General features: G+C 71.0%; 108 protein-coding genes and 4 pseudogenes (2 of these 112 only partly in view). 50 read left to right on the forward strand and 62 right to left on the reverse strand.

All coding sequences use genetic code 11. The annotated features are described in order from the left end of the window. The 9 genes and pseudogenes from IPK81_01880 to fdhF all read left to right on the forward strand — a co-directional run. Window positions 1–127, forward strand: the final stretch of a protein-coding gene (locus IPK81_01880; protein ID QQS13043.1) for a BMP family ABC transporter substrate-binding protein. It extends 989 nt beyond the left edge of the window; only the last 127 of its 1116 coding nucleotides appear in the window; the start codon falls outside the window, past its left edge; it ends in the stop codon at window positions 125–127. Window positions 128–137: 10 nt separating this feature from the next. Continuing rightward, window positions 138–1223 carry an ABC transporter permease gene (locus IPK81_01885; protein QQS13044.1) on the forward strand — a complete coding sequence of 362 codons (1086 nt, stop codon included), beginning with the start codon at window positions 138–140 and terminating at the stop codon, window positions 1221–1223. Between the two features lie 49 nt (window positions 1224–1272). After that, window positions 1273–2157 carry an ABC transporter permease gene (locus IPK81_01890; GenBank protein QQS14921.1) on the forward strand — a complete coding sequence of 295 codons (885 nt, stop codon included), beginning with the start codon at window positions 1273–1275 and terminating at the stop codon, window positions 2155–2157. Between the two features lie 28 nt (window positions 2158–2185). Continuing rightward, a pseudogene (locus IPK81_01895) lies at window positions 2186–2870 on the forward strand (cysteine hydrolase). Between the two features lie 71 nt (window positions 2871–2941). Then, entirely contained in the window at window positions 2942–4420 is a 1479-nt protein-coding gene (locus IPK81_01900) for an ABC transporter ATP-binding protein (GenBank protein QQS14922.1), read from the forward strand. A 37-nt stretch (window positions 4421–4457) separates the two neighbouring features. After that, window positions 4458–5120 (forward strand): cysteine hydrolase, encoded by a 663-nt coding sequence (locus IPK81_01905; protein QQS13045.1) that lies wholly within the window; start codon window positions 4458–4460, stop codon window positions 5118–5120. 133 nt (window positions 5121–5253) lie between these two features. Then, a complete protein-coding gene (locus tag IPK81_01910) occupies window positions 5254–6651 on the forward strand; it encodes a beta-glucosidase (GenBank protein ID QQS13046.1) in 1398 nt (465 codons plus the stop codon). Beyond that, window positions 6648–7667 carry a glucokinase gene (glk, locus tag IPK81_01915; GenBank protein ID QQS15264.1) on the forward strand — a complete coding sequence of 340 codons (1020 nt, stop codon included), beginning with the start codon at window positions 6648–6650 and terminating at the stop codon, window positions 7665–7667. The genes IPK81_01910 and glk overlap by 4 nt, the downstream gene beginning before the upstream one ends. After that, the gene (gene fdhF / locus IPK81_01920) at window positions 7664–10327 is read left to right on the forward strand and encodes a formate dehydrogenase subunit alpha (GenBank protein ID QQS13047.1); all 2664 of its coding nucleotides are present in this window, start codon (window positions 7664–7666) and stop codon (window positions 10325–10327) included. Before glk ends, fdhF begins: the two co-directional genes overlap by 4 nt. On the opposite strand, the gene IPK81_01925 is transcribed toward fdhF, so the two are convergent. The 6 genes from IPK81_01925 to IPK81_01950 form a co-directional block, all read right to left on the reverse strand. Further along, window positions 10324–11991 (reverse strand): NAD(P)/FAD-dependent oxidoreductase, encoded by a 1668-nt coding sequence (locus IPK81_01925; protein ID QQS13048.1) that lies wholly within the window; start codon window positions 11989–11991, stop codon window positions 10324–10326. The genes fdhF and IPK81_01925 overlap by 4 nt on opposite strands. A 48-nt stretch (window positions 11992–12039) precedes the next feature. Further along, complete coding sequence (locus tag IPK81_01930; GenBank protein ID QQS13049.1) at window positions 12040–12618, reverse strand: hypothetical protein; 579 nt, start codon at window positions 12616–12618, stop codon at window positions 12040–12042. After that, window positions 12618–13295, reverse strand: a complete 678-nt coding sequence (locus IPK81_01935; GenBank protein ID QQS13050.1) for an acyl-CoA dehydrogenase family protein — start codon at window positions 13293–13295, stop codon at window positions 12618–12620. The genes IPK81_01930 and IPK81_01935 overlap by 1 nt, the downstream gene beginning before the upstream one ends. Before the next feature lie 17 nt (window positions 13296–13312). Beyond that, window positions 13313–14443: an acyl-CoA/acyl-ACP dehydrogenase gene (locus IPK81_01940; protein QQS13051.1), complete on the reverse strand. Its 1131-nt coding sequence runs from the start codon at window positions 14441–14443 to the stop codon at window positions 13313–13315. A gap of 104 nt (window positions 14444–14547) precedes the next feature. Beyond that, window positions 14548–14907, reverse strand: coding sequence for a hypothetical protein (locus IPK81_01945; GenBank protein ID QQS13052.1), 360 nt, complete (start codon window positions 14905–14907; stop codon window positions 14548–14550). A gap of 18 nt (window positions 14908–14925) precedes the next feature. Beyond that, complete coding sequence (locus tag IPK81_01950; GenBank protein QQS13053.1) at window positions 14926–15423, reverse strand: hypothetical protein; 498 nt, start codon at window positions 15421–15423, stop codon at window positions 14926–14928. A 268-nt stretch (window positions 15424–15691) separates the two neighbouring features. Here IPK81_01950 and IPK81_01955 point away from each other — a divergent pair, with 268 nt between their 5' ends. The 6 genes from IPK81_01955 (at window position 15692) to IPK81_01980 (ending at window position 21355) form a co-directional block, all read left to right on the forward strand. Then, window positions 15692–16024, forward strand: coding sequence for a hypothetical protein (locus IPK81_01955; protein QQS13054.1), 333 nt, complete (start codon window positions 15692–15694; stop codon window positions 16022–16024). Window positions 16025–16234: 210 nt separating this feature from the next. Further along, entirely contained in the window at window positions 16235–17107 is an 873-nt protein-coding gene (locus IPK81_01960; protein ID QQS13055.1) for a hypothetical protein, read from the forward strand. Next, entirely contained in the window at window positions 17104–18303 is a 1200-nt protein-coding gene (locus IPK81_01965; protein QQS13056.1) for a CoA transferase, read from the forward strand. Before IPK81_01960 ends, IPK81_01965 begins: the two co-directional genes overlap by 4 nt. Window positions 18304–18325: 22 nt before the next feature. Beyond that, window positions 18326–19204 (forward strand): CoA ester lyase, encoded by an 879-nt coding sequence (locus IPK81_01970; GenBank protein ID QQS13057.1) that lies wholly within the window; start codon window positions 18326–18328, stop codon window positions 19202–19204. Between the two features lie 36 nt (window positions 19205–19240). After that, window positions 19241–20554: an LLM class flavin-dependent oxidoreductase gene (locus IPK81_01975; GenBank protein QQS13058.1), complete on the forward strand. Its 1314-nt coding sequence runs from the start codon at window positions 19241–19243 to the stop codon at window positions 20552–20554. Between the two features lie 36 nt (window positions 20555–20590). After that, window positions 20591–21355 (forward strand): glucose 1-dehydrogenase, encoded by a 765-nt coding sequence (locus IPK81_01980; GenBank protein QQS13059.1) that lies wholly within the window; start codon window positions 20591–20593, stop codon window positions 21353–21355. A 26-nt stretch (window positions 21356–21381) separates the two neighbouring features. On the opposite strand, the gene IPK81_01985 is transcribed toward IPK81_01980, so the two are convergent. From IPK81_01985 to IPK81_02080, 20 genes are all read right to left on the reverse strand, one after another. Next, on the reverse strand, window positions 21382–22218 hold the full coding sequence (locus IPK81_01985) for a tetratricopeptide repeat protein (GenBank protein ID QQS13060.1): 837 nt from the start codon (window positions 22216–22218) through the stop codon (window positions 21382–21384). 148 nt (window positions 22219–22366) lie between these two features. Continuing rightward, a complete protein-coding gene (locus IPK81_01990; GenBank protein QQS13061.1) occupies window positions 22367–22771 on the reverse strand; it encodes a pilus assembly protein in 405 nt (134 codons plus the stop codon). 8 nt (window positions 22772–22779) lie between these two features. Further along, a complete protein-coding gene (locus IPK81_01995) occupies window positions 22780–23244 on the reverse strand; it encodes a hypothetical protein (GenBank protein ID QQS13062.1) in 465 nt (154 codons plus the stop codon). A gap of 317 nt (window positions 23245–23561) precedes the next feature. Beyond that, window positions 23562–24542, reverse strand: coding sequence for a type II secretion system F family protein (locus IPK81_02000; GenBank protein ID QQS13063.1), 981 nt, complete (start codon window positions 24540–24542; stop codon window positions 23562–23564). A 12-nt stretch (window positions 24543–24554) separates the two neighbouring features. Next, on the reverse strand, window positions 24555–25574 hold the full coding sequence (locus IPK81_02005; protein QQS13064.1) for a type II secretion system F family protein: 1020 nt from the start codon (window positions 25572–25574) through the stop codon (window positions 24555–24557). Continuing rightward, complete coding sequence (locus tag IPK81_02010; protein QQS14923.1) at window positions 25571–27226, reverse strand: CpaF family protein; 1656 nt, start codon at window positions 27224–27226, stop codon at window positions 25571–25573. Before IPK81_02010 ends, IPK81_02005 begins: the two co-directional genes overlap by 4 nt. A gap of 132 nt (window positions 27227–27358) precedes the next feature. Further along, the gene (locus IPK81_02015) at window positions 27359–28690 is read right to left on the reverse strand and encodes an AAA family ATPase (GenBank protein QQS13065.1); all 1332 of its coding nucleotides are present in this window, start codon (window positions 28688–28690) and stop codon (window positions 27359–27361) included. A gap of 32 nt (window positions 28691–28722) precedes the next feature. After that, the gene (locus tag IPK81_02020; protein ID QQS13066.1) at window positions 28723–29409 is read right to left on the reverse strand and encodes a hypothetical protein; all 687 of its coding nucleotides are present in this window, start codon (window positions 29407–29409) and stop codon (window positions 28723–28725) included. A 17-nt stretch (window positions 29410–29426) separates the two neighbouring features. Further along, window positions 29427–31490 (reverse strand): pilus assembly protein N-terminal domain-containing protein, encoded by a 2064-nt coding sequence (locus IPK81_02025; protein QQS13067.1) that lies wholly within the window; start codon window positions 31488–31490, stop codon window positions 29427–29429. Further along, window positions 31487–32464, reverse strand: a complete 978-nt coding sequence (gene cpaB, locus IPK81_02030; GenBank protein QQS13068.1) for a Flp pilus assembly protein CpaB — start codon at window positions 32462–32464, stop codon at window positions 31487–31489. The genes IPK81_02025 and cpaB overlap by 4 nt, the downstream gene beginning before the upstream one ends. Before the next feature lies 1 nt (window position 32465). After that, the gene (locus tag IPK81_02035; protein ID QQS13069.1) at window positions 32466–33038 is read right to left on the reverse strand and encodes a prepilin peptidase; all 573 of its coding nucleotides are present in this window, start codon (window positions 33036–33038) and stop codon (window positions 32466–32468) included. A 117-nt stretch (window positions 33039–33155) separates the two neighbouring features. Then, entirely contained in the window at window positions 33156–33317 is a 162-nt protein-coding gene (locus tag IPK81_02040; protein ID QQS13070.1) for a Flp family type IVb pilin, read from the reverse strand. A 385-nt stretch (window positions 33318–33702) separates the two neighbouring features. Then, entirely contained in the window at window positions 33703–33864 is a 162-nt protein-coding gene (locus IPK81_02045) for a Flp family type IVb pilin (GenBank protein ID QQS13071.1), read from the reverse strand. Window positions 33865–34343: 479 nt separating this feature from the next. Further along, the gene (locus tag IPK81_02050; GenBank protein QQS13072.1) at window positions 34344–34505 is read right to left on the reverse strand and encodes a Flp family type IVb pilin; all 162 of its coding nucleotides are present in this window, start codon (window positions 34503–34505) and stop codon (window positions 34344–34346) included. Between the two features lie 366 nt (window positions 34506–34871). After that, window positions 34872–36131, reverse strand: coding sequence for a beta-ketoacyl-ACP synthase II (gene fabF, locus IPK81_02055; protein QQS13073.1), 1260 nt, complete (start codon window positions 36129–36131; stop codon window positions 34872–34874). 130 nt (window positions 36132–36261) lie between these two features. Continuing rightward, window positions 36262–36495: an acyl carrier protein gene (locus tag IPK81_02060; GenBank protein QQS13074.1), complete on the reverse strand. Its 234-nt coding sequence runs from the start codon at window positions 36493–36495 to the stop codon at window positions 36262–36264. A gap of 507 nt (window positions 36496–37002) precedes the next feature. Further along, a complete protein-coding gene (gene fabG, locus IPK81_02065) occupies window positions 37003–37740 on the reverse strand; it encodes a 3-oxoacyl-[acyl-carrier-protein] reductase (protein QQS13075.1) in 738 nt (245 codons plus the stop codon). A gap of 44 nt (window positions 37741–37784) precedes the next feature. Continuing rightward, complete coding sequence (fabD, locus tag IPK81_02070) at window positions 37785–38726, reverse strand: ACP S-malonyltransferase (GenBank protein ID QQS13076.1); 942 nt, start codon at window positions 38724–38726, stop codon at window positions 37785–37787. Window positions 38727–38826: 100 nt separating this feature from the next. Beyond that, window positions 38827–39156, reverse strand: coding sequence for a hypothetical protein (locus IPK81_02075; protein ID QQS13077.1), 330 nt, complete (start codon window positions 39154–39156; stop codon window positions 38827–38829). Window positions 39157–39222: 66 nt separating this feature from the next. Beyond that, window positions 39223–40149 (reverse strand): LysR family transcriptional regulator, encoded by a 927-nt coding sequence (locus IPK81_02080; GenBank protein QQS13078.1) that lies wholly within the window; start codon window positions 40147–40149, stop codon window positions 39223–39225. A gap of 115 nt (window positions 40150–40264) precedes the next feature. Between IPK81_02080 and IPK81_02085 the strand changes: the two genes are divergently transcribed. The 5 genes and pseudogenes from IPK81_02085 to IPK81_02105 all read left to right on the forward strand — a co-directional run bounded on the left by IPK81_02085 (window position 40265) and on the right by IPK81_02105 (window position 45302). Beyond that, window positions 40265–41020 (forward strand): sulfite exporter TauE/SafE family protein, encoded by a 756-nt coding sequence (locus IPK81_02085; protein ID QQS13079.1) that lies wholly within the window; start codon window positions 40265–40267, stop codon window positions 41018–41020. A 79-nt stretch (window positions 41021–41099) separates the two neighbouring features. After that, window positions 41100–42222: pseudogene (locus IPK81_02090) on the forward strand (5-methyltetrahydropteroyltriglutamate--homocysteine S-methyltransferase). A 650-nt stretch (window positions 42223–42872) separates the two neighbouring features. Further along, window positions 42873–43523, forward strand: a complete 651-nt coding sequence (gene bcsS, locus IPK81_02095) for a cellulose biosynthesis protein BcsS (protein QQS13080.1) — start codon at window positions 42873–42875, stop codon at window positions 43521–43523. A 77-nt stretch (window positions 43524–43600) separates the two neighbouring features. After that, window positions 43601–44371: a glucose 1-dehydrogenase gene (locus tag IPK81_02100; protein QQS13081.1), complete on the forward strand. Its 771-nt coding sequence runs from the start codon at window positions 43601–43603 to the stop codon at window positions 44369–44371. Window positions 44372–44462: 91 nt separating this feature from the next. Beyond that, complete coding sequence (locus IPK81_02105) at window positions 44463–45302, forward strand: SDR family NAD(P)-dependent oxidoreductase (protein QQS13082.1); 840 nt, start codon at window positions 44463–44465, stop codon at window positions 45300–45302. A gap of 151 nt (window positions 45303–45453) precedes the next feature. Here IPK81_02105 and IPK81_02110 read toward each other — a convergent pair whose 3' ends face one another. Continuing rightward, complete coding sequence (locus tag IPK81_02110) at window positions 45454–45927, reverse strand: hypothetical protein (GenBank protein QQS13083.1); 474 nt, start codon at window positions 45925–45927, stop codon at window positions 45454–45456. Window positions 45928–46286: 359 nt separating this feature from the next. Here IPK81_02110 and rpsF point away from each other — a divergent pair, with 359 nt between their 5' ends. The 3 genes from rpsF to rplI are packed head-to-tail and all read left to right on the forward strand — an operon-like array spanning window position 46287 to window position 47663. Continuing rightward, window positions 46287–46775, forward strand: coding sequence for a 30S ribosomal protein S6 (gene rpsF, locus IPK81_02115; protein ID QQS13084.1), 489 nt, complete (start codon window positions 46287–46289; stop codon window positions 46773–46775). Further along, the gene (locus tag IPK81_02120; protein ID QQS13085.1) at window positions 46772–47020 is read left to right on the forward strand and encodes a 30S ribosomal protein S18; all 249 of its coding nucleotides are present in this window, start codon (window positions 46772–46774) and stop codon (window positions 47018–47020) included. Before rpsF ends, IPK81_02120 begins: the two co-directional genes overlap by 4 nt. Before the next feature lie 25 nt (window positions 47021–47045). Further along, window positions 47046–47663 carry a 50S ribosomal protein L9 gene (gene rplI / locus IPK81_02125; protein QQS14924.1) on the forward strand — a complete coding sequence of 206 codons (618 nt, stop codon included), beginning with the start codon at window positions 47046–47048 and terminating at the stop codon, window positions 47661–47663. Window positions 47664–47744: 81 nt separating this feature from the next. On the opposite strand, the gene IPK81_02130 is transcribed toward rplI, so the two are convergent. Beyond that, window positions 47745–48620, reverse strand: a complete 876-nt coding sequence (locus IPK81_02130; GenBank protein QQS13086.1) for a PhzF family phenazine biosynthesis protein — start codon at window positions 48618–48620, stop codon at window positions 47745–47747. Between the two features lie 593 nt (window positions 48621–49213). Here IPK81_02130 and plsY point away from each other — a divergent pair. Beyond that, window positions 49214–49891, forward strand: coding sequence for a glycerol-3-phosphate 1-O-acyltransferase PlsY (plsY, locus tag IPK81_02135; protein QQS13087.1), 678 nt, complete (start codon window positions 49214–49216; stop codon window positions 49889–49891). Window positions 49892–49907: 16 nt separating this feature from the next. On the opposite strand, the gene IPK81_02140 is transcribed toward plsY, so the two are convergent. Further along, complete coding sequence (locus IPK81_02140) at window positions 49908–50390, reverse strand: hypothetical protein (protein ID QQS13088.1); 483 nt, start codon at window positions 50388–50390, stop codon at window positions 49908–49910. A 188-nt stretch (window positions 50391–50578) separates the two neighbouring features. Here IPK81_02140 and IPK81_02145 point away from each other — a divergent pair, with 188 nt between their 5' ends. From IPK81_02145 to IPK81_02165, 5 genes are all read left to right on the forward strand, one after another. Then, entirely contained in the window at window positions 50579–52153 is a 1575-nt protein-coding gene (locus IPK81_02145) for an ABC transporter substrate-binding protein (GenBank protein QQS13089.1), read from the forward strand. Between the two features lie 228 nt (window positions 52154–52381). Next, window positions 52382–53410: an ABC transporter permease gene (locus tag IPK81_02150; protein QQS13090.1), complete on the forward strand. Its 1029-nt coding sequence runs from the start codon at window positions 52382–52384 to the stop codon at window positions 53408–53410. A gap of 77 nt (window positions 53411–53487) precedes the next feature. Beyond that, window positions 53488–54552 (forward strand): hypothetical protein, encoded by a 1065-nt coding sequence (locus IPK81_02155; GenBank protein ID QQS13091.1) that lies wholly within the window; start codon window positions 53488–53490, stop codon window positions 54550–54552. Between the two features lie 25 nt (window positions 54553–54577). Next, on the forward strand, window positions 54578–55735 hold the full coding sequence (locus IPK81_02160; protein QQS13092.1) for a TauD/TfdA family dioxygenase: 1158 nt from the start codon (window positions 54578–54580) through the stop codon (window positions 55733–55735). An 11-nt stretch (window positions 55736–55746) separates the two neighbouring features. Then, window positions 55747–56979, forward strand: a complete 1233-nt coding sequence (locus IPK81_02165; protein ID QQS13093.1) for an MFS transporter — start codon at window positions 55747–55749, stop codon at window positions 56977–56979. Here IPK81_02165 and IPK81_02170 read toward each other — a convergent pair. Next, window positions 56960–57805, reverse strand: coding sequence for a phytanoyl-CoA dioxygenase (locus IPK81_02170; protein ID QQS13094.1), 846 nt, complete (start codon window positions 57803–57805; stop codon window positions 56960–56962). The two genes, IPK81_02165 and IPK81_02170, sit on opposite strands and share 20 nt — an antisense overlap. A gap of 167 nt (window positions 57806–57972) precedes the next feature. On the opposite strand from IPK81_02170, the gene IPK81_02175 reads away from it, so the two are divergent. The 5 genes from IPK81_02175 (at window position 57973) to rnr (ending at window position 69628) form a co-directional block, all read left to right on the forward strand. Continuing rightward, complete coding sequence (locus IPK81_02175) at window positions 57973–59094, forward strand: ABC transporter permease (GenBank protein ID QQS13095.1); 1122 nt, start codon at window positions 57973–57975, stop codon at window positions 59092–59094. Window positions 59095–59160: 66 nt separating this feature from the next. Next, on the forward strand, window positions 59161–62493 hold the full coding sequence (locus IPK81_02180) for an AAA family ATPase (GenBank protein ID QQS13096.1): 3333 nt from the start codon (window positions 59161–59163) through the stop codon (window positions 62491–62493). Between the two features lie 510 nt (window positions 62494–63003). Beyond that, window positions 63004–64281 carry a DNA-protecting protein DprA gene (gene dprA / locus IPK81_02185; protein QQS13097.1) on the forward strand — a complete coding sequence of 426 codons (1278 nt, stop codon included), beginning with the start codon at window positions 63004–63006 and terminating at the stop codon, window positions 64279–64281. Window positions 64282–64348: 67 nt separating this feature from the next. After that, window positions 64349–67039 carry a type I DNA topoisomerase gene (gene topA / locus IPK81_02190; protein ID QQS13098.1) on the forward strand — a complete coding sequence of 897 codons (2691 nt, stop codon included), beginning with the start codon at window positions 64349–64351 and terminating at the stop codon, window positions 67037–67039. 315 nt (window positions 67040–67354) lie between these two features. Continuing rightward, window positions 67355–69628: a ribonuclease R gene (rnr, locus tag IPK81_02195; protein ID QQS13099.1), complete on the forward strand. Its 2274-nt coding sequence runs from the start codon at window positions 67355–67357 to the stop codon at window positions 69626–69628. Window positions 69629–69896: 268 nt separating this feature from the next. Here rnr and IPK81_02200 read toward each other — a convergent pair whose 3' ends face one another. The 3 genes from IPK81_02200 to IPK81_02210 are packed head-to-tail and all read right to left on the reverse strand — an operon-like array spanning window position 69897 to window position 71659. Then, window positions 69897–70241: a hypothetical protein gene (locus IPK81_02200; protein QQS13100.1), complete on the reverse strand. Its 345-nt coding sequence runs from the start codon at window positions 70239–70241 to the stop codon at window positions 69897–69899. 18 nt (window positions 70242–70259) lie between these two features. Continuing rightward, a complete protein-coding gene (locus IPK81_02205) occupies window positions 70260–70751 on the reverse strand; it encodes a hypothetical protein (protein QQS13101.1) in 492 nt (163 codons plus the stop codon). Between the two features lie 2 nt (window positions 70752–70753). Continuing rightward, complete coding sequence (locus IPK81_02210) at window positions 70754–71659, reverse strand: phytanoyl-CoA dioxygenase family protein (GenBank protein QQS13102.1); 906 nt, start codon at window positions 71657–71659, stop codon at window positions 70754–70756. Window positions 71660–71750: 91 nt separating this feature from the next. Here IPK81_02210 and IPK81_02215 point away from each other — a divergent pair, with 91 nt between their 5' ends. From IPK81_02215 to IPK81_02235, 5 genes are all read left to right on the forward strand, one after another. Continuing rightward, entirely contained in the window at window positions 71751–72218 is a 468-nt protein-coding gene (locus IPK81_02215) for an Lrp/AsnC family transcriptional regulator (GenBank protein ID QQS13103.1), read from the forward strand. A gap of 225 nt (window positions 72219–72443) precedes the next feature. Continuing rightward, window positions 72444–73919 carry a M81 family metallopeptidase gene (locus IPK81_02220; protein ID QQS13104.1) on the forward strand — a complete coding sequence of 492 codons (1476 nt, stop codon included), beginning with the start codon at window positions 72444–72446 and terminating at the stop codon, window positions 73917–73919. Window positions 73920–74023: 104 nt separating this feature from the next. After that, on the forward strand, window positions 74024–74398 hold the full coding sequence (locus tag IPK81_02225) for a DUF4189 domain-containing protein (GenBank protein ID QQS13105.1): 375 nt from the start codon (window positions 74024–74026) through the stop codon (window positions 74396–74398). Between the two features lie 57 nt (window positions 74399–74455). Continuing rightward, entirely contained in the window at window positions 74456–75388 is a 933-nt protein-coding gene (locus tag IPK81_02230; GenBank protein ID QQS13106.1) for a 2-dehydropantoate 2-reductase, read from the forward strand. A gap of 111 nt (window positions 75389–75499) precedes the next feature. Beyond that, window positions 75500–76030, forward strand: a complete 531-nt coding sequence (locus IPK81_02235; protein QQS13107.1) for a protease complex subunit PrcB family protein — start codon at window positions 75500–75502, stop codon at window positions 76028–76030. Between the two features lie 169 nt (window positions 76031–76199). Here the strand turns inward: IPK81_02235 and IPK81_02240 are convergent, their stop codons facing one another. After that, window positions 76200–76844, reverse strand: coding sequence for a DUF937 domain-containing protein (locus IPK81_02240; GenBank protein QQS13108.1), 645 nt, complete (start codon window positions 76842–76844; stop codon window positions 76200–76202). A 245-nt stretch (window positions 76845–77089) separates the two neighbouring features. Here IPK81_02240 and IPK81_02245 point away from each other — a divergent pair, with 245 nt between their 5' ends. Next, window positions 77090–78640: a S41 family peptidase gene (locus IPK81_02245; GenBank protein ID QQS13109.1), complete on the forward strand. Its 1551-nt coding sequence runs from the start codon at window positions 77090–77092 to the stop codon at window positions 78638–78640. A 15-nt stretch (window positions 78641–78655) separates the two neighbouring features. On the opposite strand, the gene IPK81_02250 is transcribed toward IPK81_02245, so the two are convergent. The 7 genes and pseudogenes from IPK81_02250 to IPK81_02280 all read right to left on the reverse strand — a co-directional run bounded on the left by IPK81_02250 (window position 78656) and on the right by IPK81_02280 (window position 86704). Next, entirely contained in the window at window positions 78656–79852 is a 1197-nt protein-coding gene (locus IPK81_02250) for an amidohydrolase (protein ID QQS13110.1), read from the reverse strand. 130 nt (window positions 79853–79982) lie between these two features. Continuing rightward, window positions 79983–80972, reverse strand: a complete 990-nt coding sequence (locus tag IPK81_02255; protein QQS13111.1) for an NADPH:quinone oxidoreductase family protein — start codon at window positions 80970–80972, stop codon at window positions 79983–79985. Continuing rightward, window positions 80969–82024, reverse strand: coding sequence for an ATP-binding cassette domain-containing protein (locus tag IPK81_02260; GenBank protein QQS14925.1), 1056 nt, complete (start codon window positions 82022–82024; stop codon window positions 80969–80971). The genes IPK81_02255 and IPK81_02260 overlap by 4 nt, the downstream gene beginning before the upstream one ends. A gap of 7 nt (window positions 82025–82031) precedes the next feature. Then, on the reverse strand, window positions 82032–83051 hold the full coding sequence (locus tag IPK81_02265) for an ABC transporter ATP-binding protein (GenBank protein ID QQS13112.1): 1020 nt from the start codon (window positions 83049–83051) through the stop codon (window positions 82032–82034). A 7-nt stretch (window positions 83052–83058) separates the two neighbouring features. Further along, window positions 83059–83981: pseudogene (locus tag IPK81_02270) on the reverse strand (ABC transporter permease). A 1-nt stretch (window position 83982) separates the two neighbouring features. Further along, window positions 83983–84972: an ABC transporter permease gene (locus IPK81_02275; protein QQS13113.1), complete on the reverse strand. Its 990-nt coding sequence runs from the start codon at window positions 84970–84972 to the stop codon at window positions 83983–83985. Window positions 84973–85087: 115 nt separating this feature from the next. Continuing rightward, window positions 85088–86704, reverse strand: a complete 1617-nt coding sequence (locus IPK81_02280; protein QQS13114.1) for an ABC transporter substrate-binding protein — start codon at window positions 86702–86704, stop codon at window positions 85088–85090. A gap of 329 nt (window positions 86705–87033) precedes the next feature. Between IPK81_02280 and IPK81_02285 the strand changes: the two genes are divergently transcribed. The 3 genes from IPK81_02285 (at window position 87034) to IPK81_02295 (ending at window position 89106) form a co-directional block, all read left to right on the forward strand. Beyond that, window positions 87034–87192 (forward strand): Flp family type IVb pilin, encoded by a 159-nt coding sequence (locus IPK81_02285; GenBank protein ID QQS13115.1) that lies wholly within the window; start codon window positions 87034–87036, stop codon window positions 87190–87192. A 160-nt stretch (window positions 87193–87352) separates the two neighbouring features. Further along, window positions 87353–88756 carry an aspartate aminotransferase family protein gene (locus IPK81_02290; GenBank protein ID QQS13116.1) on the forward strand — a complete coding sequence of 468 codons (1404 nt, stop codon included), beginning with the start codon at window positions 87353–87355 and terminating at the stop codon, window positions 88754–88756. A gap of 26 nt (window positions 88757–88782) precedes the next feature. Further along, window positions 88783–89106, forward strand: coding sequence for a hypothetical protein (locus IPK81_02295; GenBank protein QQS13117.1), 324 nt, complete (start codon window positions 88783–88785; stop codon window positions 89104–89106). 23 nt (window positions 89107–89129) lie between these two features. Here IPK81_02295 and pcaG read toward each other — a convergent pair whose 3' ends face one another. The 14 genes and pseudogenes from pcaG to IPK81_02365 form a co-directional block, all read right to left on the reverse strand. After that, window positions 89130–89720 (reverse strand): protocatechuate 3,4-dioxygenase subunit alpha, encoded by a 591-nt coding sequence (gene pcaG, locus IPK81_02300; GenBank protein ID QQS13118.1) that lies wholly within the window; start codon window positions 89718–89720, stop codon window positions 89130–89132. Window positions 89721–89722: 2 nt separating this feature from the next. Further along, window positions 89723–90430, reverse strand: coding sequence for a protocatechuate 3,4-dioxygenase subunit beta (gene pcaH / locus IPK81_02305; protein ID QQS13119.1), 708 nt, complete (start codon window positions 90428–90430; stop codon window positions 89723–89725). Continuing rightward, window positions 90427–90810: a 4-carboxymuconolactone decarboxylase gene (gene pcaC, locus IPK81_02310; protein ID QQS13120.1), complete on the reverse strand. Its 384-nt coding sequence runs from the start codon at window positions 90808–90810 to the stop codon at window positions 90427–90429. The genes pcaH and pcaC overlap by 4 nt, the downstream gene beginning before the upstream one ends. A gap of 19 nt (window positions 90811–90829) precedes the next feature. After that, window positions 90830–92020 carry a 4-hydroxybenzoate 3-monooxygenase gene (pobA, locus tag IPK81_02315; GenBank protein QQS13121.1) on the reverse strand — a complete coding sequence of 397 codons (1191 nt, stop codon included), beginning with the start codon at window positions 92018–92020 and terminating at the stop codon, window positions 90830–90832. Window positions 92021–92146: 126 nt separating this feature from the next. Continuing rightward, on the reverse strand, window positions 92147–92566 hold the full coding sequence (locus IPK81_02320; protein ID QQS13122.1) for an acyl-CoA thioesterase: 420 nt from the start codon (window positions 92564–92566) through the stop codon (window positions 92147–92149). A gap of 14 nt (window positions 92567–92580) precedes the next feature. Continuing rightward, window positions 92581–93873 (reverse strand): aspartate aminotransferase family protein, encoded by a 1293-nt coding sequence (locus tag IPK81_02325; GenBank protein QQS14926.1) that lies wholly within the window; start codon window positions 93871–93873, stop codon window positions 92581–92583. A 29-nt stretch (window positions 93874–93902) separates the two neighbouring features. Beyond that, a complete protein-coding gene (locus IPK81_02330; protein ID QQS13123.1) occupies window positions 93903–94478 on the reverse strand; it encodes a gamma carbonic anhydrase family protein in 576 nt (191 codons plus the stop codon). Between the two features lie 14 nt (window positions 94479–94492). Further along, window positions 94493–95374, reverse strand: coding sequence for a 3-hydroxyisobutyrate dehydrogenase (gene mmsB, locus IPK81_02335; protein ID QQS13124.1), 882 nt, complete (start codon window positions 95372–95374; stop codon window positions 94493–94495). A 73-nt stretch (window positions 95375–95447) separates the two neighbouring features. Then, complete coding sequence (locus tag IPK81_02340) at window positions 95448–96623, reverse strand: FAD-binding protein (protein ID QQS13125.1); 1176 nt, start codon at window positions 96621–96623, stop codon at window positions 95448–95450. 21 nt (window positions 96624–96644) lie between these two features. Then, on the reverse strand, window positions 96645–97043 hold the full coding sequence (locus IPK81_02345) for a RidA family protein (protein QQS13126.1): 399 nt from the start codon (window positions 97041–97043) through the stop codon (window positions 96645–96647). A gap of 31 nt (window positions 97044–97074) precedes the next feature. After that, window positions 97075–97773 (reverse strand): membrane integrity-associated transporter subunit PqiC, encoded by a 699-nt coding sequence (locus tag IPK81_02350; protein ID QQS13127.1) that lies wholly within the window; start codon window positions 97771–97773, stop codon window positions 97075–97077. Next, window positions 97770–98804 (reverse strand): MCE family protein, encoded by a 1035-nt coding sequence (locus IPK81_02355; GenBank protein ID QQS13128.1) that lies wholly within the window; start codon window positions 98802–98804, stop codon window positions 97770–97772. Before IPK81_02355 ends, IPK81_02350 begins: the two co-directional genes overlap by 4 nt. Before the next feature lie 24 nt (window positions 98805–98828). Continuing rightward, on the reverse strand, window positions 98829–99650 hold the full coding sequence (locus IPK81_02360) for an ATP-binding cassette domain-containing protein (GenBank protein ID QQS13129.1): 822 nt from the start codon (window positions 99648–99650) through the stop codon (window positions 98829–98831). A gap of 2 nt (window positions 99651–99652) precedes the next feature. Next, a pseudogene (locus IPK81_02365) lies at window positions 99653–100768 on the reverse strand (MlaE family lipid ABC transporter permease subunit). Between the two features lie 114 nt (window positions 100769–100882). Here IPK81_02365 and IPK81_02370 point away from each other — a divergent pair. From IPK81_02370 to IPK81_02380, 3 genes are read left to right on the forward strand one after another with little or no spacing between them, the layout of a single operon-like run. Beyond that, window positions 100883–101716 (forward strand): polyphosphate kinase, encoded by an 834-nt coding sequence (locus tag IPK81_02370; GenBank protein ID QQS13130.1) that lies wholly within the window; start codon window positions 100883–100885, stop codon window positions 101714–101716. Next, on the forward strand, window positions 101713–102957 hold the full coding sequence (locus tag IPK81_02375; protein ID QQS13131.1) for an MFS transporter: 1245 nt from the start codon (window positions 101713–101715) through the stop codon (window positions 102955–102957). The genes IPK81_02370 and IPK81_02375 overlap by 4 nt, the downstream gene beginning before the upstream one ends. Beyond that, the gene (locus IPK81_02380; protein QQS13132.1) at window positions 102954–103283 is read left to right on the forward strand and encodes a DHCW motif cupin fold protein; all 330 of its coding nucleotides are present in this window, start codon (window positions 102954–102956) and stop codon (window positions 103281–103283) included. Before IPK81_02375 ends, IPK81_02380 begins: the two co-directional genes overlap by 4 nt. Window positions 103284–103296: 13 nt before the next feature. Here IPK81_02380 and IPK81_02385 read toward each other — a convergent pair whose 3' ends face one another. Then, the gene (locus tag IPK81_02385) at window positions 103297–104154 is read right to left on the reverse strand and encodes a 23S rRNA (adenine(2030)-N(6))-methyltransferase RlmJ (GenBank protein QQS13133.1); all 858 of its coding nucleotides are present in this window, start codon (window positions 104152–104154) and stop codon (window positions 103297–103299) included. A gap of 67 nt (window positions 104155–104221) precedes the next feature. On the opposite strand from IPK81_02385, the gene IPK81_02390 reads away from it, so the two are divergent. Then, the gene (locus IPK81_02390) at window positions 104222–105154 is read left to right on the forward strand and encodes an acetamidase/formamidase family protein (protein QQS13134.1); all 933 of its coding nucleotides are present in this window, start codon (window positions 104222–104224) and stop codon (window positions 105152–105154) included. Between the two features lie 199 nt (window positions 105155–105353). Beyond that, window positions 105354–106550, forward strand: coding sequence for a transposase (locus IPK81_02395; GenBank protein ID QQS13135.1), 1197 nt, complete (start codon window positions 105354–105356; stop codon window positions 106548–106550). A 436-nt stretch (window positions 106551–106986) separates the two neighbouring features. On the opposite strand, the gene IPK81_02400 is transcribed toward IPK81_02395, so the two are convergent. The 3 genes from IPK81_02400 to IPK81_02410 all read right to left on the reverse strand — a co-directional run bounded on the left by IPK81_02400 (window position 106987) and on the right by IPK81_02410 (window position 109645). After that, entirely contained in the window at window positions 106987–107928 is a 942-nt protein-coding gene (locus IPK81_02400; GenBank protein ID QQS13136.1) for a formylglycine-generating enzyme family protein, read from the reverse strand. Window positions 107929–108154: 226 nt separating this feature from the next. Then, window positions 108155–108607: an NfeD family protein gene (locus tag IPK81_02405; GenBank protein QQS13137.1), complete on the reverse strand. Its 453-nt coding sequence runs from the start codon at window positions 108605–108607 to the stop codon at window positions 108155–108157. Window positions 108608–108634: 27 nt separating this feature from the next. Continuing rightward, a complete protein-coding gene (locus IPK81_02410; GenBank protein QQS13138.1) occupies window positions 108635–109645 on the reverse strand; it encodes an SPFH/Band 7/PHB domain protein in 1011 nt (336 codons plus the stop codon). On the opposite strand from IPK81_02410, the gene IPK81_02415 reads away from it, so the two are divergent. After that, on the forward strand, window positions 109623–109970 hold the full coding sequence (locus IPK81_02415) for a hypothetical protein (GenBank protein QQS13139.1): 348 nt from the start codon (window positions 109623–109625) through the stop codon (window positions 109968–109970). The two genes, IPK81_02410 and IPK81_02415, sit on opposite strands and share 23 nt — an antisense overlap. A gap of 12 nt (window positions 109971–109982) precedes the next feature. Here IPK81_02415 and IPK81_02420 read toward each other — a convergent pair whose 3' ends face one another. The 3 genes from IPK81_02420 to IPK81_02430 form a co-directional block, all read right to left on the reverse strand. Beyond that, on the reverse strand, window positions 109983–110423 hold the full coding sequence (locus IPK81_02420) for an OmpA family protein (GenBank protein QQS13140.1): 441 nt from the start codon (window positions 110421–110423) through the stop codon (window positions 109983–109985). A gap of 66 nt (window positions 110424–110489) precedes the next feature. Then, complete coding sequence (locus IPK81_02425) at window positions 110490–112025, reverse strand: 5'-nucleotidase C-terminal domain-containing protein (protein QQS13141.1); 1536 nt, start codon at window positions 112023–112025, stop codon at window positions 110490–110492. 94 nt (window positions 112026–112119) lie between these two features. After that, window positions 112120–112896 carry a gamma-glutamyl-gamma-aminobutyrate hydrolase family protein gene (locus IPK81_02430; protein ID QQS13142.1) on the reverse strand — a complete coding sequence of 259 codons (777 nt, stop codon included), beginning with the start codon at window positions 112894–112896 and terminating at the stop codon, window positions 112120–112122. A 110-nt stretch (window positions 112897–113006) separates the two neighbouring features. Between IPK81_02430 and IPK81_02435 the strand changes: the two genes are divergently transcribed. Then, window positions 113007–113127, forward strand: partial view of a 2-hydroxychromene-2-carboxylate isomerase gene (locus tag IPK81_02435; protein ID QQS13143.1) — the start only. Its footprint extends 530 nt past the window's final position; only the first 121 of its 651 coding nucleotides appear in the window; its start codon is at window positions 113007–113009; the stop codon falls past the right edge of the window.

Raw genomic sequence — 113127 nt, forward strand, 5'->3', positions numbered from 1 at the left:
CAAGGGCGCCATGAAGGACAACAAGGGCGGCGTCGTGATCGCCGCCGGCAAGAGCTACGCGCAGACCGATCCGTGGCTGGAGCAGATGAACTGGCTGGTCGAGGGCGTGGCGGGCTCGCTCGCCTAGGCCCGTCGCCGTGAGCGTCGCGACCGCGGCCACGGCCGCCGAGGACGCGCCTCCGTCGGCCGGCGCGCGGCTGCGCGCGTTCGCCGAGGCCGCGGCGCCGACGGCGATAGCGCTCGCCGTCACGGCGCCGCTGTTCGCGCTGTTCCTGCTCGCGGCCGGCGCCAATCCGCTGGAGGTGTTCGGCCTGATCTGGACCGGCGCCTTCGCGAGCTGGTTCTCGCTCCAGAACACGCTGCTGCGCGCGGCGCCGCTGCTTCTGGTGGCGCTGTGCACGGCGCTGCCGGCGCGGCTCGGCCTCGTCATCATCGGCGGCGAGGGCGCCATCGTGCTCGGCGGACTGGCGGCGGCGGCGATGGGCGTCGCGATGTCGGGCGCGCCCTACGTGCCGGCGCTCGTCTTGATGGCGTTGGCGGCGGCGATCACCGGCGCTCTGCTGATCGCGTTCGCCGGCTGGCTGCGCCACGCCCGCGGTGTCAACGAGACGATCTCCAGCCTGCTCCTGACCTACATCGCGGTGGCGGTGTTCAACCATCTCGTCGAGGGTCCGCTGCGCGATCCCGCCAGCCTCAACAAGCCCTCGACTTCCGGCATCGGCGAGCACCACATGATCGGCGCCATCCCCGGCACCGACGTGCATTGGGGACTCGCGATCGGCGTCGTCGCCTGCGTCGCGATGGCCGTGCTGATGCGCAAGACCACGGTCGGCTTCGCCGCGCGAATGATCGGCGGCAACGTGCGCGCGGCGCGGATGGCCGGGCTGCCGATCGGCAGGCTGGTGGTGGGGATCTGCGCCCTGGCCGGCGCCGCCGGCGGGCTGGCCGGGATGATCGAGGTCGCCGCCGTGCACGGCCGCGCCAACGCCTCGCTCAACGCCGGCTACGGCTACACCGGGATCCTGGTCGCGTTCCTCGCGCGCCATGAGCCCGCCGCCGTCATCCCGGTGGCCATCCTGTTCGGCGGCATCAACGCCGCCGGCGGACTGCTGCAACGGCGCCTCGACCTGCCCGACGCCACCGTGCTGGTGCTGCAGGGCATCCTGTTCCTCGTGCTGCTGGCGAGCGAGACGCTGCGCGGCCGCAGCCTGCTCGGCAAGTAGGAGGCGCGGCGTGGGCGGCGACCTCGGACTCTGGGCGGTGCCGATCGCGATGCTCGGCGGGGCGATCCGCGTCAGCACGCCCTACATCTTCGTCAGCCTCGGCGAATGCCTGACGGAACGCTCCGGCCGCATCAACCTCGGCCTCGAGGGCACGCTGGTGCTGGGCGCGATGGGCGCCTACGGCGTCGCCTATCTGACCGGATCGCCTTGGCTAGGGGTCCTCGTTGCCGCCGCCGCCGGGGCGTCGCTCGGCGCGCTGCATGGCGCCCTGTGCGGCCTGCCGCGCGTCAACGACATCGCCGTCGGCATCGCGCTGATGCTGTTTGGCACCGGCATCGCGTTCTTCGTCGGCAAGCCGTTCGTGCAGCCCAAGGCCCCCAACCTGCCGTCGATCCCGCTCGGCTGGTGGATCGAGCAGCCCGAGCTGCGCGCGGCGCTGGAGATCAATCCACTGTTCGTGCTGGGCATCGCGCTGGCGTTGGCGCTGACCTGGTTCCTCAACCGCACGCGCTGGGGGATGATCCTGCGCGCCGCCGGCGACAGCGCCGACGCCGTCCGCGCCATGGGCTACTCGGCCGGCGCCACGCGCCTGGCCGCGACCACGGCCGGTGGCGCGCTCGCCGGCATCGGCGGCGCGTTCCTGTCTCTGTTCTACCCCGGGAGCTGGAACGAAGGTCTGTCGAGCGGACAGGGCCTGATGGCGATCGCGCTTGTGATCTTCGCGCGCTGGCAGCCGATCCGCTGCATCTGGGCGTCGCTGCTGTTCGGCGCCGCCGGCGCGCTCGGACCGTCGCTACAGTCCGTCGGGGTGACCTGGGGCTACTACCTGTTCGGCGCGGCACCCTACATCCTGACGCTGGGCATCATGATCGCCACGTGCTCGCCCACCCGCTCGCTCCGGGGGGCGCCGGCCGAGCTGGGCGTCGCGCGCTAGCGGGCGCCGGCTGAAGGAGGACGACGCCATGACCGCCACCCACGTGCCGTCCGACCCCTATCCGTGGCCATACAACGGCGACCTGCGGCCGGCCAACACCGCGCTGGTCGTGATCGACATGCAGACCGACTTCTGCGGCGAGGGCGGCTATGTCGACTCGATGGGCTACGACCTGTCGCTGACGCGCGCCCCGATCGAGCCGATCCGCCGCGTGCTGGCCGCGATGCGCGCCGGCGGCTACCACGTCATCCACACGCGCGAGGGCCATCGCCCCGACCTGTCGGACCTGCCGGCCAACAAGCGCTGGCGCAGCCCGGCGCATCGGCGCCGGCATCGGCGACCCGGGCCCCTGCGGCCGCATCCTCGTGCGCGGCGAGCCGGGCTGGGAGATCATCCCCGAGCTGGCCCCGCTGCCGGGCGAGCCGGTGATCGACAAGCCCGGCAAGGGCAGCTTCTGCGCCACCGACCTCGAGCTGCTGCTGCGCACGCGCGGCATCGAGAACCTGGTGCTGACCGGAATCACGACGGACGTGTGCGTGCACACCACCATGCGCGAGGCCAACGACCGCGGCTTCGAGTGCCTGCTGCTGGCCGATTGCTGCGGCGCCACCGACCACGCCAACCATCTGGCGGCCATCTCGATGGTCAAGATGCAGGGCGGCGTGTTCGGCGCGGTCTCCGACAGCGCCGCCTTCACCGGAGCGCTGGCGTGACCGGCGACGCGATCGGCGCGCCACGGCGTCCGCATAACCTGCCGCGCGCGCTGGCGCTCGAGGTGCTGGGCATGGGCAAGCGCTTCGGCGCGCTGCGGGCGCTCGACGACGTGTCGCTCAAGGTCGAGGCCGGCGAGCTGCACGCTCTGCTGGGCGAGAACGGCGCCGGCAAGAGCACGCTGGTGAAGTGCGTGATGGGCTACTACGCGCCCGACGACGGCCAGCTCATGATCGACGGCCGCGAGCAGGTGGTCGACGGCCCGCGCGCCGCCCAGGCGCTGGGCATCGGCATGGTCTACCAGCACTTCACGCTGGTGCCGGGCATGACGGTGCTGGAGAATTTCGCGATGTCGCGCGCCGATCTGCCGGCCGTGATCGACTGGAAGGCGGAGCGCGCGCGGGTCGAGGCGTTCCTCGAGCGGATGCCGTTCCGGGTGCCGCTCGACGCTTTCGCGGGCGACCTCGCCGCCGGCGACAAGCAGAAGACCGAGATCCTGCGCCAGCTCTACCTCGACAACCGCTTCCTCATCCTCGACGAGCCGACCTCGGTGCTGACGCCGGACGAGGCGACCGAGGTGCTCGGCTTGCTGCGCGCCATGACGCGCGAGAAGGCGATCACCGTGATGATGATCACCCACAAGATGCGCGAGGTGATGTCGTTCGCCGACCGCGTCACCGTGCTGCGCCAGGGACGGTTGGTCGGCAGCGCCGACGTGGCCACCGGCTCGCCGGAGCGTTTCGCCGCCATGATGATCGGCGAGGGCGAGATCGCGCCGCCGGCCGCCCGCTCGCCCCGCGCCGCCGGCGAGATCCGTCTCGGCGTCGCCGATCTGGCGGTCGTCAACGAGGCCGGCAAGCGCATGCTGCGCGGCGCGACCCTCGATGTGCGGGCCGGCGAGATCGTCGGCGTCGCCGGGGTCTCCGGCAACGGCCAGCGGGAACTGGTCGAGATCATCGCCGGCCAGCGCGCGGCCGATTCCGGCGGCGTCACGGTCGATGGCAAGCCGTATGGCGCGACGCGCGCCGAGGCCGGCGCGCTCGGCGTCGCCTGCCTGCCGGAGGAGCCGCTACGCAACGCCTGCGTCGGCGCCATGAGCGTCGCCGAGAACATGGCGTTCCGCGATTTCGACCAGCCGCCCTACGCCGCCGGCGGCTGGTGGCTGCGGCCCGACGCGGCGCGGCGGCGCGCGCGGGCACTGATCTCGGCCTTCAACGTGCGCACGCCGGGACCGGACGCGCCGATCGGCGCGCTGTCGGGCGGCAACGTGCAGCGCGCCGTGCTCGGCCGCGAGCTCGGCCGCACGGCCCGCGTGCTGGTGGTCGCCAATCCCTGCTTCGGCCTCGACTTCAAGGCGGTGGCCGAGACGCGCCGGCGCATCGTCGAGGCGCGCGACGCCGGCACCGCCGTGCTGCTGGTCAGCGAGGATCTCGACGAGATCTTCGAGCTGTCCGACCGCGTGCTGGTGATGTTCGAGGGCCGCGTCGCCTACGACGCGCCGATCGCCGAGGCCCGCCCCGACATCGTCGGCCGCCACATGGCGGGCCACTGACGCGCGGCGGTGGCGCTGGAGAGGACCGGAGGCCGACATGCCCGTGATCGACGCCCTGCCATACGCCTATGAATTCCCGCCGGGGAAGCTGGCGCTGATCGTCATCGACATGCAGCGCGACTTCATCGAGCCCGGCGGCTTCGGAGCCACATTGGGCAACGACGTGCGGCCGCTGGCCGCCATCGTGCCGGTCGTGCGCCGGCTGCTGGACGCGGCGCGCGCCGCCGGACTGCCGGTCATCCACACGCGCGAGTGCCACCGGCCCGACCTGTCCGACTGCCCGCCGGCGAAGCGCGCGCGCGGCGCGCCCAGCCTCCGCATCGGCGATCCCGGTCCGATGGGTCGCGTGCTCATCGCGGGCGAGCCTGGCGCCGACATCGTGCCGGAGCTGGCGGCGCTGCCCGGCGAGATCGTGCTCGACAAGCCCGGCAAGGGCGCTTTCCACGCGACGCCGCTCGACGCGACGCTGCGGGCCCGCGGCATCACGCATCTGCTGTTCGCCGGCGTCACCACCGAGGTCTGCGTGCACACCACCGTGCGCGAGGCCAACGACCGCGGCTACGACTGCCTTCTGGTCGAGGACTGCACCGAGAGCTACTTCCCCGAGTTCAAGCGCGCCGCGCTCGACATGATCCGCGCCCAGGGCGGCATCGTCGGATGGACGGCGCCGCTGGCGAAGGTGGCGGCCGCCCTCACCTGAAGTCGCTTCCGGCCGGTCGTTCGGAAGCGAGCGTCCGCCGCGCGCCTCCGCCGCGCCGGCCCGGGGAGTCTTGGCAGCCCGGCGAAGGCTGATATGGTCGCTCCAGCCAGATGTGTGGAGCGCGCGGCCGGCTATGAACGAGATCGTCCCTGACCGCGGCCGCCGCGACGGCGCCGAGTCCGCCGCCGCCAAGCCGGAGGAGCGCCGCCTGCCGCGGGATTTCGTGTGGGGCGTGTCCACCTCGAGCTATCAGATCGAGGGCGCGGTCGCCGTCGATGGACGTGGACCGAGCATTTGGGACGCGCATTGCCGGATTCCCGGCCGGGTGGCGAACGCGGACACCGGCGACGTCGCCTGCGACCACTACCACCGCTACGCCGAGGACGTCGCCCTGATGCGCGACCTCGGCGTCGGCGCGTACCGCTTCTCCGTGGCGTGGCCACGGGTGCTGCCCACCGGACGGGGCGACGCGAACGAGGCCGGCCTGCGCTTCTACGACCGCCTGATCGACGCGCTGCTCGCCGCCGGGATCGAGCCTTGGCTGTGCCTGTATCACTGGGACTTGCCCCAGGCGCTGGAGGATCTCGGCGGGTGGACGGCGCGCGACAGCGCCGGATGGTTCGCCGACTACGCCGCGCTGCTCGGCCGCCGGTACGGCGACCGCGTGCGCAGGTTCGCCACCTTCAACGAACCGTCGGTCTTCAGTCTGTTCGGATACGGGTTCGGCTGGAACGCTCCGGGAATCGCGGACCGCGACAAGCTGCTCAAGGCGATCCACCACGTCAATCTGGCGCACGGCGCGGCGGTGGACGCGCTGCGGAGCGTGGCGCCGGCGGCGTCGATTGGCGCGATCCACAACGTCCAACCGTGCCGCCCCGCGGGGCGGGACCCGGCCGACGCCGAGGCGGCGAGGGCGCTCGACGAGATATGGAACGAGGCGTTTCCCGGTCCCCAGCTCCACGGCGCCTATCCTTCGCGGCTCTCCCGCGCCATCGAACCACACCAGCGCGCGGGCGACATGGCGCTGATCCAGCGGCCCGGCGACGGGTTCGGGCTGAACCACTACGGGCCGATCTACGCCCGCGCCGACGCGGGAGCGGCCCTGGGATTCTCCTGGGCGGACCCGCCGGCGGACGTGCCCCGCTCCAAGATCGGATGGCAGATAGATCCCGACGCCTTCCGCGACACCCTGCTCGACGTGCACCGCCGCCACCAGCTGCCGATCTACGTGATGGAGAACGGCGCCGGCGCCCAGGAGGCGCCTGACGCGTCCGGCCGGATCGTCGACGACGAGCGCATCGCCTATCTCTCCGCCTACATCGAGGCGCTCCGCGAAGCCCGCGCCGCCGGCGCCGACGTCCGAGGCTACTTCGTGTGGTCCCTCCTCGACAATTTCGAATGGGGTTCGGGCTACGCCAACCGGTTCGGTCTGGTCTACGTCGACTACGCCACGCAGCGGCGGATGCCGAAATCCTCCGCGCGCTGGTACGCCGACCTGATCGGCCGCGAGCGCGCGGGACGCGGCGGGTGACCCGGATACTGCTCGGCGACATCGGCGGCACCAACGCGCGCTTCGCGGCGCTCACCGACGGCGCGCCCGGCCCGATCCAGCGCCTGCGCGTCGCCGACCATGCGACGCCGGACGCCGCCCTCCAGCGATTCATCGCGGGCGACGGCGTCCCGCACCGGTTCGACGGCGCCATCCTCGCGGTCGCGGGACACGTCGACGATGGACGCTGCGCCCTGACAAACGGAGCCTGGACGTTGGACGCCAGCACCCTCGGCAAAGCGCTCGGCGGCGCTCCGGTCCATCTGATCAACGACCACGAGGCGATCGCGTGGGCGCTGCCGCGCCTGACGGAGGCGGAGACGCTGCGCCTCGGGACCGGTGGATCCGGCGGCATCGGCCCGATGGTCGTCGTCGGCCCGGGGACCGGCCTCGGCGTCGCCTGCATCGCGCGCGACGGCGCGGGCCGGCCCGCCCACGCCCTCCCGTCCGAGGGCGGGCATGCGACTCTGGCGCCGGTGAACGAGCGGGAGGACGCCATCGTCGGCGCGCTTCGACGTCGGTTCGGGCACGTCTCCGCCGAGCGGGTCCTATCCGGGCCGGGCCTAGTGAACCTCTACGACGTCCTGGCGCGGCTCGACGGCGTGGATGCGCCGCGCCGGACGGCCCCGGAGATCACCGAGGCCGCCGTCGCCGACGCGTGCGCCGCGAGCCGCGCGGCGCTCGACGCGTTCTGCGGCTTCCTCGGCGCGGTCGCGGGGGACTTCGCGCTGACGTTCGGCGCGCGCGGCGGCGTCTACATCGCCGGCGGCATCGTGCCACGCTTGGCGGGCTACGTGGCGGCCTCCACCTTCCGCCAGCGCTTCGAGGACAAGGGTAGGCTCAGGCCGTACCTCGCCGCGATCCCGACCCGCGTCGTCCTGCGCCCGGACCCGGCGTTTCGGGCTCGCGGCCCTCGCGGCGCGATTGCCGGGGGGAGCGCGATGAAGCCGCCGCGCACCCCGGTCCGGGACGCCGGCGGAGGGAATGGACGCCCATGATAGCGATCACCATCGACGGCCAGGCGCTCGAGATCGAGCCGGACGCCACGGTGCTCGACGCGATGACGCGGCTGGGCATCGCCGTGCCCGCGCTGTGCCATGACGACCGGTTGCGGCCGGCGGGCGACTGCCGCCTCTGCATGGTGGAGATCGACGGCGCGCCGCATCCGATGACGGCGTGCACCACCACCGTCGCGGACGGCATGCGCGTGACGACGCGCTCGGCGGAACTGCTTCATTTCCGCGAAACGCTCCTCGGATGGATGGCGGGCAAGGCTTCGCCGGGCGACGTCGAGCGCTTCCCCGAAAAGCCGCTGCACCGGGCGATGACGGAGGCCGGAATCGCGCCGGCCGCGGCCGAGACGCCGGATGCCGCCTGCGACCTCTCGCATCCCTATATCCGCGTGGACATGTCGCGCTGCGTCACGTGCCTGCGGTGCGTGCGCATCTGCGACGAGGTCCAGGGGCAATCCGTGTGGCACGCCGTGAACCGCGGCGCCGACACGCACATCGTTCCCGACTCCGGAACGACCCTCGGCGCGAGCACGTGCGTGGGCTGCGGCGCCTGCGTCGACACCTGCCCCACCGCCGCGCTCACGGACCGGCGGGCCCGACCTGCATCCGCGCGTCCGACCCGGACGGTCTGCGTCTACTGCGGCGTCGGCTGCGAGATCGAGGTCGCCACCGCCGGCGGCCGCATCGTCGGCGCCCGGCCGGCGGCCGACGCCCCGGTGAACAAGGGACATCTCTGCGTCAAGGGGCGCTACGCGTTCGGGTTCGAGGGCGCGGACGACCGGCAACTGCACCCCATGCTGCGCAACGCGGCCGGAGGCTGGCGGCGGGCGTCCTGGGACGACGCGCTGGACCGCGTCGCCGCCGAGCTGCGGCGTATCACCGACGCCCACGGCCCCCACGCCGTCGGGATCCTCGGCTCGGCGCGCGCGACCAACGAGGACAACTACGTCGCCCAGAAATTCGCCAGGGTCGCGATCGGCACGCACAACGTCGACTCCTGCGCCAGGGTCTGCCACACCCCCACGGCGGCGGCGATGAAGGCCATGCTCGGCACCGGCGCGGCGACGAACTCGTTCGACGACATCGAGCGCGCCGCCACGATCCTCGTCGTCGGCGCCAATCCAACCGACAACCACCCCGTCGTCGGCGCCCGGATACGGCAGCGGGCCGGCCGCGGCGGCGCCAATCTGATCGTCGTCGACCCCCGGCGCACCGAGCTCGCGGCGGTCGCGACGATCCACCTGGCCCCCCGGCCCGGCACCAACATCCCGCTATTCAACGCGCTGGCCCACGTGGTCGTGGCGGAGGATCTCGCCGACGGCGACTTCGTCCACGAGCGCGTCACCGAATGGGACGAGTTCCAGGCCCATGTCTCAGGCTGGACACCGGAGCGCGCCGCCGCGATCTGCGGCGTGCCGGCCGACGCCATCCGCGCCGCCGCCCGTCTCTACGCGACGGCGACGCCGTCGATGTGCCTGCACGGGCTCGGCGTCACCGAGCACGTCCAGGGGACGGAGGGCGTCATGACGCTCGTCAACCTGGCGCTGATCACCGGCAACATCGGAAGGCCGGGAACGGGCATCAATCCCCTGCGCGGCCAGAACAACGTCCAAGGCGCGGCGCACATGGGCTGCGATCCGTCCATCCTCACCGGCTCGGTCGCGATTCCCGAGCGCCGCGGGCTTTTCGAGCGCGTCTGGGGCACGACGTTGTCGGACGTCCACGGCCTCAACCTGCTCGCGATGGTCGACGCGGCGGCGGCGGGCGATCTCAAGGCGTTGTGGGTCGTCGGATACGACATCTACCTCACGCTCGCCAACGAGCCGGCCACGCGGCGGGCGCTCGAGCGTCTCGAGCTGGTGGTCGTGCAGGACCTGTTCCTCACCGAGACCGCCGACGCGTTCGGCCACGTGTTCCTGCCGGCGACGTCGGTGTTCGAAAAGGACGGGACGTTCATGAACGCCGAGCGCCGCGTCCAGCGCGTGCGCGCGGCGCTGCCGCCGGCCGGCGAGGCGCGCCACGACTGGCGGATCCTCGCCGATGTCGCCGCCCGCCTCGGCCGCGGCGACGCCTTCGCGTTCACCTCGGCCGAGGACATCTGGAACGAGATCCGCCAAGTGTGGCCGGAGGGCGCCGGCATCGACTACCGCCGCCTCGACGAGCGCGGCCTCCAGTGGCCCTGCCGTGACGCCGCCGACCCCGGCACGACGATCCTCCACGCCGCCTCGTTCGCCCGCGGCCGGACGGCCGCGCTGCGCCGCATCGACTACGCGCCGACGACGGAGACGACGGACGCGGCGTTTCCGTTCATGCTGACGACCGGCCGCGACCTCTACCAGTTCAACGCCGGGACGATGACGATGCGGACCCGGAACGTCGAGCTGCGCCCGTCGGACACGATCGACGTGGCGCCGGTGGACGCGGAGCGCCTCGGCATCGGCACCGGCGACCGCGTGCGGGTCCGCAGCCGGCACGGCGTCGCGATCCTGCCCGCGCGCGTGACGGACGCCGTGAAGCCCGGCGAGGCGTTCGCCACGTTCCACGTCGCGGCGACGTTCCTGAACCGGATCACCGGGCCGCGACGCGACCGCATCACGCTGGCGCCCGAGTACAAAGTGACTGCGGTCGCGCTGGAGCCGGCCTAGCGCCCGCCCCGGCGCGGCGGCCTACGACAGCGCGACAGCTCGCGGTAGCCGTCGGCCGCGACGGCGTCGCAGCGCGCGCGGTAGGCCGGCGCGCTGCCGCTGTAGCGCGCGATCGTGCGCACCTGCTTGCCGTCGACGTTGGTGTTGATGCCGGTCATCCACGAGTTGACCTCGTTGGACAGCAGCCCGACGCCCAGGGACTTGACGTGGTCGGTCCACGACTGCACGCCGGCCGGGGTCGCCTCCAGGCAGGTCAGACCGTGGTCGCGCGCGTGGCGCAGCAGGCCCGTGACCCAGTCGACATTGTACTCGATGCTGCGCGGAATGTTGCCCAGCGCGGTGTGCGGCCCCACCAGCATCATCATGTTGGGGAAGTCCTCGACCATCACGCCCAGATAGGTGCGCGGCCCGCCCTTCCATTTGTCCTTCAACCGCAGGCCGCCGGCGCCGCGCAGATCGATGCGGTCGAAGCTGCCGGTGACGGCGTCGAAGCCGGTCGCGTAGATGATGATGTCGAAATCGTACGCGGCTTCGCTGGTCTCGATGCCGGCTGGCGTGATCCGTTCGATCGGCGTCTCGTTGATGTCGACCAGCTTCACGTTGGGCTGGTTGTAGACCTCGTAGTAGCGCGTCTCCAGCGGCACGCGCCGCGTCCCGAATCCGTGGTTCTTCGGAATCAGCTTCTCGGCCACGGCCTGGTCCTTCACCCGCTGACGGATCTTGCGGGCGACGAAATCCGAGACGGCGGCGTTGGCCTTCCGGTCGGTCAGTATGTCGCGGAAATTGCCCTGCCAGATGCCGAATCCGGGCGAGGCGTAGAGATGCTCGAAGAACGCCTCGCGCTCGGCGTCCGACACCTCGAACGTGCCGCGCGGATCGGGCGTGTGCAGGAAGCAGGCGAACGTCTCCTGGCAGCGCTTGAACATCTCGGGATAGCCGGCCCGTATCCGCGCCATCTCCTCCTTGTCGATCTTCGCGTTGTGCAGCGGCGCGCACCAGTTCGGCGTGCGCTGGAAGATCGTCAGGTGCCCGGCGGTCTTGGCCACCTCCTGGATGGTCTGCACTCCCGTGGCGCCCGTTCCGATCACCGCCACCCGCTTGCCCTCGAAGCTCACGGGCTCGTGCGGCCACAGGGCGGTATGGAAGGACCGGCCCTTGAACGACTCCACCCCCGCGATGCGCGGCATGGTCGGTGCCGACAGCGGCCCGATGGCGGTGATCAGGAAGCGCGAACGGAAGCTGTCGCCGCCCTCCAGCGTCACCTTCCACGTCCGGGTCGCGTCGTCGTAGTGCGCCGCCGCGACGCGGCTGCGGAACTGGATGTCCCGGCGGAGGTCGAACTTGTCGGCGACGTGGTTGAGGTAGCGCAGCGTCTCGGGCTGGCCGGCGAAATGTTCGGACCAGTCCCACTCGTCGAGCAGCTCCCGCGAGAACGAGTAGCCGTAGGAGTAGCTCTCCGAGTCGAATCGCGCGCCGGGATAGCGGTTCCAGTACCAGGTGCCGCCGACGCCGGTGCCGGCCTCGAACACGCGCACGCGCAGCCCCAGCTCGCGCAGCCGCAGGAGCTGGTACATCCCGGAGATGCCGGCGCCGACGATGATCGCGTCGTAGTCGAGGTCCGACGCCGCTTGCGCGGCCGCCCGGGTTTCAGACGAGGTTGTCATCTATCGTCGCTCCTCACGCTCCAGACGCCCGCGGCCGGCGCGCGCGGCTCAGGACACGGTGTTGCGCGGCACGTCCCGGAATGGCCGGTCGGTGTCGACGCTCGGTTCCTTCGGCATGCGCAGCACGCGCTCGGCGATGATGTTGCGCTGGATCTCGTCGGTGCCACCGGCGATCGACACCGCCGGCACCGAGACCAGGATCTCGGCGATGACGCCGTCCATCGGGCTGTCCTCTCCGGTCAGCATCGAATCGGCGCCCGAAAGCAGCGTGTGCACCCGCGCCGCCGAACGCGCCACATGGCTGGCCACCAGCTTGCCGAGCGAGCCTTCCGGGCCCGGCGGCCGGCCGAGCGCCTGCGCCGCGCGCGCGCGCCGCGCCGTCCACTCCGCCGCCTTCGACATCGTGAACAGCTTCGCGATCTCCTGCCGCGCCACCGGATCGTCGAGCTTGCCGGCGGCCCGGGCGCGCTCCATGACGAGGTCGACGCGGCCGGCGCGCTGCGGATACCACTTGTAGGGCTCCATCGTCGTCGCGATCTCGACGCGCTCCTCGTCGTAGGCGCGGCCCTTCCGCTCGCCGCCCATCCTTCCGCCGCGCAGCCCGTCGGCGCCGCGGCGTTCGTTCATCAGGGTCGTGGTCGCGACCTCCCACCCTTGCCGACGTCCTCGACCAGGAACTCCGGCTCGACGATGGCGTCGGTGAAGAACACCTGGTTGAACGAGGCGTGCCCGTTCATCTGCCTCAGCGGATGCACCTGCACGCCGGGCTGGCGCATGTTGATGATGAAGTACGACAGGCCCTTGTGCTTGACCGCGTCCCAGTCGGTGCGGGCCAGCAGCAGGCCCCAGTCGGCCTTGTGCGCGCTGGTGTTCCACACCTTCTGGCCGTTGATCACCCAGACGTTGCCCTTGCGCTCGGCGCGCGTGACGGCGCCGGCGAGGTCGGAACCGCTGCCGGGCTCGCTGAAGAGCTGGCACCACGTGTCCTCGCCGGTGAGGATGCGGCGCAGGTACTTCTGCTTATGCAGGTCGGTGCCGTGGGCAAGGATCGTCGCGGCGGCCAGCGTGCGGATGCCGGCCTTGGCGACGCCGATGGCGCCGACGCGGTCGAACTCCTCCTCGATCGCCGGCACGAGCCCGACCGGCAGGCCGCGGCCGTACCATTCCTTCGGCCAGTGGGGCACGCCCCAGCCCGAATCGGCCAGCTTGTTGCGCCACTCCACCAGCCCGAGCGCCGGGTTCCAATTGGCCTCGAGCCAGGCGCGGGCATCGGCGCGGACTGAGTCTTCGGTATGTTCGGTCATCTTCCGCTCCCCCGCCCTCAAGCCGCCCAGTTCCGCATCATCAGCTCGCGATGATGCGTGGCGTCGCCGAGGAACGCCTCCGAGCTCTTCGCCCGCTTGAACCAGAGATGCGTGTCGTTGTCCCAGGTGAAGCCGATGCCGCCGTGGATCTGGATGGCGTGGATCGCCGTCTGGAGATAGGCGTCCGAGGCGCACGCCTTCGCCAGCGACGCGACCGCCGGGAGGTCGTCGTCGCCCTCGTCCACGGCCGCCGCGGCGTAGTACGCCGCCGACTTCGCCAGCTCGACGTCGACCAGCATGTCGGCGGCCTTGTGCTTCAACGACTGGAACGAGGCGATCGGCCGGCCGAACTGCATGCGCATCTTGGCGTAGTCGATGGCCGCCTCGCGCAGCTTCTCGGCGCCACCCGCCATCTCGTTGGCCAGCAGCACCGACGCCTGGATCATCGTCCGCGCGAAGGGCGCCGCGGCGGCGCCGACCTCGCCCAGCGGCGTCGCCACGACGCCATCGAACCGCAGCCGCGCCAGCCGGCGGGTCGCGTCCATCGATTTCAACCGCTTGCGCTCGAGGCCCGCGGCGTCGCCCTGGACGGTGAACAGCGACAACCCCGCCTCGCCGGTCGAGCCGGGCTTGCGCGCCAGCACGACGATCAGGTCGGCCGTGTGCCCGTCGAGGACGAAGCTCTTCACGCCATCCAGCTTGTACGCGCCGCCGGCCTCCGTCGCCGTCGTCGCCACGGCGCCGGCGTCCCAGCGTCCGTCATCCTCGGTGAACGCCAGGGTCGCGATGGTGTCGCCGGCGGCGATTCCCGGCAGCAGATCGGCCTTCTGGGCCTCGGTGCCGGCGTTGAGGACCGCGTTGGTCGCGAGCGCCGCGGTGGCGAAATACGGCGCGCACAGCAGCGCCCGGCCCGCCTCCTCCATCACGATCGCCAGTTCGGCGCAGCCGAACCCCTGGCCGCCATAGGCCTCGGGGATATGGACAGCGGTCAGGCCAAGCTCCTGGTTGAGCTTTTTCCAACCTTCGCGCTCCCAGCCGGCGTCGGTCTCGATCAGGCGTCTGACCTCCGTGGTCGGCGACCGGCCTTCCAGGAACCGGCGGAGCCCCGTCCGGAACTCCTCCTGCTCGCTCGTGAAACTGAACCGCATTCCATTGTCCTCCCGCCGGTCACTCTAGGCCGGATGGATTCGGCTCGGGAAGCCGCCGCGCGGCATGGCGGGGCGCAGCCGACGCATGGCGCGGTCCCGTCCGCTCACCCCTCGGCCAGACGCCGGTCCTCCTCGGTCTGGTACTGCGGCGTCGTGTCCCGCGGCATCCGGGTGTCGCCGCCGTCGGACGCCATCGCCGAGGCGCGCCACGCGCCATCGGAGTCCCAGCTTCCGGGAAGCGCCACCATCGCGCCCGGCGTGGTGACGCCGTGCAGCGCCTCCAGCGCGGCGCGGACGACGCGGTACTGGTCCGCCCGGTCGCGCGGCTTGCCGGCGCTGTGACCGAGCGGATAGTCGACGAACACGGCGCGCGGCGGCGCGCCAGCCTCGAGGATGTCGCGGGCGCTGCCGAGGCAGACCGTCGCGATGCCCCGCGCTTCGAGATGACGTGCGGCCAGACTCACGGTCTGGTGGCAGACCGGTCACATGGGCAAGAGCAGCGCGACGTCCACGCCTTGAGCGACGAACGCCGTCTCGATGGCCGGTATCAGTTCCTCGCGCACCCGTCGCTGCGAGTAGATGCCGCCCATGCACGAGACGAACTCGTCGGCCAGCGCGCCGACCACGTCCTCCTCGCGCAGCCGGCGCAGCGCCCCGACCGGTACGAGGCAGTCCGGATCCCGCCGCGCGTCGACGAGGTAGTTCTCGGTGATGTGCGCGAAGCGCAGGCGCGCCGGGTCGACGTCGGCCGGAACCAGCCGGATCGACGCGTCGTCCTTGTAGTGGAACGCCTTCTGGCCGGCGACGTAGCAGCCCGACGTCGTCAGCACGCCCAGCCGCGATTCGGCGAGCGGCTTGCGCGGCGATGTGAGCGTCGGCTCGTCATCGGCGGCGTACCATCGGTACGGCGCGTAGCCCAGACTTGCGTAGCGCCTCGTGATCGCGTCGATATAGCGGACGCCGTCACCCGTGCCCTCCATTGAACCCTCCTGCGAAACAACCCGTCGGCCGGCCGGTTCGACATATACACCACCGGGCGAATGGACGTATGGTGTCGGCGCGCCGACGAACATTCGATGCCGGCGCGACGCGACCGGAGCGACCCGCGAGGATAGCGGCCCGTTCCCAGCGTTTATTCCAGAGACGTGCAGACGACGGCCCCGCCGACGGCGCCCGCGGATCGCATCCGTGGCGCGGCACGCGCGCGCGCCGGTCCATCGTCCCGTCGGTATCCCGCAGGAGAGCCCTATGGCGAGCACCAAAACCACCACGAGCATGTGGAACACGCATAAGCCCCGCATCTACGCCCTGGCCGTCGGCCTGGTCGCCGGCCCCCTGATCAGCAACATGCTCGGCTGGCAGGTCACGGCGAGCGCCGCCAAGGCGCAGACCGCCAAGGGCCTCGTCGAGCAGCACGCCACCTACTGCGCGGCGCGCGCCCGCGCCGAGGTGCCCGAAACGGCAAAGTTGGACTGGAACGCGCGCGACGCGCTCGCCAAGAAGTGGGCCAAGCTGCCGGGCGCCACCGAGGAGCCCAGCTACGACGTGACGAGCACCTGCGCCCAGAAGCTCGCGGGCTAAGCGACGGCGCTCGCCGGCCGCCGGTCGACGCCGGCGGCCGGCGTGGCGCGCTTCGTAGCGCGAGGGCGCCTTGCGGAGCGAAATCCGCACGCCCGGTACGCGGTCGGCGCCGCCTTCCGTCCCCGTTCAGCCTTGGCGTTTGCCCGCCGGCTGGCATAATCGCGCCGCCGCGGCGTCGCCGCGCGACCGACGGGCGACGGGAGACGCGGAATGACGGACGCCGAGTTTGAACAGGCCATCGCCGCGCTCGCGCCGTGGATCGGCCGCAAGCGTATCGTCGAGGACGAGATCGGCCTGACGGCGGTGCGGCGGATCGCGGGCATGCTCGACCTCGACCCGGACTCCTTCAAGGCCGGCACGACGCTGCCGCCGCACTGGTTCACGATGTTCTTCGCCGACATCGCGAAGCAGTCGCAGATCGGGCCGGACGGCCACGCCGTGAAGGGTCTGTTCCTGCCGCCGATCCCGCTGCCGCGCCGGATGGGGGCCGGCCGCCGCGTCCGCGTCGACGGCCGGCTGCGCGCCGCCGAGCCGGCTCGCAAGATCGCCGAGGCGATCGCGATCACCCCGAAGATCGGACGCAGCGGCCGCATCGCCGTGCTGACCATGCGGCACACCATCGAGGCCGGCGGACGGACGATCGCCGTCGACGAGTTCGACGCGATCTACCGCGACGCCGTGCCGGCCGGTCAGAAGACCACGGCGACGGTGCCGACCCCCGCGCCCGACGACCACGAGTGGGAGGACGCGGTCGAGCTGTCGGAGGTCCTCGTGTTCCGCTACTCGGCGGTCACGTGGAACGCGCACCGCATCCACTACGACGCCGACTACACGCGCGGCGACGAGGGCTACGCCCACACGGTGCAGAACGGCGGCCTGACGATGCAGCTCATGGTCGACGCCGCGCTCAAGCGCGCGCCCGGCGAGCTGCGCGCCTACACCACGCGGCTGACCCTGCCGCTGTGGGTCGGCGACACCGCGCGGTTCCGCGGCAAGAGGACCGGCGACGGCCGCGTGAAGGTCTGGGTGGCCGACAAGAACGGCCACCTCAACGGCGAGATGGATCTGGAGTTCGCGACGTGACGGGCGGACCGCTCGACGGCGTCCGCGTCGTCGACCTGACGACGGTCGTGGTCGGCCCGATCTGCACGCGCACGCTGGCCGACCAGGGCGCCGACGTCGTCAAGGTCGAGGCGCCCGGCGGCGACCTGCTGCGCACCATGGCGCACGGCAGCCGCAACCCCGGCATGTCCGGCAAGTTCATCAATTTCAACCGCAACAAGCGCTCGATCGCGCTCGACCTGAAGACCGACGGCGGCCTCGGGGCGATGCGGCGCCTGGTCGCGCGCGCCGACGTGTTCGTCAGCAACGTCCGGCCCGAGGCGCTGGCGCGCGCCGGTCTCGACCACGCCGGCCTCGCGAAGGACAATCCCCGGCTGATCCATTGCTCGATCCTCGCCTTCGGCCGCGGCGGCCGCTACTACAACCGCCCGGCCTACGATCCGATCGTGCAGAGCCTGTCCGGAGTCGCCGGCACCTTCGAGCGCGCGACCGGCGAGCCGCGCTTCGTGCCGATGGTGATGACCGACCACACGACCGGCCTCATCGCGGCTCAGGCGATCGGCTTCGCCCTCTACCGCCGGGAGAAGACCGGCGTCGGCGAAGCCATCGACGTGCCCATGTTCGAGAACATGGCCTCGTTCGTGATGAGCGAGCACCTCGCCGCCGCCACGTTCGACCCGCCCGTCGGGCCGACCGGCGACGGGCGGCTGCTGAGCCCCGACTACCGCCCGCTGCCGACGCTCGACGGCTACATCACCGTCGGACCCAACACCAATCCGCAGGCCTTCGCGTTCTTCGACGCCATCGGCCGGCCCGAGCTCAAGACCGATCCGCGCTTCGACAGCGCCGCGGCGCGCACCGCCAACGCCGCCGCCTACTTCAAGGTCCGCATGGAGGGACTGGCGAAGCGGACCACCGCCGAATGGCTCGAGGTCTTCGAGCGGCTCGACGTGCCGGCGGCGCGCTACAACTCGATCGACGACCTGCTGACCGACCCGCACCTAGCCGATATCGAGTTCTTCCGGCCGGAGGAGCATCCCAGCGAGGGCCGCATCCGGCGCACCCGCGTCGCCAACCGCTTCAGCGGCGGCATGCGGGTCGACGAGGGCCACGCGCCGCGGCTGGGCGAGCACACGCGCGAGATCCTCGCCGAGGCGGGCTACGCCGGCGCCGAGATCGACCGGCTGATCGCCGATGGCGCCGCCCGCGCCGCCTGAGCCCCCGACCGGAGAGCACGCCATGTCCGCCGATCCGCGCCCGTCGACCTGGCGCTCCCTGATGTTCGTGCCGGCGACGGCCGAGCGCTTCGTCGCCAAGGCGCACACCCGCGGCGCCGATGTCGTCATCCTCGATCTCGAGGATTCGATCCCGCCGGCCGGAAAGGACGCCGCGCGCGCCGCGCTCGCCGGGGCGGTCGCCACCGTCGGCCAGGCCGGGGCCGAGGTCTGCGTGCGGATCAACCGGCCGCTCGAACTGGCGGTGCCGGACATCGCCGCCGCGATCATGCCGGCGGTCGGGGCGCTGATGCTGCCCAAGGTGATGGGGCCGGAGCACGTGAAGCTGCTGTCCGAGGTCGTGGCGGCGCGCGAGGCGGCCGTCGGCGTCCCCGTCGGCCGCACGCGCTTCATCGGCATCGTCGAGACGCCGCAGGCGCTGCCGCAGCTCTACGCCATCGCCGGCGCCGATCCGCGCATGGCGGCGCTGGGCATCGGCTCGGAGGATTTCTCGACCGAGATCGAGGCCGTGCCGGGCGCCGACAGCCTCTACGTCTATTCGATGATGGCGGTGGCGGCGGCGCGGTCGGCCGGCATCCAGCCGCTGGGCTCGGTCGGCCGCTTCGCGGATTTCAGCGACCTCGACGGCTACCGCGCGGGACTCAAGCGCTCGCGCGGCCTGGGCTTCACCTGCACCGCCTGCATCCATCCCGCCCATGTGCCGATCATCAACGAGGAGTACGGCGTGGAGCCCGCCGACGCCGACCGCGCGCGACGACTGATCGCGGCGTTCGACGACGGTGTGGCGAAGGGTCTGGGCGCCGTCGCCTTCGAGGGCGCGATGATCGACCTGCCGGTGGTCGAGCGCGCCCGGCGCCTGCTGGCGCGCGTACGCCCCTCCTGACCGCAGCCGGATCCACGACCGACCATCGAGAGAGCCATGAAATTCGGAATCTTCTACGAGCACCAGCTGCCGCGTCCGTGGACGGAGGGCGCCGAGCAGCGCTTGTTCCAGGAGGCGCTCGACCAGATCGAGCTCGCCGACCGCTTGGGTATCGATTACGCATGGGAGGTCGAGCACCACTTCCTGGAGGAGTATTCGCACTCCTCGGCGCCGGAGGTGTTCCTCGCGGCGTGCTCGCAGCGGACGAAGCGCATCCGCCTCGGCCACGGCATCGTGCTGATGCCGCCGAAATACAACCATCCCGCCCGCGTCGCCGAGCGCGTCGCCACGCTCGACCTGGTGTCGAACGGACGTGTCGAGTTCGGCACGGGCGAGAGCGCCTCGCTGATGGAGCTCGGCGGCTTCGGCGTCGGCCTCGACGTCGCGGAGAAACGCCGGATGTGGACGGAGTCCGTCGAGCAGTGCCTCGACATGATGGCGTTGTCGCCCTACCCCGGCTTCAAGGGCGAGTTCTTCGAGATGCCCTGCCGAAACGTGCTGCCCAAGCCGGTCCAACGGCCGCACCCGCCGGTCTGGGTCGCGTGCTCCAACCGCGAGACCATCCACATGGCGGCGCGGCTGGGCATCGGCGCGCTGACCTTCGCCTTCGTCGATCCGCGCGAGGCGAAACAGTGGGTCGACGATTACTACCGCATCTTCAAGGAGGAATGCGTCCCGATCGGCCACGCGGTCAATCCGAACGTGGCGATGGTGACGGGGTTCTCGATCCATCCCGACGCCGAGGAGGCGCGCCGGCGCGGCGAGGACGGGCTGCGCTTCTTCCGCTACGGACTGGCGCACCACTACATCTTCGGCGAGCACAAACCCGGTCGCACCGACATATGGGCGAACTTCGAGAAGGCCCGCCACGCCCTGCCGCCGGCCGGTCCGGAGCACGGCATCGGCACGCCCGAGCAACTTCGCGTCCACCTCCGCCATTTCGAGGAGTCCGGCGTCGACCAGGCCGTGTTCATCCAGCAGGGCGGCCGCAACCGGCACGACCACATCTGCCAGTCGCTGGAGCTGTTCGCGCGCGAGGTCCTGCCGGAGTTCAAGGCGCGCGAGGCCGCACGCGCCGCGGCGAAGGCCGAGGCGCTGGCCCCGTACGTCGCCAAGGCGTTGGCGCGCAGGAAGCCCCGCCCACCGCTGGCCGACGCCGACATCCCGGTCTACGTCGCGCTGGGACGCCGGATCGCGGAGAGCGGCGGCGGCACGGAGCGCCAGCGCCAGAACGCCAAGGCATGGGAGGACGCGGCCAAGGTGACGCTCGCCGACCCGGCGCGGCACGGACCCGCGGGCGCCGCAGAATAGAGACCGCCCGACGACGGGCCATCAGGAGGAAGCGACATGGATCCGTTTGAAATCAAAGGCAAGGTCGCGGTCGTCACCGGCGGCAACGGCGGCATCGGCCTCGGCATGGCGCGCGGCCTGGCCCGTGCCGGCGCCGCCATCGTCGTGGCGGCGCGCGACGCCGCGAAATCCGAGGCGGCGGTGAAGGAGCTGCGCGGGCTGGGCGTCGAGGCCGGCTTCGTCGCGGTCGACGTGCGCGACGAGGCCTCCGTCCGGGCGATGGTGGCGGAGACGGTCCGCCGCCACGGCAGGCTCGACATCCTGATCAACAACGCCGGCATCAACGTGCGCAAGCCCCCGCAGGAGCTGTCGCTGTCGGAGTGGAACGACGTGATCGCGACGAACCTGACCAGCGCCTACCTGTGCAGCCACGCCGCCTATCCGGAACTCAAGAAGACCGGCGCCGGCAAGGTCGTGAACATCGGCTCGATGATGTCGATCTTCGGCGCGCCGTTCACGCCGGCCTACGCCGCCAGCAAGGGCGGCATCGTGCAGTTCACGCGCGTCTGCGCCACGGCCTGGGCGCGCGACAACATCCAGGTCAACGCCGTCCTGCCGGGCTGGATCGAGACGGCCCTGACGACGAGGGCGCGCCAGGAAGTGCCCGGCCTGCACGAGCGCGTGCTGGCGCGGACGCCGGCGGGCCGCTGGGGCACGCCCGACGACCACGCCGGCATCGCGGTGTTCCTGTGCTCGAAGGCGTCCGACTTCGTCACCGGGACGGCGATCCCGGTGGATGGCGGCTTCTCGATCTCGGGATAGTTCCGTCGATGGCGGATGGGCGCGCCTCAGCGGCGCGCCGCCGCCGGCCGCGGGAAGTATTCAGGATTGGCCCGGATCGACTCCGTGCGGACCTCCGGCGTGGCCGAGCGCAGCCGCCCGAAGTAGATGAGATAGCGCTGCACGCTGGGCTCGTCCAAATCGGCGCGCAGCCAGCGCGCGGCGTTCGCCATATCGCCCTGCAGGCCGTAGGCCAACGCCAGGTTGCCGCGCGTCCGCGGCGTGCCACCAGCTCCACCCACGGCGCCGGTCAGCGGCGACAGCGTCGCGATCGCGGCGGCGTAGTCGCCGGACACCGCCTGCGACAGCCCGAGGTTGTTGCGCGCCGAGACATAGCCCTGGTCGCGCTCCAGCGCCGCCTGATACTTGCCTTGCGCCTCGGCGTGGCGCCCGAGCAGGTCGAGCGCGACGCCGGCGCCGTTCAGGGCGCGGATGTCGGTCGGATCCATCGTCGTCGCGAGGTCGAACTGGGCCAGCGCCAGCGCCGGCTGGTCCATCGCGATCAGCGCGGCGCCGAGGCCGCGCAGCGCCTCGCCATTGCCCGGCTTCAGCTTGAGCGCTTCCTGGAACGCGGCGGCGGCCTCGGCGTTGCCGCCGGCGGCCAGCATCGACTGCCCGATCCGGATCGGCGGATCGGGCGACTTGGGATTGAGCGCCTGGGCCTTGCGGTAGACGTTGACGGCGCCCATCGGATCGTCGTTGGCACGCTGGCCGTCACCGATCCGCATCAGCGAGTCGTAGTTCTCCAGTCCCGCGCCGGGTGTATCCCAGGACGAGCAGGCGGTCGCCACCATCAAGGTCAAGAAGGCGGCCGCCAAGCGCGCGCGACGCATACTGAATTGCACGATCCTACGCCCTCCGCGACCAGCCCCCGAGGTGACGGCAAGTCTCAGAACGACCACTCTCAAGGCGTATGATTACAAGATATTGGGGAAAGTCACAACGATATTCCCCCATTTGGGGGCATCCTGGGGGAGTGGCCCCGGCCACACCCTAGGAGGTCGGCGGCATCGGCACCCGGGTCACGGCGCTCAGGGGAAGCGTGGTGCTGGGCAGCATGTTGCTCAGAAGATTGAACGTCGCGGTCGCCGTGATCTTCTTGAACGTCGTCGTGCCGACCGTCTCGTTGACGACGACGACGGTGACCGACGTGGTGGGAATGCCGGTGACGTTGTTGCGCACTTGGGTGGTGATCGTGCTTGACGACGCGGTCGGATTGAGGACGTGGTAGCGCCCCGCCTCGTACACGGCGTTCTGCAGGTTCGACCGGACATAGAAGAACCGGCCGAACTCGACGATGCCGACCAGGGCCGCGATGACGATCGGGGCCGTCAGCGCGAACTCGATCGCGGTGACGCCGCGGAGGTCGGCGGAGAGACGGCTGAGGATGTTGCGCACGGGACGCCTCACGAGGTCGGGACGCTGACGGCGGTCGAGACCCTGATGATGGCCGGCCTGTATCCGACCAGCATCGAGCCGATCACCAATGGCGGCTGGCTGGCGGTCAGGAGGATCAGCTTGCGGGCGACGCCGGTCGAACAGGTGCCGATCGGCGGGCCGCAGGACACGGTGGTTCCGTTGTTGCACTCGCAAGCGAAGGTCGGCGTCGACACCGTGGCGCCGTGTCCGGCCGGCAGCGCCGCCTCGACCACCGCCTTGATGCCGTTGAGATCGTTGGGGTTGTTCATGGCGTACTGCGTGGCGGCCGATAGCGCCGCCTGCAGATTGTGCTTACGGCCGATATTGAGGCCATATTCGCCGACGACGGCCAGCGCCAAGGCCAGCACCGGGATGACGAACGCCGATTCGAGGATCGAGATGCCGCGCTGGTCGGAGCGGAGGCGGCGGAGTGTTCGAAGCACGAAGGACACGGGCACCATCCTTGAAAGACACCATTCCGGACCTTGTCGAACGACCTGCCGTCGGCGCGCTGGCACCACGTACGGCCGGCAGACCTCTCGGTCGTCGGCGTTCGATGCCTCACGCGCCGTCGACGGCATGGCCGGCGACGCAAACTCAAAGTCGAGCACGAGACGGGTTGACGGAGATTACGCTCCATCCGATTTGAACAACGATTTGATTTTGCTAATGAATCTTAAAATACTTCATCAATACTATCAAACACAGTCAATTTGTCAATATTTATCAATATCTTCATCGATAGAACGACTTCGGATTCAAATAGCCACTACATCTTGGCGGTATTGTCGAGGACGCTCAGGATGCCGGGGCCGATAATGACGATGAACAGCGTCGGCAGGATGAACACCATCATCGGCACCGTCATGAGCGCCGGCAGCCGCGCGCCCTTCTCCTCGGCTTTCATCAGGCGTTCGTTGCGGAACTCCGCCGACAGCACCTTGAGCGACTGCGACAGCGGGGTGCCGTATTTCTCGGTCTGCCGCAGCGTGTTCACGAGGCCGTGGATACCCGGCAGATCGACGCGCAGCGCCAGATTGTCGAACGCCATCTGGCGGTCGGGCAGGAACGTCAGCTCGATCGCCGTCATTTGTAGCTCGAAGGCGAAGTCGACCGACAGACCCTGGAGCTCCTTCGACACGCGGGTCAGCGCGGCGTCGAGGCTGAGGCCGGCCTCGACGCAGATCGTCAACAGGTCCAGGCCCTCGGGCAGCGCCTTGTTGATGATCGCGCGGCGCCGCTCGGCGGCGTTCTTGACGTACAGGTCGGGGCCGACGAACCCGATGATGACGCCGCCGAACGCCACGACGGGTTTGACCATGTCCGGCAGCGGCAGGATCTTGAGCACGTAGACGACGACGACCCCGAACAGTCCGAGCACCATCGGCAGGCAGAGCTTCAGGAACAGGTAGTAGACGAGCGCGTCCTTGCCGCGGAAGCCGGCGGCGGCCAGCTTGTCCTGCGCGTTGTCGGACGATTCACCCTTCAGCGCGTTGAACTTGGCCAGCATGTCCCGGATCGCGCCGGTCGACCTCTGGCCGCGCTGGCGGCGCTTGCCGCGCATCATCCCCTCGCGCAGGCGGACACGTCGGCCGTCCAGGGCCTTCATCCGCGTGCCGAAATCCTCGGGCGGCAGCAGCGCGCGCCACGCCGCGATGACGACGGCGGCGGCCATGCAGGCCATCAGCGCGACGATCAGATCCTCGCCGGTGAATCCACCGGGAAGCCGCAGCGCCATCAAGCCTTCCACCGCCCGCCTCCCTCAGATCTCGAAAGTGGCCATGCGCTTCATGATGAAGATGCCGGTGGACATCATGCCGCCGGCGATCAGGAGCATCATCAAGCCGCGGGGGTCCGTGAACAGGGACGAGATGTATTCGGGGTTCATCAGGTAGATCACGCCGCCGATCACGAACGGCAGCGACCCCATGATGATCGACGTGGTGCGCGCCTCGGAACTGAAGGCCTTGATCTTCAGCCTCATCTGGCGCCGGTCGCGCAGCAGCTTGCCGAGGTTGTAGAGCGTCTCGCCGAGGTTGCCGCCGGTCTCGCGCTGGATCGACATGCTGATGATCAGGAAGTTGAACTCCTGCGCGCGGATCGATTCGGCGACCCGCCAGAACGCGTCCTCGAGCGTCACGCCCAGCTTCATCTCGTTCATGATCTGCCGGAACAGCGCGCCGGTCGGATCGCCGACCTCGCGGCTGACCGAGGCGATCGCCTCCTGGATCGGGATGCCCGACCGCAGCGCCCGCACGATCAGATCGATCGCGTCGGGGAACTGCGCGTTGAAGCGCTCGACCCGCTTGTCGCCCATGCGGCCGACCACGATGTGGGGGATGCCGATGCCGGCGGCCGCGCCGATCGCGGGCGCCACCAGCAGCGACAGGCCGATGACGAAGTAGGCGATCGCGGTGACGACGATGCACACGCCGGCGCAGGCCAGCACGTAGTCGCCGACCGAGAAGGTCCGGCCGGTCCGCATCAACCGCGCCGCCAGCAGCTCGCGGTTCGGCAGGTAGCGCCTCACGAGGCGGTCCATCAGCCCGTTGGCGCCTGGAGCGTCGGCCTTGCGGAGCTGCGCGGTCGCCTTCTTGACCTCCTTGAGGCCGGTGCCGCCGAGGCGCTCGGGCAGGCCGGCGAGGCGCTCGCGGGTGCGCCGCCCGTCGGCGTCGGCGACGAACACCATCCACGCGACCGTTGGCACGCCGACGATGAAGCCGACGACCGCCATCAGGACGACGGGATCTGCCTGGGCGATGAATTCGACGAGCTCGCTCACCCCATCGCCTCCATCAAGGTCCGGTCCAGCCCGTAGTACTGGGCCTTCGGCAGGAAGTGCGGCCGCAGGCCCGAGCTCTTGAAGGTGCCCAGCAGCTTGCCGTCCGGCCCCTCCCCCTTGAACTCGTAGGTGAACAGGTCCTGCGTCGTGATGACGTCGCCCTCCATCCCGGTGATCTCCGTGATGTGGGTGAGGCGCCGCATGCCGTCGCGCATACGGCTGATCTGGACGATCAGGTGGACCGCGCCGGCTATCTGGTTGCGCATCGCCTTGTTGGGGATGTTCAGGTTGGCCATCGCCAGCATGTTCTCGAGGCGGGTCAACGCCTCGCGCGGCCGGTTGGCGTGCAGCGTGCCCATCGAGCCGTCGTGGCCGGTGTTCATCGCCTGCAGCAGGTCGACGGCCTCGGCGCCGCGGACCTCGCCGAGGATGATGCGTTCCGGCCGCATTCGCAGGGCGTTCTTCACGAGGTCGCGCATCGAGATCGCGCCGCCGCCCTCGAGGTTGGCCGGCCGCGTCTCCAGGCGCACGACGTGCGGCTGCTGCAGCCGCAGCTCGGCGGCGTCCTCGATCGTCACCACGCGCTCGTCGTGGCCGATCATGCCCGACAGCGCGTTGAGCAGCGTCGTCTTGCCCGAGCCGGTGCCGCCGGAGATCACGACGTTGAGGCGGCAGCGCGATGCGATGCGGAGCACGGTCGCCATCTGCGGCGACATGTTCCCCTGCGTCGCCATCTGCTCGAAGCCGATCGACTTCTTGCTGAACTTGCGGATCGAGACGCTCGCCCCGTCGAGCGCCAGGGGCGGGATGATGATGTTGACGCGGCTGCCGTCGAGCAGGCGGGCGTCGGCGATCGGGCTCGACTCGTCGACCCGGCGCCCGACCTTGCTGACGATGCGGTTGCAGATGTTCATCAGGTGGGCGTTGTCGTCGAACACGACCTCGGTGAGCTCGAGCTTGCCGCGCCGCTCGACGTAGGTCTGCTTGGGGCCGTTGATCAGGATGTCGGTGACCGTCTCGTCGCGGATCAGCGGCTCGATCGGACCGAGCCCCATCATGTCGTCGAGCAGGATGGTGATCAGCTCGGTCTGCTCGGCGCGGTTCAGCTGGATCTTGGCCTCGGTCAGCACGTCGCGCACGAGGTCGTCGAGCTGCAGCTCGAGCTCGTGGCGCGGCAGCTCGGCCGCCGCCGCGACGTCCATGCGCCGCAGGAGGATCGGTTGCAGCGTGCGCTTGGCGGAGTCGATGCGCGCGCGGGTCGCCTGGCGCGCCGGATCGGACGTCGGCATGACCGTGACGTCGGCGGTCAGGGTCTTCTCGGGCTTCTGGCCGGCCGCCGCCGGAGGCGACGCGGGCTGGCGCGGCGGCATCGGCGTCGGGCGCGGCGGCGCGGCAGTGGTGGCGGATGGCGCCGGGCGCGGCGCGGTGGCGGGCGCGGGGGTCGGCGCGGCCGCGGGCGCGGCGGCGCCCAGCAGACGGTTGACGTGGTTGCGCAGCTCGAGCACCGAAAGCGTCACGCCGCCAGCCCGGAAATGGGCCTGAACCGCCTCGCCGGCGACGCGCGCGATTTCGCCCGGCGGTCGTCCCGCCGCGCGCTCGGTGGCGATGCGCTCGCCGGCGGCGGCGTCGAGCGTCGACAGCAGCCGTTCCATCCGCGCGGCGCGGTCGGCGGCGGGATCGGCGGCGGTCGCCGTCTCGGCGCCGGGCACGCGGCGTCCGCCGCGTTCGGCCGCGGCCGGTTCGCCGTCCTGCGGCCCCTTCTTGTTCCCGAGCCCGAACATGGTCTAAGCGCCCTGCGCGGCCGGCCGGGCCGGCGGCGCCTTCGGCTTGCCGCCGAACAGCTTGGCGAAAATGCCCGCGCCCGACGGCGCGCCGCCCTTCCGCGTCTGCGCGCCGTCGCCGATGATCGTCTTGACCAGTGGCTCCAGCGATTTGGCGAGCAGGCCGCGCGCGGCCATGTCGGGGACGGGCTTGCCCGCGCCGATCGCCGAGGCCACCGACTTGTCGTCGAACGCGATGCGGGCGTCGAGCTTCTGCTTCAGGCTCTTCTCGAGCTCGGCGAGCTTCACGGTGGCGCGCTTCGGATCGACGGCGCCGCTGCAGGTCAGCAGCAGCTTGGCCGACGGCGCCACGCTGTGGACGTGGTCCATCAGGCGCATGCCGTCGCGCGCGCCGGCCAGCGACGGCTCGACCACCAGCACGACGTGGGTGGCGGCCTCCAGCGCCTGGCGTTGCAGCACGGGGTCGCCGCGCGGCACGTCGATGACGATCGTGCGGAAGCGGCGCTGGAATTTCGTCATCAGCTGCGAGACGATGCCTTGCTCGTAGCGCGGGGGCTCGCCGGTCGGGGGCGCGTCCTCGGCGCCGAGCGCGAACAGCCGCTCGCCCTTGCGTTGGACGGCCTGGTCGATGAACAGGTTGTCGACGCGCTCCGGCATCGCCAGCGCGTCGCGCAGCGCGTCGGTCGGATCGAGGTCGAGCGCCAGCATGACCGAGCCGAAATGCAGGTCGAGGTCGAGCACCAGCGTCTCGTGCGCCTCCGCCTTGGCCATCATCGCGGCGAGCGAGACGGCGACCGTGGTGCAGCCGACGCCGCCGCGGGCGCCGACGCAGGCGATCACCTTGGCCGGCGTGGCGTCCTGGTCCTGGACGGCGAGCGCGCCGCTGGCGACGAGGCTGAGCTTCTCCTTGGCCTCGCGCAGCTCCCACTCGCGGGCCTTGGCCGCCAGCGCCGCGTCGACCGATTTGCGGACGACGCCGTCGCCGAGCGGACGGACCATGTAGTCGGCCATGCCGGCGCCGAGCAGGTCGCGGTACAGGGTGACGTCGTTGGCGTCGCCGACGCAGATCGCCACGGCGCGGGGCGGCAGCGACATCGCGAGCGCGGCCGCGTCCTCCACCGGCGACGTGGAGTCGGCGATGTCCACGATCACCACGCCCAGGTCGGCGGGCCATTCGGCCACCGCGAGCGCGGCCTGCGTGCCGCCCTCGACCGCGGTCAGCGGCGCATCGGACAGCTCGGCCTCGATGCGCTCGCGGGTGTCGGCGTCCCCGACGAACGCCAGGACCGCGCCGATGGCGGCGGCGTTCGTCGCGTCGGTGTTGCTGTCGGGCATGGCGTTCGGTCCCTCTTCGGTTCGTTCGGGCGCTATTCGGTCGTCGGCCCGCCGCCACCGGCGCCCGGCCCGCCCGGCGCCGCGCCGGCCGCCGACGTGGTCTGCGACACCGGCTGCTTGACCTTGTCGCGATAGACGCGGTCGATCGCGTCGGCGGCGGTGCGGCCGCTCGCCGGGCCCGGCGTGCGGCCGATCTCGAGATCCCGCGGATTGACGATCATGCTGGAGAGGTTGCGCGCCGTGGCGCAGCCGAAATTGCTGTGCGGCGTGTTGTTCGGGTCGTAGCCCGTTGTCTTGCTCCAGTCCGAGCAGTTGTGGGCCCGCGCGATGTAGCGCTCAGCCGATACGACCACGGCGTTGGGCGACACCGCCATGCCGTCGGCCGGAGTCACGGCGACGACGCGCACGCCGGCGCCCTGGACGGCGTCGCGCACGGCGGCGGCGCGCAGCGCCTGCAGGCTCGGCTCCTCGCGCGACGTCACCACGGTGATCGAGGTCAGTTCGGCCGGGCTCTCGCGCGCGAACGCCATGAGCTGGGCCCGCTCGCCGGGTGCCATCGCCGCCTGGCCGGGCGCGAAGGTGACGCCGTGCAGCGCCACCGAGCGGTCCGCGCGGGCGTATTTCGGCGTGTAGGTCGACGCCGCCTCGGGGTTGTCGCCGCAGGCCGCCAGCGCGGCGGCCGCGACGGCGGTGGCGATCAGGTTCCGCAGACTACGCATGCTCATCCTCCGGTCGTTCAATCGACCATGAATCCGCCGGTCGCCGCCGACCTGGAGCCACGCGGCATGGCCGATCCGGCGCCCTGGACGCGGTGGGTGCGGCCGTAGAGGTAGCGGTCGGCGTCGGTCGGCGGCACGAAGCCCTCGGCCGGGGTCGACAGCTGTTTGTTGGAAGGCTGCACCAGGTACGGCGTGACGATCACGACCAGCTCGGACTCGTTGCGCCGGAACGCGTCGGACTTGAACAGCATGCCGAGGATCGGGATGTCGCCCAGGCCCGGCAGCTTGTTGATGTCCTGCTGCGTGTTGTTCTGGATCAGGCCGGCGATGGCGAAGCTCTGGCCGCTGCCGAGCTCGACGGTGGTGTCGACGCGCCGCGTCGTCAGGCCCGGCACGGTGAAGCCGTTCAGGTTGACCGAGCCCGTGGCGCTGAGCTGGCTGACCTCCGGCTTCACGCGCATGTGGATGCGGCCGCCGCCCATGATGGTCGGGGTGAACGCGAGGCTGACGCCGAACTGCTTGAACTGGATCGAGTAGGCGCCGTTGCCGGTCGAGATGATGATCGGGAATTCGCCGCCCGCCAGGAAGCTCGCGGTCTCGCCGCTCACCGCCGTCAGGTTGGGCTCGGCCAGCACCGTCAGCATGTTCTCCTGCGCCAGCGCGTCGACCAGCGAGTAGATGTCGGTGCCGCCCTTGAGGTAGCGGCCGAACAGCACGCCGCCGGCCGGCGAGCCGAGGCGGGCGCCCGTGCCGATGAGGTCCTGCGGCGTGCTCAGGCCGCCGACGACCTTTCCGGGAAGGTTGAACACCGTCTCCCAGTTGATTCCGAGCCGCTTGAACGACTCGCGCTGCGCCTCGACGATCTTGACGCGCAGCATCACCTGGTTGGAGCCCGAGAGCATGGCGCGGTTGATCACCGTGCCGCCCGGACCGGCCGTCATCATGGCCAGCCGGCGCGCCTCGTCGATCGCGCCGGGATCGGTGGCCCGGCCGGTCAGCACGACGGCGCTGCCGACGGTGCTCGCCTGCACGCTGCCGGCGCCGGGCAGCGACGCAGTCGCGGCGTTGGCGCGGCCGTGCTGGTGGGTGACGGTCACGTTGCTGTTGAGCAGCACGCGCTCGCGGTCGTCGACGGCGTAGAGGACGGTCTCGCCCGCCTTCTTGCCGAAGATGTAGATCGTGTTGGCGGACCGCACCTGCACGTCGGCGATGTCCGGATTGGCGATGAACACGGTCGACGCCGGCGACTTCAGCTTGATGATCGTTCCCTTGCCGACCTCGACCTGCAGCGTCGGGCTCTCGGTCGGCACGGCGGAGTTGCGGCCGAAGGTGCGCGGACGCGCCTCCTCGACCGGCGCGGCCGTCGACGCCGGCGGGGCGGCGGGCGGCGGCACGAGGACGGTCGAGCCGCCGGGCGCCGTCGGCGCGGCCGGTGGCTGGATCACCGGGCCGGCGCCGGGCGCGCCGCTGGAGCCGCCGGCCGGCGGCACGGCGCCGGGACGCGGCGGCAGCGGCACCGGCAGCGCCGACGGCGGGCTCGTGGGGGTCTGCGCGATCTGCGGACCGCTGGGCGGCGCGGCGCGGCCGGGACGGTTGGCGGTGCGCGCGGCCTCGGCGGCGCGCTGCTCGGGCGTCGGCACGGAGGCGACCGAACGGCCGCTCTCCGGATCCACGGTGGCCTCGGCCGGGGTCGGGACCGGCGCTGCGGGCGCCGCGGTCGGCGCCGGCGTAGAGGTCGGCGGCGAACCGGAACCGAACAGGCGGCCGAAGAAGCCGGGCTGGGCCGGCTCGGGCGGCTTCGGCTGGGCCTGCGCCTCGGCCTCGCTGCGCGCCTGCGCCTCGAGCTCCATGGCGCGGCGGCGGTTCAACTCGTCGGCAGACGTGTCGGACGGATCGACCGGGCGCGCGCGGGGCGCCTGGCGGCCGGGCGCCTGGGCCTCCTGCGGCCGGTTGACGCTCATGCCCGGCGACTGCTGGGCCGAGGCGTCGCGGCCGACCGACAGGCCCGCCAGCGCGATGAGGGCGAGCGTCGCGACCGCGCGCGGCAGGCTCCGTCCGTCGTTCGAGGCGGCGAGCGTCATGGTTTTACTCCTACTATCGGGCTTCCGCCCATGCCGGGGATGCTGGCGCCGGCGCCCTGGGGCGCCGCGCCCGCCGACGCGGCGGCGCCACGGATGATGGTGACCGCGCCCTCGCCCTGGACGGGCGGCGGCGGCGCGCTCGGGCCGGCCGGCGCCGCGATCACGGGCGTCGGTCCGCGCGAGCCCTCCTTGGCGCCGAGCAGCTGGCTGACCTCGTTGTCGCGCGTGAAGGTGCGCTCCTCCTGCTTCTCGCCCTCCGGCTCCTGGAGGCTGCGCAGGCTGAGCGACAGCTTGCCCATGTCCTGGGCCAGCGTGATGATCTCGCTCTGCTTCGGCGTGACCTCGAGCGTCGCGGTCTTGGCGATCTGCGGCGGCTCGCCCGGCCGCGACTCGAGCCGCTGGTCCATGGCGATGACCCGGATGTCGCTGAGGATGGTCTCGCTGGCGTAGCGTTCCTTCTCGCCGTCCTTGGACGGGGTGATGGTGTGGGTCAGCAGCAGGTCGACGCGGTCGCCGGCGAACACGAAGCCGGAGATGCCCGACGTCGCCGTCACCGGCACCGACACGGCGCGCGTGCCCGGCTGCAGCACGGCGGCCATGAACCCGCGGGTTCCCGGCAGCACGACGCGGCCCTCGGTGATCGGCTCGCCGGCCGAGACCGGCGCGCGCGCCACGGCGCCGACGAAATCCGACAGCGGCCGGCGGCCCTCGACGATGTAGCTTGGCGACAGCGTGCCTTCCGGCCAGGGCTGCCAGCGCAGGTCGTCCGGCTTGACGATCTGCCCGGTGCGGATGTCGGTGCGCGCCACCAGCACCTGGAGCGCGGGCTTGACCGCTTCGGAGGTCGCGGGACGCGAGGTCGCAAGCCGCTCCGCCGCGGCGCGCTCGGCGCCGAGGTAGGATTTGAGGAACATGACCGTGCCGCCCGCGACCGCGAGCGCCAGGACGAGCATCAGGATGCGCTTGGGATCCACGCTATCCTCCGTGGTTCAGCAGGTTGAGGGCGACGGCCACCGATCCGACGGCGATGGCGAGTCCGTAGGGCATCCGGCGGCCCAGCGCGCCGCGCGTCGGCGGCGCCGCCTCAGCGGCCGTGTCGTCGGCGGGCGTATCGACCGGCGCCGGACCGGTCGCCGGCACGCCGTCGCCGCCGCTCTGGTTGGCGATGCCGGGGATCAGGAACGCGGCGCCGAGCAGCGCGCCGGCGACCGTGGTGATGAGGACGAACTCGAGGCCGTAGGCCGGCCCGGCCCACAGCGCGGCGCCGGACATCAGCTTGACGTCGCCGCCGCCGAGCAGGCCGCCGGCGAACAGGCCGAAGCCGACCGCGAACATCGCCAGACCGCAGGCGATCGACCACAGCAGCCACGATACAGGCTGGCCGAGCGCGAGCGACAGCGCGGCGTGCGCGACGAACAGGCCGGCGACGGAGAGGCTGATCCGGTTGGAGATGCGGAACCGAGTCCAGTCGCTCAGCGCGGCGAGCAACGCCAACACGGCGAATCCAACGACGACCGCCTGGTCTATGAGCAGGAGCGCCTGCGACATGGCGCCGAATCCCTTCTAATTTTACGCTACGCCACGCCACCGTTCGAAATCAGCGGGCCTGTGACCCGACCCGCGCGGCCGACCCGGCCGTGATTCCGATAAATGCCTTGGACCGTCTCAGAACTTGCTCGCCGTCGAACTCATGGACGCGTCGATGCTGGAACCCACCGCCGTGTACGCCGCGACCGCCGCCACCGAGATGAAAGCCGCGATCAAGGCGTATTCAATCGCCGTGGCGCCTTCGTCGTCGCTTGCCAGCTCGCGGAGAATCGACAGCATCACTTGGCCCCATCATCGCATCCCGAAATCCGACCCCGGGTGGCGGTCCATCGGGGTCTCCGGTCCCCGAAGGCGTCATCCCTTGGTCGAAGCCGCGTCGCCGCAGCCGGAACGCCCGTGAATCAACAACTAGAATCTCACCTTAAATTTTATTTGAGAGATTACTTTAAGTCAACGAATATCAATTCAATTTATGAGATAAATATTCTAATTAATTGATTAATAAACGTTTTATTTCTTTCAAATTTTTTATGCGCAAACGCTTTCGCATGCCGCCCGGATCCAGAACGCCAAAGGCGCGCGGCCGAGGGATGGTCCCTCTTCCGCGCGCCTTCGGTGGGAAGGCGGTGGGCGGCCAGGCCGCCCACCGGATTCCGATGTTCGCTTAGAGCTTGGTCGAGACGTTCGTCATCGTGCCCGAGATGCCGGTGCCGACGGCGGTGAACGCCACGATGCCAGCCACCGAGACCAGGGCCGCGATCAGGCCGTACTCGATCGCCGTGGCGCCGGCGTCATCCTTGACGAGCTTGCGGAACATGGACAGCATTGTCGTATCTCCATCAATCTATGTTCGATGCCCGACCCGCGGCTCCACTTGGGCTTGGGATGCCCGGGTCTCTGAGGTCATCGTTGCGTCTGAAGCCGAAATTGGCCGCCGGTCCGACCGGCCTCCAAGACGCTCTTGGCTTCGTGATGAACGTCTTATCGTCAAAATACTTAAAGTGAATCGTTAAGTCAACAGAAGTTCTATTAATTAATTAGATAGAGTTCTCAGAACGTTGATTTTAAATGAAAAACTACTTAATTATTTTCTCTATTTCAATTCTTACCGGCACAGCCTGTCAAAATTTTCGGTGCCGTTTCCTATTCGAGCGCCGCGACCACCCCCATCGCCTCAGCGCGCCGCGAGCTGTGGGCAGGACCCAGAACGCCGAAGGCGCGCGGCCGAGGGATGGTCCCTCTTCCGCGCGCCTTCGGTGGGAAGGCGGTGGGCGGCTAGGCCGCCCACCGGATTCCGATGTTCGCTTAGAGCTTGGTCGAGACGTTCGTCATCGTGCCGGTGATGCCGGTGCCGACGGCGGTGAACGCCACGATGCCAGCCACCGAGACCAGGGCCGCGATCAGGCCGTACTCGATCGCCGTGGCGCCGGCGTCATCCTTGACGAGCTTGCGGAACATGGACAGCATTGTCGTATCTCCATCAATCTATGTTCGATGCCCGACCTGCGGCTCCACTTGGGCTTGGGACGCCCGGGTCTCTGTGGTCATCGTTGCGTCTGAAGCCGAAATTGACCGCCGGTCCGACCGGCGCCCAAGACGCTCTTGGCTTCGTGATGAACGTCTTGGGAGGAATATACTTAATGTTAAATATTAACTCAACAGTTGTTTAAGTATTCATTTAGAGTAACTTTATAGCGAATTGATATATATAATAAAAATGGCAAAATTATTTTTTCAGCATGCGGCTTTCAGGCGATTTTGAACGTGCATTGGCGGTGAAAACGACGCGAAAGGCGGCCGCTCACAAACGCCCATGAACGACGTTGGAACGCCTCAGACCGCGCCGAAAATCACGGAGGCGTTGGTGCCGCCGAAGCCGAAGGAATTCGACAGCGCGCGGCGCACCGGCCGTTCCTTGGCCACGTGGGGCACCAGATCCAAGTCGCAACCCTCGGACGGGTCGTCCAGGTTGAGGGTCGGCGGCACGGTCTGCTCGACGATCGACTTGATGGCGAAGATCGCCTCGATCGCGCCGGCGGCGCCCAGCAGGTGGCCGGTGGCCGACTTGGTGGACGACATCGACAGCTTGTAGGCATCGGCGCCGAACAGCCGCTTGACCGCGCCCAGCTCGATCTCGTCGCCCAACGGCGTGCTGGTGCCGTGCGCGTTGATGTAGTCGATGCCGTCGACGCCGATCCCCGCCCGCTTCAGCGCCGCCCGCATGGCCCGGAAACCGCCGTCGCCGTCCTCGGCCGGAGCCGTGATGTGGTGGGCGTCGCCCGACAGGCCGTAGCCGATCACCTCGGCGTAGATGCGCGCGCCGCGCTTGCGGGCGTGCTCGTACTCCTCGAGCACGACGGCGCCGGCGCCCTCGCCCATCACGAAGCCGTCGCGGCCCTTGTCCCACGGCCGCGACGCCTTGGTCGGCGTCTCGTTGAAGCCCGTCGACATGGCGCGGCAGGCGTTGAAGCCGGCGTAGCCCAGCCGGCAGATCGCCGCCTCGGCGCCGCCGGCCACCATGACGTCGGCGTCGTCCAGCGCGATCAGGCGGGCGGCGTCGCCGATGGCGTGCGCCCCGGTCGAGCAGGCCGTGACCACGGCGTGGTTGGGGCCCTTGAGGCCGTACTTGATCGAGACCTGGCCGGACGCGAGGTTGATCAGGGCCGAGGGGATGAAGAACGGCGAGAGCCGGCGCGGGCCCTTCTCCTTGATCGTCAGCGAGCCCTCGTAGATCGTCTGCAGGCCGCCGATGCCCGAGCCGATCATGACGCCGGCGCGCTCGCGGTCCTCGTCGGTGGCCGCCGTCCAGCCGGAATCCTCGATCGCCTGGCTGGCCGCCGAGACTCCGAACACGATGAACGGGTCGACCTTCCGCTGGTCCTTGGGCGGCATGTAGAGGTCGGCGTTGAAGTGGCCGTTGGCCTTGTCGCCGCGCGGCACCTCGCCGCCGATCTTGGTCGGCAGATCCGAAACGTCGAACGACTGGATGCCGCGGATGCCGGATTCACCGGCGATCAGGCGCTTCCACGTGGTGTCCACCCCGTCGCCGAGCGGAGTCACCATACCCATGCCGGTCACGACCACACGCCGCATCGATCCGCCCCGTGTCACGCGCGCGGCGCCAGTGCCGCGTCGACGATGGCGCCGGCCCGCCCGGCCCGGACGGCCGGCGCGCCGGCGATGGCGCCGGTCCGCCCGCCGCGGGCGGCCGGCGCGGCGCCAGTCAGCTGTGGGATTCGATGAACTTCACGGCGTCGCCGACGGTCTGGATCTTCTCGGCCGCGTCGTCCGGGATCTCGATGCCGAACTCCTCCTCGAACGCCATGACCAGCTCGACCGTGTCGAGGCTGTCGGCGCCGAGATCGTCGATGAACTTGGCCTCGCCCTTGACCTGGGCGTCCTCCACGCCGAGGTGCTCGATGACGATCTTCTTCACGCGGTCGGCGACATCGCTCATGTTCCGTTCCTCTGTGGTTCTTCTCGTCGTGCCGGACGCGCCCGCACGCTCTCCCGCCGACGGGGAGCCGGCCAAAGGTCGGCTTACCTAACACGTTTCATTTTTCCCCGCCAGCCGCCGAAAAGCGAGGAAAAACAAGGCGATTCAGTGTTCCCGCGCATTCCGCGCACAGCCCCGGGGAGCGTCTGCGCGCGCGCTGGACGGTCCACGATCTGTCTTCCCTTCTCCCTCGTCTCCTGGGCAGAAGGTCACAAACTCCCTCCCCCCTTGTGGGGGAGGGCTGGGGTGGGGGGTGTCTCAGGTTGCGATGATCGCGATCGAGCGGCGACGCTGAAGCGGGGCGCGAAGCGAATTCCCTGCGATAGCCCCCCCCCACCCCAACCCTTCCCCGTAAGGGGGGCGAGGGAGAAAAAGGAAGCGCGCCGCCTCAAACTGCATGAACTCGCCGGCCCCGCGTCGGGGATGGCGCGGATACGTCGAAATCCGCCCCGCACCCCCGCCATCCCGTCAGATCATCGCCATGCCGCCGTTGATGTGCAGGGTCTGGCCGGTGACGTAGGCGGCCTCGTCGGAGGCGAGGTAGACGACGCCGGCGGCGATCTCGGCCGGCGTGCCCAGTCGGTCGGCCGGCACGCGGGCGAGGATGCCTTTTTTCTGCTCGTCGGTGAGCACGTCGGTCATCGGCGTGGCGATGAAGCCGGGGGCGACGCAGTTGACCGTGATGTTGCGCGACGCCAGCTCCTGGGCCAGCGACTTCGACATGCCGATCAGGCCGGCCTTGGCGGCGGCGTAGTTCGCCTGCCCGGGATTGCCGGTCACGCCGACGACGGAGGTGATGTTCACGACGCGGCCGAAGCGGCGCTTCATCATCCCGCGCATCGCGGCGCGGATCAGGCGGAACGTGCCGGTGAGATTCACCCGCAGCACCGCCTCCCACTCCTCGTCCTTCATGCGCATCGAGATGTTGTCGCGCGTGATGCCCGCGTTGTTGACGAGGATGTCGAGCCGGCCCATCGCCGCCTCCGACTCCTTGGCCAGCCGCTCGATGTCGGCGGCGTCGTCCATTCTCGCGGCGACGACATGGGCGCGCTCGCCCAGCGACGCCTTCAGCGCCGCCAGCGCCTCCGCCCGCGTGCCCGACAGCGTGACCGTGGCGCCCCTGGCGTGCAGCGCCGTGGCGATGGCGCCGCCGATACCGCCCGAGGCGCCGGTCACCAGCGCCGCCTTGCCCGTGAGATCGAACATCGCCCCGCTCCCTGAAATCCGGTCGGCCGCGCCGGCGGCCGCGCTCACAGCGTCTTGAGGAAGGCCTCGACGTCGGCGGGACCGTTGACCGCCAGCCCGGCGATGTCCTTGTCGATGCGCTTGAGCATGCCCGTGAGGATCTTGCCGGCGCCGATCTCGACCTCGGTGTCGACGCCGCGCGCCTTCATCGCCAGCACGCATTCGCGCCAGCGCACGCGGCCGGTGACCTGCTCGACCAGCAGGGCGCGGATGCGCGCCGGATCGCTGGTCTCGTCGGCCGTGACGTTGGCGATCAGCGGCACCTTCGGCGGCGCCATGGTCACCGCCGCCAGCGCGTCGGCCATCGCGTCGGCCGCCGGCTGCATCAGCGCGCAGTGGAACGGCGCGCTGACCGGCAACGGCATGGCGCGCTTCACGCCCTTGGCCTTGGCGACCTCGATGGCGCGCGCGACGGCGTCCTTGTGGCCCGAGATCACGACCTGGCCGCCGCCGTTGTCGTTGGCGACGCCGACGATCTCGCCCTGCGCCGCCTCGGCGCACACCGCCTCGGCCTGCTCGACCTCGGCGCCGAGCAGCGCCGCCATGGCGCCGACCCCGACCGGCACCGCCTTCTGCATCGACCGGCCGCGCAGCTTCAACAGCCGCGCGGTGTCGGCCAGCGACAGCGCGCCGGCCGCCGCCAGCGCCGAGTACTCGCCCAGCGAGTGGCCGGCGACGTAGGCGCACATCGCGGGCAGCGCGCGGCCGCCCTCGCGCTCCAGAACCCGCACGGCGGCGACACTCACCGCCATCAGCGCCGGCTGCGCGTTCTCGGTCAGCGTCAGATCGGATTCCGGTCCCTCGAGCATCAGCTTGAACAGCTTCTGCTCCAGCGCGTCGTCGACCTCCTGGAAGACCTCGCGCGCGGCGGTGAAGGCCTCGGCCAGGTCCTTGCCCATGCCGACGGCCTGCGATCCCTGCCCGGGAAACACGAACGCCCTGCTCATCCCGTCACGTCCCTCCGATTCATCGCGCGGTCATACCGGCCGCGCGCCCCGCCGTCCACCGGCGCCGCGGACCACGCCCCGGCCCGCGTCGCCGCGCGTCTCACGGGCAGCGGGGCTTGCCGACGACGACCGTGCGGGCCGGACGCGCGCCCGGCATCGGCGGCGTGGACGCGGACGACGCGTACTCGAAATGGACGTCGACGAGGCAACGTCCGGCCACCACGCGGTAGGCGCCGCCGGGCACCCACTCGATCCGGCTGACCGGGTCCTCGAGAGCGCGGGCGATCTCGTTGGTCGCGACGACCGTGCCGAACTCGCCCCACCGCTCGTATTTCGGCGGCAGCGCGGCGTGGCCGCCCTGCATCGTCGCCAGCGTCCATCCCGCGACGCCCGCCACCGTGGCCACCGCCACAACAGTCCGCATCGACATCGCCATCCTCCACGGCCATGCAGGCGCGCAGCCTCGCAAACGCGCACGTCGCTGTCGAGCCGCGGCCTAGGACGCGCGCCCGCCGGCGAGGCGCCGCGCCAGCGCGATGAACCCGAGCACCGCCGCCGAGGCCTCGCGCCGCCGCGCCGCCAGCGCCAGCGGCGCGCGCACAGCCGGCCGGCCGTCGAGCCGCAGATAGGCGACTCCGTCGAGCCGCAGCCGCGCCAGAGATTCCGGCACCAGGGTCACGCCCAGCCCGGCGGCCACGAGATTCAACGTCGAGACGATGCGCGGCGCCTCCTGCGCCACCTGGGGCACGAAGCCGGCCTTGCTGCAGGCCGCGATGATGGCGTCGTGCAGACCCGGACCGGCCGGCCGGCGGTAGAGGATGAACGGCTCCGCCGCCAACGCCCGCAGCGCGACCGGGGGCGCCGCGCGGCGGCCGGCGGCGCGCGCCAGCGGATGCGCCGACGGCGCCGCCACGACCATCTCCTCGTCGGCCAGCGCGTGCAGGCGCAGGCCCTCGGCGTCGGCCACCGCCGACCGGATGAAGGCGACGTCGAGCCGCTCGCCGCGCACGGCGGCGACGAGATCGCCGGTGCTGGCCTCCTCCAGCGCCAGCGCGACGCCGGCGTGGTTTTCGCGGAACCGGCGCAGCGTCCCCGGCACCAGCGGATGGAACGGCGCCGAGCTGGTGAAGCCGACCGCGACGCTGCCGATCTCGCCGCGCGCCGCCCGCCGCGCCCGGGTCGCGGCGCGCTCGACCTGCGCGAGCGCCGCGCGCGCGTCGTCGAGGAAGGCGCGGCCGGAATCGGTCAGCGCGACGCCGCGCGGCAGCCGCGTGAACAGCCGCGCGCCGAGCTCGCGCTCGAGCGCGGCGATCTGCTGGCTGAGCGGCGGCTGGCGGATGCCCAGCCGCTCGGCCGCCCGGGTGACGTGGCCCTCCTCGGCGACGGCCACGAAGTAGCGGAGATGGCGCAGTTCCATATCCATATCTCCATCATATCGATATTGCGTCAATCATATATTTTACAGACTGGCATGTCCGCCCTACCCTGCGACCGCCCGGCCCGCTCGCTGACTGTGGCGCCGAGAGGTGGATTGAGAGATGGCCATCGCCCTGCCCGCCGCGCTGTTCGTCGCCATGGTCGCGACGGCGTTCCTGTCGGGTATCTTCGGCATGGCCGGCGGTCTGGTGCTGATGGGCATCCTGCTGGCGCTGCTGCCGCTGCCGGCGGCGATGGTGCTGCACGCCGTCACGCAGATGGCCTCGAACGGCTGGCGCGCGTGGCTGTGGCGGCGCCACATCCGCTGGAGCACGGCCGGCTGGTACGTGTCGGGCTGCCTCGCCACGCTGGGCGCGTGGACGCTTGTCAGCTACGTGCCGGACAAGCCGGTGGCGATGCTGCTGCTGGGCGTCACCCCGTTCATGGTGCGCGCGATCCCCGAACGGTTCATGCCGGCGGCGCTGACCCGGGTCCAGACCGTGGCCTCGGGAGTCGTCTGCATGAGCCTGCTGCTGCTGACCGGCGTCACGGGCCCGCTGCTCGACACGCTGTTCCTGCGCACCGGCATGGACCGGCGCGACATCGTCGCCACCAAGGCGTTCTGCCAGATCTTCGGCCACCTGCTGAAGCTGGTGTATTTCGGCGCCCTCATCGAGCAGGCCGGCGCGCTCGATCCCGTCCTGGCCGGACTCGGCATCGCCGCGTCGCTGATCGGCACGTCGCTGGGCAAGACCGTGCTCGACCGGCTCAGCGACGCGCAGTTCCGGCGCTGGTCCAACCACATCATCACGCTGATCTGCGCCTATTTCATCGGCCACGGCCTGCTGCTGCTCGCGGCCGGCGCCGGCTACGTGTGAGCGCCGCCGCGGCGGCGATTGCCATGTGGCCGTGAAGCCGGTTCAATCCGCCGTAATCAACAACGGAGGACCGACCACGATGCCCGACCTCGCGCGTACCACGCCGCCGTTCCGCGCCGACCATGTCGGCAGCCTGCTGCGCCCCGAGGCGCTGGCCGACGCGCGCCGGGCGTGGAAGCGCGGCGCGCTGCCGGCGGAGCGCCTGCGCGAGATCGAGGGATTCCGCGATCCGCGAGGTGGTGGCGCTGCAGGAGAGCGTCGGCCTGCAGAGCGTCACCGACGGCGAGTTCCGCCGCGACTACTGGCACCTCGACTTCATGTGGGGCTTCGACGGCGTCGAGCCGAGCGAGGAGGAGTTCGTCGTGCCGTTCTCCGGCGGCCAGAGCTTCGTGGCGCCGGCGGCCACCGTCGTCGGCAAGGTGCGCTATCCCGCCGGCGGCATCATGCGGGACCACTTCACGTTCCTGAAGGCCGCGACCAAGGCGACGCCGAAATTCACCATGCCCGCGCCGACCATGTTCCGCCACCGCTCCGGCGCCAAGGTGATCAGCGGCGAGATCTATCCCGACGTGGCGGAATTCTGGGCCGACATCGGCGCCGCCTACAACGCCGCCATCAAGGACCTGGCCTCCCAGGGCTGCCGCTACGTGCAGATGGACGACGTCAACTCGTGCTCGCTGTGCGACGCGGGGATGCGCGCGCGCATCGTCGAGCAGGGCGACGATCCCGACCGCGTGCTCGGACGCTACATCGGCGCCCTCAACGCGGCGACGGCCGGCCGGCCGGCGGGAATGACCGTCACGACGCACATGTGCCGCGGGAATTTCCGTAGCGAGCATATCGGCAGCGGCGGCTACGAGGCGATCGCCGACCGGCTGCTGTCGCAAGTGGACGTCGACGGCTTCTTCATGGAGTACGACGACGAGCGCTCCGGCGGATTCGCGCCGCTGCGCTTCCTGCCGAAGGGCAAATTCGCGGTGCTCGGCATCGTGACGTCGAAGACACCCGCGCTGGAGAGCAAGGATTCGCTCAAGCGCCGCATCGACGAGGCCGCGAAGTTCGCCGATCTCGACCAGCTCTGCCTCAGCCCGCAATGCGGCTTCTCGAGCACGCACCACGGCAACAACCTCACGACAGACGAGCAGCGCCGCAAGCTCGCGCTGATCGTCGAGGTCGCCGACGAGGTGTGGGGTAGCGCTTAGCGCGACGCCGGAACGGAAGAACCCCGGCTCCGCGAGGAGACCGGGGTTCGGGGCGTCAGCCCTGCTGATCCGCGAGGGATCCTGTTTCGGACACCGCCTCGCCGCCAGCGATGACGGCCGGTCGTCCGACGGGTGGACCTATTCGATTGTGGGTGAGCGGCGTGGCGCCGGGGGGGCCCGCGTCAAGGGTCCGCCACCGCGCCGTGGCCCCGCTTTTCAACGGGGCCGGTACCGGTGACCCGGTGGAGCATCTGCGACCATCGCATCCTCCCGCCTGTGTTGTCGGTCGCTCCGGAAGGCCGCGCGGTGCGCGGGGCGTTCGCTTGCGGCCTCGCTTGGCCTCGACGAAACATCGATCCGGAGCTTTCAAAAAGCTGGTCCTCCGCGGCCGCGCCGTCAAGGGCCGACATGGAGCTATCGACGCGAGGATACTTGCGCGCCAGTGACTCGACACGCCGGCGCGCGCCCCCTGTGTTTGCGGCGGCGACGCCCGTGCCGGTAGAGTGCCGCGAAGTCCCGCACGTCAGGCGGGCTGGAGGCCTCCGCCATGATCCGCTTCGTCCACGCGATGCTGTCCGCGCTCGTCGCCATCACTGTCGCCACCGCGGCGCGCGCGCAGACGCCGGCGGCGCCCGCGCCGGCGTCGACGGTTGAGCCGGACCGCTTCATCGTGTTCGGCGGCGCCCTCGTTCGCGCCGCGCAGCTGGTACACCTACGCGGGCGTCGCCGCCGCGCCGGTCGGCACGCTCCACCAGGACGGCTTCCGCCTGCGCGCGTCGAGCGCCGTCAGCGGTTACCGCTACGGCGGCGGCGGACGCGCCTCGGAGCGCGCGAGCTACACGGTCGGCGATCTCATGGTCGGCTACCGCGTCGCGCTCGACCGCGGCACCGCCGTCACGGCCTACGCCGGCGGCGCGGTGCAGTCCTTCACCAACCGCGACTCGATCACGCGCGCGCGCGGCACGCGCTTCGGCGGCGCGGCGCAGCTCGAGCTGCTCTCGTTCATCGACCGCGACTGGACCGTGTTCGCGATGGCCGGCTACCGCACGACGTGGAACACGTATTTCGCGCTGCTGCGCCCCGGCTACGAGATCGCGCCCGGACTGCGCTTCGGACCGGAGATCGCGATCGGCGGCAAGGACGAGCATCGCGGCGCCCGCTTCGGCGCCTGCTTCTGCCTCGACCTGTCGCCCCATGTCGGCCTGTCGTTGTCCGGCGGCTACCAGGACGACCTGCGTGACCGCGCCGGCAGGCGGTTCAACGGCGTCTACGGCGCGCTCGACGCGCGTCTGGCGTTCTGACCGGCGGAACCGCCGGCTTCCGGCGTCCGCGCAGCCCGGTCTATGCTCGCGGTGAAAAGTGATCGCGGGAGGAAGACATGCGGTTGAAGGACAAGGTCGCGCTGGTCACCGGCGCGGCGTCGGGCATGGGCGAAAGCACGGCGCGGCTGTTCGCGCGCGAGGGCGCCAAGGTCGTGGTCGCCGATCTGCTCGAGGCGGAGGGCGGCAAGATCGCGGCCGACATCCGCGCCGGCGGCGGCCAGGCGGTCTTCCAGCGCCTCGACGTCTCGGACGAGGCCGGATGGGCCGCCGCCGTCGGCGCCGCCGTGTCGAACTACGGCCGCCTCGACATCCTGATCAACAACGCGGGACTCAGCGGCAGCGATCCCGACCTGTTCAGCACGGCGATCTGGGACAAGCTGATGGACGTCAACGCGCGCGGCTGCTTCCTCGGCATGCGCGCCGCCATCCCGCAGATGCTCAAGAACGATCCCGACGACGACGGCGGCGGCCGCGGCTCGATCGTCAACGTCTCGTCGATCTCCGGCTTCGTCGGCCAGAAGGTCGTGCACATGGCCTACAACGCCTCGAAGGGCGCCGTGCGCATCATGACGAAGTCGGCCGCGGTGCAGTTCGCGGCCGAGGGCGTGCGCGTCAACTCCGTGCATCCCGGCGTCATGCCGCCGATGCGCAGCTCGAAGCTGACGGCGGACCCGGCGATCCGCCAGCGCCTGATCCGCGCCATCCCGATGGGCCGCGCCGGCCGCATCGAGGAGGTCGCCAAGGCGTCGCTGTTCCTCGCCTCCGACGACGCGTCCTACGTCACCGGCACCGAGCTGGTCGTCGACGGCGGCTTCCTCGCGATGTGAGGTGGCGCGTAGCCGGTTCCTGATCCCGCGGAACCCGCCCACGCGGTCGACGTCTCGGATCGTCCGCCCCCGCAGCGACAGAGGTAGCGCCATGACCACGCATCCAGCCATCGCACCGGGCCGCGCCGCGGTGATCACGGGCGGCGCCAGCGGTATCGGGCTGGCGGCCGCGAAGCGCTTCGTGGCGGCGGGCATGAAGGTCTGCGTCGCCGATCTCGACCCGGCCGCGCTCGACAAGGCGGTGACGGAGATCGCCGCGCCGGCGGGCACGGTGCTCGCCGTGCCGACCGACGTGTCGAAGATCGAGGACATGCGGCGGCTGAAGGAGAAGGCGTACGACGCCTTCGGCGAGGTCGCGGTGTTGATGAACAACGCCGGTACCGCGCCAGGCGGCGGTCCTTGGGACCACTACGAGCGCTGGCGCAGGGTGCTCGAGGTGAACCTGTGGGGCGTGATCAACGGCGTGCACACCTTCGCGGAGGCGATGATCGCGCAGGGTACGCCCGGCGCGATCGTCAACACCGGATCCAAGCAGGGCATCACGACGCCGCCGGGCGACACCGCCGACAACGTCAGCAAGGCCGGCGTGAAGGTCGTCACCGAGTCGCTGGCGCACGGCCTGCGCAACGTGCCGGCCTGCCGGATCACCGCGCATCTGCTGGTGCCCGGATTCACCTACACCGGCATCACCCGGCCGGCGCGTGCCGAGAAGCCGGCGGGCGCATGGTGGCCCGACCAGGTCGTCGACATGTTGCTGGAACGCATGGGCCGCGGCGATTTCTACATCATCTGCCCGGACAACGACGTCACCACGGAGATGGACAACAAGCGCATCGCCTGGGCGGCGCAGGATATCGTCGAGAACCGCCCCGCCCTGTCGCGCTGGCACCCCGACCACGCCGAGGCGTTCGCGGCGCACATGAAGAGGTAGCCGCCGGGGGCACGGGAGCGATCGTCACGCGCGGGACGCGCCCGCGACAGTCCATCCGCGTCGCGCGATGGCGCCATGCCTCGTGGCATGGCGCCGCTGCCGGGGTGGCGGATCGGGAGGCCGCGGTCGAGGCGTCGACCGCGGGACGGCGCTACTGGAACAGCAGCCGGATGTCGTAGTCGGAGACGACGCGGCCATTGTAGCCGCGGATGGTGACGGTCTGGCGCAGCCGGTCGCCCTCCATCGCCTGCTCGACCTTCATCGAGTAGCGGCGGTTCCCGAAATACCCGGTGCCCTCGCCACGCAGCGCGCCGCAGCAGGCGCCGTAGGACGCGCGGTGGACGCCGGCCGGCTGCATGTCGATCGTGGTCGAACGCAGCGTCAGGATGCGCGAGATGTAGAAGTATTCCTGGACGTTCTCGGCCGGCACGTGGTCCGACAACTGCGTCACCACGAGTTCGCGGCGGTCGCCGGTCCACGTGATGACGGTGCGCTGGATGTGCCCGCTGGGGGTCCGGATTCCGAACTGGATCGGCCCGCCCTGGTACGATTGGGCCCAAGCGGTCGTGGAGACCACCAGACCCAGAACCACGCCGAGCGCGGCCGCGAAAAATCTATTACTCATGGCAATACGCCCCCCCGACCACAAAATATATGGAAATATCGAAAACTCAACTACTTAAATCGTACTAACGCTTTATAAACTGAGGATATCAGATCAACCCACGGACAACAACGGACTTCGCGCCGGAGGGCTCGGATCACCCGTCGATCGCATTCGAGATGCCCTCAGGGTCCGCGACCGGGCGCGCGGTTGCGCCGGCGGCCAAAAGCTGTATAACCCGCGCCTTCCGGCGGGGACCAAAGCCCCGTCGGCTCCTTGCCGGCGCCGCTCGATCGCGGGGCCGGCTAGATCCGGGCGGTCGTCGGCATGCCTCGCGGCATTGCGGACTCCGGGTCGCCAACAGCCGTAAGGAGCTTAAATTGCCATTGTACGAGACGATTTTCGTCGTGCGCCAGGACGTGGCGCAGACGCAGGTCGAGGCGCTGGGTACCCAGATGTCCGACCTGGTGACGAGCATGGGCGGCGCCGTTCCGAAGAAGGAATACTGGGGCCTTCGCCAGCTCGCCTACCGGATCAAGAAGAACCGGAAGGCCCACTACATGATGATGAACCTCGACGCTCCCCCGGCCGCCGTGCAGGAGATGGAGCGCCAGATGTCGATCAACGAGGACGTCGTGCGCTACCTCACGGTGCGGGTCGACGAGCTCGAGGCCGGCCCGTCGGCGATGATGCGCAAGAGTGACCGCGACGAGCGTGGCGACCGCGGCGACCGTGGCGAGCGACGCTTCCGCGACCGCGGCGAGCGTGGCGACCGGGGTGACCGTGGCGATCGCGGCGGCGACCGTGGCGAGCGTCCGCGCTTCCGCGACCAGCCGCCGGCCGCGCCGGTCGAGGGAGGCGCGTCGTGAGCGCCCCCGCCGCCGGCGGCCAGCGCCGCCCCTTCGTCCGCCGCCGCAAGTCGTGCCCGTTCTCCGGCGCCAACGCGCCGAAGATCGACTACAAGGACGTGCGGCTGCTGCAGCGCTTCATCTCGGAGCGCGGAAAGATCGTGCCGAGCCGCATCTCGGCGGTGTCGACCAAGAAGCAGCGCGAACTGGCCAACGCCATCAAGCGCGCGCGCTTCCTCGGTCTGATCCCCTACGTGCTGCGCTAGGCCCGGGGGAACCACCATGGCGAATATGGAACTGATCCTGCTCGAGCGCGTCGCGAAGCTCGGGCAGATGGGCGATCTGGTGAAGGTGAAGCCCGGCTTCGCCCGCAACTTCCTCCTGCCGCAGAAGAAGGCCCTGCGCGCCACGGAGGAGAACAAGAAGTACTTCGAGGGCAAGCGCAAGGACCTCGAGGCCAACAACCTCGTGCGCAAGCAGGAGGCCGACGCCGCCGCCGAGAAGCTCAAGGGCTACACCGTCAGCCTGGTCCGCCAGGCGTCGGAGAGCCTGCAGCTCTACGGCTCGGTCACCGCGCGCGACATCGCCGACGCCGCCGGCGCGACGGGCGTGAAGATCGAGCGCCGCCAGGTCGAGCTGCCGAAGCCGATCAAGACGCTCGGCAAGCACGTCGTCGAGATCCACCTCCATCCCGAGGTGATCGTCGAGATCGGCGCCGTGGTGGCGCGCTCGGCCGAGGAGGCGGAGTTCCTGGTCAAGGGCGGCACGCTGGTCGCCGAGACCGACCGCCGCGCCTACGAGCTGGCCGCCGAGGCCGCCGCCGCCGAGCAGGCCGCGGCCCTGCTCGACGCGCCGGCCGCCGAGGAAGCGGCTCCGGCCGAGGCCACGGACGAAGCCGAGAAGAAGTAGCCGGCGCCCGCGAAGGACGCCGACGACGAAAGCCCCGGTCGCGAGACCGGGGCTTTTCTCATGCCGCCGCGCCGCCGGCGCTCAGAGCGCGATCGTGCCGTCGACGCAGGTCACGCAGTCGCCGCCCAGCGTGATCGCGCCGTCGGCCGCCACCGCCACGCGCACGCGGCCGTCGCGGCCGACGCAGCCGCCCTGCGCCGCCACGTACGACCGGCCATAGGTCGACAACAAACCGCCATCGCGCGCGAACACCGCGACGCAGCCGTTGCCGCTGCCGCACACCGGATCCTCGCGCACGCCGCACGACGGCGCGAAGGAGCGCACCTCGATCGCCGCCGGTCCGCCGGGTGGATGGGCGCCGAACACGGTCACGCCGGTGCGGCCCATGCCGGCATCGAACACCGCCATCCGGTCGAAGTCCGGCGTCAGCGCGCGCACCGAGGCGGCGTCCTTCAGACGGGCGACCAGCCATTTCGGCCCGACATCGACCACGGCCGGCGCCGGGGCGCGCTCGACCGCCGCGTCGAGGCACGCCTCCAGCTCGTCGAGCTGCGCCGTCGTCAGGCCCGTGCTCTTCGACGGCGGCAGGTCGAGCGCCAGCGAACGGCGGCCGCCGGCTTCGGTCACCGACAACCCGACCAGGCCGACGCCGCACTCCTGCGTCAGCCGGCCGCCGCGCGGCGTCACGATCCCGGCCTCCAGCGCCGCGTGCGCGGTGCCCAGCGTCGGATGGCCGGCGAACGGCAGCTCGCTGCCCGGCGTGAAGATGCGCACGCGGTAGTCGGCGCCGGCCGTGGTCGGCTTCAGCACGAAGGTCGTCTCCGACAGGTTGGTCCAGTTCGCGACGCCCTGCATCGCTGCGGTGTCGAGCGCGTCGGCGCCCAGCACGACGGCGACGGGATTGCCGAGGAAAGGCTTGTCGGTGAAGACGTCGACTTGCTTGAAGCGCAGGCTCATGGCGGACTCCCTCGCGCGATGGACCGCCGCTCTACGCGCCGCGCCGGCGTCCGGCAACGACGAGGTTGTCTCCCGACAATATGTATGGAGACAATCGCCGCGCGACGCGGCGGCCAAGACGCGCGCGCACTCCCATGTTCCCCTTCCCCATCAAGGGCTGGCGCCTTCACACCTCTCGGGTCGCGACGCCTTTTCCCTCTCCGCAGTGCAGTGGAGGAGAGGGCGGGGCCCGCGCCGGAGGCGTGGAAGGGTGAAGTGATCGTCGTATCAGTCGTGACGTCGACGGCAATTGCAGGTGCGCCGATATCAAGCGCCGGTGGCTCCACGACCGCCCACCTCACCCTTCCCGCGCTGCGCGCGGGCCCCTTCCCTCTCCCCCCGCAAGCGGGCGGAGAGGGAGAAAACGCCGATGCGCCAGCACTTATCTGCCTTCCAACGCGACGCGGCGACGGCCGAGATGCGTGAATCCCCTGGCCCATCGGAGGAGAGGTTAAGTGAGGGGGCCGCACGCCGCCACCGCCGACCGCCACCCCGGATGGACGGCATCGGCGCGCGCGGTTAGCATCGCCACGACACCAACACCGGTCGCCCCCATGCCCTCCCCGTTCGCGCTCTCCGTCGTCTGGCCGTGGCTGCTGATCGCCTTCGGAATCGGCTACGTGTTCGGCTCGATCCCGTTCGGGCTGCTGTTCACGCGGCTCGGCGGCGCCGGCGACATCCGCGCCATCGGCTCGGGCAACATCGGCGCCACCAACGTGCTGCGCACCGGCCGCAAGGGCATCGCGGCGGCGACGCTGGTGGCCGACGCCGCCAAGGGCGCGGCGGCGGTCCTGCTGGTCGCCGCCGTGGTCGCCTATCCGCTGGGCTCCGTGGCGTTCTTTCCGCCGTCGCTCGCGGCCGGCCTCGGCGCCGTCGTCGGCCATTGCTTCCCGGTGTGGCTCAACTTCAAGGGCGGCAAGGGCGTGGCGACGACCTTGGGCTGCCTGTTGGCGTGGTCGTGGCCGCTGGGGCTGGCGGCCTGCCTGCTGTGGCTGGCGCTGGCGGCGGCGTTCCGCATCTCCTCGCTCTCCGCGCTGCTCGGGCTGGCGCTGACCGCTGCGCTGACGTGGGCGCTGGCGTTCACCCTGCCGTTCGGCCGCACCTACGCGACAGTGCCGCTGGCCATCACCGTGACGCTGGTCGTGGCGCTGGTGCTGGCGACGCACCACGAGAACATCCGGCGCCTGCTGGCCGGCACGGAGCCGCGCATCGGCGCCACGAAATCGGGCTGAGCGCGGACGGCGCGCGTCAGCGCGCCGCGTGGTACCGCCGCGCCGCCTTCCAACCCAACGCCACGAACACCGCCAGCAGGACGAGCTGGACGCCGCCGAACACAGGGCCACCGCCACCCGGCGCCAGCCGCGCGAGCGCCGGCACCTTGTTGAAGAGCTGCGCCACCAGCACGAAGGCGTCGAGATAGAACGAGACCACGAGGCCGACCGGCCACACCCAGCGCCAGAGTCCGGCGAGGCTGTAGACGTACCGCGCTAGGATCATCGCCGCGATCACCAGCGACGCCAGAATCCCGGTGGCGTGCGCCGGGGTGAAACCGGCGGCGGGGATCACGAAGCCGGTCGCGGTGGTGGAGATCGTGGTGGCGAGGAACACGTCGGTCCAGCGGCCGGCGTCGCGCCCCGCCAGCAACCCGCGCGCCACCGGCACGCCGGCGACCAGCGGCACGAGGCTGACCAGCAGGTGGATCCAGACCAGCGGCGTGAAATTCAAGGCCATCGTGTCGTCCCCTCCGACCGATCGGCCGCCGGCCGGGCCCTGCCGGCCCAGATGATCGCCGACCATAGCCGATCGCCGCGGGTGCGTCCCGCAGCGACGCGGCGTCCCCGCGGCCGAGCCGGGCGCCCGTTGACTCCCGCGCCGCCGCACGCGCTAATCCGCCATCAAGAACGACCAGGGGTGCCGCTATGCGACTCTCACGTCTATTCATCGCCGCCGCCGCGGCGATCGCCCTCGCCGCGCCGGCGTCGGCCAAGACCCTGCGCTGGGCCAGCCAGGGCGACGCGCTGACGCTCGATCCGCACTCGCAGAACGAGGGACCGACCTCGGCGATGGCGCAGCACATCTACGACCCGCTGATCCAGCGCGACCCGACGTTGAAGAAGGTTCCGAACCTCGCGCTCTCGTGGCGCGCGGTCGACGCCACGACCTGGGAGTTCAAGCTGCGCCCCGGCGTGACTTTCAGCGACGGCTCGCCATTCACCGCCGCCGACGTCGTGTTCTCGATCGAGCGCGTCAAGGCGCCGAGCTCGGACTTCAAGACGTACCTGGCGTCGGTCAAGGAGGCCAAGGCGGTCGATCCTCTGACGGTGCACCTGGTCACCGACGGCCCGAACCCGATCCTGCCCGACCAGCTCACCAACATCTTCATCATGTCCAAGGCGTGGTCGGAGAAGAACAACGTCGTGAAGCCGCAGAGCTTCAAGGACAAGGAGGAGACCTTCGCCGTCCGCAACGCCATGGGCACCGGCCCGTTCATGGTCAAGCAGCGCGACCCGGACGTGAAGACCGTGCTGGTCAAGAATCCCAACTACTGGGGCAAGGACCAGTGGAAGGACTATCCCGACGAGGTCGTCTACACGCCGATCAAGGAGCCGGCCACGCGCGTCGCCGCCCTGATCTCCGGCCAGCTCGACTTCGTGCTCGACATCCCGCTGCAGGACATCGGCCGCATCAAGTCGACGGCGGGGCTGAAGACGCTGGAGACGGCGCAGATCCGCTCGATCTTCCTCGGCCTCGACGTCGGCTCGCCGGAGCTCAAGTACAGCGACGTCAAGGGCAAGAACCCGTTCGCCGACAAGCGCGTGCGCGAGGCGATGTACAAGGCGGTCGACATCAACGCGATCCGCGCCAAGGTGATGCGCAACTTCGCCGCGCCGGCCGGGCTGATCACGCCCGACGGCGTCGCCGGCTGGACCAAGGCGCTCGACGCGCGCCTGCCGTTCGACCTCGCCGGCGCGAAGAAGCTGATGGCCGAGGCGGGCTACCCGAACGGCTTCAAGGTCACGCTGGACTGCCCCAACGACCGCTACAACAACGACGAGGCGATCTGCCAGGCCGTCGTCGCCATGCTGGCGCAGATCGGCGTCCAGATCGACCTGCAGGCCCGCTCCAAGACGCTGCACTTCCCCAAGCTGCAGAAGAAGGACAGCAGCTTCTACCTGCTGGGCTGGGGCGTGCCGACGCTCGACTCGCACTACGTGTTCTCGTTCCTCTACCAGACCAACGACGGCAAGAACGGCACGTGGAACTTCACCGGCCTGAGCGACAAGCGGCTCGACGAGCTGACCGTCGCCATGTCGCGCGAGGTCGACGCCGCCAAGCGCGAGGCGATGGTCGCCGAGGCGTGGAAGATCGCCAAGGACAGCGTCGCCTACCTGCCGCTGCACCACCAGGTGATCGTCTGGTCGATGAGCGACAAGGTCGACATGCCGATCTTCGCCACCGACTCCCCCAACCTGCGCTACGCGAAGATGAAGTAGCGGCCGCCTCCGCCGGGTCCGCGCATCCAACCTGCCCCTCTCCGCCGCGTAGCGGGGGAGAGGGAGGCGCCCATGCGGCGCATGGGAGGGTGAGGTGGTCGAGGGGTCGTCGGCGCCGCTGGACCGACGGCGACGGACTTCCGCATCGAACACCCCCCTTCTTCAGCGCCGACCCACCTCACCCCGACCCTCTCCCCCCGCATGCGGGCGGAGAGGGAGGAAGACCCGATGCTGAGCTTCGTCGTCTCCCGCCTGCTGCAGGCCGCCGCCGTCATGACGGCGGTGTCGTTCCTGTGCTTCGTGCTGTTCAACTTCGTCGGCGACCCGGTCAGCAACATGGTCGGCCAGGAGGCCTCGCCGCAGGAGCGCGAGGAGCTGCGCCGCGACCTCGGGCTGGACGATCCCGTGCCGCTGCAGTTCGTGCGCTTCCTCGGCAACGCCGCGACCGGCAATTTCGGCCGCAGCTACCGCATGGCACGGCCGGTCGGACAACTGATCGTCGAGCGTCTGCCGGCGACGCTCGAGCTGGTGTTCTGCGGCGCGCTGGTGGCGCTGGCGCTGGGCATCCCGCTGGGCGTGCTGACGGCGCTGCGGCGCGACACCTGGGACACGCGCATGGTCATGACGCTGTCGCTGGCCGGTGTCGCCATGCCGACCTTCGTCAGCGGCATCCTGCTGATCTACGTGTTCTCGGTGGAGTGCAAGAGCTGGGTCGACTGGCTCGGCCTGACCGCGGACCTCTGCTTCCCCTCGTTCGGACGCGGCGAGACCGTCAGGCTGGGCTGGTGGACCACCGGATTGCTGACCGGCAGCGGGATCAAGGCGATCGTGCTGCCGGCCGTCACGCTGTCGCTGTTCCAGATGACGCTGGTGCTGCGCCTGATCCGCTCGGAGATGCTGGAGGTGCTGCGCACCGACTACATCAAGTTCGCGCGCGCCCGCGGGCTGACCAACCGCGCCGTGCATTTCCGCCACGCGCTCAAGAACACGCTGCTGCCGGTGATCACCGTGATCGGCCTGCAGATCGGCGGCCTGATCGCGTTCTCGATCATCACCGAGACGGTGTTCCAGTGGCCCGGCATGGGCCAGCTCTTCATCCAGTCCGTGCAGTTCGCCGACATCCCGGTGATGGCCGCCTACCTCGTGCTGGTGTCGTTCTTCTTCGTCGTCATCAACCTCGTGGTCGACCTGACCTACGCCGTGATCGACCCCCGCCTGCGCGTCGACCGCGCCAAGGCCGTCGGCAACGCGCACTGACCCTTCACCGCGCCGCCCTGCGGATGTAGCCTTCCCGGATCGACCTGCCGGCACCAGACCGGCGGCGGGAGGGAACCATGGCGAACTACGTCTACGCCGGCGCCGCGCCGGTGGTGTCCTCGGGCGGCAGATCCGGTGCGACCGCCGGCGGGCTGTTCCGCATCGATCCCGCGACCAGCGCATGCGCGGCGCTGGCCGGCGGCCTGCCCGCCGACGTCGAGGTCCGCGCCGTGGTGGTGGTGCCGGGCGATCCGCGCACCGTCTACGCCGGGACCCAGGCCGGGCTCTACGTCAGCCGCGACGCCGGCGACACGTGGACGTCGCTCGGCCTGCCCGGCGACGACAAGGTCGTGTGGTCGATCCTGCTGCACCCCAAGGACCCGCGGACGATCTACGTCGGCACGCAGGGCACCACCGTTCACCGCAGCCGCGACGGCGGCGCCACCTGGCGCGAGCTCGACATCCCCGAGCCCGCCGGCATGGTGCGCATGGCCTTCGCCTGCCGCGTCATCCGCCTCGCCATCGATCCGGGGAGCCCCGACACGCTCTACGCCGCTTTCGAGGTCGGCGGCCTGTCGCGCAGCCTCGACGGCGGCGACACCTGGGAAGGCTGCAATTCGAGCCTGCTGGAGTTCACCAAGGAGCCGAGGCTGCGCAGCCGCATCGTCAGCGACACCGAGACCGAGGGCATGATGGACAGCCACGCGCTGGCGGTCAGCCCGAAGCATCCCGGCACGGTCTACCTCGCCAACCGCATGGGCCTGTTCCGCAGCGACGACCGCGCCGGCCGGTTCGGCGAGGTCGGCATCGGCCGCTTCTCGCCGCTGACCTACGCGCGCGACGTCGTGGTCTCGCCGCACGATCCCGACACGCTCTACGCCGCGCTGAGCGTCGCGGCCATCAGCGACGAGGGCTCGCTCTACCGCAGCCGCGATTTCGGCGCCTCGTGGACGCGCTTCGACTCCGGCGTGGCGATGGAGAGCACGCTGATGACCATCGCGCCCAGCGCCGCACATCCGGCGCGGGTCTACTGCGCCACCCGCCGCGGCCAGGTGTTCGGCACGGAGGACGGCGGCGCCTCGTGGCGCGAGTTCCGCCTGCCGCCCACCGCGCAGGGCGTCTACGCCGTCGCCACCGCCTAACGCCGCGGCGCCTTGAGGAAGCGCCATGGACACCGCCATCGCGCCGGCCGCGGCCGGGCACGTCGTCGTCACCCCCATTTCCGGCAACATCGGCGCCGAGATCGCGGGCGTCCATCTCGGGCGCCTGACCGACGCGGAGTTCCGCGTCGTCCACGACGCGCTGGCGGCGTACGAGGTGCTGGTGTTCCGCGACCAGGACATCACGCTCGACGAGCAGATGGCGTTCGGCCGCCGCTTCGGCGAGCTGTCGATCCATCCCTTCTCGCCCAACCTCGACGACAGGCGCGAGGTGATCGTGCTGGACTACCACGCGGACAATCCGCCCAGGCTCACCGACCAGTGGCACGCCGACGAGACCTTCCGGGCGCGGCCGCCGCTGGGCACCATCCTGCGCGCGCGGGTGGTGCCGGAGCACGGCGGCGACACGCTGTTCGCCAGCATGACCGCCGCCTACCGCGGCCTGTCCGAGCCGATGAAACGCTACATCCACGGGCTGGAGGCGCTGCACGATTTCAAGCCCTGGCGGACGCTGTTCACCAGCGGCGAGGCGCACCAGACCAAGCTGCGGGAGATCGAGGCGAAGTATCCGAACCAGTGGCATCCCGTGGTGCGCGTGCACCCCGTCAACGGACGCCGCATCCTCAACGTCAGCGCCCAGTTCTGCGTCCGCCTCAAGGGCGTGGCCGACGACGAGCGAGCTGGTGCTGAAATACCTCTACGCGCGCGCCGCCATCCCCGAGTACCAGATGCGCGTGCGCTGGAAGCCGAACACCGTCGTGATGTGGGACAACCGCGCCGTCCAGCACTACGCCGCCCACGACTACTATCCCGCCCGCCGCACGATGGAGCGCGTCACCGTCGCCGGCGACGAGGTGGTCGGCGTCTCCGGCCCCTACACGCCGCAGGACGCCGCGCCGCTGCCCGACGGCAAGGGCGCCGTCGTCGCTCCGCCCGGCAAGCGCCCGATCCGCGAGTTCGAGCGCGGCGCGTACTGAGGGTCGCCGCCCCCGATGCGACCCCGAGCGCGGCGAGGGATCTTTCGACCGCGCCGGTGTCCCTCGCCGCGCCCGCGATGGCGGCGGAATCAGGGCGGCCGCGGACCTCCCGCGCGACCGGCGGCGCATGCCCGCCACGCGGGCGCCGCCGTCGCGAATCGTTCGTAGACCGTCGATCCATCCTGTAGGATCGCCGCCGATGTCCGTGAACTCCGCCGGCGACGGCGCCCGCGTCCCCTCGACCGCGCCCCCTGCGAGCGCCACCGCCACCCCGGCCGTCGCGGCGATGCCGTGGCTGCTGCTGGCCGCCGGTTGCCTCGGCGCCTTCGCCGCCACCGCCAGCGGCACGACCCGGGCGCCGTTCCTGCTCTCGATGTCGGCGGATCTCCAGGTCAGTTTGGTCCTGATCGCCAACCTCGTGTCGATGACCGCCACGGCCTGGGGCGTGACCTCGCTGCTGGCCGGCATCGCCGCCGACCGCTGGGGCCGCCGCCCGTTCCTGATCGGCGGACCGCTGGCGCTGGGCCTGTGCATGGTGGCCGTGGCGCAGGCCGACGATTATCTCCGCGTCGCCATCTGGGCGACCCTGGGCGGCGCGTGCAGCGGCCTCTACATGGGCACGATCTTCGCCGAGGTCGCGGCGCGCGCGCCGTCGACCCACCGCGGCCGGGCGCTGAGCTGGGTGATGAGCGGCCAGTCCCTCACCCTGGTGGTTGGCGTGCCGCTGGCGGCCTGGGTCGGCGCATCGCTGGGCTGGCGCGGCTGGCACGTGTGCCTCGCCGCGCTGGCGATCGCCGGATCGCTGACGCTGTGGGCCAGCACGCGCGGCGGCGCCACAGGCCGCGGACACGGCGGCGCGCCGGCGGGATCGTTCCGCGGCGCCTTCTCGGCGCCCGTGATCTCGCTGCTGTCCATGGGGATCGCCGAGCGCATCTGCTACGGCCTCGTGGTCATCTACTTCGCCACCTTCCTGCAGCAGGAATACAAGGCGTCCCTGCACGACGTCGCCATCCCGCTGGTGCTGATCGCCATGGGCAACGTCATCGGCACCGCCGCCGGCGGCCCGCTGGCCGACCGCACGCGCGACCGCCTCGGCGCCTTCGGGCTGTGCATGGCGATCACCGCCTTCGCCAGCCTGGCGCTGTTCGCGTGGCGGCCCGACATGGTCACGACCGTGGCGTTGGGTTTCGTCTACTCGTTCATCAACGCGCTCGGCCGGCCGTCCCTGATGGCGGCGTTGGCCGACGTGCCCGAGGACGTGCGCGGCACGGTGATGGGCCTCAACGGCACCTGCGCCAGCATCGGCTGGGTCGGCGCCGCCGCGCTGGGCGGATGGATGTTCGCCACGCAGGGCTTCGCCGGCTTCGGCCCCCTCTCGGCGGCGCTGGCGCTGCTGGGCGCCGCGCTGGCGTTCATGCGGCGCGGCCGCTAGCCGGCGTCCGGCGCCGGCGCCGACTCAGCGCGCGGCGGATCGCGATCTCCACCGGTGAATAGGCGCCGTCGTCGCGGCGCAGGCGCAGCGGTTCGGCCGGACCCAACGCCGCCTGCGCCATGAAGCGCGGCGTCGATCCCCGGTGCCGCTGCGCCGCGTGGACGATGAATGGATGGCACAGGTAGACCGTGCCGGCCGCGCCGGTCGCCAGCGCCTCCGGCAAGCCGGCGCCGGTGTCGCCGAACGCCGTCGCCGGCAGCCCCGCGTCGCCCGCCGCCTTCAGCCGCCGCGCCGCGTCCATGTGCGAGCCGACGCGGATCCGCGTCGGCGCGTCGTCGACGCCGACATCGGAGAACAGGAACAGCATCAGCAGCGCCCGCCCGCGCGACGTCACGTTCACCCGCCAATCCGAGAAATCGTGGCGTTCCTCGGGATCGGCGCCCACGCCGGGGAAGCTGACGTCGAGATGCCAGCCCTCGTCGCCGGGGCTGGCGGCGCTCGGAAACCGCACGGGGATGCCGCCGAGGTCGCGGCGCGGGCGCCACCGCCCCGCGCCGACGAGCTGGTCGTAGGCCGCGCGCAGCACCGCCGTGTTGGCGGCGCGCTGGAACGGTCGCTGGCCGTAGGCGCCCAATCGGATCAGCGGCCGCGTCCAGGTGGCGCGGTCGCGCGGATCGCAGCCGGTGGCACGCCACAGGATCCGCAGCATCTGGTCGGCCAGCGTGCGCGAGAAGGCGCCGTCGATCCGCGCGTAGCCGTCGCGGACGAACGCCCGCACCTGGGCGTCGCTCAGCCCGCGCGCCCGGCCGCCGCCCGTGGACGCCATGGTGGATCCCCGCACCGCGGAGCCCATCGCCCCGCCGCCGCGACGTAGTGCGCGCGGGCCGCGTTGTCCAGACGGTGACGCCATTCCCTCTCCGCCGCGCAGCGGGGGAGAGGGCGGGGCCCGTCGCGGAGCGACGGGAGGGTGAGGTGGTCGTTGTATCGGTCGGAATGTCATTTCGAGAGGCGACGCGCGCCGATATCGGCCCCGGCGGACTCCACAACGACCCACCTCACCCTTCCCGCGCTGCGCGCGGGCCCCTTCCCTCTCCCCCCGCAAGCGGGCGGCGAGGGAGGAGTTCGGCGCACGCCGTCCCGCTTCCACCCGCGCCTGCGACCCGGCATGATCGGGGGATGGCCCAAGCCTCCGCCCTCGCGCGCTTCCGCGACTCAGATCTCTGGCACAGCTTCACGCGCTCGCCGCTGACCGTCACGGCCGCCATCGTCACGGTGGTCTTCGTGCTCGGCGCCGTGTTCGCCCCGTGGCTGGCGCCGCACGATCCGTTCGACCCGAAATCGCTGAACCTGATGGACGCCTTCACCAAGCCGATCTGGACGGCGGAGGGCCGCGAGGCGGCACAGGGCGGCAAGGTGTTCCCGCTGGGCACCGACAACCAGGGCCGCGACGTGCTGTCCGCCATCATGTACGGCTGCCGCGTGTCGCTGCTGGTCAGCGCCGCCGCTATCGGCTTCGCGGTGACGCTGGGCGTCGGGCTCGGCCTCACCGCCGGCTTCCGCGGCGGCTGGGCCGACAACCTGATCATGCGCGTGGCCGATATCCAGCTCACCGTGCCGGCGATCCTGATCGCCCTGACCTTGGACGGCGTGGCGCGCGCCGCCCTGCCCAAGGATTTCCACGACCGGTTCGCGATCTGGGTGCTGATCCTCGCCATCGGTTTCGCCAACTGGCCGCAATTCGCCCGCGTCACCCGCGCCACGACCCTGGCCGAGAAAGGCAAGGACTACGTCAGCGCCGCGCGCATCATCGGCATCCCCGGCGTCAAGATCGCGCTCAAGCACGTGCTGCCCAACGCCATCGGCCCGGTGCTGGTGATCGCCACCATCGGTCTGGCGCTGGCGATCATCGCCGAGGCCTCGCTGTCGTTCCTCGGTGTCGGCATGCCGCCGACCCAGCCGTCGCTCGGCACCCTGATCCGCATCGGCAACGCGTTCCTGTTCTCCGGCGAATGGTGGATCGTGATCTTCCCGGCCTTGGCGCTGGTGGTGCTGTCGCTGGCCGTGAACCTGCTCGGCGACTGGCTGCGCGACGCGCTCAATCCGAAGCTGCGGTGACGCGGCCGGGTCGGCCCGCGGCCGAATCGGCTTGACGCCGCGGCGCCGACCGCGCGTTGATCGGCGGTGGATACCACCTCGGGGGCGGTGGCGATGGACGTCACGGCGTGGCTGGAGAAGCTCGGGCTCGGCGCCTATGCGGCGGCGTTCGCCGGTAACGACGTCGACGGCGACACGCTGCGGCGCCTGACAGCCGACGATCTGCGCGACCTCGGCGTCACCTCGGTCGGCCACCGCCGCCGTCTGCTCGACGCCATCGCCGCGCTCGACGCCCCCGCCGCGGCACCCGCTCCGGCGGCGGCGCCCGCCGCTCCGATCCAAGCCGCGGCGCCGGCTGTGGACGCGCAACGGCGGCCGGTGACGGTGCTGTTCGCCGATCTGTGCGGCTTCACGGCGATGTCGCGCGAGCTCAGCGACGAGAGCGTGCACGCCCTGCTCGACCGCTACCTCGCGGCCGCCGACGAGATCGTGGTGCGCCACGGCGGCACCGTCGACAAGCACATCGGCGACGCCGTGATGGCGCTGTTCGGCGCGCCGGTGGCGCACGACGACGACGCGATGCGGGCGGTGCGCGCCGCCATCGAGCTGCGCGACCGGATGCCGGCGCTGTCGCGCGAGCTGGGCCGCGCCCTCGACGTGCACGCCGGCATCGCCGCCGGCGAGGTGATCGTCGGCGGCTCCGGCGGCGGCTACACCGCCATCGGCGACACGGTGAACCTCGCGGCGCGGCTGACGGGCCTCGCCCCGCCGGGCGGGGTGCTGGTCTCCGGCGCGACCCGCGACGCGCTCGCCGGCGGCGCCGTGCTCGAGGCGATGGGCCGGCAGGAGATCAAAGGCTACGCCGAGCCCGTCGACGCGTGGCGCGTCGTGGACCTGGCGGCGCCCGGCGAGGGCGCGCCGATGACGCCGTTCGTCGGCCGCGGACCGCAGGTCGCGCAGATCGCGGCGCTGCTCGACGGCGCGGCCGCCGACGGCGCCGGCGCGCTGGTCTACGTGCGCGGCGAGCCCGGCATCGGCAAGAGCCGGCTGGTCGGCGAGGCGCGCCGGATGGCCGCCGAGCGCGGCATCGCCACGCACGCCTGCCACGTGCTCGATTTCGGCGCCGGCCTCGAGCGCGATCCCCTGCGCCGGCTGGCCGACAGTCTGCTGGGCCTGGCGCCGGACGCCGCGCCCGAGGCACGTGCCGCCGCCGTCGCGTCCGCCGCCGTGGACGCGTCCGCTGACACACGTCAGCGCGCCTTCCTGCGCGAACTGGCCGACGCGCCCCTGACACCGGACCTACGCGCCGTGATCGACGCCTCGGACGAGGCCAGCCGGCGCGCCGGACGCCACGACGCCGTCGTCCTGCTGGTCCGCCGCGCGCTCACCCGCGGGCCGGCGCTGGTGGTCGTCGAGGACGTGCACTGGGCCGACGAGGCGCTGATCGAGGCGCTGGTGCGGCTGGCGGGCGTCGCCGACGACGCGGCGCTGGTCGTGCTCCTCGCCTCTCGGCCGGAGAACGAGCGCCTTCTGGAGGCCCTGCGCGTGCGTCCGGCCGGCGCGCCGCTCGTCGCCCTCGACCTGGGTCCGCTGCGGGCGCAGGACGCGGCGGCGATCGTCGGCCACGTGTCGCGCCTGCCCGAGGAGACCGTGCGCGCCTGCGTCGAGCGCGCCGGCGGCAACCCGTTGTTCCTCGAGCAGCTTCTGCGCAACGCCACCGAGGCCAGCGGCGAGCTACCGCCGTCGTTGCGCGGCATCGTCGTGGCGCGCGTCGACCGGTTGCGGCCCGCCGACCGGGCCGCCATCCACGCCGCGGCCGTGCTGGGGCAGCGTTTCGACCGCGAGGCGCTGCGCGCTCTGCTAGGAGATCCCGCCTACGACGCCGCCGCCCTGCTCGCTGCCGGGCTGCTTCGCGTCGACGGCGTCGACCTGATGTTCGCGCACGCGCTGATCCGCGAAGGGGTGCTGCGCTCGCTGCTGGCCGAGCCGCGCCGCGCCCTGCACCTGCGCGCCGGCGGCTGGTTCGAGGGCCGCGATCCGCTGATGCGCGCCTCCCACCTCGACCACGCCGGGTCGCCCGACGCCGGCGACGCCTACCGGCAGGCGGCCGAGGACCGTTTGCGGCGGTACCGGCCCAGCGAGGCGCTGCCGCTGGTCGACCGCGGCCCCGAACTGGCCGGCGACGGTCCAGCGCGCGCGGCGTTGCTGACTCTGAAGGGCGACACGCTGCTCGACGGCGGCCGCGCGCGCGAGGCGCTGGCCGCCTACCAGGAGGCGCTCGCGGCCGGCGGCGATGCGCGCGGTCGCAGCCTCGCGCTGCTGGGCAGCGCCTCGGCGCGGCGCATCCTCGACCAGCTTCCGGCGGCGTTCGAGGACGTGGCGGCGGCGCAGGCGCTGGCGGAGGAAGGCGGCTGGCTGGACATCCAGACCCGCTGCCGCTTCACGCGCGGCAACCTCCTGTTCCCGCTGGGGCGCGTCGAGGAGTGCCTCGCCGAGCACCGGGCGGCGCTCGAGCTGGCCGAGCGTGCCGGCGACGCCGAGGCGCGGGCGCGGGCGCTGGGCGGGCTGGGCGACGCGGAGTACGCGCGCGGCAACATCGCGCGCTGCGCCCGCCATTTCGGCGAGTGCGTCGAGGAGAGCCGGCGGATCGGACTCGGCCGTGTCGAGGTCTCCAACCGGCCGATGTTCGCGTTCACCACCTTCTACGCGTTGCGACTGGAGGAGGCGCTTGCCGCGGCGCACGAGAGCGTGGCGCTGGCGATCTCCGTCGGCCAGAAGCGGGCCGAGCTGATCTCGCGGCATATGTGCGTCTTCGCGCTTCTCGAACTCGGACGCGCGGAGGAGTCCCGCCCGCACATAGACCGCGCGCGCGCCATCGTCGCCGAGCTGGAGGCCTGGCGGTTCGAGCCCGAGAACCTCGCCTTCCTCGCCGACATCGAGATCGACGCCGGCCGTCCCGAGGCCGCCCGCCCGCACCTGGTGGAAGGCCTGCGGATCGCGCGCGACACGACGATGAGCTATTGGGGGCCGGCCGCGCTCAGCCAGAACGCCTTGCTGGAGGCGGATCCCGCCGCGCGCGCCGCGCTCGTCGACGAGGCCGAGACGCTGCTGGCCGGAAAGGTGCTGGCGCACAACCACGTCGTCGCCCGCCGCAACCTGATAGAGCTGGCCCGCAGGCTCGGCGATCCGGACATGGTCGAGGACCAGTGCGCGAAGCTGGCGGCGTTCTACAGCGAAGAGCCGATGCCGATGGCCGACTTCCTCGTCCGCCGCGGCCGCGTTCTCGCGGCCGCGATGCGTGGCGCGCTGTCGGCCGAGATGACGGCGGAGGGCCACGCGCTACTCGACCTGTCGGCGCGTACCGGGGCGGTCCGTCTGCGCGAGGGTCTGGACGACGCCCTGCGCGCCGCCGGCGCATGAAAAAGCCGCGGACGGGTCTCCCCGTCCGCGCCCGTCGCGCCCGGCGTTAGCGGTCGCGGTCCGTGCGGTAGCGGCGGTAGTCGCCCGACGAGCTGCCGCTGTAGCCGCCCTCGCCGCTGAGGGGTGAACGAGCCCGAACCGCGGTTGGAGCCCTGGTAGCCGCGGCTGCCGGTGACGCAGGCCGAGGCGAGGAACGCGACGCCGACAAGGACAAAAGCGAGCTTGAACATGGAGGTCCCCCATCTCCGGAGCCCGGCGCCCACATGGGTCGCTTCCTCCGGCGCGGCGGATATTCGTCGGCGCTTGCGTTTGAAATTCGGACCAATTGCGACGGCGCCGCGACGCAGGTCACATCGCTGTGACCCCGGCCACAAGCATTGGTGTCCGGCGCCGAAACACACAACAGTTTGAGTCGGACGCCAATCGACCCCGCGCGCCTCTTCGGCTGGAAGACTATATGCAACCTACGGTTTATTTATCTATCAAAGACTATCGCTTATAGAACATTCCATGAACCTGTCGCTGCGCTTGCCGTTCATCGCGTCCGCGCCCGAGGCGGCCGCGCGGCCGGCGGGGCCGCCGCTGACGGGCGAGCGCATGGCACGGGCCCGGCTGGCGCGCACGCCGCGCATCGGGCCGGTCACCTTCCACGAGATGGTCGGCCACTACGGCTCGGCCGCCGCCGCGCTCGACGCGCTGCCGTCGCTGGCCAAGCGCGCGGGGTTCCAATCGGCGCCGCGGCCGCCCGGCGCCGCGGCGCTACGCGACGAGGCGGACGCGCTGGCGGCGCTCGGAGGCCGCTTCGTGATCGCGGGTGACGCCGACTATCCCGCCGCGCTGACCCAGCTCGGCGACGCGCCGCCGGTGCTGTCGGTGATCGGCGACGCCGCGCTTCTGTCGCGGTCCGCCATCGCCGTGGTCGGCGCGCGCAACGCCTCCGTCGGCGGGCGCCGGCTGGCGACGGATTTCGCGGCCGGACTCGGCGGGCGCGGCTTCGTCGTGGTCTCCGGCCTGGCGCGCGGCGTCGACACCGCGGCGCACCGGGCGGCGCTGCCGACCGGCACGGTCGCGGTGCTGGCGGGTGGGGTCGACGTCGTCTATCCCCCGGAGAACGATGACCTCTACCGCGAGATCGCGGCGGCCGGCGCCATCGTGTCGGAGGCGCCGCTGGGCGCCGTGCCGCAGGCCCGCCATTTCCCGCGCCGCAACCGCATCGTGTCGGGCCTGTCGCTGGGCGTGCTGGTGGTCGAGGCGGCGCTGCAATCCGGCTCGCTGATCACCGCCCGCCAGGCCGCCGACCAGGGCCGCGAGGTGTTCGCGATCCCCGGATCGCCGCTCGATCCCCGCGCCCGCGGCTGCAACCGCCTGATCCGAGATGGCGCCCATCTGGTCGAGGAGATCGCCGATATCGCCGCGATCCTGCCCGATCCCGCCGCCGCGCCCGCGCCGCCGCCACGACCGCTCGCCCCCCCGGCGCCGGCCCCGAAGCGGCGCCGGACCCGGCCTGCAGAGCCCGCCCCCATGCCGCTTGGCGGTGGACAGTCCGGCCATGACGACCCGTCGCCAACGCCGGGCGTGGACGCTCAACCTATTGAATTCATGGAAACTTCAGACCCGGAGGCGGTCGCCGAGCGGATCGCCGCCGCGCTCACCCGGGCGCCCACCCCGGTTGACGAAATCATCCGCTGCTGCCATGTCTCGCCCGCCGCCGCGACGGCCGCGCTGCTCGATCTGGAGCTGGCCGGCCGGATCGAGCGGCGCCCGGGAAACATGATCGCCCTGATCTAACGCGTTGGTTTCGCGGCAGATTCGGGCGATTCCGGATGCCCGGACGAATGCGGGCCAGCGGGTATTCATGACCAACGTCGTCGTCGTCGAGTCGCCGGCCAAAGCCAAGACCATCGGCAAGTACCTCGGGCCCGGCTACCGCGTGCTGGCCAGCTTCGGCCATGTCCGCGACCTGCCGGCCAAGGACGGCTCGGTGCGTCCGGACGAGGATTTCGCCATGGACTGGGAGATCGATCCCAAGTCCCAGAAGCGCGTGTCCGACATCGCCGACGCCGTGCGCGGCGCCAAGATCCTCTACCTCGCCACCGACCCCGACCGCGAGGGCGAGGCGATCAGCTGGCACGTGCGCGACATCCTCGCCCGGCGCAAGGCGCTGGGCGGCGTCGTGGTCAAGCGCGTCGCCTTCAACGCCATCACCAAGCAGGCCGTCCAGGACGCCGTCGCCAACCCGCGCGAGATCGACCAGCCGCTGGTCGACGCCTATCTGGCGCGCCGCGCGCTCGACTACCTCGTCGGCTTCACGCTCTCGCCGGTGCTGTGGCGCAAGCTGCCGGGCAGCCGCTCGGCCGGCCGCGTGCAGTCCGTGGCGCTGCGCCTGATCTGCGAGCGCGAGGCCGAGATCGAGGCGTTCAAGGCGCGCGAGTACTGGACGCTCGACACCGAGTTCACGACGCCGCGCGGCCAGACCTTCAAGGCGCGCCTGACCCATCTCAACGGCCAGAAGCTCGAAAAGTTCGACCTCGGCACCGAGGCCGAGGCGATGGCGGCCAAGGCGCAGATCGAGCACCGCGCCTTCACGGTCGGCGGCGTCGACCGCCGCCAGGTGCGGCGCAACCCGCCGCCGCCGTTCATCACCTCGAGCCTGCAGATGGAGGCGTCGCGAAAGCTCGGCTTCGGCGCCGCCCACACCATGCGCGTGGCGCAGCGGCTCTACGAAGGCGTCGACGTCGACGGCGAGACCGTCGGCCTGATCACCTACATGCGCACCGACGGCGTCGACCTCGCGCCGGAGGCCCGCGCCCAGACCCGCAAGCTGATCGAGACGCGCTACGGCGCCGCGTACCTGCCGGAGAAGCCGCGCTTCTACACCTCGAAGGCCAAGAACGCGCAGGAGGCCCACGAGGCGATCCGGCCGACCGACCTGTTCCGCACGCCCGACAGCGTGGCGCGCCATCTCGACCGCGACCAGCTCAGGCTCTACGAGCTGATCTGGAAGCGCACGGTGGCGTGCCAGATGGAGAGCGCGGTGTTCGACCAGGTCACGGTCGACATCGACTCCGGCGACCACAACGTGCGCCTGCGCGCCACCGGCTCCGTGCTGAAATTCGACGGCTTCCTCACCCTCTACGAGGAGGGCCGCGACGACGAGGAGGACGAGGCCGCCGCCCGCCTGCCGGACGTCAGCGAGACCGAGGCGCTGAAGCGCGGCGCCGTCGTTCCCGAGCAGCACTTCACCGAGCCGCCGCCGCGCTACAGCGAGGCGTCGCTGGTCAAGCGGCTGGAGGAACTCGGCATCGGCCGGCCCTCGACCTACGCCAGCATCATCGAGGTGCTGCAGAACCGGAACTACGTGAAGCTCGACCGCAAGCGCTTCGTGCCTGAGGACCGCGGCCGGATCGTCGTGTCGTTCCTCTCGTCCTACTTCCCGCGCTACGTCGGCTACGACTTCACCGCCGGCCTCGAGGAGCAGCTCGACGACATCTCCGGCGGCCGCGCCGACTGGCGCGCCGTGCTGCGCGACTTCTGGCGCGACTTCAAGGGCGCGGTCGACGAGACCACGGAGCTGCGGGTCAAGGACGTGCTCGACACGGTCGACGCCGCGCTCGGCCCGCACTTTTTCCCCGAGCGCGCCGACGGCAAGGATCCGCGCGGCTGCCCGGCCTGCAACGAGGGCCGCCTCAACCTCAAGCTCGGCAAGTTCGGCGGCTTCATCGGCTGCTCGAACTACCCGACCTGCCGCTACACCCGCCGGCTGGCGATCGCCGCCAACGACGATTCCGCCGAGGGCGCGCTCGACGGTCCGCGCGAGCTCGGCCCCGATCCCGACACCGGCAAGGTGGTCTCGGCGCGCCAGGGCCCCTACGGCGCCTACGTCCAGCTCGGCGAGGCCGAGGGCAAGGACAAGCCCAAGCGCGCCTCGCTGCCCAAGGGCCACAACGCCGCCGACGTCACGCTCGAGACCGCGCTGGCGATCCTCGCCCTGCCGCGCACGCTCGGCCCGCATCCCGAGACCGGCGTGCCGATCCTCGCCGGCATCGGCCGCTTCGGCCCCTACGTGAAGCATGGCACCGCCTACAAATCGATCCCCGCCGACGAGGACGTGCTGGCCATCGGCATGAACCGCGCCGTGGCGCTGCTGGCCGAGGCCAAGGGTCCCGGCCGCGGCCGCGCGGCGGCGACGCCGCTGCGCACCCTCGGCGACCATCCCGATGGCGGCCCGGTCGAGGTCTTCGCCGGCCGCTACGGCCCCTACGTCAAGCACGGCAAGGTCAACGCCACGCTGCCCAAGGGCCTGGCGCCGGAGAGCGTGACGCTCGAGGAGGCGCTGCCGCTGATCGCCGCCCGCGCCAGCGTCGCCGGCACCGGCGGCAGACGCGGCGGCGCCCGCAAGGCCGCGCCGAAAGCCGCCAAGGCCGCGAAGCCCGCCGCGGACGGCGCGGCCGCCGCCGCCAAGAAGCCCGCCGCCAAGAAGAAGCCCGCCGCGAAAAAGAAAGCCGCCGCCCCGAAGAAGCCCGCCCCCGACAAGGAAGCGGCCTAGATTTCGCGCGATGCGTCGGCCGGCCGCCAGATCCTCGACATCTCGTGACCGGAACGAAGCCCCTCATCCGGCGCTCCGCGCCACCTTCTCCCCCTCGTCAGGGGGAGAAGGGAAAAGCGTTCTCCTCCCTTCTCGCCTCGAAGGAGGGGAGAAGGTCCCGGTTTGCTTCGCCGTGTCGGCGCTGATGCTCTTCCCTTCTCCCCCTGACGAGGGGGAGAAGGTGCCCGAAGGGCGGATGAGGGGCTTCGCGTCGGCCGCACGCGCTCGTTCGCTCCCACGCCGCCCCGCGCGACACATCCCGTCAGGACCCCGCCCTTGAGCAGACCGAAGAAGCCCGCGCCCGCGCTGCCGACGAAGGAGAAGATCCTGGCCTTCATCCGCGAAAGTCCGGTGCCGGTGGGCAAGCGCGAGATCGCCAAGGCGTTCAACGTCAAGGGCGCCGACCGGGTGCCGCTGAAGGCGCTGCTGCGCGAGCTGCGCGCCGACGGCGAGGTGGCGCGCGGCAACCGCCGCGAGCTGATGGATCCCGGCGCCCTGCCCGAGCATCTCGTGGTCGAGATCACGGGCCCCGATTCCGACGGCGACCTTCTCGCCCGTCCCGTGCGCTGGGATTCCGATGACGGCGCGCCGCCGCCGGAGATCGTCGTGCTGCCGTCCTCCGACCACGCCGCGCCCGGCCCCGGCGACCGGCTGCTGGTGTCGCTGCGCCGCCGCGGCGAGGCCCGCTACGAGGCGCGCATCGTGCGCAAGGTCGGACACGGCGCGCGCCGCGTGCTGGGCGTGGTCGAGACCATCGGCGGCCCGCGCGGCGCCGCCATCGTGCGGCCGACCGACCGCAAGCTGCGCTTCGAGATCGAGGTCGCGGCCGACGCCACCGACGGCGCCGCCACCGGCGACGTGGTGTGGATCGAGCAGATCGGCGGACCGCTGGCCCGCCGCGGCCGCGTCGTCGAGAAGGTCGGCACCTTGCGCGAGCCGCGCGCCGTCAGCCTGATCGCCATCGCCGCCAACGACATCCCCGTGGAGTTCCCCGAGGACGCGCTGGAGCAGGCGCGCCGCGCCAAGGCCGCGCCCGTCGCCCACCGCCACGACCTGCGCGCCGTGCCCTTCGTCACCATCGACGGCGAGGACGCGCGCGATTTCGACGACGCGGTGTTCGCGGAGCCCGATCCAGCCGCCGACAACGCCGGCGGCTGGCGCCTGATGGTGGCGATCGCCGACGTCGCCTGGTACGTGCGCCCCGACGACGCGCTGGACCGCTGCGCCTACCGCCGCGGCAACTCCGTCTACTTCCCCGACCGCGTCGTGCCGATGCTGCCGGAGGAGCTCAGCAACGGCTGGTGCTCGCTGCGCCCGCGCGAGGACCGCCCGACCCTGGTCGCCGAGATGTGGGTCGACGCCGACGGCGAGCTCAAGCGCCACCGCTTCCACCGCGCCCTCATCCACTCCGCCGCGCGGCTGACCTACACGCGCACGCAGCGCGCCCGCGACGGCTTCCCCGACGACGAGCTGGCGCCGCTGATGGACGGCGTCGTCGCCCCGCTCTACGGCGCCTTCGCCTCGCTGCTCAAGGCGCGGCGCGCCCGCGGCACCATCGATCTCGACCTGCCGGAGCGCATGGTGCGGCTGGCCGACGACGGCCGCATCGCCGACATCAGCCCGCGCGAGCGCTACGACAGCCACCGGCTGATCGAGGAGTTCATGATCCTCGCCAACGTCGCGGCGGCCGAGACCTTGGAGGAGCGGCGCATGCCCTGCATGTACCGCGTCCACGCGCCGCCCGACGCCGCCAAGATCGAATCGCTGCGCGGCTTCCTCAAGACGCTGGGCGTCGGCATGCCGCCGGGCGTCAACCTCAAGCCGCGCGATTTCGAGAACGTGCTGAAGAAGGTCGCCGGCCAACCGTTCGAGCGCGTCGTGCACGAGACCATCCTGCGCAGCCAGAGCCAGGCCGTGTACAGCCCGGAGAACGTCGGCCATTTCGGCCTGGCGCTGCGGCGCTACGCGCATTTCACCTCGCCGATCCGCCGCTATTCCGACCTGCTGGTGCACCGCGCGCTGATCGCCGGTCTCGGCCTCGGCGAGGGCCGCCTGCCCGAGGTCGCCGGCGCGACGTTCCCCGAGGCCGGCGAGCACATCTCGATGTGCGAGCGCCGCGCCATCGCCGCCGAGCGCGCCGCGATGGACCGCTACATGGCCGCCTACATGGCGGACCGCGTCGGCGCCTCGTTCAACGGCCGCATCACCGGCGTCACGCGCTTCGGCCTGTTCGTCGAGCTCGACGAGACCGGCGCCAACGGCCTGATCCCGATCAAGACGCTGGGCGCCGAATACTTCAACCACGACGAACCGGGACAGGCGCTGGTCGGCAGCCGCACCGGCACCACCTTCCGCCTCGGCGAGAAGGTCCGCGTGCGCGTGCGCGAGGCCGACGTCGCCACCGGTGGCCTGCTGTTCGAGCTGATGGAGGTGATCGGCGGCGACCAGCCGCAGCGCCCGCAGCGCCCCGACGCGCGCCCCGAACGCCGCTTCCCGGGCAAGCCCGCGCGCCCGAAGCTGCCGCGGCGGGGCGGGCAGAAGCGCCGGTAAGCAGGCCTCGGCCAGCGACGTGCCTGCCTTCACCCCGTCGTAGGGCGGCGCTCTGGTACTTTTTTCGTATTCTCCCCCCCTCTCCTCCGCCATCGCGGGAGAAGGGGGCGCGCAGCGCCGGATGAGAAGCGCAGCGCCGCCGCGACGCAGTATCGCCGTTATGGCGATTGCATCCACCGAGCGCGTGACGACAACGGCGAAGGCCCCTCATCCGCCCTTCGGGCACCTTCTCCCCCGATGACGGGGGAGAAGGGATGCAAACGCGAGGTCAGATGCGCCGCGCCTCCCGCCTTGCGTCGCCGACCGCGAGCAGCCGCTCGCGGTCCTCGGGGCGCACGCGGTTGTAGCGGGCGCGCCACTCCGGGTCGGGCTTCCACTCGAACGGCGCGCGCAGCGTCGTGCGCGGCGCGGTCGCGGTGTCGAGCAGCGACACGGCTGATCGAACGATCTCCGTCTGCATCGCCGGGTTCCACGGATGGCCGCAGGGATTGCCCAGCGGGAAGTCGCTGAAGACGAAGCGCGGCACGGCGCAATGCTCGACGATGTCCTTCGCCGAGCCGATGACGACGGTCGGGATGCCGTTGGCTTCGAGATGACGCGCGGCCAGACTCACGGTCTGGTGGCAGACGGGTCAAAGGGCGGTGAGGATCGCGGCGTCGACGCCGTCCTCGCGCAGCCGCCGCAGGAGTTCCGGCGCGTCGTGCTCGTTGGTCTTGCGGTGGCTGTAGTCCGTCGGCGCGCCGTGGAAGCGCGGCGCGAGCCGGCCGATCACGCCCTTCGCGGCCAGCCTGCGCATCGCGTCGATCGGCAGGAACGTCTCGCGGTCGTCGACGTGCGTCGCCTCCTTGTCCCAGGCGAGATCGGTGTCGAACCCGGCGGGCGGGTTGGCGACGTCGCCCGACCAGACGTGCTTGCGGTTGCGCGCATCGCGGTTGGAGCGGTCGGGCGGGCCGGCCGTCGTGATCAGCGCGATGGTAGCCTCGCGCATCGGCTTGGCGGGGCGCGTGAACGGGGCGTCGTCGTGGCGCGCCCACACGTAGTCGGTCGGGTAGCCGAGCGCCCGGTAGTAGTACCGCGTGCGCTCCATGTACGGCACCGGCGTCGGCCCGGACTGGTCGTTCATCGTCATCCCTCCTCTTGTCGCGACACGCTGCGCCGTCCGGTCGCGCAGTAATGGTCGATCCACGGCGTGCGGTGGCCGTGCCGGCTCCACAGTATCGGGAAATAGCTCTCGTCGAGCGTGGGGTCGTCGGTGCGCTGGTAGCGCCGGTAGATATAGCCTCCGTGCCGGTCGGAGAACCGCGCGTCCGCCTGGGTCATGTGGATGCCGATCGACCGCCGCATCCGGTCGGCCGACCCGTTGGCCGCGGAGCCGTGCCAGATCTCGCCGGCGTGGAACACGCAGGAGCCGGCCGGCACCTCGATGAAGAAGGGCTCGGGGTCCGCGACGCCGGCGCCGCGGGCCGCCAGCTTCATGCCGGCGCGGTGATCATCCGGCGCGTGGAAGCCCTCCGGGATCGGGGTCAACGGCCAACGGTGCGAGCCGGGCACGTATTCCAGCGTGCCGGCGTCGCGGTGCGTGTCGTCGAGCGTCACCCAGCAGGTGACGGTGAGCGGCGGATCGAGGAAATCCATGAACGAGCTGTCCTGGTGCAGCGTGACCGCCTTCGTCTTCGGCGGCTTCCACCAGATCGTGTCCTGTCCGAGTCGCACGCCGGGCCAGCCGGTCAGCGCTCCGGCGGCGCGTCCGATCTCGGCCGACAGCGCCAGCTTGGCGACGGTGAGATCGGCCTTCCACGCGTTGCCCATGTGGCGCGTGACGTCGGGCAGGCTCATGCCCTCGCGCCAGTACCATTCGTCGGGGTAGACGCCCGTGTCGAACTTGCCGGCGAACAGCTTGGGGAAGCTCTCGCGTAGCGCCGCGACGCGCTCGGTCGAGAGCACGCCCTCGACCACGAGGAAACCGTCCCTGCGGAACCGCTCGACGTCGTCGCCGGTGATCTCGGCGAGCCGGGACAGGACGAAGCTCATGGGTTGCCCTCGCCACGTTGCAGCGACGGCCTGAACGTAGTGTTCTCGGCGCGTTCTAGGCAATCGAAGAGTTTTCGGCTAAAGGGCGGCGATGACGACGCTAGACCGAACTGACTTCGCCATTCTGGCGATTTTACAGAATGATGCCCGCGTCCCGAACAAGGACCTCGCAGCCCGGGTGGGCCTCGCGCCGTCGAGTTGCCACGAGCGGGTCAAGCGGCTGTGGAGCGAGGGCGTGCTGACGGGCGCGCACGCCGTCGTCGACGCGAAACACATGGGCGTCGGCATCGAGGCCCTGCTGTTCATCGAACTCGCCAAGCACGAGCGCGCGACCGTCGACACGCTCATGGCCGATGTCGTCTCGATCCCCGAGGTGCGGTCGGCCTACCTCATCACCGGGCGCCACGACCTCGTCGTCCATGTCGTGGCGCGCGACATGGCGCATCTGAAGGACCTCGCGCTCGACAGCTTCACCAACCGGCCGGGTGTCACCCGGATCGAGACCTCGATCATCTTCGACCAGCGCAGCCGTCCCGAGATCGCGCGGCTGTCGGAGTGAACGCTCCGGGTGTCGAAAGGGGCCGTTTTGTATATTGTATACAAAATACAATATACAAAACGCGAATCCGCCCTCCGGCGGCACGTCCCGAATCGGAGAAACCGCTGCGGCACAAGAAAATCATTTTCCGCGGAGGTGCCGCGCGCACGGCGTATTGAGCGTGTCGTGGAAACGCGGATCGCGATGGTCTAGCGTGCCCCGCCCCGCCCCGTCAGGAGCCCCCGCGTGCGCGTTTTCATCGCCTGTCTCGGCACCGAGACCAACACCTTCGTGCCCTTCCCCACCGGCCGCCGCACCTTCGAGGAGCGCGCCTTCTACCGCGGCGACGCCACCAAGCACACGCCCAACCTGTTCTCCGCGCCGCTGCATGTCTGGCGCAAGCGCGCGGAGGAGCGCGGCTGGGAGGTGGTCGAGAGCCTGTGCGCCTTCGCCGAGCCGTCGGGCATCACGGTGCGCTCGGTCTACGAGGCCTACCGCGACGAGATCCTCGCCGACCTCGCGAAGGCGATGCCGGTCGACATCGCGCTGATCAACATGCACGGCGCGATGGTCGCCGACGGCTACGACGATTGCGAGGGCGACCTGCTGGCGCGCGTGCGCGCCGTCGTCGGTCCGAAGGCCGTCGTGGCCGGCGAGCTCGACCTGCACTGCCATCTGACCGAGGCGATGCTGGCCAGCGCCGACGCGCTGGTGACGTTCAAGGAATATCCGCACGTCGATTCGATGGACCGCGCCGAGGAGGTGTTCCGCATCGCCGCCGACGCCGCGGAGGGCAAGACCAAACCCGTGATGGCGATGTGGGACTGCCGCATGGTGTCGATGTACCGCACGCCGATCGCGCCGATGCGCGGCTTCGTCGACCGCATGAAATCGTTCGAGGGCAAGGACGGCATCCTCTCGGTGTCGCTGGGCCACGGCTTCCCATGGGGCGACGTCGCGGAGACCGGCGCGCGCACGCTCGTGGTCGCCGACCGCGACAAGGCCAAGGCGCTGGCGCTGGCGGAGAAGCTCGGCCGCGAGCTGTTCGACATGCGCGAGAGCACGCGCACCGACTACTGGACGCCGGAGGGACTGGCGGAGCGCGCCGCCACGAGGACTCCGTCGAAGCCGCTGGTCGCGGCGGAGACGGCCCACAACGCCGGCGGCGGCTCGCCCAGCGACGCCACGCACGTGCTCAAGGCGCTGCTCGACCGCGGCGCGAAGGACGCGCTGGTCTGCCTGCTGTGGGATCCGATGGCCTTCGCCATCGCCGAGGAGGCGGGCGAGGGCGCGACGCTGGAGATGCGGCTGGGCGGCAAGTCCGGGCCGATCAGCGGCCAGCCCGTCGACATGGTCGTGACCGTGCGCAAGCTGGCCTACGACTGCAAGCAGAGCTTCGGCGACAGCGGCGTGAAGAGCAACGTCGGCAACCTCGCGTGGCTGCAAGGCGACGGCGTCGACGTGATCGTCAACACGCGGCGCACGCAGGTGCTGAACCCCGACGTGTTCGAGCCGCTAGGGCTCGATCCCGCCGCCTACAAGCTGATCGTCGTGAAATCGTCGCAGCATTTCTACGCCGGCTTCGCGCCGATCGCGTCGGAGGTCGTGTACGTCACGACGCCGGGCGGCATCGAGCCGGACTTCGCCAACATCCGCTACGTCAAGCGCACGGCGGCCTACTGGCCGCGGGTCGACGATCCGTTCGCCGCCAGCAACCATTGATCCGACCGGCGGGTGCGCGTCGTCTTCCCGCGCCGCCCTCCGGTGTGCTAGGCCGCCGCGCCGCGGCCCCGTCCGGTCTGGCCGCCAACCATTGGAGCGCCTGAATGAACCGTCTGCCCCGCGCCGCCGCCCTCGCGTCCGCTCTGCTTTTCGGTGCCCCGGCGGCGCACGGCCAAGCCTCGCCCTACTGGGTGACATACGCCTACGACGCCGGCAGTGGCGCGTGGGGCCTGGGATGGGGCCGGACGGATCGCGACCTGACGATGAGCGAGGCCCTGTCGCGCTGCGGACGTCCCGGCTGCAAGCTCGGCAACGTCACGCTGGCGCGCTGCATCGCGGTCGCGACCGGCACGTCTCGGGGCGCGGGATTCGGCGCCGCCAACGACGCCGAGAGCGCGAAGGCGCACGCGCTGCGCTTCTGCCGAAGCGGGGCTTCGGGCTCGACCTGCGAAGTCAGCGCCGTGCGTTGCGGCGGCTGAGGTATCCATCGCGCCGCCAGGCGGGCGTCCGCCGGCGGACTCAGGAGGGCACAAATGATGCGCATCGCGATCGTCGGACTCGGTGGCGTCGGCGGCTACTTCGGGGGATTGCTCGCGAAGGGCGGCGAGGACGTCGCGGCGGTGGCGCGCGGCGCGCATCTCGCGGCGGTCCGGGCCGGCGGCCTGCGCGTCGAGGGACCGCGCGGCGACTTCACCGTCCGCATCGACGCGAGCGACGACGCCGCGAAACTCGGCGTCGCCGACGTCGTGGTCTTCGCGGTCAAGCTCTACCAGGTCGAGGACGCCGCGCGCGCCGCCGCGCCGATGTTCGGGCCGGCGACGCTGGCGGTCTCGCTGCTCAACGGCATCGGCGGACCCGAGACGATCGCGCGTGTCCTGCCATCGGCCACGGTGCTGCCGGGCTGCGCCTACGTCTCCGGCGTGATCGCCGCGCCGGGACACGTGCGCTACACTGGCGCGATGTCGTCGATCGTGTTCGGCGCGCCGGAGGGGGACGCCGCCGCGCGCGCCAAGGCCGCCGATTTCGCCGCGCGCTGCGCCAGGGCCGGCTTCGCCGCCGAGATGACCGACGACGTGCGCGGCGCGCTGTGGAGCAAGCTGATCGGGTTGTGCACCAACGCCGCGCTGACCTCGGCGGCGCGACTGCCGGCCGGTCCGCTCTATTCCGATCCCGACGTGCTCGAGGTCGCCGCCGCGTTGATCGCGGAGGCGACGGCCGTGGCGCGCGCGCAGGGCGTGGCGCTGCCCGACGACATCGAGGCCTCGACGCTGGCGCGGCTCAAGGGATTCCCGCCGGGCATGTACGCCTCGATGTACCATGACATCGCGCGGGGCGGTCCGATCGAGGTCGAGGGCCTGTCCGGCCACATCGTGCGCGAAGGGCGCCGGCTGGGGGTCGCGACGCCGCACCACCTCGCGATCTACGCCGTGCTGAAGCCGCACCGCGCGGGCCTGCCGAAGCCGGTGTGACGCTCCGTCGCGGCGCGCGGGCCGGTCCGCCGCCGTTCCGACACGCGCCGCCGCCGCGGCGCCGCATTCCCGCCCCCAAAGGCGCCACGCTGAAGGCCGATACCCACGGCCATGAGCATCGCGTATCCTGATCCCGGCCCGGCTCCCGGCGCCGTTCCCTTCGCGGCGCCGTCGCGTCTCGGCGGCCGCATCGGCCGCCGCGCGCTGGCCGGCGTCGCCGTCCTCGTCGCCATCGCCGCGCTCGCGCTCGGCCGCGGCGCCGGCCCCGCCGGCGCGCAGACATTCGGGTTCAAAATGTGGGAAGGCTCGCGCTCCGGCGCCGCCCAGGCGGGCACGAAGGTCGCGACCACGGTGTCCGAATGGGAGACGCTGTGGCGCCAGCTCCGCGTCGAGCCGCCGCCGGCCTTCGATCCGGCGCGCCAGACCGGCGTGGCGATCTACCTCGGCACGCGGCCGACTCCGGGCTACGGCGTGCACGTCGTCGCCACGGAGCGTCGCGGCGACCGGCTGGTGGTCGTCATCGAGGAGACGCGGCCGGCGCCCGGCAGCAAGCTGCCGCAGATGATCACCTCGCCCTACGCGCTGCTGTTGCTGGAGGGTGCCGGCGGCACCGTCACCATCGAACGCCGCATCCGCGATTGAACGGCGGCGGCGCATTCGGACCACGCGCCACCGAGAGCCCCTTTGTCGTCCCGAGCGCAGCGAGGAATCTTTCAGCGGCGGAAAGATCCCTCGCTGCGCTCGGGATGACGGAAGGGCCGGCGTCGCTGGAATGTCCGGCGTCGATTGACGAGCTTCTCCCGTCTCCCGCCTACCGCGCGCCACCCGTGAGCCGGCCGACCAGCGCGTCGAGGGCGTCCACCGGCACGTCGTCGTCGCTACGCGGCAATCCGCCGGTCGGAGTCAGGCCATCCACGAGCTGCGGCAGGATCGTCGAGAGGTGGCCGGCCGTCTCGTGCTCGGACACGCCGGCGTGGCGCGCGAGCTGGCCGAGCGCGTTGGGGCCGAAGATGCGCCCGACATCGTCCGACGACAGCTCCTTGTTCTCGCCGGTAGAGACCCAGGACTTCATGTGCTCGCCGTAGCCGGCCTGCTCGAAGACCTGGCCGAGCCCGCCGAGGCCGCCGCCCAGCATCCCGCCGAGTCCGCCCATGCCGCCGCCAGACGGCTGGCCACCGCCGCCGCCCAGCGCGCCGCCAAGCATCCCGCCGAGGCCGCCCATGCCGCCACCGCCACCCGGCGCGCCGCCGCCCTGCTGGCCGCCCAGAAGCCCGCCGAGGATGGCGCCGAGGTCGAGACCGCCGGGTCCGGCGCCACCGGCCCCGCCGCCGCGGTTGAGGCCGCCGTTCATCAGCATGCCGAGCACGGCCTGCAGGATCATGGTTTGCGCGCCACCACCACCACCCGCGCCGCGCCCGCCAAGCGCGCCCCCGAGGATCGAATCGAGCAGGCCCATGAGATCGCTCCATGTCCGGAAGACCGAGGCGCACGCTAGCACGGGACCCTCCCGCCGGGGGCGCGAAGGTGGGCGCGTTTCCCACCGCGAGGACACCTGCGAACCGCCGCCGGCTTGTGCTATGGTCGTGATGGAAGCTGAGGGCGGTACGGGATCCAGGGGTGGGTTCCGTGCCGGATAGGTCCGGGGTGCAATCAGATCAATCCGCCGCCGCGCGTCGCCAGCGACGCGCATCGGATTTGTGGGTGTTCGGCCGCGCGTTGGCGATCCTCGTGGGCGCCGCGGCGATCGCGTCGTGCCTGACGACCGAGGGGCCGACCACCGGCGTCGCGCGCGATCCGTCGATGGGACGCACGCTGATCCGCGGCTACGCCGCGATCTCGGACCGCTACATCTCGGAGGTCGCCGATTTCGGAGCGCTGTCCAGCGAGGCGCTGCGCTCGGTCGCGACGCTCGATCCGCAAGTGCGCGCCGAGGAGGCCGATGGACGGCTGCGCATGTTCGTCGCCGAGCGAATGGTCGCCGATCGTCCGGCCCCGATGGCCCGCGGCGACGGCCCCGGCTGGGGCGAGGCCACGGCCGAGCTGGTCGAAGCCGCGTACCAGGCGTCGACGGCGCTGCGCGCCGCCGGCAAGGACAAGGTGCTGAAGGCGGCGCTCGACGGCACGACGCGCAAACTCGACCGCAACTCCCGCTACGCCGATCCGAGCGAGGCGCGCGACAACCGCTTCAACCGCGAGGGCGACGGCGGCATCGGCGTCACCGTCGAGAACGAGAACAGCCAGACCGTGATCCGCAGCGTCCAGCCGGGCGCGCCGGCCGACATCGCCGGCGTCAGGGCGGGCGACCGCATCGTGTCGGTCGCCGGCGCGTCAGTCGCCGGACAGCCGATGCGCGAGATCGTGCGGGCGCTGCGCGGACGGGTGGGCGCCGACGTCGCGATGGGCGTGTTCCGGCCGTCGGAGAACCGCGAGATCGTGTTCACGCTGCGCCGGGCGTACGTCATCCCGACCACGGCGACCTACGAGCGGCGCGGCGACATCGCCCATATCCGCCTGACGGGCTTCAACAAGAGCACGCCGGAGACGCTGCGGTCGACGCTCGAGAAGGCCGCCGCCGACATCGGCCCCGGCATGGCCGGCGTCATCCTCGACATGCGCGACAATCCCGGCGGCCTGCTGGACCGCGCGATCTCCGTCGCCGACCTGCTTCTCGACGGCGGCATCGTTCTGTCGACCGAGGGCCGCCATCCCGACAGCCGCACGGCGTTCCGCTCCAGCGGTGGCGCGGTGCTGCAGGGCGTGCCGATGGTGGTCGTCATGAACGGCCGTTCCGCCTCGGCCGCCGAGATCGTCGGCGCCGCGCTGCAGGACCGCGGCCGCGCCGTGCTGGTCGGCAGCACCTCCTACGGCAAGGGCACCGTGCAGACCGTCGTGCCGCTGCCCAACGACGGCGAGCTGACGCTGACCTGGTCGCGCATGCTGGCGCCGTCGGGCTACGCCTGGAACGAGATCGGCGTGCTGCCGACGGTGTGCACGGCGCGCTTCGGCGACGCCAAACTGCTCGCCGCCGAACTCGACGCCAGCGCGCAGGCCGTGCGCCGCGCCCAGGCCGACTGGCTCACGGTGCGCGAACGCGCGCCGCCGGAGCGGATCGCGGCGCTGCGCTCGATCTGCCCGCCCAGCGACCAGGCGCCGGTCAAGGATCTGGAACTGGCGGACCGCATCCTGCGCGACCGCGCGCTCTACGCCCGCGCCCTCACCTACGTCGCGCCCAGCACCGCCGAGCGGCGCTGAGCCGGTGGCGGCCGCCTACTCGGCGGCCAGGCGCGAGGACGCGCCTTCCTTCGCGAGCTGGCGCTCCACGAGCGAGACCCAGTACGACGCGCCCAGCGGCAGCACCTCGTCGTTGAAGTCGTAGCCGGGGTTGTGGACCATGCAGCTGCCCTCGCCGTCGCCGTTGCCGATCCAGATGTAGGCGCCGGGACGCGCCAGCAGCATCCACGCGAAATCCTCCGAGCCCATCGCCGGCGTCGGATCGAGGTTGACGTTGCCGTCGCCGACCAGCGCCGCCGCCGCGCGCGCGGCGTACGCCGTCTCGGCCTCGGCGTTCACCGTCGCGGGATAGCGCCGCTCGTAGCGGAACCTGGTCGTGGCGCCGAACGCGGCGGCGACGTTGCGCGCGACATCCGCGATACGCCGCTCGATCTGGTCCTGGACGTGCTTCTTGAAGGTCCGCACCGTGCCGCGCAGCATCGCCGTCTGCGGGATGACGTTCCACGTGTCGCCGGAATGGATCTGGGTCGTGGAGACGACGGCGGTCTCCATCGGATCGACGTTGCGCGCCACGATCGACTGCAGCGCCGTCACGATGTGCGAAGCCACGACCACCGGATCGATACCGTGGTGCGGCATGGCGCCGTGCGCGCCCTTGCCGTCGACGATCACCTCGAACACGTCGTAGGCGGCCATCATCGGGCCGGGCCGGATCGCGAACTTGCCCACGGGGATGCCGGGGATGTTGTGCATGCCGTAGACGCCGTCGCACGGGAACTTGTCGAACAGCCCCTCCTCGACCATCACGCGGCCGCCGCCCTCGTTCTCCTCGGCCGGCTGGAAGATGAAGTGCACGGTGCCGTCGAAATTGCGCGTCTCCGCGAGATAGCGCGCGGCGCCCAGCAGCATGCAGGTGTGCCCGTCGTGGCCGCAGGCGTGCATCTTGCCGTGGTGTTTCGACACGTGGTCGAAGGTGTTGGTCTCGTGCACGTCGAGCGCGTCCATGTCGGCGCGCAGGCCGATGGTGCGTTTGCCGGTGCCGCCGCGCAGAACGCCGACCACGCCCGTCTTCGCGAGCCCGCGGTGGACCTCGATGCCGAACGACTCCAGCTTCTTCGCCACGACGTCGGCGGTGCGGACCTCCTCGAACGCGGTCTCGGGATGCATGTGCAGGTCGCGCCGCCAGGCGGTCATGTCGTCGTGGAACTCGGCGATGCGGTTGATGACGGGCATGGAAAAGGCTCCGTTGCGGGGATGGCGCGATCCTAGAGCGATTCGGCGCTCGCTGGGAACAGCCGGGTTGGAGGGTTCCGCCACCTGCCGCGCGGCTCTTGAATCCGCCGACCCCGACGCGGGGAGGCGCCTACGTCCGCGCGCGGTCGAAATCGACGACGATCTTGCCCATCATCCGGCGGCCGGCCATGCGCCGGAGCGCGTCCGGGATGGCGTCGGCGCCGATGGTCTCGGTCACCGGCAGCCGCAGCTCCCCGGCCGCGATCCAGGCGGCGAGATCGTCGAGATCGCGCCAGTTGCTCTCCGGCTCGAAGCGCGAGAACTCGCCCCAGTTGGCGCCGATCACCGACGCGCCGCGCAGGAGGGCGAGATTGGCCGGCACCTTCGGGATCGGGCCGGCGGCGAAACCCACCACCAGCAAGCGGCCGCGCCAGGCCATGCTCCGTAACGCCTGCTCGGTGTGCTCGCCACCGACCGGATCGAAGACCACGTCGACACCGCGTCCATCGGTCAGCGCCCGCAGACGCTCGCGCAGGTTCTCGCGGGTGTAGTCGATCGTGGCGTCGGCGCCGAGATCGCGGCACAGCGCCAGTTTCTCCGCGCTCGAGGCCGCGGCGATCACGTGCGCGCCCAGCTTCCTGCCGATGCCGATCGCGGCCACCCCGGTGCCGCCGGCGGCGCCGAGCACCAGCAGGGTCTCGCCCGCCTTCAGCGCGCCGCGGTCGCGCAGCGCGTGCAGCGCCGTGCCGCCGACCAGCAGATAGGCCGCGCCGGTGATCCAGTCGATCGCGCCGGGCAGCTTCACGACGCGCCAGGAATCGACCACCACCCGCTCGGCGAACGAGCCCCACAGGGTGAACGCGGCGACCCTGTCGCCGACCTTGAAGCGGTCGACGCCGGCGCCGAGCGCGCTAACGGTCCCGACGCATTCGCTGCCCGGCGGGAACGGGAAGGCCGGCTTGTGCTGGTACTTGCCCTCGATGATCAGCACGTCGGGGAAGTTGAGGCTGGCTGCCTTCACGTCGACGACGATCTGGCCTGGTCCGGGCGTCGGCTCGGGCGCGTCCGCCCAGACCAGCGTCTCCGGTCCGCCGAACGCCCGGCACAACCACGCCTTCATGCGCGGGCGTATCCCCGTTCCTCGACCGCCAGACGTCCCTCCTCGATCGCGTGGCAGGCGACGGTGCCGCCTTCGATCGGCAGCGCCTTCGGCAGTTCGATCCGGCAGCGGTCGTTGGCGAACGGACAGCGCGGATGGAAGGCGCAGCCCGAGGGCGGATTGATCGGACTCGGCACCTCGCCCGCCACGGGCGCGCGCTGGCGTCCGGTCATGTCGAGGTCCGGAATCGTGTCGAGCAGCATCCGCGTGTAGGGATGCTTGGGCCGGCGGAACAGCGTGTCGGTGTCGGCGACCTCGACCAGGCGGCCGAGATACATCACGCCGACGCGCGTGCTGATCAGGTAGACGACCGCGAGGTTGTGCGAGATGAACAGGTAGGTGAGGCCGAAATCGCGCTGCAGATCCATCATCAGGTTCAGGATCTGCGCCTGCACCGAGACGTCGAGCGCCGAGGTCGGCTCGTCGCACACCAGGAACTCGGGCTTGCTGGCGAGCGCGCGGGCGATCGAGATGCGCTGGCGCTGGCCGCCGGAGAACTCGTGAGGATACTTGGCGCCGTCGGCCGGCGTCAGGCGGACCTGGCGCAGCAGCGCGTCGACCTGGGACTTGATGTCGGCGGCGGACGACGCCAGACCGAAGGCGCGGATCGGCTCGGCGATGATGTCGAACACGCGCCAGCGCGGATTGAGGCTGGCGTACGGGTCCTGGAAGATCATCTGCATGCGCCGCCGCAGCGCCGCCATCTCCGCCCGCGGACGCGGCACCGCCATGTCCATGCCGTCGAAGGTGATGCTGCCGGCGGTCGGCGGGTAGAGTCCGACCACGAGGCGCGCGACGGTCGACTTGCCGCAGCCCGACTCGCCCACCAGCGAGAAGGTCTCGCCGGCGCGGATCTCGATGTCGACGCCCTCCACCGCCTGCACGATCGCGCGCGGCTTGCGCTCCAGCACGCGCGCCAGCCACGGCGCCGAGACGTCGAAATGGCGCGTGAGGCCGGCGAGCCTGACCAGCGGCTTGTCGCCGGCCTTCGGCTTCGGCCGGTTGGCCGCCATCGACTCGTCAAGCATCGACCGTCTCCCGGCGCAGCGGCGCGCCGACGCCGCCCGGTGCGTATTTCCAGCACGCCGCGCTCGTGGCGCCGGCCGGCATGAGCTCCGGCCGGTCGCGGCCGCAGCGCTCGCCGGCCTCGGGGCAGCGCGGGTTGAAGGCGCAACCGCGCGGGATCTCGGTCAGCCGCGGCATGGCGCCGTCGATCTGGGTCAGCTTGCCGCCGCGCTGGCCGATCGCCGGGATCGAGCCCATCAGGCCGCGCGTGTAGGGATGCGCCGCCTTCTTCACGACGTCGCGCACCGGGCCGATCTCGGCGAGCCGGCCGGCGTACATCACGGCCACCCGGTCGGCGGTCTCGGCGATCACGCCCATGTCGTGGGTCACCAGCATGACGGCGGTGCCGTGCTCGCGGCACAGGCCCTTGAGCAGGGCGATGATCTGGGCCTGGATCGAGACGTCGAGGGCTGTGGTCGGCTCGTCGGCGACGATCAGCTCCGGCTTGGCGCACAGCGCCAGCGCGATGACGACGCGCTGCCGCATGCCGCCGGAGAACTGGTGCGGATAGTGGTCGACGCGCGTCTCGGCGCCGGGGATGCCGACCTCCTTGAGCAGCTCGACCGCGCGCGCCCGCGCCTCGGCGGCCGACAGCGGCAGATGCGTCTGGATGGTCTCCACCAGCTGGCGGCCGACCGAGTAGAGCGGGTTGAGGCTGGTCAGCGGGTCCTGGAAGATGGCGCCGATGCGGGCGCCGCGGATGCGGCGCATGCGCTCGTAGGGCAGGTCGTCGATCCGCTCGCCGCGCAGCAGGATCTCGCCGCCGGCGATGCGGCCCGGCGGCTCGAGCAGGCCGATGATGGCGGCGCCGGTCAGCGACTTGCCGGCGCCGGACTCGCCCACGACCCCCAGCACCTCGCCCGGCGCGATCGAGAACGAGACGTCGTCGACGGCCACCAGCGTGCCGCGGCGGGTCGGGAACTCGACCCGCAGGTTGCGCACCTCCAGCAGCGGCGCGTTCGATCCGGATGTCATGTCCCGCTCACCGCAGCTTCGGGTTCAGCGCGTCGCGCAGCCAATCGCCCAGCAGGTTCACCGCCAGCACCAACGCCGCCAGCATCACGCCGGGGAAGATCGTGATCCACCACTCGCCGGACTGCAGCACCTCGTTGCCGAGGCGGATCAGCGTGCCCAGCGACGGCTGGGTCGGCGGCAGGCCGACGCCGAGGAACGACAGCGTCGCCTCGGTGATGATCGCCAGGCCGAGGTTGATGGTGGCGATCACCATCACCGGCCCCATGACGTTGGGCAGCACGTGGCGCGCCAGGATCGTCACCGACGACAGCCCGATGACGCGGGCGGCCTGGACGTACTCCTTGTTCTTCTCGACCAGCACCGAGCCGCGCACGGTGCGCGCGTACTGCACCCAGAAGCTGAGACCGGTGGCGCCGACGATCACCAGCAGCGCGATCTCGTCGTGCCGCTCCCCCGAGATCAGGCCGCGCACCACGCCGTCGATCAGCAGCGCCACGAGCAGCGCCGGGAAGGTGAGCTGGATGTCGGCCAGCGCATGATGACGGAGTCGACGGCGCCGCCGTAGTAGCCGCTGGCCAGGCCCAGCACGATGCCCAGAACCATCGCCACCGCCACCGAGGCGAGGCCGACCACCAGCGACAGCCGCGTGCCGTACATGATCGACGACAGCACGTCCCTGCCCTGCTCGTCGGTGCCCAGCGGGAAGCTCCAGTCGCCGCCCTCGCCCCAGAAGGCCGGCGGTTTGAGTCCGTCGGACAGGCTCAGCGTCGCGGGGTCGAACGGCGTGTGCGGCGCCAGCACCGGCGCGAGGAAGGCGGCCAGCGCGATCAGCGCCGTCACCGCCGCCGCGCCCATGACCACCGGCGAGGATTTGAAGCTGAACCACACGTCGCTGTCGGCGGCCCGGCGCAGAAGGTCGGCGACGGCCATCTCAGTGTCCGCCTTTGGCGTTCGCCGCCGCGCCGCGCAGCCGCGGATCGACGGCGTAGTACAGGAGGTCGACCGCCAGGTTGATGACGACGAAGAAGAACGCCACCAGCAGCAGGTAGGCCGCCATCACCGGGATGTCGGCGGCGGCGACGGACTGGATGAAGAGCTGGCCCATGCCCGGCCAGCTGAACACCGTCTCGGTGATGATCGCGAAGGCGATCAAGGCGCCGAGCTGGAGGCCGGCGATCGTGATCACGGGCACCAGCGTGTTCTTCAGCGCGTGGCCGAAATTGATGGCGCGGTTCGACAGGCCGCGGGCGCGCGCGAACTTGATGTAGTCGGTGCGCATGACCTCCAGCATCTCCGAGCGCACGAGGCGCATCAGCAGCGTCAACTGGAACAGCCCCAGCGTGATGGCGGGGAGGATCAGGGCCCGCAGCCCGCTGGTGGTGAAGAAGCCCGACGTCCACCAGCCGAAGGTCACTGTCTCGCCCCGCCCGAAGGACGGCAGCCAGCCGAGCATCACCGCGAAGATGAGGATCAGCAGGATGCCGATCAGGAATGGCGGCAGCGACACCCCGATCAGAGAAACGGCCTGCAGCAGCTGGCTCGACCAGTGCTTGGGATACAGCCCGGTCCAGACGCCCATGGGCACGCCGACGAACAGCGAGAAGCAGGCGGCGCAGAACGCCAGCTCGAGCGTCGCCGGCAGCTTCTCGAGGATCAGCCGGCCGACCGGCTCCATGGTGCGGTAGCTGAGGCCGAACTTGCCCTGGGCCGCGTTGCCCATGAAGCGCGCGAACTGCAGCGGCACGGGGTCGTTGAGGCCGAGCTTGGCCCGCAGCTCCGCGCGCTCGGCCATGCTGGTGTCCTGGCCGACCATGGCGTTGATCGGATCGCCGACGTAGCTGAAGAGCGAGAACGACACGAGCCCGACCGCGAGCAGGACGGCGACCGACTGGGCCAGGCGACGGAGGATGAAGACGAGCATCTGTACCGGCGGAACGGGATCAACGACGCAGCGTAACACCGCTGGCGCCGAACGGAAACCGGCCCCGCCATGGCGGGGCCGGTCCTACTCGCGCCCCCTCGGCGGGGGCGGCAGGTCACTTCACCGTGACGAGGCGCAGCGGGAAGGTGTTGTCCGCAAGCTGAACGAGGCTGATGTTCTTGCGCGCGGCCCACACCACGGCCTGCTGGTGCAGCGGGATGTAGGCGTAGTCCTCGACGTAGGGCTTGGTCGCCTCCAGGATCATGGCGTCGCGCTTGGCCTTGTCGGTCTGCTGCTCCATGGCGTTGGCGAGCTCGTCGAGCCGCTTGTTGGAGTAGCCGCCGGCGTTGAAGGCGCCCTTCTTGGTCGCGGCGCTGGGCGTCTGGATCAGCGACTCGAAGACGTTGTGCACGTCGTAGGTCGCGGCCGGCGACCAGCCCAGCATGTAGAAGCTGGTGTCGCCCGGCTTGAGGTCGGGCTTGCGCAGGATCTTGGCGAAGTAGAGGTTCCGCGTCTGGGCCCGCAGGTTCACCTTGACGCCGATGCGCGCCAGCATCGCCACGACCGCCTGGCAGATCTTCTCGTCGTTGACGTAGCGGTCGTTGGGGCAGTCCATCCCGACTTCGAAGCCGTTGGGATAGCCGGCGGCGGCCAGCAGCTTCTTGGCGTCCTCCGGCTTCAGCAGCGCCGGCCGCTTGTCGACCTCCTTGACGTAGCCGTTGATGCCCGGCGCGACCATCAGGTTGGTCGGGTAGGACTGGCCGCGCATCACCGTGCGCTTCAGGCCCTCGACGTCGATCGAACGGTGGAAAGCCTCGCGGACGCGCTTGTCCTTGAACGGGTTCTTGCCCTTGACGCTCGACTCCAGCAGCTCGTCGCGCTCCTGGTCGAAGCCGAGGAACACGACGCGCGTCTCCGGCCCCTCGATCACCGCGACATTGGCGTCGCGCTTCAGCGAGTCGGTGTCGGCGGGCGGAACCTCGTACATCATGTCGATGTCGCCGGCCTTGAGCGCCGCGACGCGCGTCGCCGGGTTGGCGACCGGCGTGAACACCACTTCCGTCAGGTTGTGGACGGGCTTGTCCCACCAGCCGGCGAACGGCACGAGCACGGTGCGCTCGCCGGCGCGGCGCTCCTTGAGCATGAACGGACCCGTGCCCATGGCGTTGCGGGTCGCGAAATTCTCCTCGTTCTTGGTCATGTCGGCCGACGCCAGCGCGTTGTTCTTCTCGGCCCAGGCCTTCGACATGATCAGGATGGTGGCCCACTTGTCGGCCAGCAGCGGATCGGGGTACTTGGTCACGACCTCGACGCGGTGGTCGTTGATCTTCTTCACCTCCTTCACGGAGACGAAGTAGGACCGCATGTTCGAGCCGGGCCCGTCGGCGCGTCCCAGCGAGAACACGACGTCGTCGGCGGTGAACGGCGATCCGTCGTGGAACTTCACCCCCTTGCGCAGATCGAAGAACCACGTGGTGGCGTCGATCTGGCCCCATTTCTCGGCCAGCGCCGCCTCGAGCTTCAGCGCCTTGTCGCGGCGGACCAGCGGCTCGTAAACGTTGGCGACGAAGGTCAGCAGGAAGGTCTCGTTCCGCGCGTAGGGGTCCATCGAACTTACGTCGCCGGCGTTGGCCCAGCGGAACGTCTTCGCGTCCACCGCCGGCGCGCCGGCGGCGATCAGCGCGAACGCCGCGGCGCCGGCGAGCATCAGCTGCTTGATTTTTGCACTCATGGTCTAGAACTCCAATAAGGGGGCGCTGACGGGCCGGACCGGCAACGGCGAATTTGTCTGACAATACAAACATTTCGCGCATCCTGACGTCAATGTTCGCGAAGTCCTGTATGGGCGAATGGTCCACAATCATCCGCTCACTATTCACGACCCACGTCATCCAGCGCCGATGGCAGGCTTGGAACGCATCGGGAATCCACGTAGAAATTCACGATCAGGCGGCCAATGATAAGAATTTCACGATTGAAATACGGAGACATCTCCTCTAATCTTCATAGGTGAATTTTATATCTTATTGATATTGTTATATTTATTTATCGGGGTCAGATATGAGCATCCTGAAGCGCTTGCTTCAAGACACGTCTGGAACGACGCCTATCGAATACGGTTTGATCTGTTTCCTGATCGTGGTGCCCATCATCGTCTACACGCAGGACATCGGTCAGAAGGTCCTGGGGTTCTTCACGAGCGCCGCCGCCGCGTTCTGACCGTCGTTTCGACCGTTCGGTCCCATGGTCGCCCCACGAATCCCGGCGGCGCGTCCGCGCGCGTCCTAGACACGCCGAACGACGCGACGCTACGATCCCTGCCTCGCGCCGCCGGGCGATCCCGCCGGAAGGGCGCGCCGTCCGAGGAAGGGTCGTCCCGATGAACCAGATCACGCGCTCGCTGCGCGGCAACTCCAACGCCGCGCGCGACATCGCCTCGCATCTCCACCCCTACACGAACTTCAAGAAGCACGAGGCGGACGGTCCGTTCACGGTGGTGCGCGGCAAGGGCATCTACGTCACCGACGACGACGGCAAGGAGTACATCGAGGGTATGGCCGGCCTGTGGTCGGCGTCGCTCGGCTTCGACAACGCCCGCGTCGCCAAGGTGGCGCACGAGCAGATGCTGAAGTTGCCGTTCTACCACTCGTTCAACCACCGCAGCCACGAGCCGGCGATCGAGCTGGCCGAGAAGCTGCTGTCGATGGCGCCGGTGCCGATGTCGAAGGTGTTCTTCGCGAACTCCGGGTCGGAGGCCAACGACTCGGCCATCAAGATGATCTGGTACATGAACAACGCGCTGGACCGGCCGGCCAAGAAGAAGATCATCAGCCGCATCAAGGGCTACCACGGCGTCACCGTCGCGGCCGCCAGCCTGACCGGCCTGCCGAACAACCACCGCTCGTTCGACCTGCCGATCCAGAACATCCTGCACACGAGCTGCCCGCACTACTACCGCTTCGGCAAGGACGGCGAGAGCGAGGAGCAGTTCGCGACGCGCTGCGCCGAGGAGCTCGAGGCGCTGATCCTCAAGGAAGGCCCGGACACCGTCGCGGCGATGTTCTGCGAGCCGGTGATGGGCGCCGGCGGCGTGATCGTTCCGCCCAAGGGCTACTACGAGAAGATCCAGACCGTGCTGCGCAAATACGACGTGCTGCTGGTCGCCGACGAGGTGATCTGCGGCTTCGGCCGCACGGGCGAGGTGTGGGGCAGCCAGACGCTGGGCCTGAAGCCCGACATCCTGACCTGCGCCAAGGCGCTGTCGGCGTCGTTCCTGCCGATCTCGGCGGTGATGGTGAACGAGCGCGTGTACCAGGCGCTGATGACGGAAAGCGACAAGATCGGCGTGTGGGGCCACGGCTTCACCTACTCCGGCCACCCCGTCGCCGCCGCCGTCGCGATGGAGGTGCAGCGCATCTACGACGAGACCGACATGTTCGGCCACGCGCGGCGCATGTCGGTGCCGTTCCAGGCCCGCCTGCGGGCCTTCGCCGGCCATCCGCTGGTAGGCGAGACCATGGGTGTCGGCCTCGTCGGCGCCATCGAACTGGTGGCCGACCGCGCCACCAAGGCGCCGTTCGATCCGGCCGGCGCCGCCGGCTCGGTCGTCGCGAACCACGCGCAGGCCAACGGCCTGATCGTGCGCAACATGGGCGACCGCATCGCGGTTTGCCCGCCGCTGATCATCGACGAGAAGGAGATCGACGAGCTGTTCGACCGCCTCGCCAAGGCGCTCGACTCCGGCCTCGCCGATCTGCGCGCCAGCGGCAAGTTCAAGGGCTGACGCGCGGCGGCGGCGACGGACGCGGCATGGCGCGCGCGTCGAGCGCGGTCGGACCGGGCCGTCGCGTCCGCAACACCGCCGTATGGTCGCTGGCGCTGTTCATGGCGTCGGTGCCGGCGGCGATGTTCGGTTCGGCCATCGCCGGCGACTCGGCCGGCGTGGCGATCGTCGGCGGGCTGCTCGGCCTCGCCTTCTGGATCGTCGCGCTGGCGGTCGGATTGTGGGCCACCTTCCTGGCGTTCCGGCACTGGGACGCCCTGACGGTGGGCGTGCGCTGGCTCGCGCTGTCGCCGGTCGCCATCATCTCCGTCCTGCTGCTGCTCGCGGGCGTCGCGGCGACGTTCGCCTGATCGCCGCGCCATCCGCCGCCGGATCAGACGTCGAAGAACGCGGTCTCGAGCGGTCCCTGCATGTGGATGTCGAGCCGGTAGACCACGCCGCCGGCGGTCGCTTCGCGCTTCGCGACCAGCGTGCCGCGACGGTCGGCCGGCACCGTGCCCAGCACGGGATCGGCGGCGTTGGCGGCGGACTCGTCCTCGAAGTACAGCCGCGTGTAGAGGTGCGAGAGCTGGCCGCGCATGAAGACGATCAGGTTGACGTGCGGCGCCTGCCTGCCGTCGACCCGGCCGGGCTTCACGGTCGTGAACACGAACCGGTTCTCCGGATCGGTGCCGGTGCCGAACCTGCCGAAGCCGGTGAACGCGGCGTTGGACCCGCGCGGATCGGCGGGATGCGCGTAGCGTCCCTTCGAATCGGCCTGCCACAGCTCGATCATCGCGTCCGGGACGACCGCACCGGCGCCGTCGAAGACGCGCCCCTCGATCCGGATGCGCTCGCCCTCGACGCCGGGCGGCGCCATGCCGCCGTCGGCGATCTTGCCCAGCGGATAGCCGTACTGCTCCGGCGTCAGGCCGTAGGCGAAATATGGACCGACCGTCTGCGACGGCGTCTGCCTCAGCGCCATGTCTAGGCCTCCATCGGCGTGGCGCCGCGGCCGCGCAGCACGATGTCGAACACGTAGCCGAGCGCGTGGCCGGGCTGGGTCACGTCGAGCGAGAAGCCGGCCACCAGCAGCTCGCGCGCGCCCGCCGGCGCGGAATTGTAGATCGGGTCCAACGGCAGCAGCGGGTCGCCGGGGAAGTACATCTGGGTCACCAGCCGCGTCGCGAAGCCCGGTCCGAACAGCGAGTAGTGGATGTGGGCGGGCCGCCAGGCGTTGTGGTGGTTGGGCCACGGATAGGCGCCGGGCTTCACGGTCGTGAAGCGGTAGCGCCCCTCGGCGTCGCTGGCGCAGCGCCCGCCGCCGGAGAAGTTCGGATCGAGCGGCGCGTCGTGTTGGTCGGCCACGTGCAGATACCGGCCGGCGGCGTTGCACTGCCAGACCTCGACCAGCGCGTCGGGCACGGGGCGGCCGTCCTCGTCGAGCACGCGGCCGGTGACGATGATGCGCTCGCCCTGCGGCTCGCCACCGGCGGCGCGTCCGTTGCGCGTCAGGTCGGCGTCCAGCGGCCCGACGCTGGCCTGCCCGTACACCGGGCCGGTGACCTCGGAGATCGTCTGCCGCAACGGGATCAGCGGCTTCGTCGGCGCGCGCAGCGGCGTCGATTTGTAGTCCGGATACAGGTACGGCGGCTGGGTCGACCAGTCGCGCGGCTTGAAACTCGACACGCTCATCGCTTGTCCTCCGTCTCGGCGAGCACCGCCTTCACGACGCGGAAGGCGCTGTTGGCGGCCGGCACGCCGGCGTAGACCGCGACGTGCATCAGCGCCTCCTTGATGTCGTCGGGCGAGGCGCCGGTGTTGCGCGCGGCGCGGACGTGCAGCGCCAGCTCCTCGTGCTGGCCCAGCCCCGCCAGCAGCGCGATGGTCACGACGCTGCGCTCGCGCCGCGTGAAGTGCGGCCGCGTCCACACCGAGCCCCACGCCCCCTCCGTGATGAAGCGCTGGAAATCCTCGTCGAACGCCGTCTTGGCGCGCTCGGCGCGGTCGACATGCGCGTCGCCGAGCACGGCGCGCCGCACGGCCATTCCGGCCTCGAACCGTCCATCCGTCACGTTGCCCTCCCGCCCGCCGTCAGAACGGCAGTCCGACGTAGTTCTCGGCCAGCGACGTCATCGCCGCCAGCGACGAGAACAGGTAGTCGAGCTCGACCCCCTGCATGCGCGCCTCGAACGAGTCCGGCTCGTGGAACCGGTGCAGCATCGACGTCATCCACCACGAGAAACGCTCCGCCTTCCAGACGCGGCGCAGCGCGGTGGCGGAGTACGCCTCCAGCAGGTCGTCGCGGCCCGAACCATAGTGCGCCGCCAGCGCGCGCGCGAGGTAGTGGACGTCGGACGCCGCCAGGTTCAGCCCCTTGGCGCCGGTCGGCGGCACGATATGGGCGGCGTCGCCTGCGAGGAACAGCCGGCCGTGGCGCATCGGCTCCGCGACGAAGCTGCGCAGCGGCGCGACGCTCTTCTCGATCGACGGCCCCGTCGCCATGCCGGCGGCGATCCCCGGCCCGAAGCGCAGCTTGAGCTCGTCCCACACGCGGTCGTCGGGCCACTCGTCGAGGTCCTCGTCGATGCGCGACTGGATGTAATAACGGCTGCGCGTCCGCGACCGCATGCTGGCGAGCGCGAAGCCGCGCTCGTGGCGCGCGTAGATCAGCTCGTGCGAGGCCGGCGGCACGTCGGCGAGGATGCCCAGCCAGCCGAACGGATAGACGCGCTCGAAGGTCCGCAGCGTCGCCGCCGGGATGGTCTGGCGCGAGACGCCGTGGAACCCGTCGCAACCTGCGATGAAATCGCAGGATAGATCGCGCGCGACGCCGCCCTCGCGCCACGTCACCATCGGCCGCGCGCCGGTGACGTCGCGCAGCGCCACGTCCTCGGCCCCGTAGACCAGCGCGCCGCCGGCCGCTGTCCGCGCCTCGCCGAGATCCTTCGTCACTTCGGTCTGGCCGTAGACCACGACGGCCTTGCCGGTCAGGCCTCTGAAATCGATCCGCTCGCGCCGGCCGTCGAACACGATCTCCGTGCCGTCGTGGACCAGTCCCTCGCGGCGCGCGCGGTCGCCGACGCCGGCCTCGGCCAGCAGATCGACGGTGCCCTGCTCCAGCACCCCGGCACGGATACGCGCCTCGACATAGGCGCGGCTCTGGCGCTCGATCACGACGCTGGCGATCCCGTGGAGGTGCAGGAGCTGCGACAGCAGCAGCCCGGCCGGCCCGGCGCCGATGATCGCGACCTGCGTCCGTCCGCCGCGCGTCGGCAATGTCATGCGCGCTCCCCCGCCCGCGTTCGCGTCCATCCCCCGCGCCGGCGCCCGTGGCGCCCGACGTCTTTATCCCGACCGATACGCCGGCCGGCCGCCGGCCGGCAAGCGTCTTCGCGCCGCGGCCTGCCCCTACCCGTCGCGGAAGCGCGCCAACACCTCCTCGGGGATCGGCTGCGACTTCAGTCTACCGGGTTCGTCCGGGTGCGGGCCGACCCAGACGCGCGTCTCGAACGCCTCGACCGACAACGCGCCGTCGTTCTTGAGCTGGTGGCGCACGTCGAAGCTCGAGCGGCGGAACTCCAGCACCGAGCTCTCGATGACGACGATATCGCCGAACTTCGCGGGCTTCAGGAACTTCGCGCGCGACTCCACGATCGGGAAGCCGGTGAACGCGAAGCGCGCGATCATCTCGTGCTTGCGCAGCCCGACATGCGCGAACAGCCCGGCGGTGCAGGCGTCGAACCATTCGAAGAACCGCGGGTTGAAGACGATTCCGGCGGGGTCGCAATGGCCCCACTCGATCTCGATGCGCCGCGTCGCCACGATCATCCGACGTCCCCCATCTATCCGGCGCGCTCGCGCAGGGCCTGGTCGAAGATCGACAGACCGAGGTCGATCTCGTCGTCGCTGATGGTCAGCGGCGGGGCGATGCGGAACACGCCCAGGCCGCCGCGGACCGCGCTGGTCGCCATGCCCAGCTCCAGACAGCGCTCGAGCACCGCCGTGGTCAGCTCCGGCGCAGGCGTCTTGGTCCGGCGGTCCTTGACCAGCTCCATGCCGAGCAGCAGTCCGCGGCCGCGGATGTCGCCGACGCAGTCGTAGCGCTGCATCAGGGACTCCAGTCCGGCGCGGAGACGCGCGCCGGCGGTCCGCGCCCGCTCGGCCAGCCGGTCGCGCAGCACGATCTCCAGCACCTTCAACCCGACGGCCGCCGGCAGCGGATCGTTGGCGTGCGTGGTGTAGAACAGGAATCCGCGCTCGTGGCAGATCTCCTCGACCTCCGGCGTCGCCAGCACGGCGGCGAGCGGCAGGCCGGCGCCGAGCGTCTTGGACAGCGTCAGCAGATCGGGGGCGACACCGTCGCGCTCGCAGGCGAACAGCGTGCCGGTGCGCCCCAGGCCCGTCTGCGCCTCGTCGAAGATCAGCAGCATGCCGCGCTCCCGGCACTTCGCCTGCAGCGCCACGAAGTAACCCTCCGGCGGCTCGATCACGCCGCCCGAGCTCAGGATCGGCTCGGCGATGGCGGCCGCCAGCGCGCCGGAGGATTGCCGGTCGACCAGCTCGAAGGCGTAGTCCAGCTCGGCGCGCCAGTCGTAGCTGTCGGCGGAACCGAAGCGCGGCCGGTAGGGGTCGGGCGACGGGATCACGATCGACCCCGGCGCGACCGGTCCGTAGCCGCGGCGCGAGGCGTTGTAGGTCGCGGCCGAGGCGGCGCCGGTGACGCCGTGCCAGGAGCGGCTGAGGCCGACGATCTCGAAGCCGCCGGTCGCCAGCTTGGCCATGCGGATGGCGGCGTCGTTCGACTCGCCGCCGGTGCTGAGCAGCAGCACGCGGTCGAGCCTGCCCGGCGCGAGCTTCGCGAGCGTCTCCGCCAGATCGACCACGGGCCGCGACAGGATCGCGCTGTAGAGATGGTCGAGCTCGCCGATCCAGTGGCGGACCGTGTCGACGATCTCCGGATGGCTGTGGCCGAGCACGGCGCTCATCTGGCCGGACGCGAAATCGAGGATGCGCCGGCCCTTCGAATCGAACAGGAAACTGCCGGCGGCGCGCTCGACGACGTACGGATGGAAATCGGCGCCGAAGCGGATGAGGTGCCGCCGGGCGCGCGACCAGAATCCGGACTCCGTCTCCATCGCTTCCATCGCGCCCTCCTCCGGGTTCGCTACCGCGTCAGCAGATCCTCGTCGCGCGGCGCCGGCCCGGTGCCGTCGACGACGTTCGGCCGGCCGGTGTAGGCCTTGGCCAGTTCCATGTAGTGCAGCGCCGAGCGGCGGAACATCGCCCGGTCCTTGTCGGTGATCTCCCGGATCTTGCGCGCCGGATTGCCGGCCCACAGCTCGCCCGACTTCACGACCTTGCCGGGCGTCACCAGCGCGCCGGCCGCGACCATCGCGCCGCTCTGCACGACGGCGTCGTCGAGAACGGTCGAGTTCATGCCGATGAACGCGTCGTCCTCGACGGTGCAGGCGTGCAGCAGCGCCAGATGCCCGACCGTGACGTTGCGGCCGACCACCGTGCCGCGCCGGTAGGACGCGACGTGGACCACCGCGCCGTCCTGGATGTTTGAGTTCTCGCCGATGCGGATGCCGGGCCCGTCGCCGCGCAGCGTGACGTTGAACCAGATGCCGGCCATCGGCCCGATCTCGACCTCGCCGATCAGCGTGGCGTTGGGCGCGACGAAGGCGCTGGCGTGGACGACCGGCCGGCGGCCGTTGAACGGGATGACCAGGCCGGACATCGCGGGCGCCGCCCTCACTTGCCGTCGAGCATGCGGATGATGCCGGAGAAATCCTCCGCCGACCGGCCGGACGCCGCGAACAGGCTGTAGAGCTGGGCGGCGCTGGCGCCGAGCGGCGTGGTGGCGCCCGTGGCGCGCGCCGCCTCCTGCGCGAGCTGCAGGTCCTTCAGCATCATCGCGCCGGTGAACCCGGCCGCGTAGTCGCGGTTGGCCGGCGAGGTCGGCACCGGGCCGGGCACCGGGCAATAGGTCGTCAGCGACCAGCATTGGCCGGAGGACGTGGAGGCCACGTCGAACAGCTTCTGCGCGTCCAGGCCGAGCCGCTTTGCCAGGGTGAACGCCTCCGACACCGCGATCATCGACACGCCGAGGATCATGTTGTTGCAGATCTTCGCGGCCTGGCCGTTACCCGAGCCGCCGGCGTGCACGATGTTCTTGCCCATCTGCCGCAGGAACGGTTCCGCCCGCTTGAAGGCGGCGTCCGGTCCGCCGACCATGAAGGTGAGCGTGCCGGCGGTCGCGCCGCCGACGCCGCCGGACACCGGCGCGTCGACCATGTCCAGGCCGGCCTTGGCCGCCGCGGCGGCGACCGCGCGCGCGCTGTCGACGTCGATGGTGGAGCAGTCGATCAGCAGCGCGCCCTTGGCCGCCGCGGCGAGCACCGCGCCCTCGTAGACCTCGCGCACGTGCTTGCCGGCCGGCAGCATCGTGACGACGACCTCGGCGCCGCGCACCGCGTCGGCGACGGTCGCGGCGCGGGTGGCGCCCTTCTCGACGGCGGCGGCGACCGCCTTGTCGCTGAGATCGAACGCCGCCACGGCGTGCTGCGCCTTCAGCAGATTGGCCGCCATCGGCCCGCCCATGTTGCCGAGGCCGATGAAACCGATCCTAGCCATGCCGTGTCCTCCCGTGGTCCGCGTCCTGTTTCGTCCAGATGGCGCCCGGCGGCAAGAGGGACGCGGCGTCGCGCTAGACGAACATCGCCCGCAGCGCCGGGGTCAGGAACACGCCGTCCGGATCGAAAGCGGCGCGCACCCGGGAAAATCGCTCGAACGCGGGGTACAGGTCGCGGAAGTCGCGCGCCGTCAGGTCATGCCACTTCCCCCAATGCGGCCGGCCGCCGTGGTTGCGGAACACCGCGCGCGCGTCGGTGAAGAACCCCCGCCAGTTCCCGTCCGGGAAGTCGTGGATCGAGATCGCCACGCTGGCGCGGCCGTGGTTCGGGCTAATCGGCAGGTCGTCCGCCGCGACGGTCCGGTACTCGATCGGCATGACGATGCCCGGATGGCGGGTCCGCATCAGCGTCCGCAGCTCCGCGAAGCACGGCGGCCCGTTCGCCGCCGGCACCGACCATTCGCTCTCGACGAACTTCGTCAGCCGGACCGACGGGAAAACGCGCGCGCTGTGGTCGACGCGCCCGCCATCGCGGCCGGCCACGGGGCCGGGCGCGGCGTCCGTCGGATGCAGCGCCTTGCACTCGCAATCGTCGGTCCTGGGACGCCAGAAGAACTCGAAATGCCGCGTGGCGGCGATCAACGCGTCCAGCCGCTCGAGGACCGGCGCGACCGGTTCGTACCAGACCTGTTCACGCAGCCGGTACGCCGGCACCAGCCGCATCGTCACCGCCAACGCGACGCCGATCATGCCGACGGAAAGCGACGCCGCCGCCAGATCGTCGGGTCGCGACGCGTCGATCGCGACGACCTCGCCGCGCCCGTCCACCAGCTCGACGCCGGCGACCATGGTCGACAGGCTGCCCAGCGACGGACCGGTCCCGTGCGTGCCCGTGCCGATGGCGCCGGCTATCGCCTGCTGGTCGATGTCGCCCTGGTTGGCGAGCGCCAGCCCCTGCGCCCGCAGCGGATCGCCGAGCGCGTGGATGCGCGTGCCGGCGGCGATGGTCGCGGTGCGGGCGTCGGCGTCCGCCGCCAGCACGCCCGCCAGCCGCTCCATCGACACCAGCGTGCCCTCGGTCGGCACGATCGGCGAGAAGGAGTGCGCCGCGCCGGACACGCGGATCGGCCCGGCGCCCTCGCGGATCGCCGCGCGCACCGCGTCGATCGCCATCGCGCGGTCCGACGGCACGACGACGCGGCCGGGCGCGCAGGAGAGGTTGCCGGCCCAGTTCGTCCAGAGATTGGCCATGGGCGCGGAGCCGCGCCCCCGTCAGTTCGGCACGAAGGCCGTGACCTCGATCTCGACCTTCGCCTGCTCGTCGATCAGCCCCGAGACGAACAGCAGGGTCGACGTCGGGAACTGGCGGCCGAGCACCTCGCGCCACGCCGCGGCGACACCCGCGCCGGCGGCGAAGTACGCGGCGCGATCGGTGATGTACCAGTTCAGCCGCACGATGTGCTCCGGTCCGGCGCCGGCCTCGCGCAACAGGCGGACGATGCGCTCCAGCGCCACCCGCGTCTGGGCGGCGAAATCCTCCGGATAGCCGGCGCCGTCGGCGTGGCCGGTCTGGCCGGCCAGCACCACCCAGCGGCCGGGCGCGTCGACCACCATGCCGTGGGAGAAGCCCTTCGGCCGCGACCAGTCGGCCGGCTGCAACGTCGTCGTCATGGTGATTCCTCCTCGATTATCCCGCCGCGTCTCAGCTTCCATCGGCGCGGCAACGATCCGTGTCCTCTCCCGACGCCGGCACGTCGCGCGTCGCGACGAACGGCGCGCCCTCGGCCAGCGCCTGCGGCGGCGCGACGGTCAGCGTCCATGTCACCATCCGCCGCAGCACCGTGCCCAGCGCCTGGTCCATCGCCTGGACCACCGCCGGCACCTTGTCGGCGGCGGCGCGGGCGCAGCGCTCGAAGCTGCGCGTGGCGACGATCTGCTTGTCGGGGAAGCGCACCAGCCGCGCCACGATGCGCACGTGCGCGACCGGTGGCCGGCCGCGGAAGTACTCGACCTGGAACTCGCGCAGCTCGGTCTGCAGGACGTAGTTCGGCCGCACCGTCACCGGATCGCGTCCGACGCCGACGATCCGCCGCGTCGATTCGAACGATTCGACCATCAACGTCTGCACCAGCAGGGGCGCGCGGTCGGTCCACGCCGAGCGGGCGTAGTAGTCGGCCGAGGTCGGCGTCATCTGCAACGCGATGCGGCCGGTGTTGAGATACGCCGCCGACACCGGCGGTTCGACCACGAGCTGCCAGCGGACGGTCGGTAGCCCCTCCTCGAAGGTGGTCTTCGGGGTCAGCGTGTAGAGGTCCTGCGGCTCGTCGATCGCCTTCAGGGCCGAGCAGCCGCCGACGGCCAGGAACGCGACCGCCGCGGCGGCCCGCAACAGCGCGCTCATCGCGGCGAATACCCCTGCTTGCCGCCCAGCAGATAGCCGGCGGGATCGCGCTCGAGGCGGGTGGAGATGGCGTTCAGACCGGCGACCAGCGCCCTCAGCTCGCGCACGGCGGCCGCGAGCTCGGACAGTCCGCCCTCGGAGAACTGGCGCACCGCGCCACGGCTGTCGCCGAGCATTTTGTTGAGGCCACCGGCGGCGCCGTTGACGCTGGCGAGCGCCTCGCGCAGCGCCGCGACGCTCTGTTTCAGCTCGCCGGGCGCGCGGCCCGCCAGCGCGCGGCGGGTGGCCTCGTCCTGGGGTCCGAGCTCGGCCAGCACCAGCGACGCGGAGTCGACCATGGCCTCGGCCTTCGCCAGCGCGCGGCGCATGTCGGCCAGCGTCTCCGGCAGCTCGGCGATGGTCTTCTCGATGGCCTTGTCGTTGCGCGCGATGGCGTCGGTGATCCGGCCGAGGTTCTGGACCGTGCGCTCGGTCGCGGCGATGGTCTCGGGGCTGAGCAGGTTGTTGATGCGGTCGGCGATGCCCGCGATCTTGGGCAGCGCCTCCTCCAGCGTCATGCTGGTGGCCTGGATCAACGACGGCACCTCCCGGATCTCCGGGTACGGCAGCTCGCCGGCCTGCTTCTTCGGCTTCACGCTGGTGTCGTCGGGCCGGCCGACGATCTGCACGAAGGCGGCGCCGGCCACGAACGGCCGCTCGAAGGTGGCGTACGACCGGTCGCGGATGTCGATCGACCGGTCGATCGCGACGACGACGGCGATCTTCTCGACCGGCCTCACCTGGCCGTCGGAGCGGCGCGGCTCGTCGCGCGTCCTCAGGCTGATGGACTGGACCCGGCCGACGCGGATGCCGCGATAAAACACCGCCGAGTCCTTGGTGAGGCCCTGGACGTCGTTGCCGAAGAAGATCTCGTAGTAAGCGACCTCGTCGCGCGAGCCGGCGCGCAGCTTCCACGTCAGGAATCCGGCGATCCCGACGATGAAGGCCATCACCAGGGCGCCGACGAGGACGTAGGGGGAGCGGTTTTCCATCGTGTCTCCTGGTCGGCCGGCCGGTCAGCCGATCCCGGCGGCCCGGGCGCGCGGCCCGTGGAAGTACTCCCGCACCCACGGATGGTCGTAGGCGAGCAGTTCCTCCATGGTACCCGCGACGACGCGCTTGTCGAGCAGCACCGCCACCCGGTCGCAGATCGCCGTCAACGTGTCGAGATCGTGTGTCACCATCAAGACCGTGAGGCCGAGGTCGCGCTGGAGGCCCCGCAGCAACGTGTCGAAATTCGCCGCGCCGATCGGATCGAGCCCGGCGGTCGGCTCGTCGAGGAAGACCAGCTCAGGGTCGAGCGCCAGCGCCCGCGCCAGCCCGGCCCGCTTCTTCATGCCGCCCGACAGCTCGGACGGGCGCTTGGCGCCGGCGTCGGCCGGCAGGCCGACCAGGGCGATCTTCAGCGCCGCGATGGCGTCCAGCGCGTCCTCGGGCGGATGGGCATGCTCGCGCAACGGCAACCCGATGTTCTCGGCCACTGTCAGCGACGAGAACAGGGCCCCGTCCTGGAACAGGACGCCCCAGCGGCGCTGGAGTTCCCTCGTCTCGGCGGCGGACAGGTTCCCGGTCTCGACTCCGAGCACCTCCAACGTTCCGGCGCGACGCGCGTTGAGCCCGATGATGGTGCGCAGCAGCACGGATTTGCCGCTGCCCGAGCCGCCGACGAGGCCGACGATCTCGCCCCGGAACAGGTCGAAATCCAGCGCGTCGTGCAGCACCTGCGCGCCGAACTGGTTGCGCAGACCGCGGATCGACACGACCCGTTCGCGGCCCGCCGAGCGGTCCGATATCTGGCCGCCCTCGACCAGCGGTGGCGGGGCGGGCTTGTCGGCCATCTCACACCCGCCAGCAGGAAGATCACGGAGAAGATCGCGTCGAGCACGATCACCAGGAAGATCGCCTCGACCACGGAGCGCGTGGTCTGCCGGCCGACGCTGTCGGCCGAACCGCCCACGTGGAGCCCCTCGTAGCAGCCGATCGCCGCGATGACGAAGGCGAACACCGGCGCCTTGATCATGCCGACCCAGAAGTGCCATATCCCGACGGTGTCGCGCATGCGGTCGAAGAACTGCACCAGCGTGAAGTCGAGGTAGATCGTGCACGCGAAGGCGCCGCCCAGCACGCCCATGAGATCGGCGAAGAACACCAGCAGCGGCATCGACAGGGTCAGCGCGACGATGCGCGGCACGACCAGCCATTCGACGGGGTCGAGCGCCATCGTGCGCATGGCGTCGAGCTCGAGATTGATCTTCATCGTGCCGAGCTGTGCGGTGAAGGCGCTGCCCGAGCGGCCGGCGACGATGATCGCCGTCAGCAGCACGCCCAGCTCGCGCAGCATGCCGATGCCGACCGCCTCGACGGTGAAGGCCTCGGCGCCGAACTGCTTGAGCTGCTCGACGCCCTGGTAGGCCGTCACGACGCCGATGAGGAAGGTCAGGACGCCGACGATCGGCATCGCGCGGATCCAGACCTCGTTCATCTGCGCCACGATCGAGCCCGGGCGCAGCCGCGCCGGCGCGGCGACGCCGCGCGCCATGACCACCAGCACCTCGCCGAAGAAACCGAGCAGGTTGCGGGCTTGCTTGACGAGCCCGACCATCTCCTCGCCGATCTCGGCGAGTGTGTCGGCGACGCCCGGGTTCCGCCGCGCCGGCCTCGGCGCCTCCGGCGCCGACCGGCCGACCAGCTCGATCAACGAGGCGTGCTCCGGGCGCGCGCCCTCGAAGCCGCAGCCACCATGGTCGCGCGCCAGCCCGACCAGCTCGAGCGCGCCGGCGGTGTCGAGCCGGGCGACGTCCGACAGGTCGATGGCCGCGATGGAGCCGGAGGCGGCGGGCTGACGCCGGAGCGTCGACAATGTGTAGACCGTCCAGTCGCCGCGGGCCGCGAGCGCGCGCCGCCCGCCGCGCTCGACGGCGCGTAGGGAGGGCTCGACGGGAACGGGCGCGGCCATGCTCGGCGGATAGGAAGGAAGCGCCGACGCCGTGTCAACGCCGGCGGCGCGACGGTGGTTTCGCGGTTGCGTCCGGCCCGGCCGGCCGCGCACACTGGCCGCCGGAGGCGCGCCATGGGCAAGTGGAAGAAACTCGACGAACTCGACCTCGCCGGCAAGCTCGACGAGGACAAGTACGAGGAACGCCTGATAAAGGGGCAGTTCGAGCTGCTCCGCATCCAGCAGTGGATGGCGCGCGAGGGAGGCCGCGCGATCATCGCGCTCGAGGGCTGGGACGCGGCCGGCAAGGGCGGCCTGATCAAGCGCATGACCGAGCGGCTCGATCCGCGGCCGCTGCTGGTCTGGCCGATCGCCGCGCCGACCCGGGACGAGCAGGGCCGCCACTACCTCTACCGGTTCTGGGAGCGCCTGCCGCGGCCGGGCGAGATCGCGATCTTCGACCGCACCTGGTACGGCCGCGTGCTTGTCGAGCGGATCGAGGGCTACTGCTCCAAGGACGCCTGGAAGCGCGCCTACGACGAGATCAACCAGTTCGAGCGCATGCTGGCGGCCGACGGGGTGCGGCTGGTCAAATTGCTGCTGCACGTCAGCGCCAAGGAGCAGCGCAAGCGCATCATCGAGCGCATCGAGTCGCCGGAGAAGCGCTTCAAGGTCACGCTCGACGACTTCCGCAACATCCGCAAGCGCGACGCCTATCTCGAGGCGTTCGACGACATGCTGGAGAGCACCGACACCGACGCGGCGCCGTGGGCGGTCGTCGCCACCGACGACAAGAAGCGCGCGCGGGTCGACGGCATCGAGACCGTCGTGCAACAGCTCAGCAAGGGCGCGGACCTCGAACCGCCGGCGCTGGATCCCGCCGTCGCGCAGGCGGCCAAGGACACGCTGGCGTGGGATCCGACCGCGACCCCGGCGCGCAACGGAAAGAACGGGAAGAAGGACGCGTGAGCCCGCCGCCGCCGTTCCACGGCTGGTGGGTCGTCGCCGGCACGTTCGCGGTGCTGTGCACCGGATTCGGCATCGCCTACTGCTTCCCCGCCTACTTCCTGACGCTGCAGCAGGAGTTCGGCGCCCGCCGCGGCGACACCTCGCTGGTGTTCTCGATCGCCGGCGCGCTCTATTTCTCGCTGGGCATCCTCAGCGGCTCGATCGCCGACCGGTTCGGGCCGCGCGCCGTGGTCGCCGGCGGCATGGCGTTGGTCGGTCTCGGCACGCTGCTGGCGAGCCAAGCGACCAGTCTGTGGCAGATCTACCTCGGCTACGGCGTCGGCGTGGGCGTGGGCATCGGCTTCGCCTACGTGCCCGCGGTCGCCGCCGTGCAGCGCTGGTTCCTGCGCCAACGTGGACTGGCCACGGGCATCGCCGTCGCCGGCATCGGAGTCGGCACCGCGGCCGGACCGCCGCTCGCCAAGCTGATGATCGACGCCTGGGGCTGGCGCGCCGCCTACATCGGGCTCGGCGTCGCCGCCCTGGTGGTGGCGGCGTTCGCGTTCTTCACGCTGCTGCGCTCGCCCGAGGCCTACGGCCAGCGGCCGGACGGCGACGCCGTCGCGGGCGGCGGCGCGCCGCCGCCGGTGACCGGCGAATCGCTGGCGGAGGCGATGCGCTCGCGGCCCTTCTGGTTCCTGTTCACTGCCTGTCTGCTGACCTCGTTCGGGCTGTTCATCCCCTTCGTCCATCTCGTGCCCTACGCGCGCGACGCCGGCCTGACCGAGGGCTTCGGCGTCACCTTGATCGCCCTGCTCGGCGTCGGCAGCACGGTCGGCCGCTTCGCCTTCGCCGGCCTCGCCCACCGCGTCGGCCGCCGCCGCGCCTACGCCGCCATGTTCGTCGGCATCGCCGCGATGCAGCTGCTGTGGGCGGCCACGACGCATCCGTGGCTGCTGGCGGTGTTCGCCATCCTGTTCGGCGCCTTCTACGGCGGCTTCGTCGCCATGGCGCCGTCGGTGTTCGCCGACTACTACGGCACCCGCGCGCTGGGCTCGATCCTCGGCGCGCAGTACTCGAGCGTGTCGCTGGGGGTCCTGTTCGGGCCGCCGGTGGCCGGCTTCGTGTTCGATTTCTTCGGCTCCTACGTGGCCACGATCCTGACCGGCGCCGCCTTGGCGGTCGTCGGCGGCCTGTTCGTGATCGCCACCGCCGACCCCGCGACCTGGCGCGAGCGGCGCCGGACTGGAGACGCGCGATGAAGATGACGGACATCCCCTTCGGAACGACCGACTGGTCCACCGTCGAGCCGACCGAGCACGCCGGCGACACCGGCAAGGCGATCTGGCGGACGCGGCAGTTCGGCGCCATCCGCGTGCGGCGCGTCGACTACACGCCGGGCTACCTCGCCGACCATTGGTGCGAGAAGGGCCACATCCTGCTCTGCCTGGAGGGCGAGCTGGTGACCGAGCTGAAGGACGGGCGCGTGTTCACGCTGAAGGCCGGCGACAGCTACCAGGTCGCCGACGGCGCCGAGCCGCATCGCAGCCGCACGGCGACGGGCGCGCGGCTGTTCATCGTCGATTGACCGTCGCGTGCCGCTATGGCGCGCCGGCGATCCACGTCAATTCGCCCCGCGCACCGGGTCCGCGGCCGAGCGTGCGCGCCAGCCACGGCAGCGCTTCGGCCATCGCCGCGTCGAAGGTCCACGGTGGATTGACCACCAGCAGACCGCAGGCCGCCAGACCCTCGCCCGGTAGCGGATCGACGACGCGCAATTCCAGCGTCAGCGCCTTCTCCGCGACCGAAGCGACGCCTTCGAGGAACGCCGCGACGGCGGCCTCGTCCTTGACCGGATACCAGACCGCGTAGACGCCGGTGGCGAAGCGCTTCAGCGCCTGCGCGAGAGCGCGCCCCAACCGGTCGAACTCGTCCGTCTTCTCGAAGGGCGGATCGATCAACACCGCCGCCCGGCGCTCCGGCGGCGGCAGAAGCGACTTCAAGGTCGCGTAGCCGTCGGCCGGACGGACCTCCACGGCGCGATCTCCGGCGAATTCGCGGCGTAGCGCCACCGAGTCCGCAGGATGGGTCTCGCACAGCACGCAGCGGTCGCCCGGCCGCAGCGCCTGCCGGGTGCGCCGCGGCGAACCCGGGTAGTGCGTGAGTCCGCCCGCCGGCGCGGTGCCGAACTTTCGGTCGTAGGCGCGCACGGACTCCGCGAGCCTGCGCACGACCGGCGGCGCGCCCCTGGCGCCGAGCAGCCGGCCGATGCCGTCGCGCCACTCCCCCGTCCGCTGGGCCGCGTCGTCCGCGAGATCGTAGCCGCCGCGGCCGGCGTGGGTGTCGAGCGCCAGCAGCGGCTTGTCCTTGGCCGTCAGCAGGCGCAGCAATTCCAGCCAGGCGACGTGCTTGAGGACGTCGGCGAAATTGCCGGCGTGGAAGGCGTGCCGGTAGTTCATCGCGCGCCTATATCACGATGGCGCGGTCCGTGCTTGGATCGACCCGCCATCATCCGGAGCCGCCGCCATGACCGTCGTGAAGACCACGCCCGAGACCGTGCACTGGGGCTATTTCGATTCCAAGCTGAAGCCGGTGGCGACGATCCGCTCCGGCGGGACGGTGACCATCGAATGCGTCTCCGGAGGCCCCGACATCCTACCCGGCCCGCCCTTCACGGTGCTGCCGGAGCACCGCGAGATCCACGCCAAATGCGCGCCGCATATCGGGCGCCACATCCTCACCGGCCCGGTGTTCGTCGAGGGCGCCCGCCGCGGCGACGTGCTGCAGATCGACGTCGTCGACATCAAGATCCGGGTCGACTGGGGCTGGAACGTGCAGCGGCCCAACATGGGCACGCTGCCGGAGGACTTTCCGTCCTACCGGCTGACCCACATCCCGATCGACCACGCCGCCGGCGTCTGCCTCATGCCGTGGGGCACGCGCATCCCGCTCAAGCCGTTCTTCGGCATCATGGGCGTGGCGCCGCCGCCGGAATGGGGCCAGTGCAGCTCGGTCGAGCCGCGCGCCTTCGGCGGCAACATCGACAACAAGGAGCTGGGCGTCGGCGCGACGCTGTACCTGCCGGTGTTCACCGACGGCGCGCTGTTCTCGGCCGGCGACGGCCACGGCGTGCAGGGCGACGGCGAGGTCAATCTGACGGCGCTGGAGACCTGCCTGGCCGGCACCTTCCGCCTGACCGTCCGGCGCGACATGAAGATGGCGACCCCGCGCGCCGAGACGCCGACCCATTGGATCACGCACGCCTTCGATCCCGACCTCGACGTCTGCGCGCGGGAGGCGCTGCGCGACATGATCCGGTTCATCCGCGGCAAGACGGGCATCTCGGCCGAGGACGCCTACATGCTGTGCAGCCTCGCCGCCGACCTGCACGTCACCCAGACCGTCGACGGCAACAAGGGCATCCACTGCATGATCCGCAAGGAGCTGGTCGGCGGCTAGACCGGCCGCTTGCGGCTATCGTATTCACGCATGTCACGACGGGGTGCTTTTTCAGCCGGCGTCGTATTTTTCCCTCTCCGCCGCGTAGCGGGGGAGAGGGAAGGGGCCCGTCGCGAAGCGGTATGAACCGGGATGATGCTCGACAGAATAGACCGGGATGATGGTCGACAGGTTGACTGGCGTCGGGAGGGCCCGACCGATGCCGTTTGGAAAGACCTGCGCGATGGAACAACGGATACTGATGCTCCGCAAGCACGACAGCGGGGTGTTCGACGTGAGCGCTCTGTGCCGCCGCTACGGAGTGTCGCGGGACACGTTCTACCTGTGGCTGGGACGGCGGTCGGAGGGCGGCGAGGACTGGTTCAAGGACCGCTCGCACGCGCCGTCGCGGCACCCCGGCGCGACGCCGTCGGGACAGGTGGCGGCGGTGGTGGAGTTGCGGCGGAAGTATCCGCACTTCGGACCGAAGAAGCTGCTCGCGCTGCTGGAGGCGGGGCGGCCGCGGACGCCGTGGCCGGCGGCGTCGACGATCGGGGACATCCTGAAGCGGGCGGGCCTGGTGGAGGCGTCGCGGCGGCGCCGGCGTCCGGTCGAGCCGGGGCGGTTACCGCCGCCGGCGGCGCTGGAGCCGAACGCGGAATGGAGCGTGGACTTCAAGGGCTGGTTCCGCACGCGCGACGGTCGGCGGTGCGACCCGCTGACGGTGGTGGACGGCGCGACGCGCTACGTGCTGGCGGCGCGCGTCATGGAGCCGAGACACGCGGCGGTGAGGGCGGCGCTGGAGCGGCTGTTCGAGGAGTGCGGTCTTCCGGAGGCGGTACGGTCCGACAACGGGCCGCCGTTCGGCTCGAGCGGGGCGGGCGGACTGAGCCGGCTGTCGGCGTGGCTGCTGCGGCTGGGCGTGGAGCCGCGCCACATCCGTCCGGCCTCGCCGCAGGAGAACGGCCGGCACGAGCGCATGCACCGCGAGATGAAGGCGCGCGCGGCGTCGCCGCCGATGGCGACGCTGGCGCGCCAGCAGGTCCGCTTCGAGGCGTTCCGCCGGCAGTACAACGAGGAACGCCCGCACGAGGCGCTGGACCAGCGCACGCCGGCGTCGCTGTGGCGGCCCTCGCCGCGGCTCTACCGCGGCCCGCCGGCCGATCCCTGGTACGACGCCGACCACGAGGTGAGGCGCGTGCGGCGCGAGGGCGACATCAAGTGGCGCGGCGCCGGGATATTCATCGCCCAGGCGCTGGCCGGCGAGCTGGTCGGCGTGCGCCCCTGCGAGCCTGGCCGCCACGTCGTGCGCTTCTGCACCCGCGACCTCGGCGTCATCGATCCGGCCCGGGGGTTCCTGCGCTTCGCGCCGCCCCGCGCGGGGCGGCTCTACGCTTCGGATCCCCCGGGCCCGTGACTGTCGACCATCATCCCGGTTCAATCTGTCGACTATCCTCCCGGTCATACAAAGCGATGGGAAGGGTGAGGTGGTCGTCGTATCGGACGTGGTCGTGATGGAACGAGTGGACGCGTTGAAATCGAACGCCGGTGGATCGATGAAAGGCCGTTGTGTCGGGCACCTCGATCCGCCATTGGCGCGTCTATGGACCCGACCACCACCTCACCCTCCCCGCCGCTGAAGCGGCGGGTCCCCTCCCTCTCCCCCGCTACGCGGCGGAGAGGGAATACGTCGGCACCAACCAGAGGATGAACCGGTACATCCCTTCGACGGCCGGCCCGGTACGGCGAAGATTGTCAGCCTCTATGGACATCGACGACCACCCCGCCAACGCGACCAGAGGGGCTCCGCCCCTCTGGACTCCCCAAGACGTAAGGAGATGAAGACATAGGAACTAATCGGTCCTGGCTACCCGGAACCCGAGGTCGTCGTCCCGGTACCCGACGGAGCCCCAGCCTCGGCCCGCCGCGCGCGAGCTCCTCGGGTGGAAGTTCCAGGAACCGCCGCGCACGACGCGCAGGGAGCAATCGCCCGGCAATCCAGCGGTGCCGCGGTAAGCTCCCGTCGGCGACGCTCCCGTCAAGTTCGGCGCCCAGCAATCGCCGGTCCATTCCCAGGCATTCCCGATCATGTCGTGCAATCCGTACCAGTTCGCCCGGAACGCACCCACCGGTGCGGTATGCACGTGGCCATCCGTGCACTGGAAGAAGTCCTCGGGATTGTTCACGAAGTTCCGCGCCGACTGCATCGACAGGTCAGCCACGTTGGCCCAGACACAGGCTCCGTCGCGCGTGTCCCCCCAGAAGCGTGACGTGCGCGTGCCGGCCCGCGCGGCGTACTCCCACTCGGCCTCCGTCGGCAGCCGGTACGCTTTGCCCGTCGAACCCGCCAGCCACGCGGCATAGGCCGCCGCGTCGCGCCACGACACGCAGACGACGGGATGGCGGTCGGTCTGCGCGAAGCCGGGGTCGAGCCAGCTCCGCCCCTCCTCCTCCTTCCACTTGCCGTCGCTCTGGAGGACGTGGCACTTCCGGTCCATCTGGTGTCCGGTGGACCGCACGAAAACCGCGAACTCCCCTCGGGTGACCTCGTATCTGCCGAGCGAGAACCGGTGCGCCAGCGTCACAGTCAATTGCGGCGCCGAGCGGCCCCGGGATTGCTGCGGAACGTTCTCGCGCTCCTCCTCGCCCGGCGGCGCGCCCATGAGGAAGCTGCCCGGCGGGATCGACACCATCTCGGGGCAGTGCGCGCAGTCGCGTGTCGCCTGCCCACGGGCGCCACCCGCCGCCGTCACGCCGAGCGCGACCGCCATCACCAACGAGATCGCCCACCGCATCCGCCGTTCCCCGCCCCCGTGAACGGCTGCCAGCATCCCCCGCCCTCGGCGGAACCGTCAATCGCGCCCTCGAGGATTCCGACTTGCCCGGACCGCCGGACCGCCCAAGCCTCGTGGACCGGCACCGCGGCGCGCGCCCTGCTCGACGGCATGGTGAAAGAGACCCAGCGCGCCCGCGTGCTCGCCGCGCTCGGCGCCCGCGCCTGACGGGCCGCCGCCGCGTCGATCAGGGCGCCGGCTCGACCTTCAGCGTGGCGCCGTCGACCGACACGACGCGCACCTTGAAGCCGGCCGCCATGTCCGGGCCGTGGACCGACCAGCTGCCGTCGCCGACGCGCACCCTTCCGCGGCCGGCGACGATCGGCTCGTCGAGCACGAGGATCTGGCCGACAAGGGAGGCGGCGCGGTTGTTCAGCTTGTGCAGCCCGCGGGCGTGGGTGCGGGCCGCCAGGAACGGCCGCAGCCCGGCCAGCGCGGCGCCGCTGCCGACCGCGAAGATCAGCAGCTGGATCTCGAGCGACATCGACGGGACGATCAACAGCACGAGGCCCGTGACCGCGGCGCCGACGGAGAGGAACAGGAAGAAGGTGGCGGGCAGCAGGATCTCGCCGACGACCAGCACGACCGCCAACGCCCACCAGTGCCAGAACACGGGCACGAAACCGCCGAACATCGACATGGGCGCGTTCCTCCTGAGACGACGCGCCTAGGACCGCGACCAGGGTCCGCTCGGCGCGGGTCCGGCCGGTCCGCCGATCTGCGGCGGCGCGGGCGGCATGCCGCCGCCGGACGACACCGGGTTGGCGCGGGCCTGCGCCTCCTTGGCGAGCTCGGCGATGCCGCCCAGCGTGCCCATCAGGCCGGTCGCCTCGACCGGCAGGAAGAACACCTTGCTGTTGGGCGAGGAGCCCATGGCGTGCAGGGCCTCGACGTATTTCTGGCCGAGGAAGTAGTTGATCGCCTGCGAGCCGCCGCTGCCGATCGCCGACGCCACGACGTGGGTCGCCTTGGCCTCGGCCTCGGCGGCGCGCTCGCGCGCCTCGGCGTCGCGGAACGCCGCCTCGCGCCGGCCCTCGGCGGAGAGGATCTGGGCCTGCTTGGCGCCCTCCGCGCGGGTGATCTCGGCGGCACGGAAGCCCTCGGCCTCGAGGATCTGGGCGCGCTTCTCGCGCTCGGCCTTCATCTGCCGCGCCATCGCCTGCACCATGTCCTGCGGCGGGATGACGTCCTTGAGCTCGACGCGCAGCACCTTCACGCCCCAGGCGTTGGTGGCGTGGTCGATCACCGACAACAGGCGCTCGTTGATCTCGTTGCGCTTCGACAGCACGTCGTCGAGCGCCAGGCTGCCCATGCTGTTGCGGATGTTGGTGAGCGCCAAATTGGTGATGCCCTGCACGAGGTTGCGCACCTCGTACGCGGCGGCCCGCGCGTCGACGATCTGGTAGAAGGCGACCGCGTCGACCGTGACGATGGCGTTGTCCTTGGTGATGACCTGCTGCTGCGGGATGTCGAGCACCGACTCCTGCATGTTGATGCGGGCGCCGACCTTGTGGACGACGGGGATGATGAAGCTCAGGCCGGGCGTCAGCACCCGGGTGAACTCGCCGAACCGCTCGACGGTCCAGTTCCAGCCCTGCGGCACCGTCTTCACGCACATGAAGGCGAAGACGATGACGGCGAGGACGACGAGTCCCATGAACACCAGGCCGATAGTCATCGGGAACCTCCAGAGGGATTGCGGGACCGGCGCGCACCGTATCAGGCTTGAGCGTCCGCTCAAAGGGGCTCTCCCGCCCCGGGCCGCCGCGCTGCGCGCGGAGTTCGCCGATATCGCCAAGGTCGACACGCGGGCCCGCCGCGTCGTCGAGCACATGGCGACCGCGCTGCAGGGCTCGCTGCTGGTCCGCCACGCGCCGGCCTACGTCGCCGAGGCGCTCATCGCCTCGCGGGTCGCCGGCGACCGCGGGCACGTGTTCGGCACGCTGCCGCCGGCGGCAGTCACCGACGCCATCGTCGCCCGCGCGTCGCCGCGCGTGGCGTGATCCCGCGGCGGCCTAGCGGATCGTGATCTCGACGCGGCGGTTCTCCGGCGCCCGCTTGCCGTCCTCGGTCGCCATGAACGGCTTGCCCTCGCCGACGCCGCGGGCGGTGACGAGGGCCGCCGGAACGCCCTCCTTGATCAGCGCCTGGCGCACCGCGTTGGCGCGGCGGGTCGACAGAGCGTTGTTCGCCTTGTCCGCGCCCGCGCGGTCGGTGTGGCCGACGGCCTCGACGGCCTTCACGCCCGGCTTCTTGGCGGCCGCCGCCGCCTCGCGCACGGTCGCGAGGCCCTTGGCGTCGACCACCGCGCTGCCGAGGCTGAAGAAGACCACGTGCGGCGCCGCCTCGGCCGGCGGAGCGCCCGCCGCCTGGGCCGCCGACGGCGGGGGCGCCGAGGAAGACGAGGAGAACAGCTCGCATCCGGCGAGCGAGAACGCCGCGGCCGCTATCAGCATTGTCCGACGATACATCCGCGCCTCCATCGACCTACCCGCCGCAGCCTACCACGTAACACCGCGCGATCACTGGCGCGGCGCGCGCTCGCGTCCGACGATCGTCCGGCCCTCGATCCGCGGCGAGACCGTGCCGAGCGTCCGGATATGCGCCATGACGTGGTTGGCGACGAGCTCGGCGTCGTTGGGACCGAGCGTCACGCGCGCCTGTTTGAGCGCGTCGTAGCCATCCCCGCCGGTGGCGAGGAAGTCGTTGGTGGCCAAGGTGTAGCGCCGCCCCGGATCGAGCGGCTTGCCATCGACGGCGACGGACACGACGCGCGCCCCGTTGGGCCGGCTCAGATCGGCGCGGATCGTCATGCCCGAGACCTGCGGAAAGCGGCCGGTCTCGTTCTCGGCGCCGGTGAAGCCGGCCTCCAGCGCCTCCACGAGCTGCCGGCCGGTCAGTTCGAGCACGAGCGCCTTGTTGAGGAACGGCAGCTCGCCGAGCAGGTGCTTGCGGGTCAGCTCGCCGCCGGCCGGGTAGACGCGGTTGCCGCGGAACCCGCCGCCGTTGATCAATGCGACGTCGGTCTTGAGCGCCGAGCGCAGCGCGTCGGCGAACAGGTTGCCGATCGCCGCCTCGCCGCCGCGCACGGCGCTGTTGCGGCTGTCGAGCTCGGTGGCGTTGCGGCCCAGCGGCCCGTCCAGCTCCTTCGAAAGCTCCGCCTCGTAGGCGGCCACGCGGGCGGCGACCGCCGGGTCCGGCTGGACGTCGGCCGTGTCGATGAACCGGAATCGCGGCCACCAGGACACCTTGCGCCCACCGCCGGAGGTGTCGATCTTGATCGAGAGGTCGACCACGGCGACGACCTGGCCGTCCTGGCCGGCCTCGATGATCGCGGTCTGCGACGTGTGCCGCAGGTACACGTCGTGGTCGTCGCCCGACAGGATGATCTCGGCGGCGCCGGAATCGACCAGCGCGTCGTCGATATCCCGGTTGGAGTGCGACACGAGCACGATGAGGTCGGCGCCCTCCTTGCGCAGGTGGGCCCCGATCTCGCGCAGCGTGTCGACCATGCCGGCGAAGCGCAGGCGCTCCGGCTGCGACTTCTTCGGCGAGTCCTCCGCCGTCAGGCCGATCACGCCCACGCGCGCCTCGCCGAAGGTCATGATCCTGGCGTCGATGAATCCGGGGATGCGCGAGCCGTCGGCCTCGCGCAGGTTGGCGGCGAAGATCGGCGCCTTCATCTCGCGCATGCGCTGGATGAACACGTCGGGCCCGAAGTCGAACTCGTGGTTGCCCGGAACGAACACGTCGATCGGCATCATGTTCATGAGCTCGACCATGTGCCGTCCCTTGTCGAGGCCGGACATCAGCGACGGCGAGAGGGTGTCGCCGGCGTGCGCGACCAGCACGTGGCCGCCGCGCGCCTTCTCGGCCTTCACCGCGGCGGCGATGCGCGCCATGCCGCCCCGCCCGTCCTCCTCGGCCATCTTGTAGATGTCGCAGATCAGCACGAGGGAGATGCGCGTCTCGCCGGCACGCGCCGACGGCGCGCCGAGCGCGGCCAACACCAGGATGACCGGCGCCAGCAGCGCCACGAAACGGCGGATGATACCCATGCGCGACTCCGATGCCCGAACCGGCCGAGAATAGGCCGACGGCGACGCGGGAGTCAGCAGGCGCGTCGATGGCGCGGTCCCTCCGCGCCGACGGTCACTCTGCCGCGAGGCGGGGCGACGGCGCCTCGACGGCGCGCCCGGTCGCGAGCCAGCCGTCGAGGAAGCGGTCGGTCCAGCGTCCGAGCTGGGGATCGAACTCGTCGTGGCGGCCGATATGCTCGTCGCCGGGCTGCGCGCCAGGCAGCGTCAGGCGGTCGGCCGCTTTGGTCGTCCAGATGCGCTTCATCTCGAGCGTGACCTCGGGATGGAACTGGACGCCGAAAGCGGCGCGCCCGAAGCGGAACGCCTGCACCGGGTAGGTCTCGCCCGTCGCCAAAGTCTCGCAGCACGACGGCACGTCCATGCCTTCACGGTGCCATTGGTAGACGTGCATGGGGCCGTCCGGAAACCACGGCGCCCCGGCCGCGGTCGGCTCGACCCGCGCGTAGCCGATCTCGACCCGGCCTTCGCGGTGCGGCGCCACGCGACCGCCGACAACGCGGGTCAGCATCTGGGCGCCAAGGCAGATGCCGAGAAACGGCACCCCCGAATCCAGCACCTTGGGAATCCACGCCAGCTCGCGGCGGATGCCATCGCTCACGCCGCAGTCGTTGGCGCTCATCGGGCCACCGAACACCACCACGCCGGCGAACCGGGAGGGGTCGTCGGGCAGCTGACAACCCAGATTGGGGCAGTAGCGCTCGAGGGCGTAGCCCTTGGCCTCGAGCAGCGCGCCGACCCGTCCGGCGCGGGACTGGTCCTGGTGGACGACGATGGCGATCTTGCGCGGCGCCGAGGAGGCGCTACCGGACGCTGGAACGGACGCGATCATGAAGGTGGATGCTACAGACGGCCCGGGTCGACAGCAAGGCGACACGATGGCACGGTCGTGGCGCAGGTCGACGCGGCGCGCGCCGGCGCGGGAACACGGAGCGGGCGGCCATGGTCGCGAAGGTGGAATTCTTCTTCGACTGCTCGAGCCCGTGGACCTACCTCGCGTTCCACGCCATCCAGCCGATCCTTAAGGAGACCGGGGCCGAGATCGTCTGGAAGCCGATCCTGG

This window comes from Rhodospirillales bacterium (genome assembly GCA_016699855.1).
In the GTDB taxonomy this organism is placed as follows: Bacteria; Pseudomonadota; Alphaproteobacteria; order Reyranellales; family Reyranellaceae.

Coding starts and splice junctions, on each gene's coding strand:
- IPK81_02250 (QQS13110.1), bottom strand. CDS start 79,852: ATGCCCGTCATCAACCGCATCGCCGAGTTCCACGACGACATGACCGCC.
- IPK81_02170 (QQS13094.1), bottom strand. CDS start 57,805: ATGGCGTCCACGGGCGGCGGCCGGGCGCGCGGGCTGAGCGACGCCCAG.
- IPK81_02280 (QQS13114.1), bottom strand. CDS start 86,704: ATGAGTGCAAAAATCAAGCAGCTGATGCTCGCCGGCGCCGCGGCGTTC.
- IPK81_02355 (QQS13128.1), bottom strand. CDS start 98,804: ATGGAAAACCGCTCCCCCTACGTCCTCGTCGGCGCCCTGGTGATGGCC.
- IPK81_01905 (QQS13045.1), top strand. CDS start 4,458: ATGCCCGTGATCGACGCCCTGCCATACGCCTATGAATTCCCGCCGGGG.
- IPK81_01975 (QQS13058.1), top strand. CDS start 19,241: ATGAAATTCGGAATCTTCTACGAGCACCAGCTGCCGCGTCCGTGGACG.
- IPK81_02100 (QQS13081.1), top strand. CDS start 43,601: ATGCGGTTGAAGGACAAGGTCGCGCTGGTCACCGGCGCGGCGTCGGGC.
- IPK81_02145 (QQS13089.1), top strand. CDS start 50,579: ATGCGACTCTCACGTCTATTCATCGCCGCCGCCGCGGCGATCGCCCTC.
- IPK81_02025 (QQS13067.1), bottom strand. CDS start 31,490: ATGACGCTCGCCGCCTCGAACGACGGACGGAGCCTGCCGCGCGCGGTC.
- IPK81_02010 (QQS14923.1), bottom strand. CDS start 27,226: ATGGAACGGCTGCTGTCGACGCTCGACGCCGCCGCCGGCGAGCGCATC.
- IPK81_02080 (QQS13078.1), bottom strand. CDS start 40,149: ATGGATATGGAACTGCGCCATCTCCGCTACTTCGTGGCCGTCGCCGAG.
- IPK81_02255 (QQS13111.1), bottom strand. CDS start 80,972: ATGAAGGCGTGGTTGTGCCGGGCGTTCGGCGGACCGGAGACGCTGGTC.
- IPK81_02330 (QQS13123.1), bottom strand. CDS start 94,478: ATGTCCGGCCTGGTCATCCCGTTCAACGGCCGCCGGCCGGTCGTCCAC.
- IPK81_02285 (QQS13115.1), top strand. CDS start 87,034: ATGAGCATCCTGAAGCGCTTGCTTCAAGACACGTCTGGAACGACGCCT.
- IPK81_02205 (QQS13101.1), bottom strand. CDS start 70,751: ATGAACGACCAGTCCGGGCCGACGCCGGTGCCGTACATGGAGCGCACG.
- topA (QQS13098.1), top strand. CDS start 64,349: ATGACCAACGTCGTCGTCGTCGAGTCGCCGGCCAAAGCCAAGACCATC.
- IPK81_02140 (QQS13088.1), bottom strand. CDS start 50,390: ATGGCCTTGAATTTCACGCCGCTGGTCTGGATCCACCTGCTGGTCAGC.
- IPK81_02015 (QQS13065.1), bottom strand. CDS start 28,690: ATGCCCGACAGCAACACCGACGCGACGAACGCCGCCGCCATCGGCGCG.
- IPK81_02400 (QQS13136.1), bottom strand. CDS start 107,928: ATGCGGTGGGCGATCTCGTTGGTGATGGCGGTCGCGCTCGGCGTGACG.
- IPK81_02130 (QQS13086.1), bottom strand. CDS start 48,620: ATGAGCCTGCGCTTCAAGCAAGTCGACGTCTTCACCGACAAGCCTTTC.
- IPK81_01890 (QQS14921.1), top strand. CDS start 1,273: ATGCTCGGCGGGGCGATCCGCGTCAGCACGCCCTACATCTTCGTCAGC.
- IPK81_02085 (QQS13079.1), top strand. CDS start 40,265: ATGGCCATCGCCCTGCCCGCCGCGCTGTTCGTCGCCATGGTCGCGACG.
- fdhF (QQS13047.1), top strand. CDS start 7,664: ATGATAGCGATCACCATCGACGGCCAGGCGCTCGAGATCGAGCCGGAC.
- IPK81_02260 (QQS14925.1), bottom strand. CDS start 82,024: ATGGCGGCCAACCGGCCGAAGCCGAAGGCCGGCGACAAGCCGCTGGTC.
- IPK81_02275 (QQS13113.1), bottom strand. CDS start 84,972: ATGCTCGTCTTCATCCTCCGTCGCCTGGCCCAGTCGGTCGCCGTCCTG.
- IPK81_01930 (QQS13049.1), bottom strand. CDS start 12,618: ATGAACGAACGCCGCGGCGCCGACGGGCTGCGCGGCGGAAGGATGGGC.
- IPK81_02395 (QQS13135.1), top strand. CDS start 105,354: ATGCCGTTTGGAAAGACCTGCGCGATGGAACAACGGATACTGATGCTC.
- IPK81_02430 (QQS13142.1), bottom strand. CDS start 112,896: ATGATCGCGTCCGTTCCAGCGTCCGGTAGCGCCTCCTCGGCGCCGCGC.
- IPK81_02385 (QQS13133.1), bottom strand. CDS start 104,154: ATGAACTACCGGCACGCCTTCCACGCCGGCAATTTCGCCGACGTCCTC.
- IPK81_01900 (QQS14922.1), top strand. CDS start 2,942: ATGGGCAAGCGCTTCGGCGCGCTGCGGGCGCTCGACGACGTGTCGCTC.
- IPK81_01925 (QQS13048.1), bottom strand. CDS start 11,991: ATGACAACCTCGTCTGAAACCCGGGCGGCCGCGCAAGCGGCGTCGGAC.
- IPK81_01910 (QQS13046.1), top strand. CDS start 5,254: ATGAACGAGATCGTCCCTGACCGCGGCCGCCGCGACGGCGCCGAGTCC.
- IPK81_02105 (QQS13082.1), top strand. CDS start 44,463: ATGACCACGCATCCAGCCATCGCACCGGGCCGCGCCGCGGTGATCACG.
- IPK81_02225 (QQS13105.1), top strand. CDS start 74,024: ATGAACCGTCTGCCCCGCGCCGCCGCCCTCGCGTCCGCTCTGCTTTTC.
- IPK81_01955 (QQS13054.1), top strand. CDS start 15,692: ATGGCGAGCACCAAAACCACCACGAGCATGTGGAACACGCATAAGCCC.
- IPK81_02320 (QQS13122.1), bottom strand. CDS start 92,566: ATGATCGTGGCGACGCGGCGCATCGAGATCGAGTGGGGCCATTGCGAC.
- IPK81_01935 (QQS13050.1), bottom strand. CDS start 13,295: ATGACCGAACATACCGAAGACTCAGTCCGCGCCGATGCCCGCGCCTGG.
- IPK81_02265 (QQS13112.1), bottom strand. CDS start 83,051: ATGACATCCGGATCGAACGCGCCGCTGCTGGAGGTGCGCAACCTGCGG.
- IPK81_02155 (QQS13091.1), top strand. CDS start 53,488: ATGGCGAACTACGTCTACGCCGGCGCCGCGCCGGTGGTGTCCTCGGGC.
- fabD (QQS13076.1), bottom strand. CDS start 38,726: ATGAGCAGGGCGTTCGTGTTTCCCGGGCAGGGATCGCAGGCCGTCGGC.
- IPK81_02160 (QQS13092.1), top strand. CDS start 54,578: ATGGACACCGCCATCGCGCCGGCCGCGGCCGGGCACGTCGTCGTCACC.
- IPK81_02075 (QQS13077.1), bottom strand. CDS start 39,156: ATGTCGATGCGGACTGTTGTGGCGGTGGCCACGGTGGCGGGCGTCGCG.
- IPK81_02230 (QQS13106.1), top strand. CDS start 74,456: ATGCGCATCGCGATCGTCGGACTCGGTGGCGTCGGCGGCTACTTCGGG.
- IPK81_02045 (QQS13071.1), bottom strand. CDS start 33,864: ATGCTGTCCATGTTCCGCAAGCTCGTCAAGGATGACGCCGGCGCCACG.
- IPK81_02370 (QQS13130.1), top strand. CDS start 100,883: ATGGGCAAGTGGAAGAAACTCGACGAACTCGACCTCGCCGGCAAGCTC.
- IPK81_02050 (QQS13072.1), bottom strand. CDS start 34,505: ATGCTGTCCATGTTCCGCAAGCTCGTCAAGGATGACGCCGGCGCCACG.
- IPK81_02240 (QQS13108.1), bottom strand. CDS start 76,844: ATGGGCCTGCTCGATTCGATCCTCGGGGGCGCGCTTGGCGGGCGCGGC.
- IPK81_02295 (QQS13117.1), top strand. CDS start 88,783: ATGGCGCGCGCGTCGAGCGCGGTCGGACCGGGCCGTCGCGTCCGCAAC.
- IPK81_02350 (QQS13127.1), bottom strand. CDS start 97,773: ATGAGCGCGCTGTTGCGGGCCGCCGCGGCGGTCGCGTTCCTGGCCGTC.
- IPK81_02150 (QQS13090.1), top strand. CDS start 52,382: ATGCTGAGCTTCGTCGTCTCCCGCCTGCTGCAGGCCGCCGCCGTCATG.
- IPK81_02290 (QQS13116.1), top strand. CDS start 87,353: ATGAACCAGATCACGCGCTCGCTGCGCGGCAACTCCAACGCCGCGCGC.
- IPK81_02020 (QQS13066.1), bottom strand. CDS start 29,409: ATGCGTAGTCTGCGGAACCTGATCGCCACCGCCGTCGCGGCCGCCGCG.
- IPK81_02235 (QQS13107.1), top strand. CDS start 75,500: ATGAGCATCGCGTATCCTGATCCCGGCCCGGCTCCCGGCGCCGTTCCC.
- plsY (QQS13087.1), top strand. CDS start 49,214: ATGCCCTCCCCGTTCGCGCTCTCCGTCGTCTGGCCGTGGCTGCTGATC.
- IPK81_02405 (QQS13137.1), bottom strand. CDS start 108,607: ATGTCGATGTTCGGCGGTTTCGTGCCCGTGTTCTGGCACTGGTGGGCG.
- IPK81_01980 (QQS13059.1), top strand. CDS start 20,591: ATGGATCCGTTTGAAATCAAAGGCAAGGTCGCGGTCGTCACCGGCGGC.
- IPK81_02040 (QQS13070.1), bottom strand. CDS start 33,317: ATGCTGTCGATTCTCCGCGAGCTGGCAAGCGACGACGAAGGCGCCACG.
- IPK81_02165 (QQS13093.1), top strand. CDS start 55,747: ATGTCCGTGAACTCCGCCGGCGACGGCGCCCGCGTCCCCTCGACCGCG.
- IPK81_02060 (QQS13074.1), bottom strand. CDS start 36,495: ATGAGCGATGTCGCCGACCGCGTGAAGAAGATCGTCATCGAGCACCTC.
- IPK81_01940 (QQS13051.1), bottom strand. CDS start 14,443: ATGCGGTTCAGTTTCACGAGCGAGCAGGAGGAGTTCCGGACGGGGCTC.
- IPK81_01960 (QQS13055.1), top strand. CDS start 16,235: ATGACGGACGCCGAGTTTGAACAGGCCATCGCCGCGCTCGCGCCGTGG.
- pcaH (QQS13119.1), bottom strand. CDS start 90,430: ATGAGCGTGTCGAGTTTCAAGCCGCGCGACTGGTCGACCCAGCCGCCG.
- IPK81_01950 (QQS13053.1), bottom strand. CDS start 15,423: ATGGAGGGCACGGGTGACGGCGTCCGCTATATCGACGCGATCACGAGG.
- IPK81_02345 (QQS13126.1), bottom strand. CDS start 97,043: ATGACGACGACGTTGCAGCCGGCCGACTGGTCGCGGCCGAAGGGCTTC.
- rplI (QQS14924.1), top strand. CDS start 47,046: ATGGAACTGATCCTGCTCGAGCGCGTCGCGAAGCTCGGGCAGATGGGC.
- IPK81_02210 (QQS13102.1), bottom strand. CDS start 71,659: ATGAGCTTCGTCCTGTCCCGGCTCGCCGAGATCACCGGCGACGACGTC.
- mmsB (QQS13124.1), bottom strand. CDS start 95,374: ATGGCTAGGATCGGTTTCATCGGCCTCGGCAACATGGGCGGGCCGATG.
- IPK81_01970 (QQS13057.1), top strand. CDS start 18,326: ATGTCCGCCGATCCGCGCCCGTCGACCTGGCGCTCCCTGATGTTCGTG.
- pobA (QQS13121.1), bottom strand. CDS start 92,020: ATGACATTGCCGACGCGCGGCGGACGGACGCAGGTCGCGATCATCGGC.
- fabG (QQS13075.1), bottom strand. CDS start 37,740: ATGTTCGATCTCACGGGCAAGGCGGCGCTGGTGACCGGCGCCTCGGGC.
- IPK81_02425 (QQS13141.1), bottom strand. CDS start 112,025: ATGGGTATCATCCGCCGTTTCGTGGCGCTGCTGGCGCCGGTCATCCTG.
- IPK81_02360 (QQS13129.1), bottom strand. CDS start 99,650: ATGGCCGACAAGCCCGCCCCGCCACCGCTGGTCGAGGGCGGCCAGATA.
- IPK81_02415 (QQS13139.1), top strand. CDS start 109,623: ATGAACACCAGGCCGATAGTCATCGGGAACCTCCAGAGGGATTGCGGG.
- IPK81_02390 (QQS13134.1), top strand. CDS start 104,222: ATGACCGTCGTGAAGACCACGCCCGAGACCGTGCACTGGGGCTATTTC.
- IPK81_02215 (QQS13103.1), top strand. CDS start 71,751: ATGACGACGCTAGACCGAACTGACTTCGCCATTCTGGCGATTTTACAG.
- dprA (QQS13097.1), top strand. CDS start 63,004: ATGAACCTGTCGCTGCGCTTGCCGTTCATCGCGTCCGCGCCCGAGGCG.
- IPK81_02410 (QQS13138.1), bottom strand. CDS start 109,645: ATGACTATCGGCCTGGTGTTCATGGGACTCGTCGTCCTCGCCGTCATC.
- IPK81_02175 (QQS13095.1), top strand. CDS start 57,973: ATGTCATTTCGAGAGGCGACGCGCGCCGATATCGGCCCCGGCGGACTC.
- IPK81_02035 (QQS13069.1), bottom strand. CDS start 33,038: ATGTCGCAGGCGCTCCTGCTCATAGACCAGGCGGTCGTCGTTGGATTC.
- IPK81_02420 (QQS13140.1), bottom strand. CDS start 110,423: ATGCTGATAGCGGCCGCGGCGTTCTCGCTCGCCGGATGCGAGCTGTTC.
- fabF (QQS13073.1), bottom strand. CDS start 36,131: ATGCGGCGTGTGGTCGTGACCGGCATGGGTATGGTGACTCCGCTCGGC.
- IPK81_02340 (QQS13125.1), bottom strand. CDS start 96,623: ATGGCCAATCTCTGGACGAACTGGGCCGGCAACCTCTCCTGCGCGCCC.
- pcaG (QQS13118.1), bottom strand. CDS start 89,720: ATGGCGCTGAGGCAGACGCCGTCGCAGACGGTCGGTCCATATTTCGCC.
- IPK81_02380 (QQS13132.1), top strand. CDS start 102,954: ATGAAGATGACGGACATCCCCTTCGGAACGACCGACTGGTCCACCGTC.
- IPK81_02325 (QQS14926.1), bottom strand. CDS start 93,873: ATGGAGACGGAGTCCGGATTCTGGTCGCGCGCCCGGCGGCACCTCATC.
- IPK81_02110 (QQS13083.1), bottom strand. CDS start 45,927: ATGAGTAATAGATTTTTCGCGGCCGCGCTCGGCGTGGTTCTGGGTCTG.